This window comes from Bradyrhizobium sp. F1.13.3, assembly GCF_040548265.1.
GTDB lineage: Bacteria > Pseudomonadota > Alphaproteobacteria > Rhizobiales > Xanthobacteraceae > Bradyrhizobium.
Map to the genome: position 1 here is coordinate 1 of NZ_JBEPRI010000017.1, position 112,877 is coordinate 112,877.

Consider the following 112,877-nt stretch of genomic DNA (forward strand, 5'->3'; position numbering starts at 1 on the left):
TAAAATGCGTCAGGGCCAGCGCTTCAAAGCGCGGCTCAACGAAAGGCCCAGCGGCCAAATCCATTGCAGCCAACTTTTGCAACAAAATCGGCCAATAGGCGACATTTTTAGCCCATCCAATCCAATCGTTCGGCGTACCTTTTGAAATAGCAATCGGAACTAGGAAACACTGGGAAGTCCGCGCGTTTAGGGAGACGGGGCAACACACTGGAGGAAAGCATGCGAACAGCAACTCTCGCGATGATAGTCGTTGCCGGAAGCGCGATTGCCTTCCAAGCAGTGGCCCAACAGCAAAAGGCCGCACCTAGTGAGCAAACCAAGGAGGAGATGCACCGTGGTGTAGACAGTGGGCTCAAGACTAGCGAGCCCAACGAGCAGATGCAGCGTGATGCAGACAAGGGGCTCAAGACACGCAATTCCGGACAGTCCGGGTTCGTGGCAGATCAAGACAAGCCGGGCGCTTCTGCGCACCCTCCGGGCCGGCCGGAAAGCGAACAGACCACCGGTTCGGGTAACCAGACCGGCGCTCCAAAATAGAGCCGCTAGCGCTCACGTCGGCGGCGAGTCCAAATGTCCGTTTGGGGTCACGAGCCGCCGATCACACGCAAGGTGGGAGACTTCCGCTTTGGATTGGTAAGCCGACGTTTAGGGGTGCACGCCCTATCCTGCCGCTCGACGCGGCGTCAGATGAGCGGCGCTATCCGCCGGCGGCGCGATGTGCATCAGGATGGTCTGGGTGGCGGATGCGACCTCGATGCCGTTGTGCTGGAAACGCTGCTTCATGCGGCGGTTGAATTCGCGCTGCACCGGCCAGCGGCCGGCCTCGGTGCAGCGGATCTGGCCGACGATCGACACCATGGCGCCGTCGACCTTGTCGATGCCCCAGAGCTCGAGATCGCCGCGGATCAGGTTGCGGAATTCGACCTCGCGGCGCATCTCGTCGACGATATCCTTGAGGATCTGGCCGGCGCGGTCGGTATCTTCCTTGTAGGCGACGTTGACGCTGACGGATGCATTGCCGGCGCCGCGGCTGGCATTGGTGATGGTCGTGACCGCGCTGAACGGCACGATGTGCACGGCACCGTCGCCGGCCCTGAGCCTGATCGTGCGGATCGAGACGTTCTCGACTACGCCTGAGAGCCCCGACACGCTGACGCTGTCGCCGACCTGGACGGTGTTCTCCAGCAGCAGGAACAGGCCGGTGATGAGGTCCTGCACGAGCTTTTGCGAACCGAAACCGATGGCGATGCCGACGATGCCGGCGCCCGCCAGCAGCGGCGCGACATTGACGCCGATCTCGCTGAGCGCCGTGAGGCCGACGACGGTGGCGATCACGCACAGCAAGGCCGTGCGAAGCATCGGCTGAAAGGTCCGCAACCGCGCGGCGCGGGCATAGTGCCCATCGCGCGACAGCGTGTTGATCTGGCGGTCCAGCAGCGCGTTGCTGGCTTCCCAGATCGCCGCCGCGATGAATACGGCAAGTCCGATCGTCACCACCGCAGAGATCAGCCGGCTGCCTATCTGGCCGCCATAGAACCAGACGATGGCGTCGACGCCCCAGACTTCGAGCACGGCCACCAGACCGATGAAGGCGATGACGCCAGATACAATCTTGCGCAGCAGCGGCAGGTAGCGGTTGGCGCGGATTTCGAGGCCCGGAAAGCGCTGGAGGATTTCCGGCTTAATGCGGAAGCCGCGGTCGATCAGGCCGAGCGTCAGCATGATGGCGACGCGCGTGATCAGCGCCACCGCGATGGTGCCGACGAAATATTGCAGCAGCAACGAATAGCCGTTGCGAATGTTCAGCGCCCACACGGCCCACAGCGCCAGGTCGAGCGCGATGGCGAGATAATGCCAGCCGCCCGCAATGCGGTTGCGCAGTCCCGCCGCGATGCCCTGCCGGTCGGCCGGCGCGCGGATGGCTTCAGCGACCTGGCGGCGGCATTGCAGGATGATCACGACGATGAAGAGATGCACGACCAGCATCACCATGCGCAGGAGCGCGGCATAGCCGCCGCGATGCAGGCCGAGCAGCAGCGCCACATTCGCAAAGGCGATGCCGGAGACGCCGACACCGACGATACGGCGCGCCCAGATCTCGATATAAGCGGCGGTCTCGGCCTTGACCGGAAACAAGCCGAACGGTCCCGCCAGCACACGGACCACACAGATGAGCCCGCGCGAGAACGCATAGGCGTTGACGACGGCGAGGATCACCAAGCGGACGGTGGTGGGCTCGCCAATCTCGGTGCCGAGCAGCGCCGTGGCGACGCCGACAAAGACCAACACGGGTAGCAGCTCGAGCAGGAAGCGTCCCAGCACGAGGGGCAGCCGCAGCATGATTTGCCAAGCCCGCGCCAGGCTGTGGCGGCGCCTGTGCAGTTCGGGGGCGGGGGTGACATCGGCGACCGATGACGGCGGATCGGCAATGGGCAACACCTGCACCGGGAGACGGGCCGTTTGCGGCATGCGCCCTTCCAGGAACACGACGGGGCGCCGGATCAGACGGAACATCACCCATTCGGCGCAAAAGGCGCAGCCGAAGACCAGACCGAGCTTCCAGGCGATCTCGATCAGGAGATTGTAGGCCGCGGGATCGTTCGCGGTCCGCACGATCCAGTAATAGAACGCCGGGAAATGCGTGAGCGTCCTGGCCATATCGGCGACGTCTCGCGAAATTTCGCCGATCTCCTCAGACACGGTGAGCATGAGCTGCGCACCGAGGCCGTCGGCCGCGAGCGGGATCGGCGATTTTGGCTCGGGCACAGGCTGCTGTGGACCGGACGCATTGGCAATCGCACGCAGTGTGTCGATCATCTGCGTGCGCTTCTTGTCGTCCTGCAGCGTTTCCAGCGCGCGCTTGGCCTCATCGGGCGACAAGGCGGCAGCGCTGTTTGCCGCAGGCGCAGGCGGCGCGGCGCTGACGCCGGAGAGCGATGCGATCGCGATCAAGAGCGCGGCGAGAAGCGCGGAGGCAAGCTTATGCGACACGAGGGATTCCCTGGGAAAAATGAATGCGACGGCGACGTCGGGACCGTCACCGCCGAAGCACATGCATCATGTCGGATCGACGCTATTCGCCCGGGCGCTGTGTCGGAAGTTGGCCAATGAGGCGACATTCTCTTGGCATTTGCCGCGGTGCAGGAAGCGGGAACCGCGGACTCAGGCCGAGGGAAGAGTATGCGGCAGCATTTCAATGCAGATGGATGCAGTTGAGCCTCATCCTGAGGAGGCCGCGAAGCGGTCGTCTCGAAGGACGAGGGCGCTCGCTCAGGTGCCGCCGAGACGTCATATGCGATCGCCCTGATATGCGATCGCCCTGCGTCATTCCGGGAGTCGGCCCGGAATGACGCGATGAGGAGGAGGAGAGAAGCAGGATGTCAAAAGCGCGGCGGCCTTGTCACGGCCATCCGACATGATCGCTGTGATGCAATCGATCTGATGCAGAGTACAGCGCCGGGCAGGTAGGGGCTATGCCACACTGATGCAGCCCACTAGACCTTGGCCCGGCGTGCCGTTCGCGTTTCTGCCGCTATGCGATAGTCCGAACGAGCTCCATCGCACTTAACGCGGCTGGTTCTGCGGAGGTGGTGTCATAGACCTCCCCTTGCTCTTGATGTGGACGTTGCGCGTCGCTTGTTTGCGACCATTGGGATGGTCCTCCCGTGACGCAAGACTGTCAAGCAAGATCAACGGCGCGCAAATCACATTTGAGGGCGCGTTCCATTCCAGCGCGACGGATTCACCGCTGCCGAAACACGAGAAGTGGACGAGTTACGAGACTGCCCTTCCCGCAAATGTAGAGCGCGTCTGCTACGGGTTGGCGCGTGGGTACTAAGAGGTTGGGGATGATGACATCATACCCCTGTTTTGCCCGACGAGTCAAACCGCTTCGACAAATCCGCAATCGATCGAGCTGGCCTTCAAGTCATTGATTTCGCTATCCCCGGCTACTGTGCATGGGGTTGTTTTCGCGTTTTTGTTTTCTTGCCCGCCTTCTCCTCTTTCTCCAGCGCCTTGCGAACCTCGTCGAATTCGCCCAGCGAGGCCTTGTCGGCATGAGGGAATCGCAGATCGAGCTTTTCGAGCGCCGCGACGATGGCCGACCCGATCACGACGCGAGCGAACCATTTGTGGTCGGCCGGCACGACATACCACGGCGCATGCGGCGTTGCCGTGTGCCGGACGATGTCCTGATAGACCGCCTGGTAGCGCGGCCACAGCGCGCGTTCCTTGATGTCGTCCATGGAGAACTTCCACTGCTTGGACGGATCCTCCAGCCGGTCGAGGAAGCGCTCGCGCTGCTCGTCCTTGGACAGATTGAGGAAGAATTTCAGCACCACAGTGCCGTTGCGCGAGAGATAGCGCTCCCACGCAGAGATGTCCTCGAACCGCTCCTTCCAGATGTTCTTGGTGAGGACCTTCTGCGGCAGCTTCTCCTTGGCGAGGATCTCCGGGTGCACGCGCGTCACTAGGCATTCCTCGTAATGGGAGCGGTTGAAGATGCCGATATGGCCGCGCTCCGGCAGCGCGACCGCGTGGCGCCAGAGGAAGTCGTGGTCGAGCTCTTTGCTGCTCGGCGCCTTGAAGGCACTGACTGCGCAGCCTTGCGGATTGATGCCCTCGAAGATCGCCTTGATCGCCGAATCCTTACCGCCGGCGTCCATCGCCTGGAACACGATCAGCACCGACCAGCGGTCCTGGGCGTAGAGCTTCTCCTGAAACGCGATCAGCCGCTTCTTGTTGGCCTCGAGAATCTCCTGCGCCTTCTCCTTGTCGAGGTCGCCCTTCTCGTCGGTCTTGTGGTCCTTGAGATGAAACTTGCCCGAACCATCATAGCGGAATGGCGTGATGTAGCGGTCAAGCTCCTGGGCGAGCGATTTGGACGACTTCTTGCTCATGAGCGCGGGGCACCTTGCGTTGCGGCTTCAATCGATCGAGCAAGCTACCAAGGATGCCCTTCGGAAGGAATATGATGAAAAGCACGAGCAGCACGCCGTAGACGAGATTGTCCCAGCCGACCGCCTTGGTGCCAAAGCCGATGCGCAGGGTCTCAGCCAGCATAATCGTGATGATGGCGCCAAAGGTCGGGCCGAGCGAGACGAACAGGCCGCCGACGATGGCCGCGAACACCATCTGGAGCGACACCGCGATGCCGCTGACCGTGTCTGGCGTGATGAACATCTGGTACTGGCAGTAGATCGCACCCGCAAGCGCCGTCATCAGCGCGCTGAGCAGCGTGATCTTCAGCTTCTCCGCGGTCACGTCGACGCCGGCCGCGGCCGCGGCGTCCTCGTCCTCCGAGATCGCCTCCAGCGCATAGCGGGCCATGCTGCGATCGACCCAGTGCCAGACCACGATGCCGAAAAGCCAGACCCCGAGCGCGATCAAATACCAGGTGATCTTGTCGTCGAATTGCAGCGCCCAGAGCTTGTTGCCCGCGGCCCGGTTCGGCGTGTAGCCGAGCGAGCCGCCGGTATAGTCGCGCGTCGCCGTGATGACCTGGAGCACGATGCCGGAGAGCGCGAGCGTCACCAGCACGAAATAGTGCCCGGTGATGCGGAAGCGAAAGCAGGGATAGCCGACGATCAGCGCCAGCGCGCCGGCTGCGACCATGCCCATGGGGATGCCGATCCAGGGCGACCATCCCAGGTGATTCCAGAGTAGCGCGGTGACATAGGCGCCGATCCCCATGAACCCGCCATGGCCGAGCGAGACCAGGCCGAACCGCCCCATCATCGACCATGACGTATAGGCGAACGACCAGATCAGGATCAGCACCAGGATGTGCAGATGATAGGGATCGCGATAGACGAAAGGCAGCGCGACCAGCGCCGCCAACCCCATCGCCCAAGCTGCAAGCCGTCCCCGCCCCATCATCGGCGCCTCGCGAGCAGGCCCGCGGGCCGGATGAACATCATGACAATAAAGAAGGCGAAGGCGAGCACATAGCCCCATTCGAGATCGGAGAACAGGCCGCCGAGCGAGATGATCTCGGCGAACACGAAGGCGGCGATGAAGCCGCCGATGAAATTGCCCAAGCCCCCGAGCACGCAGATCAGAAAGGTGATCGGCCCGAACGACAGGCCGACAAAGGGATGCACGTCATATTGCAGCACAAGGAGGCAGGCGGCGAGCCCGGCCAGCCCCCCGCCGATGGCGGAGGTGATGAGATAGATCCGCTTCGTGTCGACGCCCATCAGCGCCATGATCTGCCGGTCCTGCGAGATCGCCCGGATCGCGGTGCCGGTGAAGGTTCGCGTCATGAACAGATAAACCGCGACCATGCCGACCAGCGCAGCCAGGAAGGACAGAAGCCGTGCGTAGCTGAAATTCATCTCGCCGAAGGCGAGCACCGGCAGGCGGATGCCGAGGTTGCGGAAGTCGATGCCAAAGGCGACGGTGGCAAAGCTCTGCAGCACGAACAGCACCCCGCCGGTCGCGAGCAACTGGTTGATCGGCGGCGCGGTGAGCAGCGGTGCGATCACGAGGTAATGCAGCGCCGCTCCGAGCACCGCGACCAGCAGGATGGTGAGCGGCGCGGCGAGGAAATAGCTGATGCCGTAATACTGCACCAGGAAATACATCGCGTACATGCCGATCATCACCAGCTCTGCGTAGCAGATCCAGGTCACGTCGATGACGCCGAAGATCAAATTGAGCCCGAGCGCGAGCAGCGCCAGCACGCCGCCGAGCAGGATGCCGTTGATCACGGCCTCCAGCAGGTAGATGTCAAAAATGTCTAAAAACGCTTGCATGCCCGCATGAACCTCACACCCCGAGATACGCTTCCTTGACCGTGTCGCTTGCCAGCATCTCGGCCGAGGTGCCTGAGGACCTGATCGTGCCCGCCTCGATCAGGTAGGCACGATCGACCACCCGCAGCACCTGCTGCACATTCTGCTCGACGATCAGCACGGTCAGCCCGCTGGCGCGGATCCGCTTCACCAGCTCGAACACCTGCTGCACCACGACTGGCGCGAGCCCTGCCGACGGCTCGTCGAGCAGCAGCAGCTTTGGATTCGACATCAGCGCGCGGCCGATGGCGCACATCTGCTGCTCGCCGCCGGACATGGTGCCGGCCATCTGGTGGCGGCGCTCCTTCAGGCGCGGAAACAGTTCGAACACCACGTCCAGCCGTTCGGCGTAGTGGTCGCGCGCCTCCTTCATGAACGCGCCCATCTTGAGATTGTCGTCGACCGAGAGCTGCGGAAACAGCCGCCGATTCTCCGGCACATGCGCGATCCCGAGGCTGACGATCTTGTGCGGCGGCGTGGCCACCACGTCCACGCCCTCCATTCTGATCGAGCCACGCGAGGGACGGATCAGGCCGGAGATGACGCGCATCAATGTGGTCTTGCCGGCCCCGTTCGGCCCGATGACGCCGACAGCCTCACCCGCCCTCACGTCGAGATCGAGATCGAACAATGCCTGGAACGTGCCATAGCCGGCATTGACACCGCGGAGCTCCAGCATCACTGCACCCCCGCGCGGCGGCGCGCTGCGGCGGCCGCGGCCTGCGTGGTCTCGGCATCGGTGCCGAGATAGACCTCGATGACACGGGGATCGCCGGCAACGGCACTCGGCAAGCCTTCCGAGATCTTCTCGCCGTGGTCGAGCACCATGACGCGATCGACGACTCGCATCAGCACGCCCATGATATGCTCGACCCAGATGATGGTGATGCCGAGCTCGTCGCGGATGTTGCGCAGCATGTCGGCCGCCTGCCCCATCTCGGCCTCGTCGAGGCCGCCGAGGCTCTCATCGGCCAGCAGAAGTTTTGGCGCGGTGGCGAGCGCTTTCGCCAGTTCGAGCTTCTTCAGGCCGGCTGCGCCCAGACCATCGACGCTGGCATGGCGATCGGTCGGCAAGCCGACCATCGCCAGTGATCGCTCGGCCGCCTCCTCGGCCCTGGCACGGCTGTGGCGGCCCTGGCCGTAGAATCCGGCGAGCGCGACGTTCTCGAAGATCGTCAGGCGACGAAACGGCCGCGGGATCTGGAAGGTGCGGCCGATGCCGCTGTTGATGATCCGGTGCGGCGGAAGGCCTGCGATCTCGGAGCCGCCGAACAGGATCGAACCGGACGTCGGCGCCAGCGTGCCCGAGAGCATATTGAAAATCGTGCTCTTGCCCGAGCCGTTGGGTCCGATCAGGCCGAGGATCTCGCCCTGATCGACTTTGAACGACACATTGTTGACGGCGGTGAAGCCACCAAACCGCTTCACCAGCCCGCTGACTTCCAGCACCGTCCCGCTCTCCTCTCTGCGCGCATTGGCGCTACTGGTTGCTGTAGGTGGTGCCCTTCGGCAGCGGCAGCACGGCCTCGCGCTGCGCCTGGCTCTTGGGCCACACCACGGAGGACTTGTCGTCGATGTACTGGATCACGACCGGGAACGAGCGCTCGTTCTGTCCGGCCATCGGCGTGCCCTCGCCGTAGAATTTGACGCCGAAGCCGAGCATGGTGCCCCCTTCGGGAATATCGGTGTCGAGTGCAGCCTTACGCAGCGCATCCGGATCGACCCCGCCATATTTCTTGATCGCGCGCGGCAGCACGTCATTCATGAACACATAGGTGTTGGACGCACCGATGCCGACATGCGCCGAGCGGATGGCGACGCCGGGCCGGATCTTGTCGAATTCCTCGCCGACCATCTTGATCACAGGCGGAAGCTTGGGATCCATGGTCTTCTGGTTGGCAAGCCAAATCGAGATCGGGTCAGTGTTGAAGATGTAGGTGGCATCCGCGCCCATGCCTTCCTTCAGTTTCTCATAGACGCCGTAACCCGCACCGTGCCCCATCAGCGCGCCGAACTTCAGCCCCTGTTCGCGCGCCTGACGCAGCAGCAGCGTGATATCAGGGTTGTAGCCGGTGTGGAAAATGACGTCGGGCTTGGCGCGCTTCAACTTGGTCACCAGCGCAGAGAGGTCAGGCGCAGTGGCCGAATAGCCCTCCTTCATCACGACGTTGAAGCCCGCCTTCTTCGCGCCGGCCTCGTTGCCCCTGGACACATCGACGCCATAGGCGCCGTCCTCGTGAATGATGGCGACGCGCAGATCCTTCGGCTCCTTGTCGAACTTCGCCTTGGCGTTCTGCGCGATGAAATCCATCGTCATCATGCCGAACTGGTCGCCGCTCGCCTGCGGGCGGAAGACGTATTTGTAACCCTTCTCGTTGAACACGGCCGACGAGATGCAGGTCGTCATCCACATGAACTTCTTGAGCTGCTCGACGCGCGCGGCGACCGGCACGCATTGCGCCGAGGAGAAGAAGCCGAGCACCATGTCGACCTTTTCCTGCTCGAGCAGGCGGACGGATTCGTTGATCGCGATGTCAGGCTTGCTCTGCGCATCGGCGTAGACCGCTTCGATCTTGTAACCCTCGACGCCGGTCTTGGCGAAATGGTCAAGGACGATCTTTGCGCCGATATAGCCGAGCTCAGAGCCGCCGCCGGCGAGAGGCCCGGTCAAATCGAAAACGACGCCGATCTTGATCTTCTTCTCTTTGACTTGATCTTGGGCCTGGGCGCACACTGCCAAGCCCGTCGCTGATATCGCGACCAACAGCCCACGTACCAAACGGGCAGCCCTGCGCACGCGCATCAAAACCTCCCTGGACGATTGTGCATTGCATTCTTTTTAGGTTTGCAATTTTGCCCATCACATGGGCTGAGCGCAGCGATGTCAAGCCTCGCGCATCAGCGCAACGCGAACTGCTGCTCGACGAAGGCCGTGACAAATCGCGGCATGGACGGCGTGAGATCACTCATGCCGCGCACGAGATGAATGGCCGAGAGCTCTGGCTCGGCCTCGCCCGCCAGATTGGCTTCGATCCGCGCACGCGCCACATCACCCGGCATGTCCAGGTTGATAATTTTCAGCATTGCAATCGCGGGACCAGTGACGACGCAGTGCCAGTCCGGCTCGACCCGATAGTCGGTCGCGGTCAGGCCGGTCTCTTCCTCGAGTTCGCGGATCACACTGCCGGGAATGTCGAGCGTGTCGCCCCTGACGTCGTCGAGATCGGGCGTCCCCGAGGGGAAATAGATCCGGCCTGCATTGGCGGTGTGCTGCGCCATCTCGCCCATCACGAATGCGCCGTCGGACGTGCGCAGCGCGCCCATGCCAAAGCCGTTGAACACGGCCTTGTCGGGAAAGCCCCAGTCGCGCCAGGCGAGGAAGCTCGCGAAATTGGTCTCGAAATAGGTCGCGGCGAGATGGCCGTCGGTGAACATTGCATCGCGCCCGAGCAGGACGCGACCGTTCCAGAGCTTTGGCCGCTCGCGCTGCTTCTCGGCGAAATGCGCGGCGATCTCGGCGCGCCGCTCCTCCGCGAACGCCCAGACGATCGGCCGCACGGCAAGTTCAAGCGTCGTGACCCGATGAATGATTGGTGACGTCATGACGCCTGATGACCACGCCTTCGCGTCGGTTATTTGGCGCTCCCCGTGGTCTTCTTGGCCTGCTCGACGTATTTGTTGGTGAAGGTCTTGCTGACGTCGATCTTGGCGTTCGCCACGTCGGGCGATCCGACGCTGAACACCGCGAGCACGGCGTCAGCGCCCTTCGGGTCCATCTTGCCGGTCTCGGAGTACATCGGGATCGTGTTCTTGAGTGCCGCGAGATAGAGGTCCTTGTTCTTGCCCACCGTCTCCTCCGGCATCTTCGCCATGATCTCCTCGGGCGAGTGCGAGTGGATCCAGGCGAGCGTGCCCAGGATCGCGTTGGTCAGCGCCTGCGTCTCCTTCTCGTGGCCGGCAACCCAGGCCGCGGTCGAGTACAGCGCGCCGCCCGGATATTCGCCCCCGAACGTCTCGAGCGTATCCTTTTGCGTGCGGGTATCGGAGAGGATGCGCAGATCTTTGTGGCTGCCCTGGAGCACGGTCACGGACGGATCGAGCATCACGGCCGCGTCGATCTGGCCCTGCTCCATGGCGGCGACCGCAGTGGCGCCGAGGCCGACGCCGATCACGGCGGTGCTGGCGGGATCCACGCCATTCTTCTTCAGCATATACTTCAGGAAGAAGTCAGTGGAGGAGCCGGGCGCGCTGACGCCGACCTTCTTGCCGGCGAGGTCCTTGATCGACTTGATCTCGTTGGTGTGCGAGGGCGAAACCACCAGCACGAGGCCGGGATAGCGGTCATAGACGACGAACGCCTGAAGCTCCTGCTTCTTGGCCGCAAGGTTGACGCAATGGTCGAAATAGCCGGAGACCACGTCGGCGCTGCCACCGAGCACGGCCTTGAGCGCGTCCGAGCCGCCCTTGAGGTCCACGAGCTCGACATTGAGACCCGCCTTGTCGTATTCGCCGAGCTGCTTGGCCAGCACCGTGGGCAGGTAGCACAGGCAGGAGCCGCCGCCGATCGCGATGGTAACCTTGCTTTGCGCCGCCGCGAGACCGGTGGTGAGCGTCAGCGCGAGCAGCGCGCCCGCGAGCCTGGCTATCGTGTTCTTCATTGGTTTCCTCCGTTCGGCTGGCGGCACCATAGAGCAGCCGGACTGGCTTGAGAAGCAGGACCGAAGGCGCTGGCCATCGGCCTTTCGGCGCAATAGCATGAGCCCACAAGAACAATTCTTGATGGGGAGGATCATCCATGAATCGCCTTGCAATCGGACTGTCGATCGCCACCGCTTTTGCCGCCGGATGCGGCGCAACCCACCTGCTGCGGCCGGCGCTGGCCGCGGAGAATATCACTCCGCAGATCATCCACACTGGCGAGATGGAGGGCGACGCGCTCGGGAACGCCAACGCCGTCGGCTTCCGTTCCAAGATGTTCGCGAGTGCCGACGGCGCCACCATCTCGATCCAGGTCGGCAATGTGCCCAAGCACATGCATCCCAACACCAACGAGATCCAGTATATTTTGGAGGGCACCGGCACGATCTGGTTCGGCGACAAGGAGGTCACGGTGAAGCCGGGCGATCTCGTCATCATCCCGAAGGGGACGCCGCATGGCGGCACCAAGCCGATCAGCGGACAGGTCAAGGCGATCGCGATCAAGACGCCGCCGCAGGCCCCCGACGACACCAAGTTGCTGGATTGATCGATCCGGGGCTCGCACGCCGTGCGGGCCCCTTGCGACTTAGCCGCGTCCGTCCACGGTGGGGCGCCAGACCAGCAGTCTCCGCTCCACCAGCGTCACACCAAAATCGATCAGAATGACAAAGGCCGACAGCACGAACATGCCGGCGAACACCCCGGCGACATCGAATACGCCCTCGGCCTGCTGAATGAGATAGCCGAGCCCCGCCGCCGATCCCAGATATTCGCCGACGACCGCACCGACCACGGCAAAGCCCACCGACGTGTGCAGGGATGAGAACATCCACGACAGCGCCGAGGGCCAATAGACGTGCTGCATCAGCTGCCGCTCGCTCATGCCAAGCATGCGGCCGTTGTCGAGCACGGTGCGGCTGACCTCCTTGACGCCCTGATAGACGTTGAAGAACACGATGAAGAACACCAGCGTCACGCCGAGCGCGACCTTGGACCAGATGCCCAGCCCAAGCCACAGCGCGAAGATCGGCGCCAGCACCACACGCGGCAGTGCGTTGACCATCTTGACGTAGGGATCGAACACCGCGGCGACCAGCGGCTGGCGCGCGAACCAGAAGCCGATCAGGACGCCACCGGCCGATCCGATCACGAAGGCCAGGATCGATTCCGTCAGCGTGATGCCGAGATGCTTCCAGATCACACCGGACGAGAACCATTTGACGATCTGGGCGAAGACGTCGACCGGGTTGGAGAAGAAGAACGGCGGCAGCAGGATCTTGCCGAACACGGGCACGGTCGACAGCAATTGCCACAGCGCGAGGCAGACCACCGCGACCAGCACTTGCAGAGAGAGCAGCGTCAGCCGCGACATCACACCGCCTCCGCCGCTTGCGTGGACTGCGCATAGCCCTTCATGACCTCGTCCTTGAGCACGCTCCAGATCTCGCGATGAAGCGCATGGAATTCCTTGTCCAGCCGCACTTCAAAAATGTCGCGCGGGCGCGGCAGGCTCACGCGCCAGTCGCCGATGATGCGGGAGGACGGCCCCGCCGACATGATCACGACGCGGTCGGCGAGCGCGATCGCCTCTTCCAGGTCATGGGTGACGAACAGCACGGCCTTGCGGTCGGCGTTCCAGAGGTCGAGCAGCAGGTTGCCCATCACCTGCCGGGTCTGCGCATCCAGCGGTCCGAACGGCTCGTCCATCAGCAGGATCTTTGGATCGCGGATCAGCACCTGCGCCAGAGCCACGCGCTTGCGCTGGCCACCCGAGAGCATGTGAGGATAGCGGTTGGCGAAGGCGCCCAAGCCAACCGAGGTCAGCCACTTTTGCGCCCGCGGCAGCGCCTCGCTGCGCGGCGTGCCGCTGACTTCGAGCCCGATCGCGACGTTGTCGAGCGCGGTCTTCCAGGGGAACAGCGCATCGGCCTGGAACAGATAGCCGGCATCCCGGTTCAGTCCGGCAAGCGGCTGGTCGAATATCCTGACGCTCCCGGCAGCCGGCTTCAGCAGCCCGGCCGCGACGTTGAGCAGCGTCGATTTCCCGCAGCCGGTTGGGCCGACGATGGCGACGAACTCGCCCTCTCCGACCGTCAGATTCGCCTTCTCCACCGCCGTATAGACCCGCTCGTCCCCCAGCCGGAACGCGACCTTGGCATCTTCCAGCGCCACCCCCGTAAGCGTCGTCATGTATTCCCTCCGAACTTGGCCCGATGCCTTAGCCGCTCGCGCAGCCAAGTTCAATCAAGCCGGCAAGCGTGCTACGCATGGGCCTCGTCATCCCCTGCCCCACGGGCGGGTTAGCGCAGTGAGCCCCGCCCGATGCGATCCAGGCCGATGATTGGCTATGCCCACGTCACCAAGAGCTTCGGCGCGCTCAAGGCTGTGGACGATGTGTCACTCGACATCGCCGAAGGCGAGTTTGTTGCCGTCGTCGGCGGCTCGGGTTCGGGCAAGACGACGCTGCTGCGGCTCGCCAACCGCCTGATCGAGGCGGATGGCGGCGCGATCACGGTCGAGGGCGACGACGTGCAGTCTGTAGATCCGGTCGCGCTGCGGCGCCGCATCGGCTACGTCTTCCAGAGCGGCGGGCTGTTCCCGCATCTGAGCGTCGCCGACAATATCGGGATCACGCCAAAACTGCTCGGCGTCCCTGCGGCGGATATCGCAACGCGGGTCGATGAGTTGCTCGAACTCGTGCAGCTCGACCGGTCCGCGCATCGCGAGCGGTTGCCGGATGCGCTCTCGGGCGGCCAGCGCCAGCGTGTCGGCGTGGCGCGGGCGCTTGCGGCAAGGCCCCGGATCGTGCTGATGGATGAACCATTCGGCGCGCTCGATCCCCTCACCCGCGATGCACTCGGCGACGATTTTCGCGAGCTGCACCGCAAGCTCGGCCTGACCACCGTGATGATCACCCACGACATGACGGAAGCGATCCTGCTCGCGGACCGCATCGCGGTGATGCGCGGCGGGAAGCTGCTGGCGCAGGGCACGCCAGTGGAGCTCTCGAACAGCAAAGACGCCTACGTGCTGGAGTTGCTGCGGACGCCGCGTCGCCAGGTCGAGCGATTGAACGCGCTGCTGCCACAGAGCGGGGCGGCATGAGCCTTTTCACCGATCCGCGCTGGGGCGAGGCGCTGGGGCATTTGCCCGACTATCTCGGCAACCACGTCCGGGTGAGTCTTGCCGCACTTGCGCTCGGCCTGATGGTCAGCCTGCCGCTGGCGATCCTGACCCGCAACCGCCCCACGCCGCGCGCCGTGCTGCTCGCGCTCGCCAGCATCGTGCAGACGGTGCCCGGACTGGCGCTGCTCGCGCTGTTCTATCCGCTCCTGCTGCTCGCGGCCTCCGTAACGCTGGCCTGGTTCGGCGTCTCCTTCTCCGCTTTCGGCTTCCTGCCGGCGATGCTGGCGCTGGCGCTCTATTCGATGCTGCCAGTGCTGCGCAATGGCATCACCGGCCTCAACGGCATCGATCCCGCGCTGATCGAGGCCGCGAAGGGCGTCGGAATGACCGCACCGCAGTCTCTGGTGATGGTCGAACTGCCGCTGGCTCTCCCGGTGATGATGGCTGGCATCCGTACCGCCGCAGTGTGGGTGATCGGCACCGCGACGCTGTCGACCCCGATCGGGCAGACCAGCCTCGGCAATTACATCTTTGCCGGGCTCCAGACCCAGAACTGGGTGTTCGTGCTGTTCGGCTGCTTTGCCTCGGCCCTGCTGGCGCTCGCCGTCGATCAACTGCTCGGGCTGATCGAGAGCGGCCTGCGCTGGCGCAACCGCGTGCGTACAGCGCTTGGCGCGGCCGGGATCGCCGCACTGGTCGTCGCAACACTGGTGCCGACGATGGGGCGCTCATCACAGAGCTATGTCGTCGGCGCCAAGACGTTTGCCGAGCAATATGTGCTGTCGGCGCTGATGCGGGACCGGCTTCAGGCCGCCGGTCTCTCCGCCGTCGCACGATCCGGTCTCGGCTCGAGCGTGATCTTCGAGGCCTTGAAAGCCGGCGACATCGATCTCTATGTCGATTACTCCGGCACGCTCTGGGCCAATCAGCTTCACCGCACGGACATCAAGCCGCGCGCGGAGCTGCTGGCGGAGCTGCAAACGGCGCTTGCGAAGGAGAACATCACCCTGCTCGGCGAGCTCGGATTCGAGAACGCCTATGCGCTGGTGATCCCGAAGAAGCGCGCCGAGGCACTTGGCATCCGCACCATCGCCGATCTGGCCGCGCATGCTTCGACCCTGTCGATCGCCGGCGACTATGAGTTCTTCTCGCGACCCGAATGGGCGGCACTGCAAAAGGCCTATGGCCTCTCGTTCCGCGCCCAGCGCCAGATGCAGCCGGACTTCATGTACGCGGCCGTTGCCAGCGGCGAGGTCGATGTCATTGCGGGCTACACCAGCGACGGGCTGATCGCAAAATACGATCTCGTTGCGCTCGACGATCCCAGGCACGCGATCCCGCCCTACGACGCCATCCTGCTGCTGGCCCCGAAACGGGCCGGCGACGAGCGGTTGCAGGCCGCACTGAAACCGCTGCTCGGCAAGATCGACATCGCGACCATGCGCGAAGCCAATTTACGCGCCGCTGGCAATGACGCGAATTCGTCGCCGGATGCGGTGGCGAAATGGCTATGGGAGAAGGTGGGTGGGCGGTAAGCCGCGCCATTCATTCGATGTCGTCCTGGCGAAGGCCAGGACCCATTACCCCACAAGGCAATTGTCGAAGTCCGATAGCCCACCACGCTTTCGTTGGAACCAACACGTTTTGCCAACGATAAATCACGCGGTATGGGTCCTTGGCCTTCGCCAGGACGACCTTGGAGAGACGCTACAACCCTCTGATCATCCCCGCATCGATCAGCAGCCGGTTCAGCCGGCGCGCTTCGGCCCCGTCCTTGCAACCGTAGAATATGCCCTTGCAGCGGAGCATGATCTCCTTCTGCTCAGCGAAGGACGGATCGAGCGGGATGCCGGCAGCTTCCTGGATGACCAGCGGCAGATACGGGCCATCGACCGTGTCCATCACGGCCTCGCTCTTCACCGGCTCGAAATTGACGGCGTCGATCGCGTAGTAGGTCGCGTAAAGACGTGGGTCGTAGGCGTCGAGCTTCTTGCCGAGAGCGCCCTCGTCGAGCCCGGGCTCGAGGATAGCAGGCGCGAATTCCGGCTGGTGATCGCCGTAGCGCACGATCAGGAAGGGCTCGCCGGGAAATTTCTTCTTCAGGCTCGCGAGAAAAGCCTTGTATTGCTCGGCGCTCATCGCCTGCCGGCGCAGATATTCGTCGATGGAGGGCACATTGCCCGGTGCGCGCCAGTTCGGCAGCAGATCCGGGCGGAAGCGCGTCTCCCAGGGGAAATGATTGGCGCCGAGATAGATGAAGGTGAACAGCGGCTTGTTCGGCGTTCGCTCACCCATCAGCCGGAGCGCCTTGTCGTAGAAGAAGCTATCCGGCTCGACATCCTTGGCGCCGAGATCCTTGGAATCGAGGAAGCGTTCGATGCCGGTCGTCACCTGAAAGCTGCGCGCGGCCATGAAGCCGCCATGGGCGGGGTAGAGCGACATCGTATCGTAGCCGCAGCGGCGCAGCGCCAGCGGCAGGCCGCGCTCGACGCGGCCCGTCGCGATGCGGGTCACGAAATAGGCGAAGCGGCCGAACGAGCGCGACGACAACCCCGCGAGCACATTGTATTCGGTGAACCAGCTCGGCCCGCCATTGCTCTCCGCCAGAAACGCGCGCTCCTTGCCGTCCCAGGATTTGAAATGGCTGCCGTAGCCCGGCGGCACCTTAATGCCCTGCGCAGCGCGGATGTCGAAGCTCGATTCATCATGGACCATGATGATGTTCGGCCGCCGGCCGGCGGGATGGCAGGCATCGACCAGCGGCATGTTGAGCCGTTCGTTGGTCGAAGCCGTCGACTCCATGAAGCCGTATTGCGCGAAGTCGGAGACCGCGCTGACGCCTGAGCGGAAGAACTTTGAGAGATAGCCGTCGTCGTAATAGCCGCGCCAGGCCTCGTCCGGATGATAGAGCGAATAGCCGACCAGCGCGGCGAGGCAGGCGAGCTTGCAGGCGAGCGCCGGCAGCCTACGGATGCGGAATGGGTCGAGCCACCACAGCGCATACATCAGCGGCAGCGTGACGAGGCCGGCCCCGATCACCGACCAGCGCAAATTCGGGAAGATCGTGAACAGGAACGCCACCGTGTCGCGGTCGATCATCATCAGGTCGATGAAGTTCACCGTCATCTGCACGACGTCGTGCTTCAGCCGTGACAGCAGCACCAGCACCACGACCAGGGTCAGCGACAGCGCACCCGAGAGCGCCGGCCGCCGCAGCAGTGTGATCCAGAAGAAGTTGAGGATGCCCCAGGCCAGCACGAAGGAGAGCCGTGCGCCGAAATCCGTCTCGGTCTCGTACATCAGGACGAGCGCAGCGAGATGCGGCGCCGCAACGGCGAGCAGCCGCCAGATGCCGAGCGCGGCGACGCTCGCCAGTACGGCGGTCGTGGCAGAAGGACCTGGATTGGGCGCGGACGCCATCGACGACACGCAACTGCTGGTCCGGCACGGTGATGCCGAGCCGGCTGACCGGGCCTGCGGCGTTCGGCGCAGCCGGAAGGCCTGCACCGTGTCATAAAACTGTAATTGAACGGTCACGGACAAGCAACGCGTGTCGCGATCCGACCTTCGCTTAATGTTAGCGGAAGCCGGTTGGTCTCCGCGCCCAACTCGTCCCCAGGGAAATCCCGCAGTGCAGAACCGACTTGCCGTCTAGTCGAGGCCCTCGACGCTGACCAGGCGGGCAGAACTGCAAGCGTCCCGGACCGCTTTGAGTCCCTGGTAGGTCGCGCCTGTGTAGAACGCCTCCCAGGCTGCGACGGATGGGAATTCCAGCAGAACGATCCTGCGGGGCTGCCAATCTCCCTCGTAAACCTTGTGGGCGCCCCCGCGCGCCAGATATCTGGCTCCAGCGGCCTCCAGGGCGGGCTTCACGCCCAACATAAAGCTTTGGTACTGCTGCAAATCCCTGATCTCGACGTCAAAAATCACATAAGCCGGCATCTCAAGACGCTCCCACGATCGGAAATCGATCACCAGTCTGGCGATGGTCTCACCTCAGAGGCTCAGTCCTGCAGCAGCAGCCCGAGCCGCTTGGCGATGATGCGGTCGACCACACGCTTGGGCAGCGTAGCCGTCATCAAATGTCGCATCCGGTCCGGCGTGATCTGGTAGCGAACCTTGGGCCTCTCAGCGGTGAGCGCCTCCAAAACGACCTCGGCGATCCGCTCGGCCGGCAGCCCGGTCTCGCCGAGCTTCATCATGAACGTCATGACCTTGTTCAACGCCGGCAGATAAGGCGAGTTCTGGTAGACCGAGAGATCGATCTGCTCGGCCTTGCTCCAGATCGGCGTCTTGACTGCGCCAGGGGCGACGATGATGACGTCGATGCCGAACAGCATCAATTCGCGGCGTAAGCTCTCCGACAATCCCTCAATCGCGTGCTTCGAGGTGCAGTAAGGCGCCAACAACGGATTGCCGTTCTTGCCCGCGACCGAGCTGATCATCACGATCCGTCCCTTCGGCCCCTTCAGCGACGGATCGGCGCCGAGCAGTGGCCCGAAAGCCTGCGTCGCGATGACAGGGCCGATGACGTTGATATCCATCTGGCGCCGGAAATCATCGGCCGACAGCTCGAGCACGGGACCGGCGACCGCGACGCCGGCGTTGTTGACGAGACCGGCCAGCGTCTCGCCGCCCAGAGCCTCGCGGACTTTTCGCGCAGCGGCGAGGACCGCCGCCTCGTCGGTGACGTCGAACAGCAGCGGCGTGAAGTTCGCACCGAACTCACCCGTAAGCCGATCCGCATCGGTCTGCTTGCGGACGCTTCCGAAAACGCGATAGCCGCGCCCGACCAGAAATTTAGCAATGGCCCAGCCGATGCCGGTGGACGCGCCGGTGACGACGACGGATCGCATGATCTTTCCCCCCAAGAGCTTCCGCGATCATGCAGGGGAAAGGTGCCGGGGCGCAATGCCGCCACCCGTCAAGGAGACGCCGCAGATGTCAGTTCTTAAGGTGAAGCGAGGCGCGAAGGTCGCGACGTGAGATTGATTGCATCATGAAGATATGGATTAAGAGCGGAATCCTTGACCCTGAAACCGTTGGGCTTTTGAGGATTGGGAGCTTCCGAAAAAACCTGAGAAGCAACACCAGACCAAGAATGTGGTTTAAGCGTCAGTTTTTCGTGCTCAGGGCGCACTTCGGCTCGCGAAGAATTTGAATGAAGCAGCAATGCTTCGCGCGAGACGGAAAGAGCGAGATTGCTGGTTGCGATCTCGCTCGAATATAGTCGCGAAGATTTAAGAATTGGTTTGGCGAGCGAAGCTTGTGTTTTCGCTCGCGTGTCGGGACGCGGCGCAACCGATACGCCGCATCCGAACGACCGCGCCTTAGTTCTTGCTCTTGTCGACCAGCGCGCCCTTCTTGATCCAGGGCATCATGTCGCGCAGCTTGGCGCCGACTTCCTCGATCGGGTGCTCGGCGAGCTTGGCGCGAGTCGCCTTGAACGAGGTCTGGTTGACCTTGTTCTCGAGCATCCAGTCGCGGGCGAACTTGCCGGACTGGATGTCGTTCAGAACCCGCTTCATCTCCTTCTTGGTCTCGTCGGTGACGATGCGCGGACCGGTGACGTACTCGCCGTACTCGGCGGTGTTGGAGATCGAGTAGTTCATGTTGGCGATGCCGCCTTCATAGATCAGGTCGACGATCAGCTTCACCTCGTGCAGGCACTCGAAATAGGCCATCTCCGGCGCGTAGCCGGCTTCGACCAGCGTCTCGTAGCCGCCCTTGATCAGTTCGACCAGGCCGCCGCAGAGCACAACCTGCTCGCCGAACAGGTCAGTCTCGCACTCTTCCTTGAAGGTGGTCTCGATGATGCCGGCGCGGCCGCCGCCGACGGCAGAGGCGTAGGACAGGCCGAGGTCGTGGGCGTTGCCCGAGACGTCCTTGGCGATCGCGATCAGGCAGGGCACGCCGCCGCCGCGCTGGTATTCCGAACGCACGGTGTGGCCGGGGCCCTTCGGCGCGATCATGAGAACGTCGAGATCGGCGCGCGGGTCGAGCAGGTTGAAATGGACGTTGAGACCGTGCGCGAAGACGAGGGCGGCGCCCTTCTTCATGTTGTCGTGCAGGTGCTCGCGGTAGATGTCGCCCTGGAGCTCGTCCGGGGTCAGCATCATGACCAGGTCGGCCCATTTGGCGGCCTCGGCGACTTCCATCACCTTGAAGCCGGCAGCTTCCGCCTTCTTGGCCGAGGCCGAACCCTTGCGGAGCGCAATCGCCACTTCCTTGACGCCGGAATCCTTCAGGTTCAGCGCATGGGCGTGGCCTTGGCTGCCATAGCCGACGATGACGACCTTCTTGCCCTTGATCAGGTTCAGGTCGGCGTCGCGATCGTAATAAACACGCATGGTCGTTTCCTCGTTCAGGGGCCGGAATCGGCCGTTGGTCAGGTCTTGTCAGTCAGGTCTCGGATGGTGAAATTTGCGGATTTCGGGGGCTGTCTAGAGCATTTTCGGCCCCCTGGGAAACCCGTTTCTGCATGGAAAACTGGGGCATCATGCATCCATGACCACGGGGTAGAGCGACGCCAGCAGCAGGATCGCCATCAGGACGTTGAAGGCGCGGACCATCCGGACGGAGGTCAGGACCGGCCGCAGGGCGGTGCCGAAGAAGGCCCAGACCACCGTCGAGACCGTGCCGACGAGCAGGCTGATCAAGGTCTGGATCGCGATGTTGAGCGGGAATTGGGCGATAGCCGCATAGGCGGTGATAGTGCCGATCACGATCACCCAGCCTTTTGCGTTGATCCATTGGAACATGGCGGCCCCCAGGAAGGTCATCGGGCCGCGGCCGTCTCCCTCGCCCGGCTTGGCCGGACCCGAGAAAGCGATCACGGCGGCCAGGTAGAGCAGGTAGGCGGCGCCGGCATATTTCAAGATGGTCTGCAGGATCGGATAGGCCAAGAACACCGTGCCAAGCCCGAGGCCGACCGCTGCAATCATGAAGGCGAAGCCGATAACGACGCCGGCGATGTGGGGAATGGTGCGCCGGAAGCCATAGGTCAGCCCCGAGGACAGCAACATGATGTTGTTCGGCCCAGGCGTGAAATACATCACGGCCATGAAGGCGAGGAAGCCATACAGCAGCGATTGGGACATGCTCACCTCACGCGGCCTTCGGCTGTGGTTTTGTGGAGTACCGCCTGGGGGCGCTTCGCCAGCACCATCACCGCGATACCGCCGATCACTGTGAGCATGCCGGCGAGGCGCAGCGGACCGAACCGCTCGCCGAACACGATGCTGGACGCGGCCGAGCCGACGAACGGCACCAGCAGCGCGAACGGCACCACCTGTGCGGGGGGATAGTCACGCAGCAGCCGGCCCCACAGCCAATAGGCGATGCTGGTGGAGATGCCGCCGATCAACAGCAGGCAAATGAGTCCGGTGAGCGACATGTGGATCAGCGACTGCCAGGTCGGCGTCGGTCCATTGACGACCAGCGTGAGCGCGAACAGCGGGACCGCGGTGGCGAGGCACAACCAGGCGAACAGATCGAACATCGGCACGCCGCGGGCGCCGCGCAACAGGATATTGCCGACCGCAAAGCTGACCGGCGCGATCATCAGCACGGCGAACGCACCGACGCTGAAATCATAGCCGACCGTGCCGCAGATCATCAAAAGACCGATTGCTGCGATGACGATGCCCAGCGTCTGCACCGGCGTCGGCCGCTCGCCGAATGCGATCGCGGCAAAGCCGATGGTGAACAGCGCCTGGCTCTGCACGACGACGCTGGTCAGCCCCACCGGCACGCCATGGGCGATGCCGTAGGCCTGGCTCAGAAACTGGCCGAGAAAGAGCGTGAAGCTGATCGCAATCAGCAGCGACCAGGTGACCTTCGGCTTACGAATGAACAGGCAGGGGACCGCCGCAATGGCGAAGCGCATCGCCGTCATCAGCTCCGGCGAAAATTCGTCGAGCGCGATCCGGCTCGCCACGAAGGCAAGCCCCCAGATGATCGCCACCAGGATGGCGATGAGGATGTCGGCCGGCTTCATTGTCGTTCCCGGTTCTGCCCTGTCGTGCAGCCCTGTTTGTTGTTCTGGTCAAGCCTTGCTCGCCGGCCTTTACGTGGAAGAATTGGGTTTCCGAAGCAGATAAGTGCCGTGCATCGGGGCGTGGTAATCGGCCGAGACCAGCGTGAAGCCGACGTCGGCCAGCATCCGCTCCATGATCCAGCCAAAAGTGGAATACTCGTCGCGCATGTGGGTGACGACGCTTTCACGCGGAACATCGTGGTTCTTGATCTCAAAGTCGGCCCATTGATCGACGTCGCGCTCGACGGCATCGGGCATCGAGGCGTAGACGATGTCGCGCAAATAGAACGTGGCACCGGGCTTGAGCGCGCGATAGATCCGCGACATCGCCACCGCCTTCCAGAAATCCGGCAGATGGTGCAGCGTAAACTCGCTGACGATCAGGTCATAGGACTCCGGCCGGTAGGCGAAGCTGAGCAGGCCGGCGGACTGCGTGCGCACGGGCGCCTTGCGGTCGCGCGCGTAGATCTCGGCGAGCGCCAGCATCGCGGGCGAGATGTCGATGGCGTCGACCTCGGCGCCCATCAGCGCAGCCTCGGTCGCGAGCACGCCGTTGCCGCAACCGATATCGGCAATGCGCCAGCCGCGCTGGACGCCAAGCATCTTCAGCGCGGCGCGCGCCCGTAGATCGGCATCGTCATGACTGTCGTAGATCGACGCCACCGCAGGCCCGATCCCCATCCGATTCCGCTCGTTGTAGTACCAGTCGCGCGCCAGCATGACTCACATTCCTTCAGGCCCGCGGCCAATCGCGGCAACACCGGTGCGCGACACTTCGACGAGGCCAAGCGGACGCATCAGGTCGATAAACTGATTGATCTTGTCGGTATTGCCTGTGATCTCGAACACAAAGCTCTCGGTGGTGGCGTCGATCACGCGGGCGCGGAACGCGTCCGCCAGCCGCAGCGCCTCGACGCGATGCTCGCCCTGCCCGCGCACCTTGACCATCGCAAGCTCGCGCTCGATCGAGCGTTTCGTCAGCGTCATGTCGACGACGCGATACACAGGTATCATGCGGTCAAGCTGATGCTTGATCTGCTCGATCACCATCGGCGTGCCGGTGGTGACGATGGTGATGCGGGAGAGATGCTTCTGGCTTTCGGTCTCCGAGACCGTGAGGCTCTCGATGTTGTAGCCGCGCCCCGAGAACAGGCCGATGACGCGCGCGAGCACGCCGGGCTCGTTCTGCACGAGCACCGAAAGCGTGTGCGTCTCGTTCGGGTCGTGGCGCTCCTCGATGAAATAGGCGGATGCGGGCTGGTTCATTGTCGTCCCCTTCATTCTCGTCGTTACGCCGTCGCCCGATGAGCGACCGGCGCATCCGTTCCGACCCAACCGCGGAACAGATCGAAATCGATATTGCCGCCGGACAGCACGAGACCGACGCGCTTGCCCGACAATCTTTTCTTTTCCTGAAGCGCCGCAGCGAGCGCGGCGGCGCCGGCGCCTTCGGCGAGATTGTGCGTGTCGGTCCAGAGCGCACGGATCGCGAGCGCGATCTCATCGTCCGTCACCTGGACGATACGCGAGGCGCCCTTGAGGATGACCGCGAGCGCTTCCGGATCGGGAATCCGCGTCGCCATGCCGTCCGCGAGCGTGTTGCTGGTCTCGGTCGTCACGACGTGGCCCGCCGCAAACGACAGCGCGTAGGACGGCGCCTCGGTCGACTGCACGCCGACGATCTCGGTCTTCAGGCCGAGCAGATCGCGCGCCATGATGCAGCCGCAGATCCCCGAGCCTTGCCCGATCGGCACATAGAGGATGTCGAGATCCGGCGCGGCCCGGAACAATTCGAGCGCATAGGTCGCCACGCCCAGCACCAGGTCCGTATGGAACGACGGCACCATGTGCAGCCCGGCAAACTGCGCGTGGCGTCCGGCTTCCTCGCGTGCGGCCTGAAAGTCCTCGCCATGCTCAACGAGCTCGGCGCCAAACGCCTTCATCGCCCGGTTCTTCTCAACCGAATTGCCGCGCGGCACATAAATCACGGCAGGCACGCCATGGCGGCTCGCCGCAAAGGCGAGGCTCTGGCCATGATTGCCGCGCGTCGCCGAAATGATGCCCGGAATGTTCGGCCGTTCGCGCTTCAGCCGATCGAGATAGACGAGCCCGCCGCGCACCTTGAAGGCGCCCGTCGGCGTGTGGTTCTCGTGCTTGACCAGAACTTGCGTGCCGAGCCGCTCGGCGAGCAGCGGCCAGGCGTGCGCCGGCGTTGCCGGCACCGCCTGCCCCACGATCGCATGTGCGCGTTCGAGCTCCTTCAGGTCGAACATTTTACCTTCCCATCAACCATCTCTCGCGACTGTCATCCCCGCGAAGGCGGGGATCCAGTATTCCAGAGGCCCCCGAGGGCGATCGAGAGGCCGCGGCGTACTGGATCGCCCGGTCAGGTTGGGCGATGACAGCTGAATTTGTGACGATCACGCTCACACCAGCGCCTTGCCGCCGGCGAACGCCTTTGCGGTGGCTTCGTCGTTCGCCTGCTCCGGCAACAGCATCTCGTTGTGCGCCTTGCCGGAGGGAATCATCGGGAAACAGTTTTCGAGCGACGCGACACGGCAGTCGAACAGCACGGGGCGCTTGACCGAGATCATCTCCTGGATGGCGCCGTCGAGATCGCCGGGCTTGTGCACCTGGATGCCGACCCCGCCATAGGCTTCCGCGAGCTTGACGAAGTCCGGCATCGCCTCCGAGTAGGAATGCGACAGGCGGTTGCCGTGGAGCAGCTGCTGCCACTGCCGCACCATGCCCATATACTGGTTGTTCAGGATGAAGATCTTGATCGGCAGCTCGTACTGCACCGCCGTCGACATCTCCTGCATCGTCATCTGCACCGAGGCATCGCCCGCGATGTCGATGACGAGGCTGTCGGGATGGGCAACCTGCACGCCGACCGCGGCCGGCAAGCCGTAACCCATGGTGCCGAGACCGCCCGAGGTCATCCAGCGATGCGGCTCCTCGAAGCCGTAGAACTGCGCGGCCCACATCTGATGCTGGCCGACCTCGGTGGTGATGTAGGTGTCCTTGCCGCGCGTCGCCTCGAACAGGCTCTGGATCGCATGCTGCGGCAGGATGACGTCGTTGCTCTTCCTGTAATAGAGCGAGTTGCGGGCGCGCCACTGGGCGATCTGCTGCCACCACGCCTTGATGTCGGGCTTCTTCGCCTCCGCCTTGAACACCTGGAGTATGTCGCCGAGGATGTTGCCGCAGTCGCCGATGATCGGCACGTCGACGCGGATGTTCTTGTTGATCGAGGACGGGTCGATGTCGATGTGGATCTTCTTCGAGCCCGGCGAGAACGCGTCGACGCGGCCGGTGATGCGATCGTCGAAGCGCGCGCCGACGCACAGCATGACGTCGCAATCATGCATGGTCATGTTGGCTTCGTAGGTGCCGTGCATGCCGAGCATGCCGAGCCAGCTCTTGCCCGACGCGGGATAGGCGCCGAGGCCCATCAGGGTCGAGGTGATCGGGAAACCGGTGACCTCGACCAATTCGCGCAGCAGCCTGGTTGCCTCGGGGCCGGAATTGATCACGCCGCCGCCGCTGTAGATCACGGGGCGCTTGGCGCCTGCGAGCAGCGCCACGGCCTTGCGGATCTGCGTCGCATCGCCCTTCACCCGCGGCGCGTAGGAGCGATGCACGTCGGATTTGCGCGGCGGATGATAGGTGCCGGTTGCGAACTGGACGTCCTTGGGCACGTCGACGAGCACCGGGCCGGGTCGACCCGTGGTCGCAACGTAAAACGCCTCGTGCAGCACCTTGGCGAGATCGTTGACGTCGCGCACGAGCCAGTTGTGTTTGGTGCAGGGGCGCGTGATACCGACGGTGTCGCATTCCTGGAACGCGTCGTTGCCGATCAGATGCGTCGGCACCTGGCCGGAGATGCAGACCAGCGGGATCGAGTCCATCAGCGCGTCGGTGAGCGGCGTCACCATGTTGGTGGCGCCGGGGCCGGAGGTCACCAGTGCAACGCCCGGCCTGCCGGTCGAACGCGCATAGCCCTCGGCGGCGTGGCCCGCGCCCTGCTCGTGGCGGACCAGGATGTGCTGGACTTCGCTCTGCTGAAAGATCTCGTCGTAGATCGGGAGCACCGCGCCGCCGGGATAGCCGAAAATGTCGGTCACGCCATGATCGATGAGCGCGCGGACGATCATCGCGGCGCCGGTCATCTGGTTCGGATCGTGGCTCTTGTCGCTCATTGGCTTGCTCCGGATGCGCTGTTGTCAGCGGCTTCATTCGTGTCGGGTTCGGGAAATAAAAAAGGCCCCGAAGAGGGCCCCATGCACACCGCCTGTCATGTGGATGGCAGCTAGCCACCCCCGGCGGTGTGCCTGGGTACGACGGCGATAAGAAGTTTGGTAATAATGTTACGCATGGCAGGTGCCCGGCTTCCCAAAGGTTGCGCGAAACATAGCGACCGACGCCCCGATGTCAAGGCTATGCGGCCGTTCCCGCGCGATTTTGCCAGTGTAACGGTGTTCCCGGGGTTGGGCGAGAGGTAAATTCGGGAGCCGAGGCACAAAAGCGTGTCAGCCGGGGTCCCGTGCCACGTTCACGGCCGCCGCCAGCCAGCCCGTCGTTTCCTCCGGCTTCACCCACTCGAATTCGGGCAATTGGTGCCGAAACCAGGTGAACTGCCGCTTGGCGTAGTGGCGGGTGTCGGCGCGGCCGATGGTGGCCGCCTGCTCCAGGCTGAGCTCTCCGCGCAGATGCCGGATCAGCGCCGGCACGCCATGAGCCTTCATCGCCGGCAGCAGCGGATCGAGATTTCGGGCGGCGAGACGCTCGACCTCCTTCAGCGCGCCAGCGCCCAGCATGGCGGCGAAGCGGGCGTCGATGCGGGCATAGAGCTCATCGCGCTCGGGGGCGATGAACACGGCGCGAAAACTGTCCTTCGGCAGCAGCGGCGGCTGGCCCTCATGGTGCCAGTCCAGCAGCGAACGGCCGGTGGCTTCGACCACTTCGAGCGCCCGCGCAATGCGCGTGCGATCGCGCAGGTTCAATCGTTCGGCGGCTCGAGGATCGGCGGCTGCGAGTTCCGCGTGCAGCGCCTCGACGCCGTTCCGCTCCAGCCGCGCCCGAACGTCCTCGCGCACCTCGGCGGGAATTGGCGGTACCACGGAAAGGCCCGCCGTCAGCGCCTTGAAGTACAGCCCGGTGCCGCCGATGAAGATCGGCAGGCGGCCTTCGGCTTGCGCCTGTTCAAGCGCCTTCGCCGCGTCGCTCACCCAGGCACCAGCCGAAAAATTCACGGCCGCATCGACATGGCCGTACAGGCGATGAGGCACCTGCGCCTCGTCGCCATCTGTGGGACGCGCGGTGATGATGCGGAGGTCGCGGTAGACCTGCATGGAATCGGCATTGATCACGACCCCGCCCGCAGCGAGCGCAAGCTCCAGCGCCAGCGCCGACTTGCCGCTGGCGGTCGGGCCTGCGATAAGCACCGCCTTGCCAACATGCCTTCTGCCGACTTGCCCCTCGCTCACGAAAACCTCAAATGTCCCTCGTCGCCACGCTGATCTGCAACCCGAATAATCCCGCGCTCGACTCGACCATCGTCGACGGCGCCCGCGCCGTGCTGCCTCAGGCAGCTCCCGCGCACTGGCTGTTCGACGGGGTGGCTGTCGATATCCCCTTCGGCGCCGACAGTAACCTCGAAGGCGACCGTCACGCCATCGAACAGCGGCTCCGTGAGCTTCGCGGCGACCTGCCCATCGACATCGTGGTGCAGCCAGTCGGCTTCCGGCGCAAGAAGCTTTTTCTCGCCGACATGGATTCCACCATGATCGGCCAGGAATGCATCGACGAGCTCGCCGATTTCGTCGGGGTGAAGGCCCATGTGGCGGCCATCACCGAACGCGCGATGCGCGGCGAGGTCGAGTTCGAGCCGGCGCTACGTGAGCGCGTTGCGCTGCTCAAGGACCTCCCCGCCAGTGCCGTCGACGAGGTGCTGGCCAAGCGCATTACGCTGACGCCGGGTGGCCGCGAACTGGTCGCGACCATGCGCGCCCATGGCGCCTATGCCTGTCTCGTCTCCGGCGGTTTCACGCTGTTCACCAGCGCGGTCGCCGCCAGAATCGGTTTCCAGGAGAACCGCGCCAACGAGCTCGTGGTCCGCGACGGCAAGTTCACCGGCGAGGTGAAGGAGCCCATTTTGGGGCGCGCGGCAAAGCTCGCGACGCTGGTGGATCTGATGGAGTCGTTCGATCTCGACGACATCGACTCGCTGGCGGTCGGCGACGGCGCCAATGATCTCGCGATGATCCAGGCGGCGGGACTGGGCGTGGCGTATCATGCGAAGCCCGCGGTGGCCGCGGCGGCGGCGGCGCGGATCGACCATGGCGATCTCACCGCGCTGCTGTATGCGCAGGGGTATCGACGCGACGAATTCGTGGAGGCTTAGTCTCCTCCTCTCCGCCGTCATGCCCGGGCTTGTCCCGGGCATCCACGTTACGCTCGTCCGCGTGGCAAGGCGTGGATGGCCGGGTCAAGCCCGGCCACGACGAGAGGTGAAAGCGAGCGCGCCTACTGCACGCTCAACGCCACGAAGCGCAGCTCGCCGTCGGCGTTCGACACCAGCAGCAGCACCGATTTCTTGCCGTCCTTCTTGAGCTGGTCGACCCGTTTCTGGATGTCGGCGCCGCTGGAAACGCCCTCCTGCGCGACTTCAACGATGACGTCGCCGGCAGAGAGGCGCTTCTCGGCGGCATCCGAATTGGCATCGACATTGGTGACGACAACGCCCTTGACGGTGTCCTTGATCTTGTAGCGTGCACGCAGATCCTTGCTCAGCGCCGCGAGATCGAGGCCGAGCGCCTTCTGTGTCACAGTCTTTTCAGGCGCGGGCTCGTCGGTCTTCACTGCGGCCTGCACCTTCTCGGGATCCTGCAACCGGCCGAGCGTGACCTTCTTGGTCTCCTCCTGACCCTTGCGGATGATGACGACGTCGACTTCCTTGCCGACCGCCGTGTCGGCGACCACGCGAGAGAGATCCTTGGGGTCCTTGACGTCCTTGCCGTCGAACTTGACGACGACGTCGCCGGGCTCGATGCCGGCCGGCTTGGCCGGGCCCTTGTCGTCGATGCCGGCAACCAGCGCACCGCGCGGCGGCTTGATGTTCAGGCTCTCGGCGATCTCGTCGGTGACGCTCTGGATGCGCACGCCCAGCCAGCCGCGGCGCAATTCGCCGAACTGGCGGAGCTGGTCGACGACACCCGCGACTGTCTTCGACGGTACGGCGAAGCCGATGCCGATCGAGCCGCCGGAGGGCGAGATGATCAGCGTGTTGACGCCGATGACGTCGCCATCGAGGTTGAACAGCGGACCGCCGGAATTGCCGCGATTGATGGAGGCGTCGGTCTGAATGTAGCTGTCATAGGGACCTGAGGAGATGTCACGGTTCTTCGCCGAGACGATACCGGCCGTCACGGTGCCGCCGAGGCTGAAAGGATTGCCGATCGCGACCACCCAGTCGCCGAGGCGCAGCTTGTCGGAATCGCCGAACTTCACAGACACCAGCGGCTTCGATGGCTTGAACTTGAGCACGGCAAGGTCGGTCTTCTTGTCGACGCCGACCAACTCGGCCTTGATCTTGGTCCCGTCGTTGAGAATGACGTTGATCTCGTCGGCATCCGCGATGACGTGGTTGTTGGTAACGACGACGCCTGATGTGTCGATGATGAAGCCACTTCCGAGCGAGTTGGTCTTGCGCGGCGCGGGGCCGTTCTCGCCGCCCTTGCTGCCGCCGCCGGGACCCTTGCGATTCTTGAAGAAGTCGTCGAAGAACTCCTCGAAGGGCGAGCCGGGCGGCAATTGCGGCATGGCATTGCCGCCGCCCCCGCCCTTGGCTTCGACGGTCTGCGAGGTCGAGATGTTGACGACCGCGTCGATCACCTTTTCGGCGACGTCGGCGATGCCATCCGGTCCGCGCGCATAGGCCGGTGTGCCGAGTGCGCTGAAAACGCCCACGGCGAGCGCGGCCAGCCCTAAGCGCAAACGGGTCGGGGCAATGGTGGCAGCGGTCATTGTGATCTCCAGGAAACAAGGACTCGACGTCAAGACTGCGCTCGAACGGGGGGACGGCGCAAGCGCGGACCTTAACGGGCCTCAAGACCCGGATAATAAGGCGAAAACCGGTCGCTCGCCTTCACTTTGGCGTTGGTGCGACGGTTAAATTGGACGTCGCATAACCCAGATCAGGATCAGACCGGCCACGGCCGAACCAATGCCGACCGCCCGCAGGATATTGTCCGGCGTGGCCATCGCGCTTTTCATGGCCTTGCGCATCCAGGCCGGGCTCGCCGCGAACATCAAGCCTTCCAGCACGAACAGGATGCCCAAACCGATGAGGAAGTCGGTGAACGCAATGGACCTCATCGGATTGGAACCTCCCGTTGTGCTGTTCTTGTCTGGACGAAGGGCGGCCAGACCTGCCGCCCTTGTCTCGCTTACGGCTTCGCTGGCGTCGTAGTCGCCGTCTTGCCGGACGGGTTACCAAAGAACCGGAAGAAATCCGAGTCCGGCCGCAGCAGGAAGCGGGTGTCGTTCGCGCGCAGCCCGGTCTCATAGGCCGCCATCGAGCGGTAGAAGGCGAAGAAATCCGCATCCTTGCCGTAGGCTTCGGCGAACAGACGGTTGCGCTCGGCATCGCCGACGCCGCGCGTCTGCTCGGCCAGCGACCTCGCATCCGCCTCGATCACGGTCGCCTCGCGGTCGGCCTTGGAGCGGATCTCCTGTGCCTTCTGGCCGCCCTGCGCGCGGAACTCGGCGGCTTCGCGCTCGCGTTCCGTCTTCATGCGCAGATAGACCGCCTGGCTGTTCTGCTCCGGCAAATCAGCACGGCGGATCCGGACGTCGACGACCTGGATGCCGTAGCCGTCGGCCTCGTGGTCGAGCTGATCGCGGATGCGCTGCATCAGCTTCTCGCGATCGTCGCGGACCACGTTGATGAAGGTCACCTCGCCGAGCACGCGGCGCAGCGCCGCGTTCAAGAGCGTGGTGAGCTGGATGTTGGCGGCCTGGATCGATCCGATGCTCTGATAGAAGCGCAACGCGTCCTTGATGCGGTAACGCGCGAAGGCGTCGACCACGAGCCGCTTCTGGTCGGACGCGATCGCTTCCTGCGACGGGTTCTCCAGATCGAGGATGCGCTTATCGATGTTGATCACCGAATTCCACGGCGCCTTGAAGTGCAGGCCGGGAGCGGTGACCACGTCGACGGGCTTGCCGAACTGCAGCACGATGGTCTGCTCGGTCTGCGCCACCGTGAACAGGGACATGTAGCCCACGATCACGACGAGCAGGAGGCCGAGCAGCGTGGCGATGCCTGTAACCGGAGATCTCATCGGTTGCCTCCGGTCGTCTGCTGGCCGGCTGCAGGTGGCCGCTTGGTCGTCAATTCGCTGAGCGGCAGATAAGGCACGACGCCCTGGCCCGACTGGCCGCCGTCATAGATCAGCTTTTCCGAGCCGCCGAGCACGCGCTCCATCGTCTCCAGATAAATCCGTTCACGCGTCACGTCGGGCGCCTTCTTGTATTCCTCGTAAACCTTCAGAAAGCGCGAGCTCTGGCCCTTGGCCTCGGCGACCGTCTGCTCCCTGTAGCCTTCGGCCGCCTGCATGATCTGCGCCGCACGTCCGCGTGCCTGCGGCACGACCTGGTTGGCATAGGTCTGCGCCTCGTTCTGCAACTGCTCGAGGTTGGCGCGCGCCGCCTGGACGTCGCGGAAGGCGTCGATCACCTGAGCCGGCGGGTCGACCTTCTGCATCTGCACCTGACTGATCTGAATGCCGGCGCCGTAGCTGTCCAGGGTCTTCTGGATCAGTTCCTGCACGCCTTGTTCGGTGACGTTGCGCGCGCCGGTCAGGATCGGCTGGATCTGCGAGCGGCCGATCACCTCGCGCATCGCGCTCTCGGCGACTGCCTTCACGGTGCCTTCGGGATTCTGGATGTTGAAGAGGAAATCGCCGACGCCGTTGGGCTTGATGCGCCAGAGCACGGTGAAGTCGACGTCGACGATGTTCTCGTCGCCGGTCAGCATCAGGCTCTCTTCCGGCACGTCACGAATGGAGCGGCCGCGCCGTGCCGGATCGTCGATCAGTGTCATGCCGATGGAGATGGTGGAAACGCGCAATGCCTTTGGCAGCAGCACTGTCTCGATCGGATAGGGCAGATGATAGTTCAGGCCGGGCTCCACGGTGCGGACATGCTTGCCGAAGCGCAGCACGACGCCGAGCTCTTCGGACTGCACCCGGAAGAAGCCCGACAGCAGCCAGAACGCGACGATGAGCAGCACGATCAGCGTGATGCCGATGCCGGAGAAATAGCCACCCGGCATGATCTGCTGGAGGCGATCCTGGCCGCGCCGCAGAAGGTCTTCCAGATCCGGCGGCCTGGGCCCGACCGGTTTCGGGCCGTTGCCCCATGGTCCCTTCGGACCCGAGCCCCATGGGCCACCGCCCTGATTCTTCCACGGCATTCGACGCTCTCCTCGGCAGGGTGAAATTGCCCCCGCCCGCTTTGTCCGGTCCGGCTTTATAGGGGACAGGCAGGTCCCTTACAACGCAGCCCTCGCCGCCCTCCGAGCTAAGCTCGGGGGCAGAAAAGTCAATGTTAACATTGGCAAATGCGGTTAATGGCCCACCCGCCGACGATATGTCACATAGGAGTAGTCGGCGCTGTCGTGGGGGCCGGCAGGATGACGGATGCGCTCAACCTCATCCCACTCCGCCCTGTTGATGTCGAAATGCGTGTCGCCTTCGGGGCGGGCATGCACTTCGGTGATTTCGAGGCGATCGGCGCGATCGAGCCATTGCCGGTAGATTTCGGCACCGCCAATCACGGCGATCTCGGCGGCCGAACGCCGCAGGGCATCGCCGCGCGCGATGGCGTCTGCCTCGGCGGTCGATGTGGTGACGATGGCGCCAGCGGCGCGGTAATCCGCATCGCGCGTGACAACGATATTGGTGCGGCCCGGAAGCGGCCGGGGCAGGGATTCGAAGGTCCTGCGGCCCATGATCACGGGCTTGCCGATCGTGAGCGCCTTGAAGCGCGCCATGTCGGATTTCATTCGCCACGGCATCGCGTTGCCGGCGCCTATGACGCCGTTCTCCGCGATCGCGACGACGAAGACGATCTCCATCAGGACGCGCTCCCGGCAAGCCGCGTCAGCGCCGGACCGGTGACGCGGCACAGCGTCCAGTCATCAAGCATGACGGCACCGAGCGATTTGTAGAACGCGATCGACGGCGCGTTCCAGTCGAGCACCGCCCATTGCAGCCGCGACCAGCCGTTCTCGACGCATTCCCTGGCGAGGTGCACGAGCAGCGCCCTGCCGAGGCCCCTGCCCCGATGCGACGGCCGCACATACAAATCTTCGAGATAGATGCCGTGGCGGCCGCTGAACGTCGAAAAATTCGCAAACCACACCGCGAAGCCGACCGCCTCACCATTCCACTCGGCGAGAGCGCAATGGAGTTGCGGCCGCTCGCCGAACAGTGCGTCGGCGATCATCGCCTCGGTCACCTCGACCTCGTGCGAGAGCTTTTCGTACTCGGCGAGTTCGCGGATGAAAGCGAGAACAAGCCCGGCCTCGCCGGGACGCACACGTCGGATGTTGAGCGACATCGGCGTCAGACCGCGACCGCGGCCTTGATGTGCGGATGCGGATCGTAGCCGACGAGCTCAAAGTCCTCGTAACGGAAGGAGAAGATATCCTTCACATCGGGATTGATCCGCATCACCGGCAGCGCCCGCGGCGCGCGCGTGAGCTGGAGCTTCGCCTGCTCCAGATGGTTGGAATAGAGATGGGTGTCACCGAACGAGTGCACGAAGTCGCCGGGCTTCAAGCCCGTGACCTGCGCCACCATCATGGTGAGCAGCGCGTAGGAGGCGATGTTGAAGGGCACGCCGAGGAACACGTCGGCCGAGCGCTGATAGAGCTGGCACGACAGCTTGCCGTTGGCGACGTAGAACTGGAACAGGCAGTGGCACGGCGGCAGCGCCATCTTGTCGACTTCAGCCGGATTCCAGGCCGAGACGATCAGGCGGCGCGAGTCCGGATTGCGCTTGATCATGTCGATCACGTTCGCGATCTGATCGATGCTGCGTCCGTCCGGCGCGGGCCAGGAGCGCCACTGATGGCCGTAGACGGGCCCGAGATCGCCATTGGCGTCGGCCCACTCGTCCCAGATGGTGACGCCGTTGTCGCGCAGATATTTGATGTTGGTATCGCCCTTCAGGAACCACAACAGCTCGTGCACGATCGCCTTCAGCGGCAGGCGCTTGGTGGTCAGCATCGGAAAACCGGCGGACAGGTTGAAGCGCATCTGATGGCCGAACACCGAGAGCGTGCCGGTGCCGGTCCGGTCGGTCTTTTCGGCGCCGTCTGAAAGAATCCGCTCGAGCAGGTCCTGATACTGGTGCATGTGCGTGAGCCTTTGGGGAGGCGGCGAATTTAGCGGCCGCCCCCGCGCTGCGACAGCGGCGATTCGCCATCCATACGCATTATACCCGGAAAAGTGAGCGTTCCCGGTGCAAACGACAAGGGGCGGAACTCAGCGTCCCGCCCCTCGTCTATCAGATTGATCCTGCTGGCTAACTTGCCAACTTGGGTTCGAGCCACGGCGCGCCCGACGCTGGGCGGGTCGCCCCCCTAGTTCTCGGATTCCGTGAACACCTCGTCGCGCTTGGCACGCAACGCGGGCAGCACCGTGAGCACCAGGAGGAAAGCCGCAATCGCGAGCAGCACGGCCGACAGCGGACGCGTCAGGAACACGCTCCAGTCGCCGCGCGAGATCAGCAGCGCACGGCGCAGGTTCTCTTCCATCAGCGGCCCCAGCACCATGCCGAGCAGCAGCGGCGCCGGCTCGAAATCGTGCTTGATCAGCCAGTAGCCGACCAGACCGAACACGCCTGCGAGGATGACGTCGACCGGCGCGTTGTTCACCGAGTAGATGCCGATCGCGCAGAAGATCACGATCGAGGGAAACATCAGCCGGTAAGGGACGCGCAACAGCCGCACCCAGATTCCGACCAGCGGCAGGTTGATAATGATCAGCATCAGATTGCCGATCCACATCGAGGCGATCATGCCCCAGACCAGCTCCGGCTGCTTCTGCATCACTTGCGGACCCGGCACGATGCCGTGAATGGTCATCGCGCCCACCATCAGCGCCATCACGGCGTTGGGCGGGATGCCGAGCGTCAGCAGCGGGATGAAGGAGGTCTGCGCCGCGGCGTTGTTGGCGCTTTCCGGCGCCGCCACGCCCTCGATCGCACCACGGCCGAACCGCGACGGGTTCTTGGCGATCTTCTTCTCGAGCGTGTAGGACGCAAAGGACGCGATGACCGCGCCGCCGCCCGGCAGGATGCCGAGAATCGAGCCGAGCACGGTGCCGCGCAGGATCGCAGGCGTCGAGTCGATCAGGTCCTTCCTGGTCGGCATCAGGCCGGTGATCTTCTGCTGCACGAGATCGCGGTTCATCTCGGCGCCGGCGTCGAGGTTGCGGATGATCTCGGCGAAGCCAAACACGCCCATCGCCACCGTCGCAAAGCCGAGACCGTCGGCAAGCTCCGGAATGTTGAACGCCATGCGCGAGGCGCCGGTCTCGATGTCGGAGCCGACCATCGACAGCATCAGGCCGAACACGATCATCGCGATCGCTTTCAGCACCGAGCCCTTGGCCAGCACCACCGCGAAGATCAGGCCGAGCACCATCAGCGAGAAATATTCGGCCGGACCGAACGCCAGTGCCAGCTTGGTCAGAGGCGCGCCGAGCACGGCGATAAGCACGGTCGCGACGCAGCCGGCGAAGAACGAACCGATCGCCGCGATCGCCAGCGCCGGGCCGGCACGGCCTTGCTTTGCCATCTGGTGGCCGTCGATTGCGGTGACGACCGAGGTCGCCTCACCGGGAATATTGACCAGGATCGAGGTGGTGGAGCCGCCGTACTGGGCGCCATAATAGATGCCGGCGAGCATGATCAGCGCGCCGACCGGCGGCAATCCGAACGTGATCGGCAGGAGCATCGCCACGGTTGCGACGGTGCCGATACCGGGCAGCACGCCGACCAGCGTGCCGACCAACGCACCAATCAGGCACATGAGAATATTGATCGAGATCGGGAGCGACAGACCGTAGAGCCACCAGGGTGACCACCACGAGATCTGAAACACCACACCGAAACCGAGGCCCAGATTGTGGAAGAGATCGAACATCACACCCTCACTGAACCAGGAAGCGCGGGAACATCGGCATCGGCAGGCCTAGCACGTAGGGGAAGAGCACCGCGCAGCCCAGCGTTAGGCAGGCGCCGACGATGAGCGCTTCGACCCAGCGCGTCTCATGCGTGCCCATCGCCGCGATCATGAAGCTTGCGAACGCCGTAACCACCACCCCAAGCGGACGAATCGCCAGTGCGAAGAAGACGATCGAGACCATCACGAAGAGCGGCCCACGCCAGGCATAGTGCGCCATGCCCGGCCCGTCGGTCAGCAGTCCCGTCAACGCGATGCCGGCGCCAAGTGCGACGAGCAGCCCGCCAAACATCCGCGGCGCCGTGCCGGCGCCAAAGGAGAAGCCGCGCATCCCCTGCAAATCGCTGGAGGCCCACAGTGCGAACAAAGCGAGCGCCATCAGCACGATCCCGCCGACATAGTCCTGCGCCGACCTGATCGTCATGAAGATCGTGAGAATCGCCACCGCAAAGATCGGATAGGAATAGATCAGCGCCAGCAGCACATCGGATGACGCCTTCTTGGTGTCACCGCCGACCGCTCCAAGCAACGCGCCGGGCGCGCCCGCGAGCAGCGCCGTAGCGTGGCTGATCACGACGGTGGCCGGGCCGCGTCCGGCGCCCCAGCCAACGATCGTCCCGAACGACCAGATGAATTCGAAAATCTGCGGCGCTATGGCCAGCAGACAAAAGCTGATCACCACCGAGGTGTTTCGGTTGGCTGTCGCCGAGTGGCCCAGCGTATCGGCCATGCATGTCTCCTCCGCGACCCGTAAGCCACGAGCACTGTTGTTCTAATCGGCTGGAAATCGATCCCCCCGCCCGGATCACTGCCTAGCCATTTTCATTACACAATGCCAGCAAAACCCAACAAGCCCCCGACCAGCAAAATCCATAGTGGATTGATGCGCGAGATGGATGCGACCACTGCAACCGTCGCGGTCAGAAGCAGCGCAGCAAGCGTGCGATCGGTCGACTGGGCCAGGATCAGGGCGCTCGCCGCCATCAAGCCGATCGAGAGCGGAACCAGTGCAGCCTGGATCAGCCCCGGCCAGCGCGATTGGCTCGGCCGATTGAGGAGCCGGCTGACATAATAGGCAAGCAGCGCGGTGGGCAGGCACATGGCCAAGGTCGCCGCCAGCGCGCCGGGGATGCCGGCGACGGCATAGCCGATTAACGTGACGATAAGCACGTTCGGACCTGGTGACAGCTGCGCGATCGCATAGGCGTCGGCGAACTGCTTATCGGTCATCCAGTGATGCACATCGACCGCGATGCGGTGCATCTCGGGTACCGCCGCCGCGGCGCCGCCGACCGCGAACAGCGACATCAGGCCGAAGGTCGAGATCAGCGCCCAGATCGGGTTCTCCGCGTTCATGCTGCTACCTTCCGCCCCATCAGAAAGGCAGTGCCGATACTGACGGGAATCGCGACCAAAAGCACGATCTGGAGCGGCAGGCGAAGGACGCCGATGGCGAGGAATACGCCCAGCATCAGGATGAGCGCGACGGCGTCCAGCCGCTTGAGCAACGGCGTCGCCATCCGGAAGACCACCGCGATCAAGAGGCCGACGGCCGCACAGGAAATGCCCGCGAGGATGCGGCGCAGCACCTCCACATCGCCGAACCGGGCGTAGACGATCGCGAGCACCGTCATGATCAGCGTGGGCGGCAGCAACAGCCCTGCGAAGGCGGCAATGCCGCCGGCGATTCCGCGCAGCCGCGCGCCGAACACCATCGAGAGATTGACGATGTTGGGCCCGGGCAGGAAATGGCAGAGCGCAAAAGTCTCGTTGAATTCGTCCGCCGTCATCCAGCGGTGCTGCTCGACGATGGCCTGCCTGGCGAACACCAAAACCCCGCCGAAGCCCGCTAGCGACATCCGGGCGAAGGCCAGGAACAGCGCGAGCAGGCCCGGCGGAACGGCGCTGATGGCTGGTCGGTCCGGCTCGTGATCTCGTTGTGGGGCAGCCGGTGCGGAATCCTCGGACATGTCAGGAGCTTAGAACGCCGGCCGGCGCGCGGCCAAGCCTGCCGGGAACCTATCCAAAGGGAACCTCGGAATGGTCGCTCGAAACACCTGTTATTTGAAACCTTTGCCCCCTATATTGGGAGTGCCGGTTCGCCGGCTATGGAAATAAACGGTCGTCGCAATAAACCATTCGGACCCGGGGGCGGTACCCGGCGCCTCCACCAAAGCCCACCAGCGGGCTGGCCCTGAGGGGGGCTTTGGCGGGGGCGAAATAGGATCGACGAGGGCGTAAAGGGCGTTCTTTTTCTCGGTATTGTTCCGCCGTTATCGGGCTATGCAATAGTTGCCAACGACAACTTTGCTCCGGTTGCTCAGGCTGCGTAACGCAGTTTGAAAGACCATTCTGAAGTCCTAACGGGTTAAGCTCCGTTAGGCGGGGTTCGGAGGCACCTGGCAACAGAAGCCTCCACTTACCTCTTATTTCCTACCCCGCGGGGACTCCTGCTGACCCGTCAGGCGCGGTACTATTGCGGCTTGGCGAGTCGGGCCGGCAGGGCCCAGCTCCTGGAATGCAACAGGACCACCATGGCGACCGATCATATCCGATACGATGTGCTGGCCCGCGACGCACTGCGCGGCGTGTTGCGCAAGGTGCTGACCGACGCCGCGTCCCAAGGACTGCCCGGCGAGCATCATTTCTTCATCACCTTCGTGTCGAAGGCCGACGGCGTGAAATTGTCCTCACGGCTGCTGGCCCAATACCCGGAAGAGATGACGATCATCCTGCAGCACCAGTTCTGGGATTTGACCGTGCTCGAGGACCGCTTCGAGGTCGGCCTGTCCTTCGGCGGCATTCCGGAGCGGCTGATCGTGCCGTTCAGCGCCATCAAGAGCTTCCTCGATCCGTCCGTGAAATTCGGCCTCCAGTTCGACACCTCCGATGTCGCCGACCTCTCGGCCGAGACATTGCCGGCCGCTCCCGCCCCGTCAGCGGTCGCGGTGCCCCCTGCCACTGAACCTGCGGAAGGCACTGAGGAGCCGGCGGCTCCGAACCAGGGCGGCGCCGAAGTCGTGCGATTGGATCGTTTCCGCAAGAAATGATCTAGATCGGACGGGCGCCCGTCGCAGGCGGCCAAACTCCCTATATAGAGGCACATGAAGAGGCCGCGTGGCATTTCGCGCGGCGGAATGGATGTGCTCATGGCCAAAACTTCTCTCTCGAAGACTTCCCGCTCGAAGGCTTCCCGCTCGAAGACCGACCGTTCCTCGCGCCCGGCGACCCGCACCGAGACCGACAGCTTCGGCCCGATCGAGGTCCTCGCCGATCGCTATTGGGGGGCGCAGACCGAACGCTCGCGCCAGAATTTCCGCATCGGCACCGATCGCATGCCGATCTCGCTCGTACACGCGCTCGGCGTCGTCAAGCTCGCCGCGGCGCAGTCTAACCAGGAGCTCGGCCTGCTCGACCAGCGCCGAGCCAACGCCATCATCCGCGCCGCGCGCGAGGTGATCGAGGGCAAGCTGGACGATCATTTTCCGCTGGTGGTGTGGCAGACCGGCTCGGGCACCCAGAGCAACATGAACCTCAACGAGGTCATCGCCAACCGCGCCAATGAGCTCCTGGGCGGCGAGCTCGGCGCCAAGAAGCCGGTGCATCCGAACGATCACGTCAACATGAGCCAGTCGTCGAACGACTCGTTCCCGACCGCAATGCATATCGCGGCGGCAAGCCGCATCACCGCCGATCTCGTCCCTGCCCTCGGCGCATTGCTGCGCGCGCTGCGCAAGAAGGAGAAGGAGTTCGCAAAGATCGTCAAGATCGGCCGCACCCACACTCAGGACGCAACGCCGCTGACGCTCGGCCAGGAATTTTCCGGCTATGCTGCGCAGGTCGAAAGCGGCATCGCCCGGCTCAAGGTCGCGGTGAAGGAGCTCTATCCGCTGGCGCAGGGCGGCACCGCCGTCGGCACCGGCCTCAATTCGAAGCCGCGCTTTGCAAAACTGTTCGCAAAGCACGTTGCCGGGATTACCAAGCTGCCCTTCACCAGCGCCGCCAATAAATTCGAGGCGCTGGCCTCGAACGACGCCTATGTGCTGGCGCACGGCGCCATCAACTCGGTCGCGACAGGCCTTTTCAAGATCGCCAACGACATCCGCCTGCTCGGATCGGGTCCGCGTTCGGGCCTCGGCGAACTGATGCTGCCCGAGAACGAGCCGGGCTCCTCGATCATGCCGGGCAAGGTCAATCCGACGCAGTGCGAGGCGATGACGATGGTGTGCTGCCAGGTGTTCGGCAATCACACCACGATCACGGTCGCCGGCAGCCAGGGCCATTTCGAGCTCAACGTCTACAAGCCCGTGCTGGCATACAACATGCTGCACTCGATCCGGCTGATGGCGGACGCCGCGCGCTCTTTCACCGAGCATTGCGTCAGCGGCATCCGCGCCGACGAGAAGCGCATCAGGGAACTGATGCAGCGTTCGCTGATGCTGGTGACGGCGCTCGCCCCCAAGATCGGCTACGACAACGCGGCCAAGGTGGCCAAGACGGCGCATGCCAACGGCACCACGCTGAAGGAAGAGGCGCTGCGGCTCGGCTTCGTCTCAGCGGAGGAGTTCGACCGCCTGGTGCGCCCCGAGAAGATGACCAGCCCGGGATAATTCCGAATTCCGATAGCCATCCGTAATGATACGGAGCCCCTGGCTCCATTAAATGTAGGGCTTAAAGGACGGGATTTGATTACCGTCAATGTCGCGGCGGGATTGCGTGTTACGCAGCCCCTCCGCCCCCACGGGGCGGAATTCATCGTTTGATGGCCCAAGGGTCGATTGACGAGGACAAGCGAATGGCGATCAAGTCTCATTGGGCGCAGTGCGGCGCACAGTTTCTGAATGTTTCATCCTGCCCACGGAGGATCGGATGATGGAGACGCGACATGGCGAACGTCATCAACCTGAATCGTTTCCGGAAGCGCGCCGAGCGGCAAGCCACGGCGAAGCAGGCGGACGCCAACCGAACGAAGTTCGGCCGCACGAAGGCGGAGCGGTCGGCGGAGGAGACGCGCGCGGACCAGGCGAAGGCGCACCTGGACCAGCACCAGATCGATCGCGAGGAGCAGCCATGAAGTCGCCCGTCGTGAAACGGTCGATCGTCGTCGCCGGTCACAAGACCAGCGTCAGCCTGGAAGAGGCGTTCTGGAACGGCATGAAGGAGATCTCGGGCCTGCGCAACATGACGCTGTCCGAGCTGGTCGGCGAGATCGACGGCAACCGCCAGCAGGGCAATCTGTCCTCGGCGATCCGCCTGTTCGTGCTCGACTACTTCAAGAGCCGCGCCATGGCCGCCATCCAGGCGGAAAAGGTCCCGGCCCAGTAGCCGACTTTGCGCCGATCCTTGGCGCTCATCTTGGCGCCGATCCCGGCGCCAATCGCCTCCGTCACGAAGCTGGTACTTTAAAATCACTCTAAGGTGCAGTTTCAGCGACCGAGCGCGCTTGACCTCGATGCCCTGCGTTGAAAATACAGGGCATGACCGACATCCATGATACGCGTCCGCAGATGCCGCTGGGCTTGGCCCAGCGCGGCTATACCGGCGTCATCCAGCACCTTTCCCCCAAGGACGCGGGCTCGGCGCTCTCGGACATCGAGCTCGAGAGCCGGCTGATCGAGCTCGGCTTCGTCGAGGGCGCCCGGGTCGAGGTCCTGCACGAGGGGCTGGTCGGGCGCGATCCGATCGCGGTACGGGTCGACAGCATCACCATCGCGGTCCGCCGTCGCGAAGCCATGGCCATTATCGTCGCCTGAAGCGACCGGACCCCAATTCCATGGAATTGCCCCTACTTCATCTCGCCCTGGTGGGCACGCCAAACAGCGGTAAGACCTCGCTGTTCAATGCGCTGACCGGCAGCCGGCAGAAGGTCGCGAACTATCCCGGCGTCACCGTCGAGCGCAAGGAAGGCTTCTTCGTCACGCCGTTGGGCCGCCAGGTCTCCGTGGTCGACCTGCCCGGCACCTATTCGCTGCGCGGCCGCAGCCCGGACGAGGAGATCACCCGCGACTTCGTGCTCGGCAAGGCCACCGGCGAGACCCTGCCCGACCTTGTGCTGTGCGTGGCGGATTCGACCAATCTGCGCCTGACCATCCGCCTGCTGCTGGAGCTCAAGCGCACCGGCCGGCCGATGATCCTCGTGCTCAACATGTTCGACATCGCGACCCGCCGCGGCATCACTGTCGACGTCGCGCGGCTCGCCAAGGAGCTCGGCGTGCCCGTGGTCACCTCGATCGCGGTGCGCAAGGGCGGCACGGCCGACCTGCTGTCGCTGACCGACGAGATTTCGGCAAAGCTCGCCGCCGAGCCGGGAGAGAATAATTGGCGGGCGCTCAGCGTGGCCGATCTGCGCGCCACCCAGCGCGAAGCCGACCGCATCATCGCCGACTGCGTCAGCCTGCCTGCTCGCCCCGACACCTGGACCGCGCGGATCGACGCGATCGTGCTGCATCCCGTCGGCGGGCTGATCGTGCTCGCGGCCATCCTGTTCGTGATGTTCCAGGCGGTGTTCGCCTGGGCGCAGCCGCTGATGGAGCTGCTCAATTCGGGTTTCGACTCCCTCGGTGAGTTCGTGCACGCCACCCTGCCCGCCGGCCTGCTGCAGAGCTTCCTTCAGAACGGCGTGATATCAGGCGTCGGCAGCGTCATCGTGTTCCTGCCGCAGATCATCATCATCTTCCTGTTCATCCTGCTGCTGGAAGATTTCGGCTACATGGCGCGTGCCGCGTTCCTGATGGACCGCATCATGGGCGGCGCCGGCCTGCACGGCCGCGCCTTCATTCCGCTGCTGTCGAGCTTTGCCTGCGCCATCCCCGGCATCATGGCGACGCGCGTGATCGACAACAAGCGCGACCGGTTGACCACGATCCTGATCGCGCCGCTGATGACCTGCTCGGCGCGCATTCCCGTCTACACGCTGATCATCTCCGCCTTCATTCCGGCCAGGGACGTCTGGGGCTTCATCAACCTCCAGGGCCTGGTGATGTTCGGCCTCTATGCCATCGGCATCGCCAGCGCACTTGCCGTCTCGTTCCTGATCAAGTTCTTCATGCTGCGCGACTATGCGCCGGCGCCGTTCATGCTGGAGCTGCCGGACTACAAGATGCCGCGGCTGAAATCGATCGCGATCGGCGTCTATACGCGGGCCAAGATGTTCCTGCACCGCGCCGGCACCACGATATTCTCGATGATGGTGCTGATCTGGTTCCTGGCCTCGTTCCCGCAGCCGCCCGCGGGCGCAACCGAGCCGGCGATCGACTTCAGCCTGGCCGCGATCATCGGCAAGGCGCTCGAGCCGCTGCTGGCGCCGGTCGGCTTCAACTGGCAGATCGCGGTCGCGCTGATCCCCGGCATGGCGGCGCGCGAGGTGGCGGTCGCGGCGCTCGGCACCGTCTATGCGATCGAAGGCGGCAAGGAAGCGGCCGAGCAGATCGGCCAGGTGCTGGCGACGAAATGGTCGCTCGCGACCGCGCTGTCGATGCTGGCCTGGTACATCTTCGCCCCGCAATGCGCATCCACGCTCGCCGTGATCCGGCGCGAGACCGGAAGCTGGACCTGGATGGCTGTCACCTTCTTCTACATGCTGGTGCTGGCCTACGCCGCGAGCCTTCTGACCTACAATGTCGCGCTCGCGTTCGGGGCGGGGTAGCCCCTCTCGAAACTCAAAAACGCGAAAACAACCCCATGCACAGTAGACCGACGCTGTGAGATCAATGGGTTACGCGTGTGCTAAATCAGCTGACCGTAGCTGGCCCGACCCAACGCCGGCACACAAGGCCAGTTGCGCCGTCGGGCAAAACAGGCGCATGATGGCATTGTTCGAGAATTGGCCAGACGCTCGGTGACGGCTAGGTACCGGAGCGTGGCACGCCTTCTCAGCCACTGGCCTGTCTCGCCGGGAACGACGCGGTGAAAACCGTTTCATCCCGCATCGACAACGCGGCGATCAATCCACCATGGGCGCGCGCGATCTCCTGGGCGATGTACAATCCGAGCCCAAGCCCTTTCTGGTTCGGCAGAACGTCGCCACGATCGAACGCAGTGAAAAGGCGCGGGATCGCATCAGCCGGAATTGGCGCGCCTTTGTTGATAACGCTGATGTCGAAGCCGGCTTCGGTCGTCTGCGCCAGCACCCTGATCGGCTCGTCGGCGGCTCCATAAGAAATCGCGTTGCCGAGAAGATTGGACAGCATCTGACCTATGCGGCCGGCATCGATCCTCACACTCACCGGAACGTTGACCACCGTTTCAATAACGCGATCCGGATGCACGTATTCGAACTCCGCGACAATCTGCTTGATGACAGGCTCGAGCGGCTGTTCTTTCAGCTTGAGCTGCATCCCGGAGCCGAGCCGCGCGCGGGCGAAGTCCATGACATTGTCGATCAGGCCCGCCATCCGGGCCACGCTTCCCTGCAGCAGGTTGATCCAGCTCTTCCCCTCGTCATCGACCTTCTTGTTCAGAAGCCGCAGCCCGCCCTGGATCGAGGCAAGAGGGTTTCTGAGGTCGTGACCGAGCACGGCGATGAACTGCTCGCGCAGTTCGGCATTGCGTTGTTCCAGCGCGAGCCTGTTCTCGATCAGCTCGACGCGCTCGGCCGCGTCGAGGTGAGACGCGATCAGCTCCGCAAAAAGCTTGAACATGCCGATGATCTCGGGGGTCCGAAGCTTGCGCGGCTTCGGATCGATGGCGCAAAGAGTTCCGAAGAATGAACCGTCGGGAAGAATGATCGGCACGGAGATGTAGCTTTGGAAGCCATATTGCGCAGGTGTGTGATGCGTGCAGTACGCGGCGTCTTCGCTGACATTCTCGATGACGACGGCGTCACGGCTCTGCCGGATCTCATGGCAGATCGTGGTCTCGACCTTGAGCTCGTCACCGGGTTTCAGCCCGAACGCAAGCTCGTCACGCGAGGCACAGGTGATCCACCTGTCCTCGGTGACGCGGGCAACGGCGGTAAACCCCATGCCGGTGGTCCGGCTGACCACGTCCAGGATGGTCGAAACCGCAGCGATTCCGCTGACCCTGGCTATGTCGCGCTCGAAATCCATTGCCACTCCGCTTCAGAACATTCGCTGGAACCGTACCCCCCAACGAAGCGCGTCCTCGCAATGGTAAAAAGCACTGACAGCCAAGTTATTCCGCGTCAATGTTGCTCGACGCCTCGCCTTGGAAGCGGCTATCTGTTCCCAATGGAACACTTCAGCACGGCTAGGCTAACCGCCGAGAGGCTTCGTGAAGATCACCTGGCCGACCTCGTCGCGTTGCATCTCGATGCCGAGGTGTCCCGATATTTCGGCGGCGTGCGTCCGGCGGAGAGGACGAAGCCCCCCCCCCGGGATTCGAAGCGAGCATCCGGCTCAGCGTACTCGCTCGGTGCGTTCGCTCGGTGTGGTGGAGCCTGAGCTGACGCCTTCTTGGTCCGACTCGCTCTCCGGCTCCCGGATCAGCACCGCCGGTTCGTCATAACCCTTGCGGCTGCTGTAGAACACCAGCGCCATCAAGCCGATGCCGACCACCAGCGAAAACACGACACCGAGCACCAGTGCGACATAGCCCGACGCTGGCACCTCCGTTGTCGTGCTGAACCAGCCGAGATAGCCGAGCGCGCCGGCACCGACGAGGAGGGCGCATAACACCGCTATGACCGCCCATCTGGCGATCTTGCCGTCCCCGGGAGCGGGTGATTCCGGTTGCCCGTCTGTGCTGTTCATGGATCTCTCCTCATGGCGCACGCGTCGCGCGGTCGTCCCATTGCGCTAGGGGGCGGTGACCTTGGTCGCGATCGCGTGCAGGGCCGCCGTCATAGCGACAATTGCAGCCTTGGCCGGCTCGCCGATGCCATGACGCCCGGCGATATACGCCGGATCATTGTAGGACAGCCAGGTCGCGCCTTGTTCGTCCTGCCAGACCAGCGCCTTCAGCGGCAGATCGATGCCGCTGGTCTGCGACTGCTGCATCAATGGCGTACCACCCCTTGCGTTCCCGAAGATGATGAGATTGGTCGGGCGCAACGGCAGGCCGGCAGCAGCGGCGCCCGCGGCATGATCGACATGGGCGAATATAGTGAGGCCCTTGGCCGTCACCTCGGCTTCCAGCCGCTTCATCGTCTCTTCAGGGCCGAAACTGCTCCTGATCGTGATCAGTCCGTCGACGGCCATTGCTTGGGTCTCCCATAAACATGTCGCAGCAACCAGGACGAGGATCTTGAGCAGCGCCGAAACCCTCATGATCACACGCTCATTTCTTGCGGAATAGTTTTGCCGGATCGAATTCCGGGTCCGGAATGAAGCCGTCGCGGTTGGGCATCTTGATCTTCGGCAAGCTGTCCTTATCAACCTTGCCGTCGGGGGGAACGATGCCATTCAGACTCAGGATGTAGGCGGTGACGGCATAGGTGTCGTCGGTGCTGAGCGAACCCGGTGTGGGATATGGCATCGCGCGGTGGATGTAGTCGTACAAGGTCGTCGCATAGGGCCAGAAGCTGCCGACGGTCTTGACCGGCGCGCTGGAGGCGAGTGTGCCCTGCCCACCGGCCAGACGATCCTTGATCCCGCCCTGGCCGTTGTCGCCATGACAGGCCGTGCAATTGTCGGCGAAGACCTGCTTACCCTGCGCAACCGTGCCGCTGCCGACAGGCAGCCCCTTGCCATCGGGTGTTACGTCGATGTCCCATAGCTTGATCTCCTCCGGAGTCGCGGGACGGCCGAAATCGAATGCAGATGCGGGCGCCGCGAGCAGGCCGAGCGCGAGAGCCGCAGCAACAAGCCGATTATTATGCGAGGACATTGCGGACCCTCCCGGCCTCGTCGATGCTCCAGGTCTGCTGGGCGTTGTAGTGGAACAGCGCATTGGTCCCCATCGCAGCGATGAAGGACTGCCGGTCCGGCTGAACATTGCCTTGCTCGTCGGTCGCGCGGCTCACGATCCTTGTCGGCTTACCGTCCCAGACCCAATCCATCTGAAATCGAACCTGGGCCTTCGACAGCACCGGCTGATTCAGCTGCGCCTGTTTCCAGATTTTCGCGCCGTCAGTCGATATCTCGACCCTGGCGATCTTGCCATGGCCGCTCCAGGCGAGACCGGAGATAATGTTGTAGCCGGGCTGGATCTGCATCGTGCCCGAGGGCTGTGTGATGACGGAGTTGGTTTCCATCCTCAGCTGGAACTGGCGGGCCTTGCCGTTGGCGAGCAGCTGCGTGTAGCGCGCTGTCTCCCAGCGGGTCATCCAGGGCTCAGTGCCAAACTTGAGGCGGCGCAGCCATTTGATGTTGAGGTTGCCCTCGAAACCCGGCATCACCAGTCGCATTGGAAACCCGTGCGCGGGGCGCAGTGGTTCGCCGTTCTGACCGTAGGCGACAAAGGCCTCGTTCACGATTTCGTCGGTCAACGGAATGCTGCGGTCGACGCCCGCGCCGTCGCCTCCCTCCGCGAGCATCCAATTCGAGTTCTTCTCCTTGCCCGCGAGACCAATGAGGAACTTCAGCGGAACGCCAGTCCACTCATTGGTGCTGACGAGGCCATGCGTGTTCTGCACCGTCAGGTCAGGGTCTGCCTTCTTCCAGTTTTCCCAGCCGTTTCCGGTGCATTCGATAAAGACCACGCGCGTGACGGACGGCATCCGCTTGAGATCGTCGACGCTGAACACCAGCGGCTTCTGAACCAGGCCATGGATGAGCAGACGGTGCTGCGCCGGATCGATGTCCGGCACCCCGGAATGGCTGCGCTCGTAATGCAGATCGGTTGGCGTGATGTTGCCCACCAGCTTCTGATGCGGCGTCTTGGAGTTGATGGCATCACTGGGGTCGACGTTGCGCTTGCCTGGTGTTGCCTCGGGAATGCGATCGATCTTGACGAAGCGCGATCGTTCGCTGTGAGCACCGAGATCGGCGCCGGGCCCGCGATCAGGGATTTCGGCCAGGGTTTGCGCCGCCGCCGCTTCGGTCGCAACCGCCCCCAGAACGCCCGCCGACAGGCCTCCCACGAAACCGCGGCGCGAGACGCTCGCGGGCCGTTGCAGTGATTCGATTTGCGTTTTGGACGTCATGCAATCTCCGTCGAGCTTCGTGCTTGTTTGGGAATTCCACCGCTTTTCCATGGAGACATTGACCGGATGCCGCCGAAATTGCCCGTTAGGATGTGTTAGAAATCATGAGGGGCGGCGAAGGCGCGCATCTTGCCCTGCTCCGAAAACGGCTATCCGGGTCCATGGATCATTTCAGCACAGAGAACCTGACTGCCGAGAGGCTTCGTGAGGATCACCTCGCGCACCTCGTCGCATTGCATCTCGATGCGGACGTGTCGCGCTATCTCGGCGGCGTCCGTTCGGCGGAGAGGACCAAGACCTATATCGATGCGAATATCGCGCATTGGGACCAGCATGGCTTCGGGCTGTGGGTGCTGCGAACGAAAGACGGGGCATTCGCCGGGCGAGCGGGCATCCGGCACATCCTGGTGGACGAAATCGACGAGATCGAGATTGCCTATGCGTTCAAGCGCGAATTCTGGGGCCGCGGACTTGCAAGCGAGATCGCCACGGCGCTGACGGATATCGGACTGTTACACTACGAGCTACCGTCCCTCATCGGCCTGGTCTATGTCGGCAATGGCGCATCGCGCCGCGTCCTGGAGAAGTCCAACTATCTCCTCGAGCAAACCACGTTCCGTCACGGCGAAGACGTCGTGATCTACCGGATTCGGCGGTGAGAGACGGCCTGGCGATCACCCGGTGCGCAGGCGGACAACCGATTGCGGCAGGGAGGCCAGAAACAACACCGCGCAAACGCACAGCAGGACGATGTCCTTGAACAGAAATTCGCCGGTCAGATTCCACGCCATCGGATCGGATGAAAGGCTCCATTTGACGACGCCCGGGGTCGTGAAGAAGAACGACCAGGTGATCGCGAAGGTCACCATGCCCATCAATGAACCGAGGGCGGACGAAACCGGGCTGAAGCTGCCGGCCGCGAGCAGCGCCGCGATCACGAATTCAGCAACACCGAGGACATAGGCCTCTCCCCTCAGGCCGAACACCGACAGCCAGGAGATGAACGGGCTGTTGCTGATGAACTGCGCGATGCCCTGCGCGGATTGCGGCGTGAATTTCTGCATGCCGAACGATACGAATATGATCACCATGACCCAGCGGAGAAGTGCGAGAGGGCGATAGGAACCGCCCCCGACCTCAGCGATGTTGAACTCTTTCATCCGACCATGTCTCCCCGGTTTCACATCCATCAGCTCTGCGAGACTACGCTCGCTGAAGGCTGTACGAAGGAGAGCTTCCGGCGTTACCCGCGTCGGCAAGTTCCGGAGATCACAGCTGCGTGCGATGCGTGTGTCCGCGTGGTGGCCGCGCAGGCTGGGACTGCGCTGCTGTCGGCGAGGTAATGTGCCATCGAAGGAGCGACGGCGGTGCCCTGCTCTCCGTCATTGCGAGCACAGCGAAGCAATCCAGACTGCCGCCGCGGAAAGAGTCTGGATTGCTTCGCTGCGCTCGCAATGACGGTGTGGAAGCGGCGCTATCGCCCGGTTGGAGCGGACGCCTACGAGTCTTACCTGAAATACCCCAACACGAGATCGACATCCGCGCTGCCGGCCGCCGTGCCGTTCAGCTCGGCGTCGAGGACGCGACGGCAAGCCTCGATCGCGGCATGATCACCGAGATCGTTGGCGGCTTCCAGCACGAGCCAGGCGGCATCGACCGAGGCCTGGTCCGCTGCTCCGCCGCCGATCTCGCCGGCTGCGGCCTTGTTGAGGTTCTTCTTGCGAACGGCGGTGCCGAATTGAGGCAACATTGCAGATACTCCCTCTCGCTCAGTGTACCTGGAGCTCGGGCTGACGGCCCGCGTCGGCACCCGCGGTCTTGCGCGACTGGTAGAATTTCAAGACGCTGCGCGAGGTCTCGATCTTGAGCTTGCCGAAATCGCGCTCGTTGTCGTGGAGCTCGCGCGCCGTGATCAGATGATCCTTGGCGCCGAGGAACAGCAGCGACATCGTGGTGTCCCAGGAGAAATCGAGGGCCTTGCACAGCACCAGGATCATCTCGCGATTGCGGTCCATCATCGCCCGCTCGATCACGTCGACCGGCAGCGACGACAACAGCGACAGGCCGATCTGCACCTCGTCGAAGCGATGCTGGCGCGCATAGTTCGAGATCGAGTCCTGGTTGAGGTTGCCCTGCCGGTACTGCGTCGTCACCACGCGCTTGGCGACGAAATAGCTGCGCGAGGACGGCCCGAACTTGGATTGCAGGTCGCCGGTGACGTCGCTTACCGAGCTCTGGATCTGCGCCATCATTTCGGGGCGCTCGTGCTCGAGCCGGCGGCGGACGTCCTCCGACGCCTTCGAGATCAGCTGCTGGAAGATGTGGCGCGGCACGTCCTTGCGCAAGCCAAGCTGCTCGGCAAGAATCGAGTCACCCTCGGCGCGGCGGACCATGTGGAGCAGACCCGAACCGGAGAAGCGCGCGCCCTCGTTCCTGGCAACCGACGTCACGACCTCCTGGTCGCCGCGCTTGACGAGCACGTCGGTGACGGCCTCCCCGATCGACTTGCGCTGCGCGATCGCGAGCAGATGCAACTGGCTCTTGGTCATGGCGCTCTCGACCAGCAGCTTCTCGTCGAGACGATTGGAGTCGCGCAGTACGGGACCGGCGACCTCGATCTCGTCGGCGGTCGCGAGTTGCGCAATGACATTGAGCGGAGCGTGATCGCAGGCTGCCATGACCTCGGAGAGTTGCACGCGCGCAGCAACCTCGATCTCGTCGGCGAGCCGACCGATGACTTCGCCGAACGTGCTGATCTCGTCGTCGCTGTAGCGGCCGGTGATCAGAATGTCGGTCGCGTGCCACAGCGCCTTGGTCCGGCTTTCGTCGGTGCCGCGTGCGATCGCGTCGTCCAGATCCTGCAGAAGTGTTGTCGCGCCGTTCATCCCGATGACCCCAGTTCTTGGCTAGCCATCCTGCTTGTGCCGGCAGGACGCCGAGTTCCTCTGGGACCAGAGACTAGGGAACAAACGCGAGAATCCGGTAAAGTCGTCAGATCAGTTTTGCCGAGCAAAATTCGTTAAAAAGCCAGGGAAACAGTCAAGGATTCGACGGCGTCAGGACCAGCGGCGGCTTTGGCTTGGGCTTTGCGGGCGGCGGGCCGGGGGCCGGCCTGACGTCGATCGGCGGGGGCAACGGCGCGATCTGCGTGCTTGCGAGCGGCGGGCTTGTCAGTGGAGGGCTTGTGAGTGGAGGGCTTGGCGCTGCGGGAGCAGCCTGCGGCGCCTTCGGCGTCGGCGCAACCCTGATATCGGCCTTGGGTTTCGGCGGCGGCGCACGGCGCGGATCGCGGCCGGGCATCGGCACGTCCAGCAGCGACGGCTCCGGCGCCGGATCGGGCGAGACCAGCGTCGGCAGTGCGGCGGTGGCCGGCGGCGGCTCGCCGCGCTCGATGGCGTCCAGGCGGCGCGTCTCGCGGTCGATCGTGCGCACCGCGAGCCACGACGACAGCGGCCCGAGATCGACGGTGCGATTGAGCCTGTCGGGGGGACCGGCCGCGAACAGCTGGATTTCCGGCGGTGCGCCGGAGAGCCCGGTCATGATCGGCGTCAGGCTGGCGCGGATGTCGGCCTGGTCGGCGGGGATGTCGTAGCCGCCGGAGACGATGGCACGCGCGTTCTTCGCCTCCAGCGACGTTGCGCCGACGCGCAGGCGCCCGTCGCGGATCGTGAACGGGATCTGCGCCGAGGCCACTGCAATCGGACCCGCCGACAGTGCGGGCTCGACCAACTGCCGCAGCCGGTTGTCGTCGGCAACCTGGCCGCCGTCGCTGGCACGGATGGCGATCTCGAAGGCGCGCGGATTGAGGCCGGAGATTTCAGCGGATTCGAGCGTCACCGTGCCGTTTCCGGCGAGCGCGCCGGTGAGCGCCGCGACGCTGCGGCCCTGACTGGTCAGCGCCATCTGCGCCGAGGCGCGTCCCTTCGGCAGCGCGAGGTCGCGATAGCGTAGCGCCGCCGCGTCGACTTTGCCGAGCTCGATGCGCGCGTTCAACGTCAGACCATTGGCGCCATTGCGCGCATCGAGGCTCGCCGACATCTCGCCGCCGCCGACGCCGCCCTTCATTGCGTCGAGAGCGAGCGACTGACCGTCGCTCCGGATCGTGCCGCCGAAGGGGCGCAGCTCGATGCCGCCGGGCAACGTGCCGTGCAACGCCTGGAAGGCGACGCGGCCGCGCCAGCCGCCGAGAAGCCCGGCACTCAACGGCGCATTGGCATCGTGTCCGGCCGCGCCGATGGCCACCGCGAGCGCCGGCACGAGGTCGAGCGTATCGAGGCCGACTTCGCCGTCGACGGTCTTCTCCGGATCGAGCGTCACCGCCAGATGCCCCCGTAAATGCGATCCGGCCACGGTGCTGTCGAGATCGTTGAAGGTCAGGCGGTTGCCGGAGAGGCCGACGCGCGAGGATAGATTGACGCTCTGCACGGATTTATCGGCCGGGCTGGTCCCGAACAGCGGCGCCAGATTGGCATTGCGCACCCGCAAATTCACGCTGCCTTTCGGCTCCGACAATTCGACGTTGCCTTGTGCGTCCGCGTCCAGCCCGCCGCCGCTGAGCTTTGCATTCAATTGCAGCTGATGGCGCCACGCACCGCTCAAGCGGCCTTCGAACTGCGAAGCGCCCTCGCCTGCGGCCACCACGCGATCGAGCCCAAGCAACGCCAGCAGCGAACTGGCCTGCGGTGTCGAGACTTTCGAATCCAGCGTGAAGTCGCTGTTGCGCAAGCGGTCGATGTCGATGCCGTTGACGGCGGCCACCGGTGTCTGCGCGGCCAGCGTCGCGGTGGCCTTGAGCTGCGGCGCGTCGAGCTCGATCACCGCGCGCGCATCGTTGCGATCGGCGTGCTCGGCGTTCTTGTCGAGGCTGAGGTCGAGCTTGAGGCGGGTCGCACCTGGCAGCGTCGGGATGGCGTCGAAGCGCGCGCGCACCGAAGGCGCAAACGGCTCCATAAGTGCGGTGAGATCGCGCAGCGAATTGGCGGAGGATTTCAGCGCGAGCTTGCCCGTCGCCTTGGCGCGGTCGAAACTGCCGCTCGCTTCCGTGGTCACGCCACTGGCCTGGCCGAACCGCAATTGCTCCAGCGAGAGCGATGCGGGCCCGTAGCCGAGTTTCGCGGTGAACGGACGCAACTCCTGCCCGGCCGAGATCGCGCGGCCGATATCGAGCGAAAGCTTCGCTTCCTCCGGCCATTCGCCTTGCGGCCCCGAAAGCGCGCGCACAAAACTTGCGGCGGCATCGAGGTCGAGGCGGTCGGCCTTGAGCTCCGCGTCGATCCGCGAGCCCTTGCTCGCGCCGGTCTGGACGAAAGCGATGCGGCCTTCGACCGCGCCGCCCTCGATCTCGGCTTTCAGCCTGTCGATGGCGAAATGGTTGGCGGCGATGGTCACGTCGCCGGCAAGGCGCAGCGGCCGCGTGCTGCGGCGGTTGACCTCGTTGCGACCCTGGAGCCAGGCCACCAGCGTATCGGGATCGGAGGAATCGACGCTGAGGCGGCCGCTGAAACTGTCGGCGCCGGGTGTCGCACCGTTGAGCGAGAGCTGCGTCTGGCCCGGCGCGCGCAGCTCGAGCCGCTGGAAGGTCCAGGATCGTCCGTCGGTCGCAAGCTCGGCCGTGATGTTCTGGAGCGGACGGCCGCCGAGCATGATCTGGTCGGAGTTGAACTCGATCTGCGCCGGGATCGGCGCCTGCGGGATTGCGGCGAGCCCTGCGCGGAGCGCCGGGAGGATGCGCTGCGGCTCGCTAGCGTCTTTAGCCGTGAGCTTGTCGGCATCGACCTGGCGCGCAGACAGCACCGCACGCAGCAGCGGCGAAGCGCCGAACCTGATATCGCCTACGCCGCCGAGCTTCAGCGCGGTGTCTTCAGTGCCGAAGCTGGCGTCAACCTGCTCGAACTTGGCGCCGGCCGGATCGGCCTTGAGTTTTGTGGTGAGCTTCCAGGGCATCGGCCCCGCCTCGCCCGGCTTCTTCGGCGCCGGCACCGCGAGCGTCAGCGCGCCCTCGAATTTTGGCAGGCGGTTGTCGAAGGCAAGCACGCCTTCGAGATCGGCCAGGATGGCGCGCTCGCCGGGATCGATGTTGAGATGGAGGCGGGTGGCGTTGCCGTCGGCGCTCGGGCCGGAGGAGACGCGGAACGGATAACGGACGCCAGTGGCGGTGAAACTGCCGTCGCCCCGGACCGAGCCGGCCAGCGAGCGCACGTCGCCGGAGAAGGCGATGTCGTTGAGCTCCAGCGTCGAACGGCTGGCGGCATCATGCAGGGCGATGCGGCCGGTGAGGTTCAGCCGCTCGATCGCCAGCGAAGCCAGATTGAAGCTGCCGCTCGCGGTGGAGGGCAAATCGACCCGCCCGCGCGCGTCGAGGCCGAGATCGGCCGCCATGCCGTTGACCGAAAGCTCGGTGGCGCGCCATTCGCCGCGCATCAGGGAGCTCAGGCTGAACTCGACGTCGAGCTTGTCGGCGCGCAGGCGACCGAGATCGTTGTTGCCGCCGAAGGTGACCCCGCGCAGCCGCAGCGTCGGCGCCGGCAACAGCCGCGCGTCGAGCTCGCCCGCCACCCGCACCGGCACGCCGATGATCCTGCCGGCCTCCGCTTCGAACTGGGGCCTGAACTGGTTCCAGTCGACGAAGTAAGGCCCGATCAGAGCGGCCAGCAGCGCTAAGATAAAGGCAATCGCCAATCCGAGCAGCGTCGTCTGCACGGGTCTCCCCTCGGCCAAACCGGATGCGGGCCTTGCCTGAGCCGCAGGGCCTCAGACGTACCGGAACAGCCCCTTATATAGGGGGAAGTGTGGCGAAGTCACAGCGACTGTTGCGCGCGGAGGTTAACGCCGGCGGCTATCACCAGCTCGCAGGCAGCCGCTTCAGGCCGCGCAGCACGAAGGTCGGCCGCCATTCCGGGCTTTCGACGTCGTCGATGCGCAGATCCGGCAGCCGACGCAACAGCGTGGCGATGGCGATCTCGGCCTCGAGGCGGGCCAATTGGGCCCCCAGGCAGAAATGGATACCGCCGCCGAACGACAGCGGCCTCACATTCTGGCGGGTGACGTCGAGCCGGTCGGGGCGGTCAGGATAGACCGCCGGGTCCCGGTTGGCCGAGCCCAGCAGGCACAGCACGGTCTCGCCCTTCGGGATCTTGGCGCCGCCGACATCGTCGATATCCTCCAGCGCGACCCGCCCGGTCATTTGCACCGAGGAATCGTAGCGCAGAAATTCCTCGATCGCGCCCACCATTAGCTCCGGTCGCGCCTTCAATAGCGCGAGCTGGTCCGGATTGCGATGCAGCGCCAGCAGGCCGTTGCCGATCAGATTGACCGTGGTCTCGTGGCCGGCGCCGAACAACAGGATGATGTTGGCGGTCAGTTCCTCGTTGGTGAGCTTGTTGCCGTCTTCCTCGGCCTGCACCAGCTGGGTGATGAGATCGTCGCCGGGGTTGCGGCGGCGCAGCTCGAACAGCTGCTGGAAATACATCTGCGCCATCATGTTGCCGGCGTTGCCCTTGGCGATCTCCTCCGGCGAGAGCGGCACGGGGTCGAGCAGCCGTCCGCCGTCGCGCGAGCTGTTATAGAAAGTCTCGCGATGGTCCTCGGGGATGCCGAGCATGTCGCAGATGATGGTGACGGGCAGGCGGAAGGCGAAATCCTCGATCAGGTCCATGTGGCCGCGGTCGATCACGGCATCGATGGTCTGGTCGACGATCTCCTGGATGCGCGGCCGCATGTCCTCGACGCGACGGGCGGTGAAGGCCTTCACGACGAGACCGCGCAGGCGGGTGTGGTCGGGCGGATCGGCCTGCAGCATCCAGTGGCTCATGCTGCGGAAGACCGGCTCCTCCATGATCTTCTCGCTATAGCGTCGCTTGGAACGCTCGACGAAATCCTTGCCGAAGCGCTTGTCGCGCATCACGAGGCTGACATCGGCATGGCGGCTCGTGACGAACTGGCCGAACGGCGTCACGTGGATCGGATAGATCGCGCGGAGCCGGCCATAATGCGGATAGGGATCGCGGATGAAGTCCGGCGACAGCGGATTGAACAACGGACCGCCGGTGCCTTGCACGTGCTCGTTCATGGTGACCTCATATCGGTTGCCGCATGAATCGCATACGCCGGGCAGCCCCTCTTGCGCAGCGTAACCATCCCTGAATTATCAACTCGATACATTGTTGTATCGAGTTGCATTCTGCCCTAAACTGCTCCGATGTCAAGGGTGAGAACCAGGCCGACCAGGGACGACACGCGCGACAAGCTGTTCGAGGCGGCCGCGCGCGTGTTCGAGCAAGACGGCATCGGAGGCGCCAGCATCGAGGCGATCGCGGCGGCGGCCGGCTTCAGCCGCGGCGCGTTCTATTCCAACTTCAAGAGCAAGGACGAGCTGATCATCGCCATGCTCGAAGACCATGTCGCGCAGTCGATACGGCGCAACATGGACATCCTCGCGCAGCACGACAATCTCGACGACTTCATCGCCGCGCTGAAGGCGATGGATCGCGCGAGGCAGGATCCGCTCGGCCGCTCGCCTCTCCTCCACATGGAGATGATCCTGTTTGTCGCGCGCGCCGAGAAGCGTCGACCGGAGCTTGCAAAGCGCCTGCGCGCGCGGCGCAAGCTGGTCGCGGACATCGTCGAGGCTACGCTGAAGACCAACGCGAGGGGCGGCACGCTCAACCCGCCATGGATGGCCTCCGTCGTGCTGGCGCTGGAAGACGGCTTTCGTCTGCACCGCTTGATCGATCCGGAGACGACGCCGGCCGACAGCTTTCTGCGCGCGATCACGGATCTGCGGCGCAGGACGGGATTGTCGTCGGACTAGCGCGCCCTTTTTCGTAACTTCGCTGTTCCCGCTCGTCATCAGTCCGCTGCGCTTCGCAGCTGGAACCTGACCACGATCATACGCGCGCATTTTCCACATCGTCATACCGATCCAAGGAACGTTTCGGTGGCCTGCCACTTTATCCCGAGCCTGTTTTGGCAATTTGATCATTGGAGGAGACAGCGATGAGGATTCTGAAATTGTCTGCGGCCGCAGCTGCGCTGCTGGCCGGTACGGCGCTCGCCGTGGCGCAGTCGAGCTCGACCGTCGGCACTGGCGGCTCGTCAGCCGGCGGTGGCACCAGCAACTCGACCGTCGGCACGGGCGGTTCATCGGCGGGTTCGGGCAGCGGATCGGGCTCGGCCTCGACGCTTGGCACCGGCGGCTCGTCGGCCGGCGGCGGCACCAGCAGTTCGTCCGTCGGCACCGGCGGCTCTGCCGCGGGCTCCGGCAGCGGCTCAGGCTCCGCCTCGACGCTCGGCACGGGCGGCTCGTCGGCGGGCGGCGGCAAGAGCTCGTCCAGCGTCGGCACGGGCGGCTCTGCGGCAGGCTCCGGCTCCAACTCGGCATCGACAGTCGGCACCGGCGGCTCGTCCGCGGGCGGCGGCAAGAGCGGCTCGACTGTGGGAGCGGCCGGCTCCTCCGCGGGACATGCCAGCGACATGGGCATGGAAAAGGGCAAAGGTCACCACAAGGACGAGATGAAGAAGGACAAGGACTGACATCCCGGCCGGCGGAGCGGCAGCAATGCCGCTCCTTCGTCCTTCCTGAGGAGGACTGGCATGAACAGATCAATCGTTGCGATCGCAGTTTTGACTTTGATAAGCAGCGCCGCTGTGGGGGAAACCATGCAGAAAACCGGCAAGACCGCATCCGGCGAAACCTGCCGGGTCACGGTGGAAAAACATCCTGACGGCAGCATCACCGCGCTGGGATCATCGGGTTCGGGCACAACCGGCTCGACCTCATCGAGCGGCTCGCTGTCGAGCTCGAGCTCGGCCGGCGGATCGTCGGTGCACGTCCAGGCCGGTGGCGGCAACGTGTCGAGTTCGTCCTCGACCGCCGGCGGCCCCGGCTCGACCAGCGCGAGCACCGTCACGGTCAACGGCTGCACCATCTCGACATCGTCGCCATAGCAAAAGGATTTCACAGATGAGAATGTTGATCGCGACCTCGTCGGTCGCACTCCTGCTCGCCGCCGCCTCTCCGTTGTCGGCGCAAACCAGCATGACCGGCGGCACCGGGGGTTCGGCTGCGGCCGGCGGCACCTCGGCCAGCACGCTCGGCACCGGCGGCACGTCGACGTCGGGCTCTGGACAGACCGGCTCCTCGATTGCAGCCGGCGGCAGCGCCGCGTCCGCCAACGGCAAGGCGCAGTCCGGCACCAGCATGAACAAGGGCAATGGTCCGGTGCTCAATTCCAATGCGCGCGCGCAGGCGCATGAGGGTGGCACGTTCAGCCGCTCCCACACCCGCACGAAAGTGAAGGCGGGCGAGGAGGTCGGGTCCACCACCAAGACCATGTCGCACGTGCCAGGCTCCAAGCCGACCATGTCGACGACATCGACAAACGTGCGCTGAAACATCCTCACGACACTGCTGCCCGCAACCTGCGGGCAGTTTTTTCTTTGTGAGCAGGTTTTTCTTTGTGAACGGATCAACCGCCGCTCAGCGTGCGGCTGACGCGGGTCACGACAGCATCCCATTGCCGCTTCTCGGCGGCCGGGTAGTTGATCAGCACGCAATGCACGTAGCGGCGGCCAAAGTTGCAGCGGTCGTACCAGATCTTGCCGCCGCGGGTGCTGGAGACCACGAAGAAGCGCGGCGTGATCCGCTTGTAGGTAATGCCGGACGGCGGATTCTTTCGCGCCAGGAAAGCCGCCGGTGAGCTGCCTTCGTTCGGAACGGCCTGCACCGTCAAATCCGCACGGCCGTCGCTGGTCCGGTACTGCATGCCATAGCCGTCGGGGCGACCGGCTTGCTCTGTGAAGATGGACGAAGGGATGTCGACGCTGGTCCCGGTCTCGGGAATGCGATAGCCGCTCCAACTCTCCGCACCGGCAGCGGCCGGCAAGCTACCGAGCATCCCAAGGATGGTGGCGATCTTTTTCATCGTATGAACCGGTTTGCGCTCGACGGCCGACAACGTGGAGAAGCGCCGGACGTTCCTTTCCGCGACGTGAACGCGCGGTTGCTCCCGGTCGGCTCACCGGACGTTGCAAGCCGGATGACGCCGGACCCTCGTCAAGCCGCGAGCGTCTCGTCCACGCGTCCAAGAGCCCGGCGAATAGCCGCAAAGCAGTCCGCGTCGATCTGGGTGCCGACCATCTCCGACATGATCGCAAGAGCTTTCGTCACTGGCATCGCAGCCCGATACGGCCGTTCCGCGGTCAGCGCATCGAAGATATCCGCGGTCGTGATGATTCGGGTGTCCAGGCAGATCTGGTCTCCCGCGAGCCCACGCGGATAGCCTTTGCCGTCCAGCCGCTCGTGATGCGCCCCGGCGATCGGAGCGAGATCGCCAAACGCGCCGATGCGCGACAGGATCGCTTCCGAATGCGCGGAATGCTTGCGCATGATCTCCCATTCGAAGTCGTCAAGCTTACCCGGCTTGTCAAGGATTGCGTTGCTGACGCCGAGCTTGCCAATGTCATGCAGCAGCGCGGCACGCTTGAGCCAGCGTCGGCGCTCGGCAGTGAACTCCAGCTGCTCCGCGATCATGTCGGTAAAGAGCGTGACGCGTTCGCTGTGGCCGCTGGTGTAGGGACTTTTGGAATCGACCACCTGGGCAAAGGCCGCCGCGATGTCGTCCAGATAGTCCTCATCCACCGGCACGCTCGCCTGCTGCGGCAGCAGAGGAACAGTCTCGGGCCCGTCTTCAGTGCCAAGCATGTCCCAGAATCCAGGCTGCGCCGCGATGCGTTCAAAAGCGGCAACCAGGTCTGGATCGAACCAGCTGCCCGCTCGATTCCGGGCCTCACGAAGGGCGGCTTTGGGACCGTTCGCGATGTAGAACACATCGACCACCTGAGCCAACAAGGCGAGGCGGGAGTAAATCGGGATGGCCGCGCCGCGAATGCCGAGCGGCTTGCCGCCGCCATCCCAATGCTCATCGAGATTCTTGATGCCCTCCGCGACCGGTTCGGAGAAGCGCATCTTGCGGGCGATGTCGGCGCCGCGATGGCAGCGCGTCTCGATCAGTTCGCGAGCGATCTCGCCGCCGTTCTGGAAGATATTGACGATGGCGCGAAACCGTTCGGCCAGGCCGGCCTTCAGCCCGGTATGGCCCAGCACGAAGCGCAGCGCTTGCGGCAGGCTGCCGTCAATGAGCTTGAAGTCCTGTTTGAAGGAGAGATCATCGGTCAGATACAGCTCGCAGATGCGCGCAGCGTTGCTGCTGCAGCCGAGATCCTTCAGCAACAGGGCATAATAGAGTTCGACAAGTTCGTCTTCGCCGAGACCGATCTCCCTGCCGATCATGACGCCGATGCGGCTGCATCGCACGCAATGTCCGGCCGGCTGCCCCTCCGAGAGATCGAGCGCGTGGCTCAGCGCACCCAGCAATTCGGAAAGCGTGATCCGATGGAGCGGCTTGGGGGCGTGCGGGATCTGGTCCATTGACGGGGGTTCCGGGGCTGGTGCGGCCTGTTAACGACGCGGATCACATCACCAGCCGATCAACTGATCACCAGAGGATTAACAGGAGGTGGTTTGCGAGCGATCCGTCGATAGGAAGTCTCCGAGATCGCCCCCGCCTGCTCGGCAAAGTTCCGGGGCCATCGCGAGAGCGCCCACTAGCGAGCGCGTTTGCTCTTGTCCGTGGGCAAGGGGCAATTCGTACATACGCTGTCGTCGCACATGCGACAGATCGTGAAGCGATCCATCTCGGACGTATCCTGCCGAGCCAACAACTCATGGAGCAGCGCTTCGAGCCGTTTCGTTTCAGCCGGCGACAGCACATCCAGAAGCGACGCGACGGCCGAAATTCGCGACGTCATCAAGTCGTTGCGGGTTGCGGCGCCCTTCGCCGTCAGGTGCAGAGCAACCTCCCGGCCATCCTGTCCGGGCCGACGTTCGACCAGCTGATCCGATACCAGACGGTCCACCAGCCGGACCGTTCCCGAATGCGACAGGCCAAGGATCCGCCGCAGCTTGTCGTTTGTCATGCCCTGGCCATAGCCGATGACGACCAGTGCGGCAGGCGTCTCGCCGCCGCGGCCGATGACCTCGCGCGCGCCCTGCTCGATCCGATCCATGACGGCGAGCGAAAGCGCCCCCAGCAAATTTGCGATTCCAGTTTCCATGCGCCGACAATATGTGCGGAGCGCACAAAAAACAACTTGACCGATATGTGCGCTACGCACATATTCTGGATCGCGGGGCACGATGAGATGGAGAATGACGATGAATACTGGGAGCGCGGCACGACAAGCGAATGCCCAAGCGAATACCGGAGGCACTGAACCCGCCTTGAAATACGTGCGGGCGAACGGCGTGCGCTTCGCCTATCTCGAACAGGGCGACGGCCCTCTTGTCATGTTCCTGCACGGCTTTCCCGACAATGCCTGGTCGTATCGAAAGCAGCTGCAGGTCTTCGCGGATGCAGGTTATCGTGCGGTCGCGCCGTTCCTGCGCGGCTATGCACCGACCGAGATTCCAGCGGACGGCATTTTCGATCCCATCGCACTGGGCAAGGATCTTGAAGGCCTCATCGCTGCGCTGAGCGACGACGGACAGACACGCGTCGTTGGCATGGATTGGGGCGGCACGTCGACCTTTCAGGCGCTAGCCACGGCGCCATCGGCAATCAAGGCCGCCGTGGTCATGAACACCGCACATCCAATTACAATTTCGAGCATCAGACGGGATCCGGAGCTCGTTCGAGCCGTCTTCCATGTCTATTTTTTCCAGCTGCCCGGCGCGGTATCGGCGGTCAACACCGAGGGACTTCCCTTCGTCGACTATCTCTGGAAGCTGTGGTCGCCGACGTTCAACAATGCCGAGCATATTCGTTCGATCAAGGAGACGCTCAGCTCACCCGGCACGATGGCCGCAGCGCTTAAATATTACGGAGGCCTGACCGATGCGGGGCTCGCGGGCCGGCTGCCCATCAATGACATGCACACGCCGACGCTGACGATCTACGGCAGCAACGATCCGACAGCGAGGTACTCGGTCAAGGAGGAGCGTCTGTTCAAGGGGCCGCACAAGCGGATTGTCCTGCCCGATGTCGGCCACTTCCCGCACCTCGAGCGTGAGGACGAAGTCACCGGCCTGATCATGGACTGGTTCAAGACGCACGCGCCTGACTGAACGCAACGGGCAGTAGCCCACAACATCCTTTGAGTTCTCATCTGGAGTGCGCGCAATGGACGCCAAGACACAGCAGCAATATGCCGAGACCTTTCATGCCCTTCACACGAAGGGCGATCCGCTCGTCCTGTTCAACGCCTGGGACGCCGCCAGCGCCAAAGCCATCGCGAAGACCTCTCCGGCCATCGCGACCAGCAGCGGAGCGGTCGCCTCCGCACTTGGATACGCCGACGGAGAAAATGTCCCGCTCGACATGGTGACCGGCCTGGTGTCGCGGATGACCGCGGCCGTGTCGGTGCCAGTTTCAATCGATCTGGAGGCAGGATATGGCGACACGCCAGAGGCCGCCGCCGGATCGGCGACTGAGATTTTGAAGGCCGGCGCCGTCGGCATCAATATCGAGGACGGGCTATCGGAGGGAAAGCGGCAACTCGTCAACCCCGAACTCCATGCCGCCAAGATCAAGGCCGTGCGGGACGCTGCGAAAGATCTGGGAGTTCGACTGTTCATCAATGCGAGAACGGATCCATTCCTGCTGAAATTCGGATCGCCGGACGATTGCATGAATGAAGCGGCAAGGCGGGCGAAGGTCTATGCCGAGGCCGGCGCCGACGGAATTTTCGTACCCGGCCTCACCGACCTCGCTCTCATTGAAAAGTTTGTTCAGCTCACGCCTCTGCCGGTCAACATCATGGTGACACAAGGCGTTCCCGCAATTCCGGATCTGGCTCGCGTCGGCGTTCGGCGGGTGAGTCTTGGGCCGTGGCCGATGATGGCAGCGATGCGGATGATCGGACAGGCCGCGGCTGCGGTCGCCGCGACCAAGCAATACGGCACGTTCCTGCAACCGGATGCCTGAGCCTGGTCATCACCGGCCAAAGTCGCTTCTACGCCGACCGCTTCACCGCGGTCGCGCCGGCCGGTGCAATGTCGAGACGAGCCAGCATCGCCCGCGCCTGCTCGGCGCAGTGCTCGATCAGCCAGCGCTCGAAGGCTACGGGCGCGAGCGCGGGCGCGTAGAGGAAGCCTTGCACGACGTCGCAGCCGAGTTCGGCCAGCACCTTGCGCTGCGCCTCAGTCTCGACGCCTTCGCCGACGACGGTCATGCCGAGGCCCTGCCCGACGCGCACCACGGCGGTGGCGATCGCGAGCGCGCCAGCGTCACGCTCGATGTCGCGCATGAAGCTGCGGTCGATCTTGAGCTCGCGGATCGGCAGATGGGCGAGCCGGCTCAGGCTGGAATAGCCGGTGCCAAAATCGTCCACGGAAAGCCCGACGCCGAGCTCCCGGATCGCGTTCATCGTCTCGAGCGCGGCAACGCTGTCCTGCATGAACGCGCCCTCGGTGATCTCGAGCATCAGCGCATCCGCCGGCAGATCGTATTCGGTGAGGATGTCCTTGAGCCGCGCGGCCAGCGTGACGTTGCGGAAATTGATCGGCGACAGGTTCACCGACACAGATGGAATGTCGAGCCCGGCGCGACGCCAACTCGCCATCTGCCGGCAGGCCTCGCGCACCGACCACAGGCCAATCTGCTCGATCAGGCCGCACTCTTCGGCGAGCGGGATGAATTTTGCCGGCGAGACGTCGCCGAGCTCGGCATCATGCCAGCGCGCCAGCGCCTCGACGCCATGGATCGCGCCGTCGCAGCTGCGGATCTGCGGCTGGTAGCTGAGGGTCAGCGTGCCCTCGGCGACGGCGCGGCGCAGCGCCGCGATCAAGGCCAACCGCTGCTCGGTGAGCCCGTTCATCTCGGCGCTGAACAGGCGATGGGTCGAACGTCCCGCCTGCTTGGCCATGTACATGGCCGCGTCCGCCTGCTGCATCAAGGTGTCGATGTCGGTCGCATGATCGGGATAGAGGCTGACGCCGATGCTCGCCGACATCTGCAGCTGCCTGGAGCCGAGCCGCAGCGGCGCGGCCAGCGCTTCGGTGATTCCGGCCGCGACGCGCTCGGCACTCTCGGCGTTGCGCCGCGGCAGCAGGATCACGAACTCGTCGCCGCCGAGCCGCCCCAGCATGTCCTCGGGTCCGATCTGCTCGCGCAGGCGCTGCGCGAGCTGGATCAGGAGCTCGTCGCCAGCGGCATGGCCGAGCGTGTCGTTGACGTCCTTGAAATGATCGACGTCGAGGAAGGCCAGCGCGACGTGGCTGCCGGTCGGGCAGGCATCGATGGCGGTGGTGATCAGGCGCCGCAATTGTGCGCGGTTCGGCAGACCGGTGAGGATATCGTGATAGGCGAGCCGCGCGATCTCGGCGCGCGCTTCCTTGCGCTCGATCGCGAAGGCGCCGAGATTGACGCAGGCCTCGACGATGCGGCGGTGCCAATTGCTCGGCGCGCGCGGCTCCCGGTAGTAGAAGGCGAAGGTGGCGATGACCCGTCCGTCCTTGGCCTTGACCGGCGTCGACCAGCATGCGCGCAGGCCGATCGCGAGCGGCATCGCCTTGTAGGGCTGCCAGCGCGGGTCGGTCTGCAGATCGGTCGCCAGCACCGGCTCGCCGTAGAAGGCCGCGGTTCCGCAGGAGCCGACATTAGGGCCGATCGCAATGCCCTCCAATGCGCGGGAATAGTCCTCGGGCAGGCTTGGGCCGCCGAGCGGATGGATCAGGCCCGCGGCGTCGATGTGAAGCAGCGAACAGACCACGTCAGGCGCGATCTGCTCGACACGGCGGCACAGCCGGTCTGCGATCTCGCCGATCGGAACCTCGTCGGCGAGCGCGCCCATGATGAGCTGCTGCAGCGAGCGCAACTGCTTGGTCTCGGTGATGTCCTCGAGCAGCGCGAAGATGTGCTTGACCTGGCCCTTCCTGTCGCGGAAGGCATCGATGCGGGCGCAGACCCAGATCTCCTCGCCGTCCTTGTCATAGGCGAGCATCTCGAGCTCGCCGCGGTGGCCGCCATCCATCAGGCGCTTGATGAGCTTCGCAACGGCCTTGCGATCGGTGTGGCGGCCGGCGATCAGCCCCCTCGCACGGCGGCCCTCGGCTTCCTCGCTGGTGTAGCCGAACAGCGTCGTGAAGGCGGCATTGACGTAGACGATGTTCTGATCGGTGTCGGTGATGAGCACCGCGCGGTTGGTCTGGTCGGAGACGGCGTGGAGAAGCCCGATCCTGACGCGGCGCTCGGCGTCCGCGGTGACGTCGCGCGCGAACACCACCTGATGGGTCACGCCGCCACTTGCAATGGATGAAAGCGAGATGGCCGCGCGGATCCGGCTGCCGTCGTATCGCACGAGGCTGATCTCGTCACGGAAGTCCGCACACGGTTCGGCCCGAAGACATTTGAGGGTGAGAATTTCGGAATCGCGGCCGAGCACATCAGCGCGTGCGAGTTTCCAGATCCGCTCCGCACCGGCATTGAAATGCGTGATGCGATGCGCGCTGTCGACAATGACAATGCCCTCTTCGGCGCGTTCGAGCGCGGCCAACAGCACTTCCGGAGTTTCTGTCATGGCACAATCGGAGGTGGACATCGCTAGACCCGGAGGCATCGGGAAGATACGGCAACCGACGCTAGCGCCGCGATGGTGTCCAAGACGTTTTTGCAGTCCGCTCGCACCGCGCCAAGACGCGACATGCTTAACATTCCGCCAAACACGCGAAGGTAATTGGGTGCGTACGGAACCTATTCGGCGCCGGCATCCGCCTGAAGCTTGCCGGCGACGGCGCGCACCTTGCGCGGCGCGGCTTGCCAGATCGAGAGCGCCGATAATCCGCTCACGAGGATGGCAACGCCAAAGGCGAGCGTGTAGTCGCCGACCCGATCGTAAAGCAAGCCGGTGACCCAGGGACCGGCCGCACCGCCGGCCAATGCCGCCAGCATGATCGTGCCGAAAATGCTGCCCTGGTGCCTGCCCTGAAAAATCTCGAACACCACTGCGCCCATGATCGAGGTCAGGCCGTAGCCGAGCGCGCCTTGCGTGAACACCATGAGATAGACCAGCCACAATGACGGCTGGAATTTCAGTGCCATCAGCGCCGCGAAAGAGATCGCAAAACCCGCGCAGCTGATCGCCCACACCCATTCCCGCCCGATCCGGTCGGAGACATGGCCGAGCAGGATCTGGCCGGGAATGCCGAGCAGGCTGACGATGCCGAGCGCCCACACCGCGACACCCGGGCTGAAGCCGATATCGAGCAGGAACTTGGTCTGGTGCACCTGCACCGCGTACCAAATGTACAGGCCGCAGAAATAGCCGAGCGCAATCCACCAGAAGCGCGCCGTAGCGACTGCTTTCCGAAGTGTCCATTCGGTCCCGGCCCAGACGGGATCGACGATGTTGGAGGCCGGTTTTGCGGCGCCCGCGGCCGGCGCGGCATCGCCGTCCGGCCGCAGACCGATATCTTCGGGGCGCCTATGCAGGAACAGATTGATCGGCGCCAGCACGATCAGGACCATCAAGCCCATCGCCGTGCAGGCGGTGCGCCAGCCGGTCCCTTCGATCATGTGCTGCACCCACGGCAGCAGCGTCACCGAGCCGATGCCTACCCCGGCGAAGGCGATGCCGATGGCGAGGCCGCGCGTGCGGATGAACCAGTTCGGCAGGAACAGCGACTGGCCGGAATAGCCGAGACACACCGAGCCGGCGCCGACCATGACGCCGATGGTGACGTAGAGATGCCATGGCTGGCTCGTGAGCGGCGCGAGCAGGAGCCCGCCACCCATCAGAGCCACGCCGAGCTCCATCACCGCGCGCGGGCCGGCGCGGTCCATCAGCCGGCCGATCAGCGGGCTGACCATGCCCGATACCACGAACCCGAAGGAAAAGGCGCCCGCGGTGACGCCGCGCTCCCAGCCGAATTCGGAGATGATGGGAGGAAAGAACAGCGAGAAGGCGGTGCGCGCGTTGACGCCGATAGCCATGGTGACGAAGGTCACCGCGACCACGACCCAACCGTAGAAGAACGGAAGCCGCATTGTGTGTTTCATCCCTGGACGGTCCTTCCGACCATCCGGGACTGCCCGGGTCAAGCGCTTTTCGCGCATGCCCGTTGAGCGGCCGCGCTCAGGCGGCGTCGCGTTGGGATGGTTTGACGGGCGCGTCGAAAAGGATCCGTTCGATTGGGTGCGGCCGGCCGAACAGATAGCCCTGCGCGAAATTGACGCCGAGCGCCTTCAGCCGCTCGTACTCCTCGCGGGTCTCGACGCCTTCGGCGGTGACCGACATGTCCAGCCCGCGCGCCAGCGTCACGATCGAGGAGATGATGGCGGAGCTGCGCGGTTGATGCGTGAGGTTGCGGATAAACGATTTGTCGATCTTGATTTTGTCGAACGGGAACGCGGTCAGATAGCTGAGCGACGAATAGCCGGTGCCGAAATCGTCGAGCGCAAGCGCGATGCCGATGCTCTTCAGCCGCTCCATGAAGGCGTGGTTCTCGACGCCGCGTTCCAGCAGCACGGATTCCGTGATCTCGATCTCCAGCCGCTGGGGCGGCAAGCCGGAATCGGCGAGCGCGGCGCTGATCATCTCGAACAGCTCGGCCTCCTTGAACTGGATCGGCGACAGATTGACCGCGACCGCAAGGTCGGACGGCCAGCCGGCCGCGTCCGCGCAGGCGCGCCGCAACACGAATTCGCCGAGCGGCACGATCAGCCCGGTCTCCTCCGCAAGCGGGATGAACTGGTCCGGCGGAATCAAGCCGCGCGTCGGATGCCGCCAGCGCACCAACGCCTCGAAGCCGCGCCGCGCGCCGCTGAGGGCGTCGACGAACGGCTGGTAGTGCACCTCGAGCTGGCACCGCGCGATGGCGTCGCGCAGATCGCCTTCCAGCGTGCTGCGCGCCTCGAGCTCGGCCGACATCGCCTTGTCGTAGATGGTGAAGCAGTTGCGGCCCGACGATTTCGAGCGGTAGAGCGCGAGGTCGGCCTTCTTCAGCAGCTGCTCCTGATCGCTGCCGTGATCGGGCGCGATCGCAATGCCGATGCTGGTGCCAATCTCGACGCGGTGTCCGGGAAGAAGGAACGGCTCGGCCACGAGCTTGGCGATCCGCCCCGCCAGTTCGGTCGAGCAGACGCGCTGATCCTCGCAAGCTTCCTGGATGACGGCGAATTCGTCGCCGCCGAGCCGGGCCAGCACGTCGCCGGCGCGCAGTGCGGATTTCAGCCGCTGTGCGACCTGACGCAGCAGCACATCGCCGGCACCGTGACCGAGCGAGTCGTTGACGTTCTTGAAGCGGTCGAGATCGAGCATCAGGATCGAGAAGGTCGGACCGCCGTCCTTCAAACGGCCATTGAGCTCGTCGAGCCGGGCGAGGAAGAAGGCGCGGTTCGGCAATCCGGTCAGGATGTCGGTCTGGGCGAGTTCGAGCACCCGGCGGTTCGCCAGCGAGAGCCGCCGCGAATTGCGGCTTGCGAGCATGAGATAGGTCGAAAGCGACAGCGTCAGCAGCATGCCGACGATCAGCACCGCGCCCGCGCGATCGTAGGTCGTCTCCAGCGGACCGCCGGCAGCCGGAACCGCCCGCACCTGCCAATCGGAGTCGCCGATCTTGAGATTGCCCGACCAGTGCAGGGTCCGCGCGACGTCTCGCATCGACTGCGGCGCCGTGGCGGCCGACGAATAATCCGGCAGCATGTCCTCCTGGCCGACGATCTGCCCCGGGACCGGCGGATAGACGTTGACGCTGACCGCGGGGCTTGCCCCGGTGGTCACGCGAATGGACTGGATCAGCAGCGGCAGGTCGAAGACGCCGACGACGAAGCCGGCGAGATTGCGGCGCCGGTCCACGACCGTGTCGCGCGACGTTCCCTTGGCGTAGACGGGAATGGCGACGAGCACGTCGGGCAACCGGCCGCCCGCCTTCGGCTCGAAGAGGCGGGTGCGAATGGCGGCGATCCGGTCGGTGTCGCGCGCGCGCTCGAGGACCGCGCGGCGTTCCGGAACGGTCGCGTAGTCCATGCCGTAGACCGGAGACGTCTTCGGCTGGGTCGAGTAGAGCACCGGAAAATATTCGTCGCTCTGCGGCGCGGTCGCAAACGCATCGCCCTGGAGCGACTTGATGCGATAGCCGGAGACGCCGTCCGTGATCGCCGCGGCCTCGTATTCGGCGCGCTCCTTGCGGTTCACGCGCGGCACCCAGGAAATGCGCAGCATGCCGGGATGGCGCTCGAACAAGCGGGTGCTGAAGGTCTCGAATTCGCTGCGGGTGATCTCCTGGTTGGTCGATTCGAACAGCGTGCGTAGCGCGACGAGCCTGGAGATGTACTCGCTCATGCCGTTCTGCATGACGATCACTTCGGTCTCGGCCGCGTTCTCGAACTCGATCTTGTTGACGCGGCCCTCCCATCGCGCCACGGCGGCCGCACCCGCGACGGAAAACAGAAGACCGATTCCGACCGCGACGAGCGCAGGGCGATAGAGCCTGAGCAGCAGCGCGGCACGCCACCATCCGGTCATACGCCCCCGATCCTGATCGTTCTGATCCCGACCGCCCATTCCAGAAACCGCCGTCCCCTCTCCCGGCCAACCGAACCTCTGGTTGAGCCGCCGGAGCCACTATCGGAACAGGACCGCGGTTAAGAACTGCACAATTTCGGAACCCGGTTTTTCCGCATTATCCAGCTTAGTTAATGAAGTGCAGGATGATGCGGACTTTGTCGCAATAAGTTGCCGGTTTTCCCCGGAGTAGTACGGAGCCGTCGATACATCGGCGATTCATCCTGCGGCGATAGCTTTCACAAAGCTACTCACCGCACCCGGCAAGACTTTTCCTGATGTATCGATCTCGATCTGCGATATGCATCGTCATGACCGTCGCCGTCCTGGCAGTAATCATGCTGCCGGCGAAAGCCGACGAGATCGGCGTCAGCAAGGATGCAATCCTGTTCGGCCAGGCCGCAGCGCTCGAAGGTCCCTCCTCCGCACTCGGACAGCGGATGCGCCAGGGCATCGTCGCAGCCTTCACCGAGATCAACGCCAAGGGCGGCGTCCATGGCCGCAAGCTCCAGCTCATCAGCCGCGACGACGGTTACGATCCCGACCGCTCGACGGTGCAGACGCTGCGGCTGATCGAGGACGACAAGGTGTTCGCTCTGATCGGCGCGGTGGGCACGCCGACCGCGATGGCGACGATACCGATCACCAGCGCCAGGAACGTGCCGTTCATCGGTCCTTTCAGCGGCGCCGAATTTTTGCGCGACCTCCAGCTTGCGAACGTGGTCAACATCCGTGCGAGCTATGGCGCCGAGGCCGAGGCGTGGGTCAAGCACCTTACGGAGGATCTCCATTTCACCCGCATCGCCATCTTCTACCAGGACGATTCCTTCGGGCGCGACGGTCTTTCCGGCGTGAAGCGCGCGCTTGCCAAGCGCGGTCTTGAGCTCGCCGCCGAGGGCACCTTCGAGCGCAACACCCGCGCCGTCGCGTCGGCCTGGCGCACGATCAAGCGCGTCGAACCCGAGGCGATCGTCATGGTCGGGACCTACGGTCCCTGCGCGGAGTTCATCAAGCTCGCGCACCGCAGCGGCGCGCGTCCGACCTTCGTCAACATCTCCTTCGTCGGCGCCGTTGCGCTCGCCCGGGAGCTCGGCCCCGAGGGCGAAGGCGTCGTCGTCACGCAGGTCGTGCCGTTTCCCTGGGACCGCTCGCTCAAGCTGGTCGCCGACTACCAGGCGGCGCAGACGGCGTTCGACCCCGCGCTGACACCGAGTTTCGTGTCGCTCGAAGGCTATATCGCCGGCCGTCTCGCGGCCGCGGCGCTGGAACAGGCCGGACCGCAACCGACGCGCGCGAGCCTGCTGCGGGCCATCAACGATGTCGGCCGCTTCGACATCAGCGGCAGCACCTTCACCGTCGGCATGCGCATGCTCGACGCGCCGCCGAAGGTGTTTTTGACGGTGATCCAGAAGGACGGGACGTTCAAAGCCGTGGACCGGCTTTAGAGCCGCTCACGGCCGCCGCGTCCAGCGGTCGGCGTTGACGGCGCCTTGGGGGGCCTCGCCTTTAACGATCGCTTCGACCTGCCGCACAGTTTCCAGCGACTGATATTCGATCGCCTGCGGCGTCAGTCCGCCGACATGCGGCGTCGCAATGACGTTGGGAAGCTTCGCAAGCTCCGGACTTGGCATCTGGTCGGGCGCGCGGCCGACATCCATCGCGGCACCTGCGATACGATTCTCAACCAGCGCCTTCGCCAGCGCCGCTTCGTCGACGAGGTTACCGCGCGAGAGATTGATGAAGACGGCGTGCTTCTGCATGCGCGCCAACGCCGCCTCGCCGATCAGATTTTCGGTCTGCTCGTTGGCGATGGCAAGGCAGACGACATAGTCGGACGCGGCGAGGAGCTCGTCGAGGCTGACCTGCCGGATGGCGCTGTCGCTCACGGTCGCAAAGGGATCTGCGACCAGCACCTCCATGCGCATCACCTTGGCGATGTCGGCGAGATAGCGCCCTATGCTGCCATAGCCGATGATGCCGATCTTGCTGCCGGCGAGCTGACGTCCCATCCGCGCCTCCGGCTTGCGGCCGGCGTGGTAATCGGCCGTCGCCCGCGATACGGCGCGGGAGAGATCGACCATGAAGCCAACCGCGAGCTCGGCAACGGCTTGCACGAAGCCAGGCCCGGCGCGGGTCACGAGCACGCCGGCGTTCGAGGCGGCCTCGACATCGACGTTGCGGATGTCGACAGCGCAGCGTACGAAGGCGCGCAGGCGCGGCAGTTGCCCAAAGATCTCGCCGCGTCCTTCGGTCATGCGGTCGGCCACGATGATGTCGACATCTTGCGCAGCGCGCACGAGGCTGGCTGAGACCAGCGTCTCATCGCTTTCGTGCAGGATCACCTCGGCGGCCGCGCGCAAACCGTTCAGGCTGCGATCGCCATAGTAATTGCGGCGCATCTCCGGCGTGTGGGCCAGCAGGACTTTCACGGCAACACTCCCTCAATAGCCGAACGCACGCGGCAATGCCGTGCTGAGCCATGGCACGAACGCGATCACGAGCAGGCAAAGGAACAGCAGGCCGAGATAGCCCATGATCGGCTTCACTGTCTGCTCAATCGGCACGTTGCCGATCAGGCAGGCGCCGTAGAGCCCGAGCCCGAGCGGCGGCGCGAACAGGCCGATGCCCATCGCGATCACAAGCACCACGCCGAAATGCAGGGGATCGATGCCGAGCTGCACGGCCACCGGCAGCAGCAACGGCCCGAAGATGATCAGCGCGGCCGCGCCCTCCAGCACCGAGCCCATCACGATCAGCACGCCGATCGCGAGCAGGATAAACAGCCAGGTGCCGCTGGTCTTGGACAATCCGAGCATGAAATCGCCGACCGCATGCGGCACTTGCTGCAAGGTCAGCGTGAACGCCAGCGATTGCGCTGCGGCAACGATGAACAGCACGAGCCCCGCGCGCGTCGCCCCCTGCACAAAACTGTGCGCGGCCGATGTGAAGCTGAGCTCCCGGAACACCACGCTGCCGACAACGAGTGCATAGGCCACGGCGAAGGCCGAGATTTCCGTGGCCGTGGCAAAGCCGCTCTTGAAGCCGAAGAAGATCATGAAGATCAGGCCGAACGAGGCGATCGCGCCGCTCCACAGGCCCGACACCGGCATCTGCGGCGCGATGTCCTCCTCATCAGCCGGAGTCTCAGTTGGGGTCTTGCCGAAGATGATGGAGACGGCGATCAAGGCCAGCGCCATCAGCGCCGCCGGCAACAGCCCTGCGACGAACAGGCCGCCGATTGACAGGTTCGCGACGAAACCCAGGATGATCAAATTGATGCAGGGCGGGATGGTCTCCGCCATCACCGCGGAGGCCGCGAGCAGCGCCACGGCGCCGCCCGGATTTTGCTTGGAGCGGCGCGCCGCCGGAATCAGTACGGAGCCGACCGCCGCGACGTCGGCCATCTTCGAACCGGAGATGCCGGAAAACAGCACCATCGAGGCCACCATCACGACGTTGAGGCCGCCGCGCATGCGTCCGACCCCGCGTTGCAACAGCTCGATCAGGCGCACCGACATGCCGTTGGCTTCCATGAGGTAGCCGACGAGAATGAAGAAGGGAATCGCGAGCAGCACGAAATTGTCGATGCCGCGCGCCATCTGCTGCGCGAAGATAACGCCGGGCAGCGCGCCCTCAACCCAGATGAAGATCAGCGCGGCCAGCGCCAGCGCAAAGCCGATCGGCAACCCGCCGACCAACGTCGCGAAGAAACCGATCAGCATCAGCGTGCCCGCCGACGGCACCGTAGCGGGCGACAGATAATCCCAGGCGAGATAGAGGCCGGTCACGACGGCAATCGCGACGAGGCCCCTGACGATGTCGGGGAGTGGCCTGGCGCAGAGTTGGTCGATCGCAAACACCGTCATGAACAGCGCGCCGGCGCCCATCGGGTAGAAGGTCAGCTCCAGCGGCAAGCCGGATCCGGTGGTCTGACCCGCCGTCAGCGAGCCGAGCTTGATGGCGTTGTAGGCGACGTAGCCCGAGATCAGCACCACCAGCAGCGCGCTGGCGGCGTCGACCAGCGCGCGCAGCCGTGCCGGCGCCATGTCGCGGAAGAAAGAGACGCCGACATTCTCGCCGCGCGCGAGCGCGCTCGCCGCGCCGAAGAAGGCCGAGCCGACCATCAGGCCGCGCGCGACGTCGTCGGACCACTCCACCGGCGCGTTGAAGCAGAAGCGCAGCAGCACGGAACCGCAGACGACGACGAGATCCGCGGCCAGCAAAATGGCCGCGATCGCGTCGCTGACGCGAAGCAGCAGGGCGATGCTCCCGTGGCGCCCGCCCGAGAGAGATACGGCAGCCGTCATTGCCACGTCAGGCCTGCGTGGCGCGGATGATGTCGATGACGGCCTTGGAGTCCGGCCGCGCCTTGATGAAGTTCTCGATCTGCGGCGCGACGCGCTTCTTGAACGCCTCGCGGTCGCATTCGGCCACCGTCACGCCCTTTTCGGTCAAGGCCGACAGCGCCTCCTTCTCGACCGCGAGCCCGTGGGTACGCGTGTCGGCCGCAGCCTTCTTCGCGGCATCGAGAAACCCGTCGCGCAGCTTCGGATCCATGCGATTGTAGGTCGTGTCGCTGAAATAGATCGCGAGCGGCGAGAAATTGTGCTGTGTCAGTGCATAGAATTTTGCGGTTTCGAAGAACTTGCTGGCCAGGATGGTCGGCGGATCGTGCTCCAGCCCGTCCAGCACGCCGGCCTGCAATGCCGTATAGATTTCGCCGAACGCCAGCGGCGTCGCGGCGGCGCCCATCAGGCGCAGGCATTCCGTGATGACAGGATTTGGCAGGGTGCGGATCTTGAGACCGGCGAGATCTTCGGGCGTCTTCACCGGCTTCCGCGCCAACACGCTGCGCGAGCCGAAATTATAGGCCCAGGCGATGATTCGGATGTTGCTGCCCTTGAGCAGCGCGTCCTCGATCGGCTTGGCCGCGCCAGAATCGAACGCCTTGGTCTGCTGCGGGAAACTCGAGAACAGAAAGCCGAGATCGAAGGTGCCGACCAGCGGCACCAGATTGGCCGAGATCGACGATCCCGACACCATGAGGTCGATGACGCCGAGCTTCACCGAGTTGATGACGTCGATTTCCTGACCCAATTGGTTGTCGGGAAAGAACGCGACCTCGACCTGCTCCCCGAGGCCGTTCGCCTTCAGGTTCTTCACGAGATTGTCGTAACAGACGCGGCCGTTGGCGAATTTGGGATCGTTCGGCAGCGAGGAGGAGCATTTCAGCTTCAGCGTCGCGGCTTCGGCGCGGCCGATGAGTGCGGGGGAGAACACGAGGCCGGCGGCAAGTCCCGTCGACGACTTGATGAACGCGCGACGGTTCACGGGCACGATGGACATGGTGCGGTCTCTCCCCGATTATTGTTTTTCGCGCCGCGGAGTTGCCGCAGCCCGTTGCACGGACTGTATGGCCAAAGCGACGGCGCAGGCAAGACTTGAGGCCGGCCATTGCAAAGCGGCGTGTCGCGAAGGTCGACGGCATCAGCGCGCGGCGAAACAACCGCGTTTTTTGCGGGATTTTCGCTCAGACCGGCATCGGGCCAGATGTGCGCGAGGATGCTTTCGCGCGGCATCGGCGATCAATCCAATTGGCGCATGGATCAATGCGCAATTCACATGGATGGTGCCAGAACGATGCCGCACTGGCTCCGGCAGACCTCCTGCCCCATTTTGCCGCAGCTCAACGTGATCCAGTGCACAGACAGACGCATGGCGGCCACCTACAAAGGGTGACATCATCGCGCGCATTGCCGATGGAGGTGACACCATGCGCCGTCCAATTCTTCGCAATTTGTTTCTTGCATCCGGTCTTCTCGCGCTCTCGCAATTGACGATTCCGACGGAGGCCGCGGCCGAAGCGCGGCTCGCACTCGTGATCGGTCAATCGGCCTATCGCACCGTGCCGGAACTGCCCAACGCAGCCAACGACGCCAAGGGCATGACGGAGCTGCTCGGCAATGCCGGCTTCACCGTCACCACGGCGTCCAATCTGGCGCAGAACGATATGCGTCAGGCGATCTCGGATTTCGCCGGGAAGGTCAGCGCCAGCGGCGCCGACACCGTCGCGCTGGTGTTCTATGCCGGCCACGGCCTGCAGATCGACGGCGAGAACTATCTGGTGCCGGTCGATCTCGACCCCAAGCGCGAGGCCGATATCCCCCTTCAGGGCGTGCGGCTCAACGATTTGCTCAACACGCTCGGCGCGCTGCCGACACGAGCACGCATCTTCATGCTCGATGCCTGCCGCAACAATCCGTTCCCTGCCCTCAGCGGCGCCGGACACGGGCTTGCGATCGTCGACACCAAGGCCGGCGCGCCGGGCTCCTTCATTTCCTATTCGACCTCGCCGGGCTCGGAAGCCGAGGATGGCTCTGGCATTGACAGCCCCTACACCACCGCAGCGCTGACCGTCGCCAAGCAGCCCAATCTGCCGATCGAGGAAGTGTTCAAGCGCATTCGCGTCGCTGTGGCGCAATCGACCGACGGACGCCAGATCCCCTGGGAAAGCTCGTCGCTGACGACCGACTTCAAGTTCTTCGGCGGCGACAGCAGCGGCGGTCAGACTGCGCTTCCTGGCGCATCCTCCATGGCACTTGCGAGCGGCACGCGCAGCCTCGAGGATTGGCGCAAGGATTTGCAGGGCAAGCCGGCCATGGTCGCCTATGAGATGGTGATCACCGACGACACCGTGCCGGCGTATCAGGCCTATATCGAGTTGTATGCTCAGGATACCCGTACGCCGCGCCTGCGCACGATCATGGAGCGCCGGCGCCAGATGCTGGCGTGGGAACGCGCCACCGCGATCAACACCCGCGCCTCGTTCGAGGCGTATCTGGCGAACTGGGACAACAGCGATCTGGCTGCGACCGCACGCAGGCTGCTGCTTCGCGTGCAGAACCGCAACTACGTCTTGCCTGCTGTGGTCGCGGCCGCTCCTGCCCCGGTCGCCGTCGCGATGGCGCCGACCTGCCCGTGCTCGACGCCTTCGACACCGGCAACGCCGGTCAATCCGACGGTCGCGCCCGTGATCAAGAAGCGCGTCGACGACACGCCGCCGAAGCGCAAGGTGGTCGACACACCGCCCAGGCCGCGCCGGCCGCCGCCCGATGAAGTGATCTACGAGCGCGCGCCGCCCGCCGGCCCGCCGCCAGAAGCCATAGGTGTCGGAATAGGCATCGGAATTGGCATGGGCATGGGCGGCCGAGGCGGCAACTACGGCGGCCCGGGACGCGGCGATGGCTATCGCAGCCGTTACTGAGACCGCTCGCGCGGCAGCCGGACGCGGACACGCGTGCCGCCACCGGGACGATCCTCGATGGCGACCGTGCCGCCGTTGCTTTCGACAACTTGCCTCACGATTGTGAGTCCCAATCCTGCGCCGCCGCTCTCGCGGCTGCGCGAGGTCTCCAGCCGGTAGAATGGATCGAATACGCGGGTGCGTTCGTCGACCGGGATTCCCGGCCCGCGGTCCTCGACCAGGAGTTCGACCACACCGGTCTCGGCATGCAAGGAGATGTCTGCGACGCCACCATAGAGGATCGCGTTGTTGACCAGATTGGCAATGACCCGAGCCATGCCCGCAGCCGAGCCGCGGATGAGGAGAGACGGATCTTCGCAGGTGAGCGTCACCGCTGCGCAGGCGCCCTTGCGCGCTTCATACTCGGTCCGCGCGACGCGAACAAGATCGACGGTCTCCGCTGACGGGCCTGCGAACGAGGCGCGGACAAAGGCGAGCGCATCATCCATCAGCGATTGCATGTCGTCGAGATCGACGGTTGCCTTGTCCCGCTGCACGCTTTCGGGCAGCAGCTCGAGACGTAGCCGCAGCCGCGTGACATAGGTGCGCAGATCATGGCTGATCGCGCCGAGCACGAGGGTGCGGCTGCGCAGCAGTTCGGCGATGTTCGCCTGCATGGCGTTGACGGCGCGGATTAGCGCCCGGACGTCGGGAGCACCCCGCTCGCTGACCGGTCTGGTCTCCATGGCAGCGCCGAAGCGCTCGATGGCGACGGTCAACTCGGACAGCGGCCTGGTCTCGTGGCGGACCGCGAGCAAGGCCGCCAAAGCGACCACGAAGCCGAGAATTCCGGCCAGCAGGCCGACAGGAATGCCAAGCAGGCGAAGACCGATCTCGCCTGCGGTCTCGATCACCAGATAGCCGCCGCCAGCAAGTTCAATGACGGCTTGTAGGCGCGAGGTGACGAGATCACGCAAGCGGGCCACCCGCTGGCCGTCCCTGACGTTGACGAAGGACAATGCGACCAGCCGCTCCGCCGGCACACCGCTCAGCGCGCGCAGCCGTTGCTCCGCACTGCCCAGGAAACGGCCATGCAACGGGTTGGGCGGCACGTCCTGACGCACGACCGGCTTGAATCGCGCCGTCGTGGCCGCGCGCAGCACCAGGTCACGATCGTCGCGCGGGACCCTGTCGATCGCCTCCGCCAAGGCGGCGACCTGCGCGAACAAAGCGGCAAATCCGGACGGCTCGCCGCGGCCGCGCTGCTCCACGAAATAGATAGCGACCGACAGCAACTGCACGAGAATGATGGCGCCGACGACGATAAGGCCGAGGCGGGCGGCGATGTGAAGCCTGCTCATCCCGCGCAGGCTCCGTGCTCAGAGCGGGCGGACGTCAGCGCTGAAGAGATAGCCGCCATTTCGCACGGTCCTGATCGAGAATACAGCTTTGGGATCCGCGGCGACGAGCTTGCGGCGCAGCCGGCTGACCGACACGTCGATGACGCGGTCGAACGGATCCGCGGTCCGGCCGCGCGTCCAGTCGAGCAACTGGTCGCGCGATAGCACCCGCTTGGGCCGTTCGAGGAAGCATGCCAGCAGATCAAACTCCGCTGCCGTCAACTCGACCATGCAGTCCTGGTCGTTGGACAGGCTGCGCCCGTCGAGATCGGCCACCAGCCTGCCGAAAGCAATGCGCCGCGGCGGCGGCATCTGCAGCGGGCCGTCCACGCGCCGCAAAACGGCCTTGATGCGCGCCAGCAATTCCCGGGGATTGAAGGGCTTCGGCAGATAATCGTCGGCGCCGAGCTCCAGGCCGATGATGCGGTCGACATCGTCGGCCTTGGCCGTCAGCATCAGGATCGGCGTGCGGCCCTTGTTGCGCAGGCGCCGGCAGATCGACAGTCCGTCCTCGCCGGGCAGCATGATGTCAAGCACGATGAGATCCGGGCATGCCTGCATCAGCGCCCGGTCCATCGCCACGCCGTTCTCGACGCAAACCGGCGCATAGCCCTCCCGCGTCAGCAGGTCCGCCAGGAGCGCGCGGATCTCGCGGTCGTCCTCCACGATCATGATCGTCCGAGTGTCCATCGCGGCCTCTATCGAGCAACCCGCCGGCGGGAATGTGGCGAGCCCATCGCTCGTTACAAAACGTTACATATCCGGCCTCGCCGGCAACATCACGGCAAAACATCGAGGCGAGATTGGCCCCCATGCGGCGACCGGTCTCGTTCCGGCGCGTCCTCGCAAACAGGAGTATCCGATGAAACCTATCCTGGCTTCGATATCACTCGCAACGGTGCTGGCCCTCACGAGCGCCTCCGATGCAAACGCCTGGGTTCGCAGCGGCAGCGTCACGACCTGGCGCGGCACCTACTACGGCAGCGCCAGCGGCGGATGCGCCGGCGGTACCTGCTCGCGTTCGGCTTCAGTGACGGGGCCCTATGGCGGCACGATCGCACGCAGCGGCAGCATCACGCGCGTGGGTCCGCATGCATTCGACTACACGCGCACCACGACGGGTCCGAACGGCAATAGCGTGACGCGCAGCGGCACGGTCGTGACCCATCCCTATTACGGATACCGGTACTGACCGTCGCGCCGCACGACCGTGAAATTCCGGCCAGGGTCAGAACAGTGGCCGCGGACTGCCTTCCCTCCAACCTGCAAGCATGGATATCTCGAATGCGACGATTGACGATCTTGGCGTCGGCCGCGGCAGCCGCACTGGCCGCAGGTTCGACCGCGCTAGCCTTCACTCCCAGCCCTCACCCCGCCATGTCCGACGGCCTCACCGAAGTCAGCGGCGGCTGCGGGCCCGGCTGGCACCTGACGGCTAACGGCCTGTGCCGGCGGAACATCGTGCCTTATGCCCACCCACCCTATGCCTATGCGGCGCCTCCCTATCCGGGAGCTTGTTGGTGGACCAGCACGCCATTCGGCGCGCGGAGGGTCTGCGCATGGTGAGACCTGTACAGCTACGGGAGCTGCGACGCGCGATCGCGGCCATCATCGCCGCGTTGGTCGCGGTATCGTCCGCGGGCGCCGCGTCCGCCCAGCAACCGCGACAGGAGGTACGCCAAGCGTGCACCGCGGACATGCGCGCGCTGTGCTCCGGCATCATGCCGGGAGGCGGCCGCGTCAAGCAGTGCATGATCGAGCATTTCAACCAGCTATCGGATGGCTGCAAGAGCGCGCTGAAGCAGGCGCAGGCGTCGAAGCCCTAGGGCGTAGTCTCGCGAGAGTGCGCGTGGGGCTCGCAGGCGCAATAAGTGCCTGCGGGCCCTGCGGTGTCGCACGATATAGCGGCGAGGCCGGCAACCGCATGTTTGCCGACGACCGGCAGCTGTGGTCTGGTCGGCCAACGGGACGCTTCGGGGATTCGCTGCTGATGGCGCAGGACGCTCACACCGCAACATCATGGCCGCTATTCCGCTCGCTGGCGTCCTATTCGCTGCCTGGCGACCTCATGGCCGGCCTGACGCTTGCGGCGATCGCGATTCCCGAGCAGATGGCGACGCACGGCTCGGCGGCTTCGCCCCGCAGATCGGCTTCTTCGCTTTCATGGCGGGGTCGCTCGGCTTTGCGATGCTCGGCGGCAACCGTTTCCTGTCCTGCGGCGCCGATTCCACGATCACGCCGATCTTCGCCGGCGGGCTGGCGGCGCTGGCCGCCGCCGGCTCGCCTGAGTATCAGGGATTCGCGATCGCGCTGGCACTGATGGTCGGTGCGATGATGCTGGCCGGCGGCGCCTTCCGCCTCGGCGGCATCGCCAATCTCTTGTCCGTGCCGGTCATGGTCGGCTTCCTCGCCGGCATCTCCGTCCACATCATCGTGTCGCAATTACCGGGCGTGCTGGGTCTGGACTCGCCCGGCGGGCCGACGCTCGATCGCATCGGTGTGCTCGCGAGCGAACTCGGCCGCACCAATCCCTTCACGCTGTGCATCGGCTTCGGTGTGCTGGCCGTGGTCTTCGTCGCCGAGAAGATCAGCGCAAAAATCCCGGGCGCGCTGATCGGGCTTGTCGCAGCGACCCTGGCCACGATCGCGCTCGGCCTCGAGAGCAAGGGCGTCAATGTCGTGGGCCTCGTGCCGGGGACGCTGCCGCGGCCGACCTTCCCCGAGCTTGCACCGGAGCAATGGGTCCGCCTCGTGCCGCTCGCCTTTGTCATCACGGTCGTGGTGATGGTGCAGACGGCGGCGACGACGCGCTCGTTCCCGTCCGATCCCGACAAGCCGGCCGATGTCGATCGCGATTTTCTCGGCGCAGGCGCCGGCAGCGTACTGTCGGGCCTGTTCGGCGCGTTTCCGGTCAATGCCAGCCCGCCGCGGACGGGCATTGTCGCCGAGACCGGGGGACAATCGCAGCTCGCGGGCCTCGCCGCGGGGACAATCGTGCTGGCGCTGCTCGCGTTTGGAACGGGATTGCTGCAGCACGTTCCGGACGCAGCCCTCGGCGGCATCCTGCTGTTCGTCGCGCTGCGCATCATCCGCGTGAAGCAGATCGTCACGATCTATCGCCAATCCCCGAGCGAATTCCTGCTGATCGTCGCCACCGCCGCGCTGATCATCGTGCTGCCGATCCAGCAGGGCGCATTCCTCGGCATCGTGCTGTCGCTGCTCCACGGCATCTGGAGCACGACGCGCGCGCGGCTGGTCGAGTTCGAGCGCGTGCCGGGCACCACGATCTGGTGGCCGGCGCATCCGCACATCGCCGGCGAGCGGATCGCCGGCGTCGCCGTGATCGGGCTGCAGGCGCCGCTGTCGTTCCTCAACGCGCCCGGCTTTCGCAGCGACGTGACCAAGGTGCTCGGCGCGACGCCGCCGCAGCTGCTGGTGCTGGAGGCGAGCGGCATGGTCGAGATCGACTTCACCGCCGCGCAGATCCTGCTTGACGTGTTCAGGGCGTGCAGCGAACAGGGCGTCACGGTCGCGTTGGCCCGGCTGGAATCGGTGCGTGCGCAGGACGCGTTCGAGCGGTTCAGGCTGTTCGAGGCGTTGCCCCGGGAGAACGTCTTCCACAGCGTCGACGAGGCCGTGCGCAAGCTGGCGAAATAACTGCGCTCACTGCACCAATGTCGGGTGATCGCGCTGCACGGTTTCACGGACCCAGCTGGCATGGATCGCGCGGAACAGGATCTGCGCCGTCTTGAGGTCGTTCGCCTTCATGCAGAGATCGATGATGCGACGGACTGCGTCGTCGCGCATCAGTCCATCCGATATCTTCATCGCGATTTCCATCGCGACTTTCGCCGCGCGTTCGTAGCGCTCGCTGTCGCGCTTGTCGTTGCGCGCGGACCCTGCCGCGCTCGCCGCAGCGGCGTCACAGATCGCACGGATGCGCTCGGCGGCCTCGATATCGCCGAGCGGCCGTTCGATCGCTTCGTCCCAGATGTCCTGACGCGTCTTGCGCGCGAACCACTGCATTGCCTGCTCCGTGGTGAGGGAGCGAGCATAAACGGCGGCCACGCCGCGCGCTACGCCTCCGGTACGATCTTGCCGGGATTGAAGATGTTCTGCGGATCGAGCGCCTTTTTCAGCGCCCGCATCGCCTCGATCGCCTCGGGGCCGAGTTCTGCCGCAAGATATTTCTGCTTGCCCTGGCCTATGCCGTGCTCGCCGGTGCAGGTGCCGTCCATCGCCTGCGCGCGCTCGACCAGCCGATGCATGAACTCCTCGCCACGCGCCATCTCGTCGGCATCGTTGGTGTCGCAGACCAGCGAACAGTGGAAATTGCCGTCGCCGACATGGCCGACGATCGGCGACAACAGGTTGAGACGCTTGAGATCTTCCTCGGTCTCGCCGACGCATTCGGCAAGCCGCGAGATCGGCACGCAGACGTCGGTCGCGACCACGCCGATGCTGTCGCCGGGCCGCAGCGCCTTGACCGACCAGTAGGCGTCGTGCCGCGCCTGCCACAGTTTTGTGCGATCCTCCGGCTTGGTGGTCCAGGAGAAATCGCCGCCGCCGTACTCCCCGGCGATCTCGGCGAAGGCCTTGGACTGCTCGGCGACCTCGATCTCGCTGCCGTGGAATTCCATCAGCAGCAGCGGCGTTTCCGGCAGGGTCAACTTCGAATAGGCGTTGCAAGCCCGCACCTGCGCGGCGTTGAGCAACTCGATGCGCGCCACGGGAATGCCTGTCTGGATCGCCAGGATCACGGCCTGACACGCCCCATGCACGGTCTCGAACGACACCGCACCGGCCGCGATCGTATCGGGGATGCCGCGCAGGCGGATGGTCAATTCGGAGATGATGCCGAGCGTGCCCTCGGCGCCGACGAACAGATGCGTCAGGTCGTAGCCGGCGGATGATTTCTTCGCACGCGTGCCGGTCGTGATGATCTCGCCGTCGCCGCGGACCACTTTCAGCGCCAGCACACTGTCGCGCATGGTGCCGTAGCGCACCGCGTTGGTGCCGGAGGCGCGGGTCGAGGCCATGCCGCCGAGCGAGGCGTCGGCGCCGGGGTCGATCGGGAAGAACAGGCCCTGATCGCGGAGATGCTCGTTGAGCGCCTTGCGGGTGACCCCAGGCTGAATCACGCAGTCGAGGTCCTCGGCATGCACCGCCAGCACCTTGTTCATGTCGCGCAGATCGATGCAGATTCCGCCGGCGGGTGCGTTGACCTGGCCCTCGAGCGAGGTGCCGGTGCCGAAGGCGATGACGGGCACGCCGTTTTTCGCGCAGATCCGCACCACGTCCTGGATGTCGGCGGTCTCCTGCGCCATCACCACGCCGTCCGGCGGCTGGTTCACGATCCATGTGGTGGTATGGCCGTGCTGCTCACGGACGGCTTGCGAGGTGATGAGGCGGTTGCCAAACCGTGCGGCAAGCTGCTCCAGCGCGCTCGCGAGGGCTTTCGGCGCCGGCCGCGGCGGATTATTGGTGATGGTCGTACCCACGGACGTTCCTCCCGACGAGACGAACCGTGGCAAAGGACATCTCACCGGTCAAGTCAAGCGACCGGCCGCATAGCTGGGGAAGGAAATATGCCGGAGACTGCCGCCACAGCGACCAACGCCGTGCCGTTCCGCGCCTCGATCATGCAGATCGAGCCGCAATGGATCGACTACAACGGCCACCTCAACATGGCCTATTACAACGTGATGTTCGACCGCGCGATCGACCAGATGTGGCTGACGCTCGGGATCGGTCCGGGCTACATGAAGGAGCGCAGCGGCTCGACCTTCACCGCCGAATGCCACGTGCGGTATTTGCGCGAAATCCACCTCGGCGATCCTGTGCAGGTCTCGGTCTGGCTGCTGGAAGCCGACGACAAGCGGCTGCACACATTCCAGGAGCTGCGACACGCGACCGAGGGTTGGCTGTCCGCCACGTCGGAAAACATGTCGCTTCACATCGACATGGGCTCACGAAAGGTGGCGGCTTTTCCACCAGACATCCGTGAGCGCATTGCAGCGGTGGTCAAGGCCCACAGCGCCGTGCAGCGGCCCGAGGGCATCGGCCGCAACGTGGCGATGCCCTCGAAGCGGTAAGCGCGCTAGACCCTGTTACGGCCGCGGGCCAATCCAACAACGGCCGAGACCAGGAACAGCACGACCGCGATGAAGAAGATGATCTTGGCGATTTCGATCGACGCGCCGGCGAGGCCGCCAAAGCCCAGGATACCGGCGATCAGGGCGATAACCAGAAACGTCACGACCCAGCTAAGCATGATCCGAACCTCTGTTTCGATGTCTGTCTGCGATCGGCGCCTGACGCGCCTCACTTGCAGAACCAATCGCCAACTGGGAACAATGGTTCCGGCCCGCTGGAGCCGGAAATTCGCCTGACCCGCAGGAACAAATTGGCTTTCCGCGCACGTGGAAAACCCCCGACCGCGGCCCCATATAGGGACCAATCCCTGATAAGAAGGCTCCCCTTTCACCACCCCGCGGTGCCAACGTGGGGCAAATGATTCGCATGACCGAGCCGAGCAAGATCACGTCCCAGAGCGTCCCCGACCACCAGCCCGCAGCCGGCGGCATCGCCGCGCGTGCGCGGGCCTCGGTGGGCCCGCAATACCTGTCCGGGCTCAATCCGGAGCAGCGCGAGGCTGTGGAAACGCTGGACGGCCCGGTTCTGGTGCTGGCCGGCGCCGGCACCGGCAAGACCCGCGTGCTGACCACGCGCATCGCCCATATCCTGAGCCAGGGCCGCGCCCGCCCCTCCGAGATCCTGTCGGTGACCTTCACCAACAAGGCCGCGCGCGAGATGAAGCACCGGCTCGGCCAGATGCTCGGCCATGCGGTCGAAGGCATGCCGTGGCTCGGCACCTTCCACTCCATCGGCGGGCGCATCCTGCGCACCCACGCCGAACTGGCGCAGCTCAAGTCGAACTTCACCGTGCTCGACGTCGACGATCAGGTGCGGCTCCTGAAGCAGCTCCTGCAAGCCGACAACATCGACGACAAGCGCTGGCCCGCGCGCATGCTGGCCGGGCTGATCGACGGCTGGAAGAACCGCGGCCTGACGCCGTCGCAGGTGCCCTCGGGCGAAGCCGCCGTCTTCGCCAACGGCAAGGGCGGCAAACTCTATGCGAGCTACCAGGAGCGGCTGAAGATTTTGAACGCCGCCGATTTCGGCGATCTGCTGCTCGAGGACATCCGCATCTTCCGCGAGCACCCGGATATCCTGCGGCAGTATCAGCAGCGCTTCAAATTCATTCTGGTCGATGAGTACCAAGACACCAACGTCGCGCAGTATCTGTGGCTGCGGCTGCTGTCGCAGGCGCCGTCGAAGCCAACCTCGCCCATTGTCATTCCGGGGCGGCTCGAAGAGCCGAACCCGGAATCCGGAGATGAGTCCTCGGCTCCAGATTCCGGGTCGGCGCCTTCGGCGCATCCCGGAATGACGGCTGTCCCTGTAGGCCCCACCAAAAACATCTGCTGCGTCGGCGATGACGACCAGTCGATCTATGGCTGGCGCGGGGCGGAGGTCGACAACATCCTGCGCTTCGACCATGATTTCCCCGGCGCCAAGGTCATCCGCCTCGAGCGCAACTACCGTTCGACGGGCCACATCCTCGCCGCCGCCTCGCACCTGATCGCCCACAACGAGGGCCGGCTCGGCAAGACGCTGCGCACCGAGGACCATGACGGCGAGAAGGTCACGGTGACAGGCTCGTGGGATTCGGAAGAGGAAGCCCGCGGCATCGGCGAGGAGATCGAGCAGATCCAGCGCCAGGGCGACAAGCTCAACGAGATCGCGATCCTGGTGCGCGCGTCCTACCAGATGCGCGAGTTCGAAGACCGCTTCGTCACGCTCGGCCTGCCCTATCGCGTCATCGGCGGCCCGCGCTTCTACGAGCGCGCCGAAATCCGCGACGCGCTGGCTTATCTGCGCGTCATCAATTCACCGGCCGACGATCTCGCCTTCGAGCGCATCGTCAACACGCCCAAGCGCGGCTTGGGCGACGCCACCGTGCAGATGCTGCACGACCACGCCCGCAAGCGCCGCATTCCGCTGTTCGAGGCGGCGCGCGCGGTGGTCGAGACCGATGAGCTGAAGCCGAAGGCGCGCGGGTCCTTGCGCGACGTCGTCGCCCAGTTCGACCGCTGGCGCGCCCAGCGCGAGGTCACGTCGCACACGGATCTCGCCCAGATCGTGCTCGACGAGAGCGGCTACACCGAGATGTGGCAGAAGGACCGTTCGGCGGACGCCGCGGGCCGGCTCGAAAACCTCAAGGAGCTGGTGCGCTCGATGGAGGAGTTCGAGAATCTGCAAGGGTTTTTGGAGCACATCTCGCTGGTGATGGACCGCGACAGCGGCGCCGATGAGGACGCGGTGTCGCTGATGACGCTGCATTCGGCCAAGGGCCTGGAATTCGACAACGTGTTCCTGCCCGGCTGGGAGGAAGGCCTGTTTCCGAGCCAGCGCACGCTGGACGAACAGGGCCGCGCCGGACTCGAGGAAGAGCGCCGGCTCGGCCATGTCGGCCTGACCCGCGCCCGCCGCCGCGCGAAAATCTATTTTGCCACCAACCGCCGGATCCATGGCACCTGGTCGACCACGATCCCGTCGCGCTTCCTCGACGAACTGCCGGCGGCCAATGTCGAGATCACGGAATCCAAGGGCGGCTCGGCCTGGGGCGGCACCGGCGGCTACGGCGCCTCCCGCTTCGACGACATGGAAGCGTTCGGCTCCACCTATTCGACCCCGGGCTGGCAGCGCGCCCAGGCCAATCGCAATCGCGGCGGCGGTGGGGGCGGCAATGGCGGCCGCGGCAGCTTCGAGGAACAGGCCTCGTCGTTTTCGTCCCAGTCATCCTCGCCCGATTTCGGCAGCTTCTCCTCGCGCCGCCGCGGGCCGCTGACGATCGAGGGCGAGCTGGTGGCCAAATCCACCGGCACGACCTCGGAATTCTCCCTCTCAGACCGGGTCTTCCACCAGAAATTCGGCTATGGCCGCGTCACCAAGATCGACGGCAACAAGCTCACCATCGCCTTCGACAAGGCGGGGGAAAAGAAGGTCGTGGATAGTTTTGTGCAGCGGGCGTGAGGCCCCTGCCCTGTGTGGCGGTGGCGTTACGCTGCCGTTTCTTCCTTCTACGCCCCTTGACCACCGCGAACTTCCCCGTATCAGATGCGGCCATGGTTCGGGGCTCCATCACACTGATCGTACTGGCATTGGTTATGCCGTCGCTTGCAGCGGCGGAGACCATGAGCTTTGGCGATTCTATCGGGATGCTGGCGAAAAGTTGCGGTGCGGAAATCGTCGCCAATTGCCGCGGCGTTAACCCGGATTCGACCCGCCTGAAGGAGTGCCTGTCGCGCAACCGCGACGTGCTCTCCCAGCAGTGCCAGAGCGACTATCTCGGCGCCTTCGATGCCATCCAGAAGCGCGTCGCCGCCCGCGTCACGGTGGCGAACGCCTGCCAGCGCGAGATCGTCAAGGTCTGCGGCGGCTCGACCAAGGAGACCAGCAAGGCGGTCCCCTGCCTGGTCTCGACCCCCAAGGGCATCAGCAACAACTGCCTGAAGGCCGTCGACGACGCGGGGTATCGGTGATGCCAGCGAACAGGCTTTTCACCGCCGGAATATCCATCGTGCTCGGCCTCGCTTTGCTCGGGAGCGCAGCCCAAGCGCAGACGGCGCCGCCGACCCGCGATGACATCGTCGGCAAGCTCAACCATTTCGAACAGCCCGCCGAGATCGATCTCCCCGCGCTGAAGCTGCAGGTGATGGAGCGGGCCAAGGCCAGGATCAAGAATGATCCGGGTCCGGTGAACCGGCCGCTGATCGCGCCTGATCTGGTCAATTTGCCGACCTTCACCGCCCAGATCCAGTTCGACGCCGACACGCCGATCATCCAGCCGGCTTCCTACCAGACCGTCGGCCGCCTCGCCGACGCGCTGGTCCATGCTTCGCTGCTGCCCTACACGTTCCTGATCGTCGGCCATGTCGAATCCAACGCGAAGACGCGCGAGGCCAACGCGATCCTGAGCCAGCGCCGGGCGGACGCGATTCGCGACGTGCTGGTGAACACGTTCAAGATCTCGACCAAGCGGTTGCATCCGATCGGCCTCGGCGAGGAGCAGTTTCTCGACCGGGCCAAGCCAAGCTCGGCCGTCAACGGCCAGTTGCAAATCGCGACCTACGCCAAGGTACCGGAGGAAGCGCCTGCGCATCCGGCTGCGACACCTGCGCCTGCGGCGAAAAAGCCCGCCAAGAAGCGCTGAGCGGACGCGCCGCGGCGCCCGACGGAACCCTTTGAAGTCCCGATCGTTTTGTGACTTGTCTCACAGCGCAACAGCGCGGTTTCGCGCGACAATCGCGCCGGTTTGTGCACCGCCCTATCAGGTGCTATAGGCTTTTTTCGCCCTTCCCGACCCCATGCTGCACGAGACCGAGATGGCCAGTTATTTTCAACGCCAGCTGGCCGACTACGTCGAATATCATCGCGATCCCTGGAACTGCGCGATGCACGTGGTCGGCATTCTCCTGCTCTTCACCGGCGCCGTGCTGCCGCTGACGCTGGTGCATTTCCCGCTGTTCGGGATCGAGGTGAGCCTGGCCGTGATTCTTGCCCTGCCGGTGCTGGTCTACTGGCTGATGCTGGACGCCGGGATCGGGCTCGGCATCCTCGCCTCGATGATCGTGCTGCTTTCGGTCGCAACCGCGATCGGCAATCAGGTCTCGATCGTCATGATGTGGTCGATTTTTGCGGTGCTGATCGGACTTGGCGTCGCTTCGCAGATCGTCGGCCACAAGGTTTTCGAGGAGCGGCAGCCGTCGATGGTCGACCACCCCACGCATTTTCTGCTTGGACCGATGTTTGTCATGGCAAAATTATTCATTGCATTGGGCTTCCGTCGCGACCTTGCCGCGATTCTGGCGCCTGTTCCGACCAATTCCCTTTCAACCCGATAGCTCTAGACGCGAAACAGCAAACCTTCTGCATGGCTCTCGTACTGGTTACCGGTGGCAGCGGCTTCATCGGACATCATCTCGTAGAAGCGCTCCGCGCCCGTGGGCAGCGGGTGCGTGTGCTCGATGTCCGTGCGCCGGCCACGCCGTATGCCGACGTTGAATATGCCCATGGCTCGGTGCTGGACGGCGCCGCGGTCGATGCCGCGATCGCGGGTGTCGATCAGGTCTATCACCTCGCCGGTCTGCCCGGCATGTGGGTCGCCGACAAGCAAGCCTTTCACGACGTCAATTGCCGCGGCACCGAGATCGTGCTCGCGGCCGCGATGAAGCGCGGCATCTCGCGCTTCCTGCACTGCTCGACAGAATCGATCCTGTTCCCCTATTCCGACCTCAACGGTGTTCCCGCCGAAGAGGCGCTCCAGCCGGCCGATGCGATGCCGGGCGCTTACACGCGGTCGAAATCGCTGGCCGAGCATTGCGCCGCGAAGGCCGCGGCTGAAGGTTTTCCGCTGGTGATCGGCACACCGACGATGCCGATCGGTGCGGCCGATCATAATCTGACGCCGCCGACCGCGATGCTGTGGTACTTCCTGCAGAAGAAGGTGCAGCCGCATCTCGACTTCCCGGTCAATCTCGTCGACGTCCGCGACGTTGCCATGGGCCTCGTGCTGACCATGGAACGCGGGCGTAACGGCCAGCGCTACATCCTCGGCGGCGACTGCGTCAGGCTCGGCCAGATTCTGCGGATGATGTCCGCGATGAGCGGCCGCCGGCAATTCCCGGTCGTCGTTCCCGGCAAGATGGCCGAGTTGTCGGGCATCATGCTCGAATATCTATCCGATCACGTCACGCGCAGGCCGCCCAACGGCACCGCCGAGGGCGTGCGCATCGCGCTCGCCGCGAGCGACCTCTCGATCGGCAAGGCGCGCACCGAACTCGGCTACGCGCCGCGCCCGATCGAGCCGGTCCTGCGCGAAACCATCACCCATCTTCTCGCCCGCGGCGGCGCGCTTGCCTCCGGCGCCATCGAGCATCACGCGCTCTCCTCGCGCGCCAGCTGAGCTGCCGCCCAACCCAAAGAACCTTTCCGCATGTCCTTCGATTTCAGCAAGCTTCTCTCTGTCGCCTGGGGTGGTTGGACCACGACCTGGCCGACGCAACTGCTCGCCCTGATCTGGCTCGCCTGGCTCGCAAGCTGGGTCGGCGCCTCGTTCTGGCAGGGCCGCACCCAGAAGCAGGTGATGACGCTGGAGTCCGGCCGCTATCGCATCCCGATCCTGGTCGGCGGCATCCTGTTCACGCCCTGGACCGCCGAGGTGCTCGGCGAGAAGCCGCTCTGGGTGTTCAGCAATACAGCCGTCTATGTCGTGGCGCTGATCGTGCTGGCCGGCATCTCCTTCACCTGGTGGGGTCGGCTGCATCTCGGACAGTTCTGGTCCAACACCATCACTCACAAGCAAGACCACCGCGTCATCGACACGGGTCCGTACGGCATCGTGCGTCATCCGATCTACACCGGCCTGATCCTCGGCATGCTGGTGACCGGCATCGCGGTCGGCACCGTGACTGCGATGCTCGGCGCGATCCTGATCTCGCTCGGGATGTGGCAGAAGGGCCGGATGGAAGAAGTGTTCCTGTCCAAGGAGCTCGGCGAAGACGCCTACGGCGCCTATTGCCGCCGCGTGCCGATGATCATTCCGTTCCTGTCGCCGCGCTGAGGGCGCGGGGAACGCGCCCCACATTCGATGTCGTCCCGGCGGAGGCCGGGACCCATAACCACAGGCTGCGGTTTGGCGAAGACTCGTCGCTTCGGTACTTCTGCCATCTGCAAACGATGGATTCCGCGGTATGGGTCCCGGCCCCCGTGCGCAGTTGCGCACTAGGCCGGGACGACAGCCAGAGGAACTGCCCTCCCTCCAGCCCGTTAGCCCTCGATACCTGCCACACACCGCAGAGCATCGAGCCATGTCCGACGCCTACGATTATTTCCGCGAGCACGCGATCGCCGCCGTCCGCAAGGCGCGGGCGCTGCCGCCCGGGCGGCCGAAGCAGAAGCAGCGCACGGTCGCGCGAGTCTATCATCTCCTCTCCAGAGAGGCGGCGCTGGCGCCGAACATCCACCAGCTGGATGACTTTCGCGCAGCGCGCCGGGCGGAGCGGCAGATCGGCCGCTGATCTCCGGGCCTAGCCTGTCGGCATTCGTCCCATGCAAATTCGAACGGCTGCCATTCCACGGGAATAGAGCCCCGCGGCCCGTCGCACAGGTTGACGTCGGCCCCGTCAGCCCGTTGGATGCGCGCGCAAACAGGGGCCTCTCATGACTTTTTCCAGCATCTTTGCGCAGTTCGTTGCGCTTCTCGGCGGCATCGCGCTGCAATGGCGAAAGCTGTCGGGCACCGTGCCTGCGCCGGCCTGGGGCCAATCGCCCGCGATTCCCGAAGCAAAGCCGCAGGGCGCCATCCCGACACTGAAGATGCCGACGGCGCGGGGCTGGAGCGAAGGACAGAAGCCGACGGTCGCACCCGGGCTCAAGGTCAATGCGTTCGCGACCGGCCTCGACCATCCGCGCTGGATCGAGGTACTGCCCAATGGCGACGTGCTGATCGCGGAGGCAACGCAGATCGCGGGGGCCCCGAGGTCGGTGTTTCATTACGCGATGCAGGCGACGATGCGGCGCGCAGCCGCGCTCGGCGTCAGCGCCAACCGCGTCACGCTTCTGCGCGACAAGGATGGCGATGGCGTCGCGGAGTATCGCGGCGCGTTCATGGAAAATCTCAGCCAGCCGTTCGGCATGGCGCTGGTCGGCGACACCTTCTATGTCGGCAACACCGACGGTGTGATGGCCTTCCCGTACGTGGCGAATGCCGATTGCATCACCGCGCCGGGCAAGCGCCTCACCAATTTCAAGCCGAGCGGCCACTGGACCCGCAGCCTGCTCGCAAGCCCCGACGGCAAAAAGCTCTATGCCGGCGTCGGCTCGCTCAGCAACATCGCCGAGATGGGCATGGAGGTCGAGGAAGGCCGCGCCGCGGTCTACGAGCTCGACCTCGTCGCCGGCACGCACCGCATCTTCGGCGCCGGCCTGCGCAACCCGGTCGGTCTCGCCTGGGAGCCGAACACCAACGTGCTCTGGACGGTCGTCAACGAGCGCGACGGCCTCGGCGACGAAACGCCGCCGGACTATCTGACCTCGGTGCGCGATGGCGGCTTCTACGGCTGGCCCTATTGCTACTGGGGCAAGACCGTGGACGACCGCGTGCCGCAGGATCCGGCGATGGTCGCCAAGGCGCTCACGCCGGACTATGCGCTCGGCGGCCATACCGCCTCGCTCGGTCTGTGCTGGATGCCCGCGGGCACGCTGCCGGGCTTCCCGGACGGCATGGCGATCGGCCAGCACGGCTCGTGGAATCGCAGCAAGCTGTCCGGCTACAAACTGGTGTTCATCCCGTTCGAGAACGGCAAGCCCTCGGGTCCGGGTCGCGACATCCTGTCGGGTTTCCTGGCGCCGGACGAAAAGGAATCCTACGGCCGTCCGGTCGGCGTCGCGATCGGTCCCGACAAGAAGTCGCTGTTGATGGCCGACGACGTCGGCAACGTGATCTGGCGCGTGACGGGCGCGTAACGGTCACGTTCCAATACTGAGCGTGGCGCGCTGCTTGCGGAGCAGAGCGATCACGGAGAGCGCCGTGATCAATCCGGTCTTGGGATTTTCGGACGGGATATTCTCGATCGACATCGAGAAGCGCGCGGAATCCGCCTCGACCTCGATGCGATGAACATTGCGCGTCACGGTCGGGTCGGCCCAGATCTGCACCTGGGTGCGATCCGGCCCGACGCCCGCGAGCGACAGCGCGACCGCGACGTTGAGATTGGCCGGAAAGCCTTTCGCAGCCTCCCGCGCGGTGCCTTCGAACAGCTTGAGCGGCTCGCGCAGATTGTCGATATCGATGTTGTTCTGGACGATGAACGGCGCGCCCTTCAAGCCGTCGATCGGCTTGCGCGTGACCATCTTCACCGAGTGAATTGTGCCGATCGCGGCGGCGTTGACGGCGTCGAGCCCGATCAGCGCGCCGGTCGGCACGAGGATGCGGCCGCCATTGGCGCGGGCGAGATCGACAAGATCGAAATTGTCGAGCAGCCCGCCGACGCTGACGACGACCGCGGCCTTGCCGCGTTTCACCGCGGGCTCGACGATCGCGCGCAGTTGGCTGCTCGGCGCGCATTCGACCACGATGTCGGCGGCGTCGCCGAGCTGGTCGAGCGGCAGCACGGATGGCGGACGACGCAGGCTGGCGAGCAATTTCTGATGCTTTGCGGGATCGCGCACCGCCACGGCAGAGAGCGGCAATCCCTCGATGCCCTGATCGAGCGCCGTGGCGATTTTGGTGCCGATCGAGCCGAGCCCCGCGATGGCAACCCGCAATTGGTTCGAAGCTCTCGGTTCAATCATCGCATCACTCCTCTCGCCCAGCCGATGTCATAGCGCCTCAGGCGTCGCGCGCATAGCTGCGCAGACGCGTCTCGAGCACGGACAGCATTGCGTCACGGGCCGGATCACGCGAGCCGCGCAGCCATGCGGCAGCGAGCGGCAGCCGGCCGACGGGCCCGATCTGCTTGGGCCGCAGCGGCACGAAGCGCACGCCTGATACCGCCATCCGCGTGGACCAGCGCGGCACGATCGCGACCCCGAGCCTGGTTGCGACGAGATTGATGATGGTCTGCTTCTCGTCGGCGACCTGCACGATACGCGGCGTGAGGCCCGCCTGCTCGAAAAGTCTCATCGTGAGGTCGTGGCTGTGCGGCCGCGAGCGGCGGTCCGGCACCAGCATCGCCTCCTCGGCGATCTCCGCCAGCGTGATCGACTTGCGTTTGGCCAGCGCGTGGCGCTGCGGGAAGGCCACGATGGCTGTCTCCTGCAGCAGATCGCGGAAGTCGAGCCGCTTGTCCCGCTGAGCCGGTGGACGCACGAAGGCAAGATCAAGCGCGCCGGTCAGGATCTTTGGCAGCAGCCGGACGGTCTTCTCTTCCAGAAGCTGCACCGCGATATCAGGATGTTTTGCGCGAAAATCGCGCAGCAACGCCGGCAACAGTCCGGCCGCAGCACTGTCGATGGCGCCGACCCGGAGTTTTCGAGCAGCTCCCAGGCGCGAGCGATTGCGCAGATTGCTCTCGACCGCCTCGACGCGGGCGAGGATGGCACGGGCATCGCGCAGCAGCGTCGCGCCATCTTCCGTCAGCGACACCGCACGCGTCGTCCGCGCGAACAGCCGCGTGTCCAGATCCTGCTCCAGCAGCTTGATCTGGCGGCCGAGTGCGGAGGGCAGCATCTGGAGATGCTGCGCCGCGCGGCCGAAATGCAACTGCTCGGCCGCCGCCACGAAGCATCGCAACTGATGCAGTTCCATTCGCGGTCCTCTGATCTGTAACGGGATTATATCATTTTTTTGTATAAACCAGCGCCAATTGAGTCCCTGCCACTCCCCGCCTAGGCTCGCTAGCGTCACGCAATCCCACTGACATCTGGACGGAGCACTTCATGCGCACCCACTCGATTGCAGCGATCCCCGCCGACGGCATCGGCCCCGAGGTCATCTCGGCCGGCGTCCGCGTGCTGGAGGCGCTGGCCAAACGCAGCGGCGACCTCGCGTTCAACATCAAGACCTTCGACTGGGGCTCGGACTATTACAAGAAGCACGGCGTCATGATGCCGGCCGACGGCCTTGCGGAGCTCAAGAAGTTCGACGCGATCTATTTCGGCGCGGTCGGTGCGCCCGACGTGCCCGACCACATCACCCTGTGGGGCCTGCGGCTGCCGATCTGCCAGGGCTTTGACCAATACGCCAATGTGCGGCCGACCAAGATCTTGCCGGGCGTCGCCTCGCCGCTGCGCAATGTCGGCGTCGGCGACCTCGACTGGGTGATCGTGCGCGAGAATTCCGAGGGCGAATATGCCGGCATGGGTGGTCGCGCCCACAGAGGTCTTCCCGAAGAGGTCAGCACCGAGGTCGCGGTGTTCACCCGCGTCGGCGTCACGCGGATCATGCGCTATGCGTTCGAGCTGGCGCAATCGCGCCCGCGCAAATTCCTGACCGTGGTGACCAAGTCGAACGCGCAGCGCCATGGCATGGTGATGTGGGACGAGATCGCCGCCGAGGTCGCGGCCGAATTCCCTGACGTGACCTGGGACAAGATGCTGGTCGACGCCATGACGGTGCGCATGACGCTGCATCCGAAGAGCCTCGACACCATTGTCGCGACCAATTTGCACGCCGACATCCTCTCCGACCTCGCGGGCGCGCTGGCGGGAAGCCTCGGCGTCGCGCCGACCGCCAATATCGATCCGCAGCGCCGCTTCCCCTCGATGTTCGAGCCGATCCACGGCTCGGCCTTCGACATCACCGGCAAGGGCATTGCCAACCCCGTCGCGACGTTCTGGACCGGCGCACAGATGCTGGAGCATCTCGGCGAGAAAGACGCGGCGGCGCGGTTGATGGCGGCGGTGGAGCGCGTCTGCGCAGCCGGCGTGCTGACGCCCGACGTCGGCGGCACGGCGACGACGAAGGACGTGACGGATGCCGTGATCGAGGCGATCCACGGATCGAACGTCTAGTCGAGGTGCGTCTCCTCCCTCCCCCGTTCTGCGGGAGAGGGTTGGCGCGGGAAGCGCCAGGGATTCCAAAAAATTTCAGACCCCCTCTTGAAACCAAAACGGGCTTTTTTTATTTTTCCGCTGCCGCCGAGAGGTGGCGTTCCCGACGCCTGGTGGGTCGGGAAGCTGAGACGGGCACCGGTCGTGTCCGGTGTCGTTCGTATCCATTTTGCTCCTTGGAGGATCTGGCTATGCGCACTTACGACTTCTCCCCCTTGTGGCGTTCGACCGTTGGCTTCGACCGCCTTTTCGACCTCGTTGAAACGGCACAGCGTGCCGGCGAGGACAACTATCCCCCCTACAACATCGAGCGCGTCGGCGAGGATCGCTACCAGATTTCGCTGGCGATTGCGGGCTTTGCACCCAACGAGGTCACGGTGACTGCCGAGCAGAACGCGGTGACCGTCGAGGGAAACAAGCCGGACCGAACCGAACGCGAATATCTCTACCGGGGCATTTCCGCGCGGCCGTTCAAGCGGCAGTTTAACCTGGCCGATTATGTTCAGGTGCACAGCGCCTCGTTCGAGAACGGTCTGCTCAAGATCGAACTGGTCCGGGAAATCCCTGAAGCGATGAAGCCGCGGCGAATTGCCATCAATGCCGCGCCGTCCGGCAACGTGCATCAACTCGAAGGCAAAGCCGCCTGAATTCGGTCTGTCGGAGACCTGCGTGATCCCGTCCGAACGTCGGGCGGGATCGACCATGGCCTTCGACCGCGTACCCGAATGCAAGTCAGAGGTTTAGAGAAAGGAGGAGGACCTCTCATGCTCGATCATGTCGACAACATCATCGATCTGAACGCGATACTGCACCCTGGCTCTGTCTATGATCATCCCCGCGACGTCCTAGCCGACCCAACTCTGTCGATCGGCGAGAAGCGCGCGATCCTCGCGTCCTGGGCTTCGGACGCAGCCAGTGTCGCCTCGAGTCCGACATTGCGGGAGCTGCCCGGCTCGGGCAAGGCCGTCACGATCGACGAAATTCTGGAAGCGCTCGCGAGCCTCGACCACCATCCGAAGGGACCTCCGGGCGGCAAGCCGGCCCGCACGCGATCCGTCGAACGAACCGGCCTCGCAGCCTAGGCAAACACAGCTCAACGGGGATTGCGATGATGGTCGATGAAGAGCTGGCCTTGTTGCGCGGCCACCGCAGCAACATCAGCCGCTATCAGCGGTTGCTCAAGACCGAGCTGACCGAGTTCGAACGGCGGTTCATCGAGAGACGTGTGTCTGAGGAGCGCTCGGCGATCGAGAAGCTCGCCGTCTCCGCCTTTCCGCTCACCTTTCAGGCTCCGAACCGAGGGATGGGGAACGCAACCACGCGCCTGACGGCAAGCAGCCACGGGTAATCGACATGCCCGAACAGCTCCCGACGTTCGAAGTGTTCCTGAAGAAATGCGGTCGACGGAGATGGCGGTGGCGTGTCTGCACGACGGAAGGACGCCTGGTCATGCACGGCTTCGAAAATGGCCGCCCCGCCGCCAAATATGCGGCTGAAAGGGCGTTGTTTCTGATGCTTCTTGCCGCGCCCTATCGCCCGGCGGGTCGGGCTTGCGCCACGGCTCGCTCCTCCTTGGCGACACCCGCATCAGGATGGGTGCCGCGGCACAAGATGCGTGAATGACAGGGGCCGCGAGGGATGGTGCCTGGCAGCAGACAAGCTCCATCCCGGCCATCTCGTTGCCGGCCGCTTACCGCCGTGCGGGCGGTGGGGTTGCCATGGCGGCTGTCGGCTCCGGCGGTATCAGGTGGCGCGGGACGATGATGGACTGGCCGGGGGTAAGCGTCGCGTTCTCCGGCAGCGAATTGCTCTGCGCCAGCGACCACAGCGGCACGCGATTGGCTGCCGCGATGCTCTCCATGGTATCGCCGCGGCGCACCTGTAGCCGCACGCCACTGTCCCACAATTCGACGAGCGTATTCGCCGGCACGAGATAGCGCAGCGGCACGGCATCGACCTGCGTCTGGGGCGGGATGCGCGGCAGCTGCGTGACCATGTCGACGATCTGACGGTGGATGTCGTCGGACTTCTCGATGTTGATGTGGCTGACCCGCGCGTTCTCCTTCAGGTCGTAGCTCGCATAGTGACCGCGATAGCCTGGCACCGCGACCACGTTGCCGCCGCCGAGCACGCTGTCGGAGAGGTAGATGTTGATGAAGCGCTCGACATTGAGCGGCACGTCGCCGGTCGCATGCGCGGGATCGATGGTGATGACGAGGCTGATCGGGATGTTCTCCTTGGCCGCCATCTCGGAGATGACGATCGAGCACAGCCCGCCCATCGAATGCCCGATCAGCACGATCGGCGCCGGCGTTTCCTTGTAGCTGGAGATGGCACGATCGCCGATCCATCGGCAGATAGTGAATTCATAGACGTTGGCCGAAAAGCCGGCCTGCGTCAGCTTCTCTTCGAGCCGGTCCATGCCGGTGGAGAAGAACGGCCCCATGGCGCCACGGAACAGGTAGATTTTCGGCGGCGGCAATGGCTCGAACGGTGGGGGCGGTGGCGCCGCGGGTGCGGCCGCCGTGGGCTTCGTCTTGGCAGGTGAGGCAACGGCCGTCCCGGTGCTCAAGGCGAGCAGCGCAACGGCTGCCAGCGCGAGGAGTCGCCTCAAATCGATCATCAATCCAGCAGTCCCACTCCGGGAGGCTGCAGCCTCCCCCAAAGGCGCTTAGTGACGGCCGATTGGGTGGAATTTGGGGCACGGAACCAGGGCTCGATCCGCGCTGATTCACGCATCTCGACGCCCAGTCACTGCATGGTCTTGAGCCTGCTGCGGTGCGCGGCCTGTTTCGCGCGGTTGCCGCAGACCGCCATGATGCACCATCGTCGCGCGCGCCTGCGCGTGTGGTCGGCGAACAGCATGGTGCAGTTGTGACCCTCGCATGCCTTGACGTTCGAAAAGTCCTCCTCGCATACGAACTTCGCCATGGCTTCGCCAACCGGCAGCAATAGCGCTTCCGGCGATCGCCAGCGCCGCTTCATTCGCAGTGCGAGAGCGCCGCCATCGTCATGCCCGGGCTCGATCCGGCTGAACGCTTCGTCGCGCTCCAGCAGGCTGTTCAATGGACCGAGCTCGCGCAATGCATCTGCCGTGAGCGGCCGGCCTGCATGCTTGCGCACGAACCCCCTGAACCATTCCCGCAAGGCGCGCGCCTGATCCGCGACCTTGTCCAGCTCATCGGGCGTGGCGCGCGCCGTCAGCGCGTGCAGATCATCCGCCGGCACCAGCTTCGCCTGCGCCAGCCAGTCGATCAGGCCATCGCCATCGTCGATCCAGTCCATTGGCGTATCGACCGGCGTCGCCACCGAATTGAGGAAGTCTAGGCCGAGCGAGTCGGCGATGAACATGGCGGGCGGGCGGTCCATGAGCGGTCCTTGGCCGGTCGGGAGAACATGGACGTAGATAACCAGTTAGGGTGCCATTGACAAGTTACGACGGCGAATAGTAACCTCTTAAAAAGCTTCTATATGGTTACTTCCAATGGAGAATGTCATGGCCTCAATCACGTACCGCAGCGCGGATGTCGACGGATTCAAGGTGGCCTATCGCGAGGCCGGTACTGTCGGCGCGCCAAAACTCCTGCTGCTGCACGGCTTCCCCAGCGCAGGTCACATGTTTCGTGACCTCATTCCGTTGCTTGCGGACAGGTTCCATATCGTAGCGCCCGACCTTCCGGGCTTCGGCCAATCCGACATGCCTTCGCGCGAAAGCTTCCGTTACACGTTCGACAATTTCGCACGCGTGATCGAACGCTTCACCGAAGTGATCGGCTTCGACCGGTTCGCCGTCTACGTCTTCGACTACGGCGCGCCGACTGGTTTCCGGCTTGCGCTCAGTCACCCCGAGCGGATCACGGCGATCATCTCGCAGAACGGCAACGCCTATGAGGATGGCCTCAGCGACGGCTGGACACCGATCAGGGCCTATTAATCCGTCGCCCGCCAATCGCGATGCGCTGCGCGCCTTCCTCACGCCGGAAGCGACGCGCTGGCAGTACACGCATGGGGTCCCCGATCCGACGACCGTGTCACCGGACGGGCAGAATCTCGACAATTTCTACCTTGCGCGCCCGGGCGCGGACGACGTGCAGCTCGATCTTATGGGCGACTACAAGAGCAACGTCGCGCTCTATCCCGCCTTCCAGGAGTATTTCCGCACGCACAAGCCGCCGTTCCTCGCGGTCTGGGGCAAGAACGATCCATTCTTCATTCCGCCCGGCGCCGAGGCATTCAAGCGCGACAATCCGAACGCCCAGGTGCAGTTCTTTGACACCGGTCATTTCGCGCTGGAGACGCATGCGAACGAGATCGCGGATTCCATTCGCGCCTTCCTGACGTAGCGGGGGGCTGTCCGCCGCGACGTTTACGCCGCCAGGCTCTGCTGATCGCGGAATGCGCTGATGGCCATGTGGACGAGATGCAGCTTGCCTTTGACCGCCGGCGATATGTCGAACGGGTATGCGTCGCTCATCCCGAGCGAGCGGTTGAGTTCGTTGATGCTGCGAGCAAGCGGCATCCACAGGGCCAGGAGCGCCTCGAAGTCGCTCTCAAGATAGGGATCTGTCAGGGTCTGGCGGGCGCGCTCGTCCAGCGACAACGGCAAACCTGCCAGCGAGTCGAGCGTCGACACGATATGCAGGAAATGCGCGAACGTTTCCGCCCAATCTTCCCAGGGATGGGACGTGGCGTATTCGCTGATGAAACCGCTTCGGTCGTATGAACGATCGGCGCGGCTGTAATAGGTGTTGATCGCGGCCTGGTAGTCCTGCGCCTGGTCACCGAAGATCAGCTTGAACGGGGCTTGGAACGTCGTGCCGTCAACGAGCAGGTCCCAATAGAAGTGACCGATCTCGTGCCGGAAATGCCCGAGCAACGTGCGGTACGGCTCCCGGAATGCGACACGGCGAGATTCTCGCTCGACATCGTCGGCCTCCGCAAGGTTGAGCGTGATCAGGCCCGACAGATGCCCGGTCAGGATCGGACTGACCTCGTCCGAGAGAATGTCGAACGCCAATTGTTCGCCGGTGCGCGATGCGAGAGGAAGCCTGAGGCGAGCGAGATCATAGAGAAGGCGGCGCTTGGCTTCCTCCATGCGGCGCCAGAGCATGATGTTTCTGGTGCTGCCGAGGTTTGGAATCGTGCGCGTGAGGCGGCACGAGCCGCAATACCAGTCCGCGCCCTCGACACACCAGTTGCAGCCGATGATCTCGCGATTCCGGCAAGCTTGATGGGATGCAAGTTTCGTCATCTCGATGCGCGAGGAATCGAACGCCAGCTCGGTGCTGCAATTCGCGCACGCGACGTGCTCGAACGAGACAGGATGGCGGCATGACGGGCACTGAAAAAACTTCACGTGGACTGGCCCCAGACAGACGGCACACCGGAAAACCGGCCTGTCAATTCGAGGAACTCTTAACTCTTGCGACCGTCGCTGTTGCCGGCGAGCAGCGCACGCTGCGTTCGGAGCGCGTGCTGCCTCAACAGGCCGGCTCGCGTCGCGCTCAACTGGCTCGATTGCGGCTGCGGCTTTTTCTCAAGGACATTTTCGGAAACAGGTCGACCGGCCCACGCCCGCTCGGGCTGAACCGCCATGGGGCCGACGTTTCGTTTTCTTGTCATGGTGTGACAACACCAGATCGGGTGCCGAGTTCCCTTCCTCCGACCGGCAGGTGCTCAAGCGTTGTCTTGTGCAGAAGTCTGGCTGGCGCAGATACGACAATGCCGCCGTCGGCATGACGGCGGCATTGTCAATTCAGCGCCTTGCGGCGAAGGGCTTAATTCCGGGGAGCCGTTGCCGCCGCCGAACGCGCCGGCCTGGGCGCGCCGGGTTCGGCAACCGGAACCGGTGCGCGCGAGCGCATGATTGCGGCGTCGATCTCGGCAATCACGCGGCGCTGGATCGCCTCGTTCTTGTCGATCGAGATGTGGCCGACGCCGGAGCCGCGGACGTCGACATTGTCGAGCTTGCCGCGAAACCCGTCCGCGCGCTTCACCGGCTCGCCGGGGCCGTCGCCGATATAGATGTTGATGTAGCGTTCGGCGCCGGTCGACAGCTTGGTCTTGAACACGGAGTCGAGCCCGACCGCGAGTTTCACGGGAACGCCAAGACGGTTGAGCTTGGCGATCATGTCCGGCAGCGCGGTCGCGCCAGAGGAGTGCCCGACCAGCACGATGGTCTTGAGCCGGCCGGCCTTGTAGGCGGCAGCCGCCTCGTCCGCGAGCGAGGACCAGGACACGAAATTCGCGACGGTCACCGGGATGCCCTGCGCCTGGAGGCGGGCGCCGATCGTGTCGAGCCCGAGCGAGAAGATGTTGAGCACGCCGCGGAGCAGGTAGACATGCGTGGTCGCGACCGCAGCCTGGCTCGGCGCCGCCTTGGCGGCGGTCGGGCTGATGGCAACAGCTGACAGCAGAAGCAGGCCCATCGCCCACGCACGGAGGGCGGACAACTGGCTGGCGCCGGCGGTATGACGGCCGTTCGGTCTCATCGATCTTTTCCCTGGGAGTATGCTTCGATCGGAATCGTAGCCATGGCCTGCTCGCAGACGCAACAAAGAGCCGCGTGAACGACGATCTTAGCGGCGAGCCGTGACCATCGCGCAACACTTGCCCGAAACCTGCCACCGAAGGGTCCGTTTTGCGGCCATTTTTCTCCCGCTGATTGCAGCCGCGCAAGGGCCTTCCTATCTCAGGGCTCCGCTGACCCGCCCCTCCCGGCTGGTTCCAGCCTCCCTCCCCAGCCTTTGCCCCTCAGACTTGCGGCCATCATGTCCTCCATCATTTCCGTCGCCAATTTGTCGAAGACCTATGGGTCCGGCTTCAAGGCGCTCAAGAACGTCAATCTCGACATCAAGCGCGGCGAAATCTTCGCGTTGCTCGGCCCCAACGGCGCCGGCAAGACCACGCTGATCTCGATCATCTGCGGCATCGCCAATCCGAGCGAAGGCAAGGTCCTCGTCGGCGGCGAGAACATCCAGACCTCCTATCGCAAGGCGCGCTCGCTGATCGGGCTGGTGCCGCAGGAATTGCACACCGATGCCTTCGAGAGCGTGTGGGCGACCGTGAGCTTCTCCCGCGGGCTGTTCGGCAAGCCGAAGAACCCCGATCATATCGAGAAGGTGCTGAAGGACCTCTCGCTGTGGGACAAGAAGGACAGCAAGATCATCACGCTCTCCGGCGGCATGAAGCGCCGCGTGATGATCGCCAAAGCGCTGTCGCACGAGCCGCAAATCCTATTCCTGGACGAGCCGACCGCCGGCGTCGACGTCGAACTGCGCAAGGGCATGTGGGAGGTGGTGCGCACGCTTCAGCAATCCGGTGTCACCATCATCCTGACCACGCATTACATCGAGGAAGCCGAGGAGATGGCCGACCGCATCGGCGTCATCAACAAGGGCGAGATCGTGCTGGTCGAGGACAAGGCCACCTTGATGCAGAAGCTGGGCAAGAAGCGGCTGACGCTGCACCTGCAAGGCAAGCTCGATGCGCTGCCGGAGAGTCTTGGCCATTACGAGCTCGACCTCTGTGACGGCGGCGCGACGCTGGTCTACGACTACAACACCAAGGGCGAGCGCACCGGCATCACCAGCCTGCTCGGCGACCTTCGCACCGCCGGCATCCGTTTCAACGATCTCGACACGACGCAATCGTCGCTCGAGGACATCTTCGTCGATCTCGTGAGGGCGTCATGAACTACCGGGCTGTCCGCGCCATCTACCTGTTCGAAATGGCGCGCACTTGGCGCACGCTGCTGCAAAGCATCGTCTCGCCGGTGGTCTCGACCTCGCTGTATTTCGTGGTGTTCGGCGCCGCGATCGGCTCGCGCATCAGCCAGGTCGAGGGCGTCAGCTACGGCACCTTCATCGTGCCGGGCCTGATCATGCTCTCGGTGCTGACGCAGAGCATCGCCAACGCCTCGTTCGGCATCTACTTCCCGAAATTCACCGGCACGATCTACGAGATCCTGTCGGCGCCGATCTCCTATTTCGAGATCGTGCTCGGCTATGTCGGCGCGGCCGCGACCAAATCGATCATCCTCGGCCTGATCATCCTCGCCACGGCCGGCCTGTTCGTGCCGCTGCACATCCATCATCCGGTCTGGATGCTGGCCTTCCTGGTGCTGACGGCGGTGACGTTCAGCCTGTTCGGCTTCATCATCGGCATCTGGGCCGACGGGTTCGAAAAGCTGCAGATGATCCCGATGCTGGTGGTGACGCCGCTGACCTTCCTCGGCGGCAGCTTCTATTCCATCGACATGCTGCCGCCCGCTTGGCGCACGGTGGCGCTGCTCAATCCGGTCGTCTATCTGATCTCCGGCTTCCGCTGGAGCTTCTACGAGATCGCGGACGTCAGCATGGCCGTCAGCATCGGCATGACCACGGCGTTCCTGGTGATCTGTCTGGTCGCGATCTGGTGGATTTTCCGCACGGGGTATCGGTTAAAGAATTGATGGAGAGGCGCAGCCCGGATGGAGCGTAAGCGTAATCCGGGACAGGCGCGGCTTTCAGGCGACAGCGGTCCCGGATTGCGCTTCGCTCGATCCGGGCTACGGCGACATCACCGATAACAGTGGAAGCGGTTGTACCCGTCGTAATAGCCGCGGCAGCGACGGTGGCCGCGATGGGGAATGCCGAACACCCCCTCGACAGCGCCGACACCGGCGCCGACCGCGCCACCCACCACGCCGCCCACGGGGCCGGCGATCCGGTTGCCTTCATATGAACCTTCCTGGGCGCCCCGAACGATGCCTTGGGCATGGCCAGGCTGTGGGATGCAGGACAGCGCGGCCAGAACGGCGGCGCCAGCGAAGAGCAAGCGGAAAGGGAGACCAGCCGGCCGTGAAGCGGCGGCGACACAAACTCTGTTCATCTTCATTCCCAAAGGTAAAACCAGCGGCGAAGGTCGCCAGCCAAGGCAGGTCAATCGCAACGCCGATGCAGCCAAATGGTTGCGGCATCGTGACGAATTGTCGGCGTTGTGAACGCATCTCCCGATCGCGAAAATGTCAGCACCGCCGCGGCCTTTGCGGCACAAAGCGGCCTTGCTTACGCCGGGCGTCCCGTTAACGATGGGTGGGCAGGCCGCTGGAACGAAAGCCGGATTGCAGGCATAGTGCACGCCGGGGGACGGAGAGCCGCGGCGCCTAGTGTGAACAGGCCGGAGGCCAGAAGTCAGATGCGTTCGTTTTTTATTGCTTTCACCTCCCTGATGCTTTTGAGCGCGGGCACCGCGCAGGCCAAGGTCGAGATCACCGTCGACAAGGACAATCAGCAGATGACCGTCGCCGTCGACGGCGTCGCGCGCTACCACTGGCCGGTGTCGACAGGCATCCCCTCGCGAGAGACGCCGAACGGCGCGTTCCGCACCTTCCGCATGGAAGAGGATCACTACTCCAAGGAATTCGACGACGCGCCGATGCCGCACGCGATCTTCTTTACGAAGGTCGGGCACGCCATCCATGGCACCGACTCGGTCGGCCGGCTCGGCACCCCCGCCTCGCATGGCTGCGTGCGACTGTCGCGCCAGAATGCCACGACGCTCTACGCGCTGGTGCAGCAGCAGGGCGTGCTCAACACCACGGTAACGCTGACCGGCTCGGCGCAGGTGGCGCTGGCGCGCAATCCGCGTGGCCGCAACCCCACCGCAGTGGCCCGCGCGCCGCAGCCCGCCGAAGAGCAATACGCCACATCAGGCGATCCCGTGAACCTGGCGCCTCAGGCCGCGCCTGCCCGCCGCTACATGCCGCAGGACGACAACTACATCTATCCAGCCGACGGCAGCGACACCGGCGCGCGCTACCCCGCCCCGCGCGGGAGCCGCCCGATCTATGACGCGCAGGTCTATCAGCAGCAGCCGCAGCAATATTACAATCAGGGCAACGGCACCTACTATCAGCCGCAGCCCCGGCAGGTTTACCAGCCGCGTGGCTATTACTACCAGAACTGACCCTATCTGGGACGCGCCGTTGCCGCGCCAGCGAATCAGAAAGCCGCTGCGGCGACGGGCGCTTGCCGCAGTGGAGCGCAGGAAATAGCGCCAGCCGGTACACGGATTGGGCACCGGCCGACGCAAGGAAGCAACAGTCCACAACCTTCAACGCAGCGGCGTTCCGACCAAATTGACAACCAGGGGGGCGCCCGTATTGTCGTTCCCATTGTTTCTGGGGCATGACATGACACGCGAGCAGATTTCGGATTTCTGCGTTACCGCCCTGGCAAATATCCTGCGCATTTCGAAGGACCGCGTCGACATCGGCACGAAGTTCAGCCGCCTCGGGCTCGATTCGGCGATGCTGGTCTACCTGATGATGGAGCTCGAGGAGAAGCTCGACCTCGAACTATCGACCGACGACTTCTACGACCATCCGACCGTTGAGGCGCTGTCGCGATTTCTCGCCGACAAGCGCGCAATCCGCCCCGCCGCCTGAGGGCGGCTGAAGCCGGCGCAACCCATGGAAACCTTCCGCTCGCTCGTGGCACTGCTGGCCCGGCGTGCAGAGGAGCAGGCCGACGACCGCGCCTATGTCTTCGTCTCTGATCGCGGGGCGGAGGAAGCTGTCCTCACCTTCCGCCAACTGCATCACTCCGCATCCGCGCTCGCGTCGCGACTGACTGCGGCTGCGCGTCCGGGCGACCGCGCCATCCTGGTGTTTCCGCCCGGCATCGAATTCATGGTGGCGTTCTTCGGCTGTCTGATGGCCGGCATCATCGCCGTGCCGATGATGATGCCGCGGCGAAACAGCGCGCGCGACGCCAGCGCCACGATACTCGCCAATTGCACGCCGACGCTGGCACTCACCAATTCGGCCATCGCGCTTCGTGGGGATCTGCGGGCACGCTTCACGCAGGAGAACATTCGATGGATCGAGGTCGATCTCGCCGCGGCCGACGGCGAGACGATCGAACTACCCGAGCCGGCGCGGGACGACATCGCCTTCCTGCAATACACCTCCGGCTCGACGTCCGCGCCCAAGGGCGTGATGGTGAGCCACGCCAATCTGCTTGCCAATCTCGAGATGATCCGGCTCGGGCTCGGCAACACCCGGCAATCGACTTACGTCAATTGGGTGCCGCTCTATCACGACATGGGGCTGATCCTGAACGCGCTGCAGGCGCTCTATGTCGGGGCGACCTGCGTGTTGATGGCGCCGAACGCGTTCATGCAGCGGCCGCTCGGCTGGCTGCGCGCGATCTCGCATTATCGCGCGGAAGTGGCGTGCAGCCCGAATTTCGGCTTCGACCTCTGCGTCAGCCGCTATCGCGCCGACGAAGGCATCGATCTGTCCTCGCTCAGGATCGCGCTGAACGGCGCAGAGCCGGTGCATGCGGAAACCATCGAACGGTTCGCCCAGACATTTGCGCCGCACGGCTTCGACCCGCGCGCGATCTATCCCGCCTACGGAATGGCGGAAGCGACGCTCCTGATTTCCGGCGGACGCCGCGGCGGCGGTCATGTCACACGCAGCCTGAGCCGCACGGCGCTTCAGGCGCACGCGGCGGAAGCGCCTTCCAGCGCCGAAGACACGCAGATCGTCGTCGGCTGCGGGCGCGCGCTCACCGGCGAACAGATCGCGATCGTGGACAATCGGACGCGCCTGCCCGCGGGCCGCGTCGGCGAGATATGGGTGAACGGGGCCAATGTCGCACGCGCCTATTGGCGCAACGACGAGGCGACGCGCGAGGGGCTCAATGCGCAGCTTGCCGGCGAAGACGGGGCGTGGCTGCGCACCGGCGACCTCGGCTTCATCGACGTCACAGGCGAATTGTTCGTCACGGGACGGATCAAGGACCTCATCGTCGTCCGCGGCATCAACCATTATCCCCAGGACGTCGAGCGCACGGTGCAGTCCCTCGACCAAGCTTTGCGCGAAAACTGCGGCGCGGCGTTCTCGGTGCCGGACGAGACCGGCGACGAGGCGCTCGTCATCGTCCAGGAAATCGAGCGCACCGCGCGCCACTCGATCGACACCGAAGCGATCAAGGGCCGGATTCGCGAGGCCGTCACCGACAACCACGAACTCTCCGCGCGCGACATCGTGCTGATCCGGCCCGGCACCCTGCCGAAGACCACCAGCGGCAAGATCCAGCGCAAGCTGGCGCGCAAGCTCTGGCTCGATGGCGGTTTCGACCAGCTCGGCTGAGACGATTCAGAAATCAATCTTCGCGTTTTCCCCATCGCGCAGGCTCGCAGCGATCCCCTGCTCGATCTTGCGCGCGAGGATGGGGCGATAGTGGATGAAGTCGGCAAAATTGGCGCGGTCACGCGTGAGATCGTTGTCAACGCGGTAGCTGACGAAATTGCTGCGCGGCCGGCCCGCGACCACTTTCTTCAGCGCGGCGTCGCAGGCGCTGCGCTCCAACGCTGCTTCCGTACCGGGCTTCGGCACCGTGGTTGCGAAGGTCGGGGGCACGATGATGACGACGGGCACATCGGGCGGCAATGTCCTGACGCTATCTGCCAGCGCAGCGATCTCGGGAAATGTCGCCCGCATCTCGGCGGACGAGGACGGCGCCGGATCCCTGGGCCAGCCGACTTCCTTGAATTGGCCCGGCGGCCAGATGTCCTCGTAGCTGACAAAGCCGTCGGGATTCATCCGTGGTCGCCAGCCGAGCCCGATACTGATCCGTTGAAAAGCCTGCTCGATTGCCTGCCATGAGATCAGACGTGCCGCGTAGCTGACGACGCTTCTGTCATAGAGCCAGTCGGGAAATGGGACGCCGCCCTCCTCCTTGGGCCGTGCATGCGCGCACCAGCCGGGATCAGTCACGATCACCAGTGCGCCGACCTCCCGGTGATTGCGGAGGAAGAAGTCCAGCACCGCGAGTTCCTGGCGGGGAAACGCACCGGTCATGTAGAGCTGCACGAAGCGCAGGCCGGTTGCGCGCGACAATTCCATCGGCTCGATCATCTGCGCCGTCGAATTACCCAGGATCGCGGCATTAAAATCCGGATTCCTGGCGCGGCTCGCGGCCGTGATCTGGGTCAGACGATTGTCGACGCCGTCGATACCGAACAGACCGAGCTTGCCGCTGTCATAGGGATCGACCGCCACCATGAGTGCGAGCACCAGCAGCGCAGCCCCGATCAGCGTGCCCAGGCACGCGAGCAAGCTCCGGCCCCAGCCGGGATCGGTCTCAGAACTTGAAGTAGACGAAGTCATGGAGATCCCGACCACCCATGTGAAGCAGCAGTGCGAACAGCCCAAGACCGAGCAGGCCCGCGAGCCACGGATCGGGACGGCGCGTGAGTACCGCCACGATGTCCTGGCTCGCCGGCAACAGGAAGGCGAACAGCGGCGCGACAAGCAGCGGCCACAAATGCTTTCCGCGCTCGAGCGGCAGCGGCGAAACCAACCCGCAGAAGACATGCCATGCCGCCTCCACGGAGCCCGCGCGGAAGATGACGCCGGTCGCGAGCACGAACAACACGGTGAGCGCCCAGCCGAGCCATGACGGGAACGTCGGGCCATAGCGACGCCACAGTGTGCAGGCGACCAGCGCAAGCCCGTGCAGCACGCCCCACAGCACGAAGGTCCAGCTCGCGCCGTGCCACAGGCCGCACAGCGCCATCGTGACCATCATCGCGCCGAAGAACTGGATCGGGAGCCAGTGCCGCGGCAGCAGGCGGAGATTGATCAGCGGATAGAACACGTAGTCGCGCAGGAACAGCATCAATGTGACGTGCCAGCGCTGCCAGAAATCCTGGATATTGGTCGAGCGGAGCGGCGCGTAGAAATTGTACGGCAGCTGCACGCCGAACAGGAGACCGAGCCCGATTGCGATGTCGGAATAGCCGGAGAAATCGAACAGTATCTGGAAGGAGAAGCAGAAGGCGAGCCACGCATCGCCGCTGGGCAACGGCCCATTCGCTGCCTGCGCGTAGATGGGATCGAGCAGATGGGCGAGGCCGTCGGCGATCACGATTTTCTCGAACAGGCCGATCGCGATGAAGCAGGTCGCGACGCAGAACTGGCGCTGCCAGCCCGGAACGTAGACCTGCCTGCCGAACTGATGCATCACCTCCGACCAGCGCGCCAGGGGGCCGGCGATCGCCTGCGGGAAGAAGGCGATGTAGAGCGCGTAGCGATCGAGCGCATAGAGCGGCGCCCTGCCGCGCTTGAGGTCGACCAGATACATGATGTGGTGGAAGGTGAAGAAGGAGATGCCGAGCGGCAGCCCGACGTCGAGCACCGGCAACGTCGTACCGAGCACGAGACCGACATTGGCGAAAAGGAAGTTGGCGTATTTGAACAGCGCCAGCACCGCGAGATCGAGCATGATCACCAGCGTCAGCACCGCCGGCCACTTCACACGCCCATAGGCAACCGAGGCGAGCCAGTTGATCGCGATCGAGCCGATCAGGAGCAGGACGAATGACGGGCTGCCCCAGGCATAGAAGGCGATCGACAGCGCGACCTGCACGCCGATTCGCCACTGCGGATGAGGATCGGCCAGGCGATAGATCAGCAGCGCCGCGGGCAGGAAGACCAGGAGAAAGGGATAGTCGTTGAACAGCATCGGTTCAAAGCCGCGCCATCGCCGGCGTGAGCCGGCGGATGATGCTCAGCCCGTTTCGAGGTCGGGCGCAGCGTCGCCCGGCTGCCGCAGCATGCGTCGCGCAATCTTCTCCTCGCTCGGCACCTTGACGTCCCAGGCCAGTCCCAGCGCTTCCAGCGCCCGGATGAAAATAAAGCCGGGATCGAACTCGAACCAGCGCAGGCCGAACGCCGCGGAATAGGGAAAAGCGTGGTGGTTGTTGTGCCAGCCCTCGCCCCACGCAAGCCAGGCCATCACGCCGAGATTGCGGCTGTTGTCGTCGCGGGTGACGAAGGGCTGCGCGCCAAAGCTATGCATCACGGAGTTGATGGCCGACATGGTCTGCTCGACCACGAACATGCGCACCACGCCGCCCCAGAGCAAGCCGGTGAGTGCGCCCCACAGGCTCATGGTGGCGAGGCCGCCGATCGCGGCCGGCAGCACCAGGCCGAGACCGACCCAAGTGTAATAGTAGCTGTTGACCACAACCAGCCTGCGATCCGCCATCAGGTCCGGGACATAGTGCGCAACGTTGGGATAATCGTGCTCGATCATCCAGGTCAAATGCGCGTGCAGGAAGCCGCGCAGGCGGCCGAATGCGCCCTCGCCGTGCAGTCGCGGCGAATGCAGATCGCCGTCGTGATCGGACAATTCGTGGTGCCGGCGGTGCATTGCCGCCCAGGACAGCATGGGACCGCGGCCGGCCATCGATCCCATCACGACCAGGATCGCACTCATCGCCGTGGAGGTCGCGAAGGCGCGGTGGGTGAAGAGCCGGTGATAACCGACGGTAAGGCCGAGGCCGGTGACCAGCCAGAAGCCAACGAACAGGCCAAGCTCCATCGCGCCTATTGGGCGGTAGAGCAGAACGGCCAATGCCAGCAGCGTGCCGAGAAAGGGCAAAACGTCGAAGATGATGAAATGCCGCCGCTGCATCCGGCGAAAATGCCGGCTGCGGATAATTCGATGATCGCGTTGCTGCTGCACGGGCGGATTTCCAGGGCGCCGACTATGAGTACATACCCCCGCGGCGGCCGCAACCCAAGCCACCGCCCAAGGTTTCAACAGCCACGGAAGCCTATACTATGGGCCGGACACGCCCAAATGCGTTGAAATATCACCCTTTCCGCTTGCCCCTCGAGCCGCCATGCCGTCACGTGCTGCGACGATCTTGACCGTACTGTCACTTCTCATTGCGGGACCGGCCATGGGATTCGATTCGGGATCTGATTCGGCCTTTGACATCGAGGCCCATCGCGGCGGGCGGGCACTGCTGCCGGAAAACACGCTTCCGGCCTTCGCCAACGCGCTGTCGATGGGTGTGGACACGCTGGAGCTCGACGTCGGCATCACCGCCGACGGCGAAGTCGTCGTCTCGCATGAGCGCGGGCTCAATCCTGATCTCGCGCGAGATGCGGGCGGCGCCTATATCGCGCCTCCCGGCACGCCGTTCGTGAAACTGCGGCTCGCCGACGTCAGGACCTATGACGTCGGCGAGATCCGGCCAGACAGCCCTTACGCGAAGCAATTCCCCGACCAGCGAGCCGTGCCCGGGACC

General features: G+C 64.5%; 109 protein-coding genes, 1 other RNA gene and 3 pseudogenes (1 of these 113 running past the window's edge). 45 read left to right on the forward strand and 68 right to left on the reverse strand.

Features of this window, described 5'->3' with window-relative positions; translation table 11 throughout:
- Positions 1-219 precede the first annotated feature (219 nt).
- Positions 220-537: a hypothetical protein gene (locus ABIB66_RS33880; protein WP_354205504.1), complete on the forward strand. Its 318-nt coding sequence runs from the start codon at positions 220-222 to the stop codon at positions 535-537.
- A gap of 123 nt (positions 538-660) precedes the next feature.
- Here ABIB66_RS33880 and ABIB66_RS33885 read toward each other — a convergent pair whose 3' ends face one another.
- From ABIB66_RS33885 to ABIB66_RS33925, 9 genes are all read right to left on the reverse strand, one after another.
- Complete coding sequence (locus tag ABIB66_RS33885) at positions 661-2,991, reverse strand: mechanosensitive ion channel domain-containing protein (protein ID WP_354205501.1); 2,331 nt, start codon at positions 2,989-2,991, stop codon at positions 661-663.
- Between the two features lie 959 nt (positions 2,992-3,950).
- Positions 3,951-4,901, reverse strand: coding sequence for a polyphosphate kinase 2 family protein (locus ABIB66_RS33890; protein ID WP_354205499.1), 951 nt, complete (start codon positions 4,899-4,901; stop codon positions 3,951-3,953).
- Entirely contained in the window at positions 4,861-5,880 is a 1,020-nt protein-coding gene (locus tag ABIB66_RS33895) for a branched-chain amino acid ABC transporter permease (protein WP_354205497.1), read from the reverse strand. Before ABIB66_RS33895 ends, ABIB66_RS33890 begins: the two co-directional genes overlap by 41 nt.
- A complete protein-coding gene (locus ABIB66_RS33900; RefSeq protein WP_354205495.1) occupies positions 5,877-6,758 on the reverse strand; it encodes a branched-chain amino acid ABC transporter permease in 882 nt (293 codons plus the stop codon). Before ABIB66_RS33900 ends, ABIB66_RS33895 begins: the two co-directional genes overlap by 4 nt.
- A gap of 13 nt (positions 6,759-6,771) precedes the next feature.
- The gene (locus ABIB66_RS33905; protein ID WP_275173514.1) at positions 6,772-7,476 is read right to left on the reverse strand and encodes an ABC transporter ATP-binding protein; all 705 of its coding nucleotides are present in this window, start codon (positions 7,474-7,476) and stop codon (positions 6,772-6,774) included.
- Positions 7,476-8,246, reverse strand: a complete 771-nt coding sequence (locus ABIB66_RS33910) for an ABC transporter ATP-binding protein (RefSeq protein ID WP_275173513.1) — start codon at positions 8,244-8,246, stop codon at positions 7,476-7,478. Before ABIB66_RS33910 ends, ABIB66_RS33905 begins: the two co-directional genes overlap by 1 nt.
- A 31-nt stretch (positions 8,247-8,277) precedes the next feature.
- Positions 8,278-9,600 carry an ABC transporter substrate-binding protein gene (locus ABIB66_RS33915; RefSeq protein WP_275173512.1) on the reverse strand — a complete coding sequence of 441 codons (1,323 nt, stop codon included), beginning with the start codon at positions 9,598-9,600 and terminating at the stop codon, positions 8,278-8,280.
- Positions 9,601-9,695: 95 nt separating this feature from the next.
- Positions 9,696-10,400, reverse strand: a complete 705-nt coding sequence (locus ABIB66_RS33920) for an NUDIX hydrolase (protein ID WP_354205492.1) — start codon at positions 10,398-10,400, stop codon at positions 9,696-9,698.
- A gap of 29 nt (positions 10,401-10,429) precedes the next feature.
- Complete coding sequence (locus ABIB66_RS33925; protein ID WP_275173510.1) at positions 10,430-11,455, reverse strand: ABC transporter substrate-binding protein; 1,026 nt, start codon at positions 11,453-11,455, stop codon at positions 10,430-10,432.
- A 137-nt stretch (positions 11,456-11,592) separates the two neighbouring features.
- Here ABIB66_RS33925 and ABIB66_RS33930 point away from each other — a divergent pair, with 137 nt between their 5' ends.
- A complete protein-coding gene (locus tag ABIB66_RS33930) occupies positions 11,593-12,042 on the forward strand; it encodes a cupin domain-containing protein (protein WP_247288096.1) in 450 nt (149 codons plus the stop codon).
- 39 nt (positions 12,043-12,081) lie between these two features.
- On the opposite strand, the gene ABIB66_RS33935 is transcribed toward ABIB66_RS33930, so the two are convergent.
- Together ABIB66_RS33935 and ABIB66_RS33940 are read right to left on the reverse strand one after the other, a co-directional pair.
- A complete protein-coding gene (locus ABIB66_RS33935; protein ID WP_354060696.1) occupies positions 12,082-12,867 on the reverse strand; it encodes an ABC transporter permease in 786 nt (261 codons plus the stop codon).
- Positions 12,867-13,685: an ABC transporter ATP-binding protein gene (locus ABIB66_RS33940; RefSeq protein WP_354257651.1), complete on the reverse strand. Its 819-nt coding sequence runs from the start codon at positions 13,683-13,685 to the stop codon at positions 12,867-12,869. The genes ABIB66_RS33935 and ABIB66_RS33940 overlap by 1 nt, the downstream gene beginning before the upstream one ends.
- A gap of 132 nt (positions 13,686-13,817) precedes the next feature.
- Here ABIB66_RS33940 and ABIB66_RS33945 point away from each other — a divergent pair, with 132 nt between their 5' ends.
- Positions 13,818-14,600 (forward strand): ATP-binding cassette domain-containing protein, encoded by a 783-nt coding sequence (locus ABIB66_RS33945; protein ID WP_354205487.1) that lies wholly within the window; start codon positions 13,818-13,820, stop codon positions 14,598-14,600.
- Entirely contained in the window at positions 14,597-16,156 is a 1,560-nt protein-coding gene (locus ABIB66_RS33950; protein ID WP_354257654.1) for a glycine betaine ABC transporter substrate-binding protein, read from the forward strand. The genes ABIB66_RS33945 and ABIB66_RS33950 overlap by 4 nt, the downstream gene beginning before the upstream one ends.
- A gap of 172 nt (positions 16,157-16,328) precedes the next feature.
- Here ABIB66_RS33950 and ABIB66_RS33955 read toward each other — a convergent pair whose 3' ends face one another.
- The 11 genes from ABIB66_RS33955 to miaA form a co-directional block, all read right to left on the reverse strand.
- Positions 16,329-18,041, reverse strand: coding sequence for a sulfatase-like hydrolase/transferase (locus ABIB66_RS33955; protein ID WP_275173505.1), 1,713 nt, complete (start codon positions 18,039-18,041; stop codon positions 16,329-16,331).
- A gap of 231 nt (positions 18,042-18,272) precedes the next feature.
- Positions 18,273-18,563 carry a DUF1330 domain-containing protein gene (locus ABIB66_RS33960; protein ID WP_018454346.1) on the reverse strand — a complete coding sequence of 97 codons (291 nt, stop codon included), beginning with the start codon at positions 18,561-18,563 and terminating at the stop codon, positions 18,273-18,275.
- Between the two features lie 62 nt (positions 18,564-18,625).
- Positions 18,626-19,477, reverse strand: coding sequence for an SDR family oxidoreductase (locus tag ABIB66_RS33965; protein WP_354205482.1), 852 nt, complete (start codon positions 19,475-19,477; stop codon positions 18,626-18,628).
- A gap of 474 nt (positions 19,478-19,951) precedes the next feature.
- Positions 19,952-20,971: a ketol-acid reductoisomerase gene (ilvC, locus tag ABIB66_RS33970; protein ID WP_148740630.1), complete on the reverse strand. Its 1,020-nt coding sequence runs from the start codon at positions 20,969-20,971 to the stop codon at positions 19,952-19,954.
- Between the two features lie 147 nt (positions 20,972-21,118).
- Positions 21,119-21,721, reverse strand: a complete 603-nt coding sequence (locus tag ABIB66_RS33975) for a LysE family translocator (protein WP_354060683.1) — start codon at positions 21,719-21,721, stop codon at positions 21,119-21,121.
- A gap of 2 nt (positions 21,722-21,723) precedes the next feature.
- On the reverse strand, positions 21,724-22,620 hold the full coding sequence (locus ABIB66_RS33980) for an EamA family transporter (RefSeq protein ID WP_354205479.1): 897 nt from the start codon (positions 22,618-22,620) through the stop codon (positions 21,724-21,726).
- 69 nt (positions 22,621-22,689) lie between these two features.
- A complete protein-coding gene (locus ABIB66_RS33985; RefSeq protein WP_502917380.1) occupies positions 22,690-23,379 on the reverse strand; it encodes a class I SAM-dependent methyltransferase in 690 nt (229 codons plus the stop codon).
- Between the two features lie 3 nt (positions 23,380-23,382).
- The gene (gene ilvN / locus ABIB66_RS33990; protein WP_007613340.1) at positions 23,383-23,925 is read right to left on the reverse strand and encodes an acetolactate synthase small subunit; all 543 of its coding nucleotides are present in this window, start codon (positions 23,923-23,925) and stop codon (positions 23,383-23,385) included.
- A gap of 23 nt (positions 23,926-23,948) precedes the next feature.
- Positions 23,949-24,932, reverse strand: coding sequence for a threonine dehydratase (locus ABIB66_RS33995; protein WP_354060679.1), 984 nt, complete (start codon positions 24,930-24,932; stop codon positions 23,949-23,951).
- Positions 24,933-25,085: 153 nt separating this feature from the next.
- Positions 25,086-26,861 (reverse strand): acetolactate synthase 3 large subunit, encoded by a 1,776-nt coding sequence (locus ABIB66_RS34000; protein WP_027570800.1) that lies wholly within the window; start codon positions 26,859-26,861, stop codon positions 25,086-25,088.
- Between the two features lie 330 nt (positions 26,862-27,191).
- The gene (gene miaA, locus ABIB66_RS34005) at positions 27,192-28,148 is read right to left on the reverse strand and encodes a tRNA (adenosine(37)-N6)-dimethylallyltransferase MiaA (RefSeq protein WP_354205476.1); all 957 of its coding nucleotides are present in this window, start codon (positions 28,146-28,148) and stop codon (positions 27,192-27,194) included.
- Positions 28,149-28,159: 11 nt separating this feature from the next.
- Between miaA and serB the strand changes: the two genes are divergently transcribed.
- Positions 28,160-29,065 (forward strand): phosphoserine phosphatase SerB, encoded by a 906-nt coding sequence (serB, locus tag ABIB66_RS34010; protein WP_354205474.1) that lies wholly within the window; start codon positions 28,160-28,162, stop codon positions 29,063-29,065.
- A gap of 122 nt (positions 29,066-29,187) precedes the next feature.
- On the opposite strand, the gene ABIB66_RS34015 is transcribed toward serB, so the two are convergent.
- The 11 genes from ABIB66_RS34015 to ABIB66_RS34065 form a co-directional block, all read right to left on the reverse strand.
- Positions 29,188-30,687, reverse strand: coding sequence for a Do family serine endopeptidase (locus ABIB66_RS34015; protein ID WP_354205471.1), 1,500 nt, complete (start codon positions 30,685-30,687; stop codon positions 29,188-29,190).
- A 144-nt stretch (positions 30,688-30,831) separates the two neighbouring features.
- Positions 30,832-31,038 (reverse strand): DUF2065 domain-containing protein, encoded by a 207-nt coding sequence (locus tag ABIB66_RS34020; protein ID WP_275173497.1) that lies wholly within the window; start codon positions 31,036-31,038, stop codon positions 30,832-30,834.
- Positions 31,039-31,109: 71 nt separating this feature from the next.
- Entirely contained in the window at positions 31,110-32,006 is an 897-nt protein-coding gene (gene hflC, locus ABIB66_RS34025; RefSeq protein ID WP_275173496.1) for a protease modulator HflC, read from the reverse strand.
- Entirely contained in the window at positions 32,003-33,139 is a 1,137-nt protein-coding gene (hflK, locus tag ABIB66_RS34030; RefSeq protein ID WP_354205468.1) for an FtsH protease activity modulator HflK, read from the reverse strand. The genes hflC and hflK overlap by 4 nt, the downstream gene beginning before the upstream one ends.
- Before the next feature lie 153 nt (positions 33,140-33,292).
- Positions 33,293-33,802: a dihydrofolate reductase gene (locus tag ABIB66_RS34035; RefSeq protein ID WP_354205466.1), complete on the reverse strand. Its 510-nt coding sequence runs from the start codon at positions 33,800-33,802 to the stop codon at positions 33,293-33,295.
- Positions 33,802-34,287 (reverse strand): GNAT family N-acetyltransferase, encoded by a 486-nt coding sequence (locus ABIB66_RS34040; RefSeq protein ID WP_354205464.1) that lies wholly within the window; start codon positions 34,285-34,287, stop codon positions 33,802-33,804. The genes ABIB66_RS34035 and ABIB66_RS34040 overlap by 1 nt, the downstream gene beginning before the upstream one ends.
- A gap of 5 nt (positions 34,288-34,292) precedes the next feature.
- On the reverse strand, positions 34,293-35,087 hold the full coding sequence (locus tag ABIB66_RS34045; protein WP_007613362.1) for a thymidylate synthase: 795 nt from the start codon (positions 35,085-35,087) through the stop codon (positions 34,293-34,295).
- Between the two features lie 227 nt (positions 35,088-35,314).
- On the reverse strand, positions 35,315-36,880 hold the full coding sequence (locus ABIB66_RS34050) for a tripartite tricarboxylate transporter permease (protein WP_275173492.1): 1,566 nt from the start codon (positions 36,878-36,880) through the stop codon (positions 35,315-35,317).
- A gap of 7 nt (positions 36,881-36,887) precedes the next feature.
- Positions 36,888-37,649: a tripartite tricarboxylate transporter TctB family protein gene (locus ABIB66_RS34055; RefSeq protein ID WP_354205461.1), complete on the reverse strand. Its 762-nt coding sequence runs from the start codon at positions 37,647-37,649 to the stop codon at positions 36,888-36,890.
- 95 nt (positions 37,650-37,744) lie between these two features.
- On the reverse strand, positions 37,745-38,275 hold the full coding sequence (locus tag ABIB66_RS34060; RefSeq protein WP_354205459.1) for a chromate transporter: 531 nt from the start codon (positions 38,273-38,275) through the stop codon (positions 37,745-37,747).
- Positions 38,272-38,889, reverse strand: a complete 618-nt coding sequence (locus ABIB66_RS34065; protein ID WP_354205457.1) for a chromate transporter — start codon at positions 38,887-38,889, stop codon at positions 38,272-38,274. Before ABIB66_RS34065 ends, ABIB66_RS34060 begins: the two co-directional genes overlap by 4 nt.
- 84 nt (positions 38,890-38,973) lie before the next feature.
- Between ABIB66_RS34065 and ssrA the strand changes: the two genes are divergently transcribed.
- The 7 genes from ssrA (at position 38,974) to feoB (ending at position 44,564) form a co-directional block, all read left to right on the forward strand.
- Positions 38,974-39,339: a transfer-messenger RNA gene (gene ssrA / locus ABIB66_RS34070) on the forward strand.
- A gap of 114 nt (positions 39,340-39,453) precedes the next feature.
- Positions 39,454-39,969, forward strand: a complete 516-nt coding sequence (locus ABIB66_RS34075) for an SspB family protein (protein ID WP_354205455.1) — start codon at positions 39,454-39,456, stop codon at positions 39,967-39,969.
- Positions 39,970-40,056: 87 nt separating this feature from the next.
- Positions 40,057-41,529 carry a class II fumarate hydratase gene (fumC, locus tag ABIB66_RS34080; RefSeq protein WP_354205525.1) on the forward strand — a complete coding sequence of 491 codons (1,473 nt, stop codon included), beginning with the start codon at positions 40,057-40,059 and terminating at the stop codon, positions 41,527-41,529.
- A 275-nt stretch (positions 41,530-41,804) separates the two neighbouring features.
- Complete coding sequence (locus ABIB66_RS34085; protein ID WP_354205453.1) at positions 41,805-41,993, forward strand: DUF4169 family protein; 189 nt, start codon at positions 41,805-41,807, stop codon at positions 41,991-41,993.
- The gene (locus ABIB66_RS34090) at positions 41,990-42,244 is read left to right on the forward strand and encodes a ribbon-helix-helix domain-containing protein (protein WP_007600962.1); all 255 of its coding nucleotides are present in this window, start codon (positions 41,990-41,992) and stop codon (positions 42,242-42,244) included. Before ABIB66_RS34085 ends, ABIB66_RS34090 begins: the two co-directional genes overlap by 4 nt.
- A gap of 152 nt (positions 42,245-42,396) precedes the next feature.
- The gene (locus ABIB66_RS34095; RefSeq protein ID WP_007600961.1) at positions 42,397-42,672 is read left to right on the forward strand and encodes a FeoA family protein; all 276 of its coding nucleotides are present in this window, start codon (positions 42,397-42,399) and stop codon (positions 42,670-42,672) included.
- A 20-nt stretch (positions 42,673-42,692) separates the two neighbouring features.
- Positions 42,693-44,564: a ferrous iron transporter B gene (gene feoB, locus ABIB66_RS34100; RefSeq protein ID WP_275173484.1), complete on the forward strand. Its 1,872-nt coding sequence runs from the start codon at positions 42,693-42,695 to the stop codon at positions 44,562-44,564.
- A gap of 226 nt (positions 44,565-44,790) precedes the next feature.
- Here the strand turns inward: feoB and ABIB66_RS34105 are convergent, their stop codons facing one another.
- Positions 44,791-45,966 (reverse strand): GAF domain-containing sensor histidine kinase, encoded by a 1,176-nt coding sequence (locus tag ABIB66_RS34105; RefSeq protein WP_354205450.1) that lies wholly within the window; start codon positions 45,964-45,966, stop codon positions 44,791-44,793.
- 141 nt (positions 45,967-46,107) lie between these two features.
- On the opposite strand from ABIB66_RS34105, the pseudogene ABIB66_RS34110 reads away from it, so the two are divergent.
- Positions 46,108-46,242, forward strand: a pseudogene (locus tag ABIB66_RS34110) (GNAT family N-acetyltransferase); the annotation flags it as partial.
- A 33-nt stretch (positions 46,243-46,275) separates the two neighbouring features.
- Here the strand turns inward: ABIB66_RS34110 and ABIB66_RS34115 are convergent.
- From ABIB66_RS34115 to soxC, 4 genes are read right to left on the reverse strand one after another with little or no spacing between them, the layout of a single operon-like run.
- A complete protein-coding gene (locus tag ABIB66_RS34115; protein WP_354205448.1) occupies positions 46,276-46,629 on the reverse strand; it encodes a hypothetical protein in 354 nt (117 codons plus the stop codon).
- Positions 46,630-46,674: 45 nt separating this feature from the next.
- Positions 46,675-47,145: a DUF302 domain-containing protein gene (locus ABIB66_RS34120; RefSeq protein ID WP_007600956.1), complete on the reverse strand. Its 471-nt coding sequence runs from the start codon at positions 47,143-47,145 to the stop codon at positions 46,675-46,677.
- Between the two features lie 10 nt (positions 47,146-47,155).
- Entirely contained in the window at positions 47,156-47,704 is a 549-nt protein-coding gene (locus tag ABIB66_RS34125; RefSeq protein ID WP_275173477.1) for a c-type cytochrome, read from the reverse strand.
- On the reverse strand, positions 47,691-48,962 hold the full coding sequence (gene soxC / locus ABIB66_RS34130; protein ID WP_354257659.1) for a sulfite dehydrogenase: 1,272 nt from the start codon (positions 48,960-48,962) through the stop codon (positions 47,691-47,693). Before soxC ends, ABIB66_RS34125 begins: the two co-directional genes overlap by 14 nt.
- Before the next feature lie 161 nt (positions 48,963-49,123).
- Here soxC and ABIB66_RS34135 point away from each other — a divergent pair, with 161 nt between their 5' ends.
- Positions 49,124-49,621, forward strand: a complete 498-nt coding sequence (locus ABIB66_RS34135; RefSeq protein WP_354205443.1) for a GNAT family N-acetyltransferase — start codon at positions 49,124-49,126, stop codon at positions 49,619-49,621.
- Positions 49,622-49,636: 15 nt separating this feature from the next.
- Here the strand turns inward: ABIB66_RS34135 and ABIB66_RS34140 are convergent, their stop codons facing one another.
- The 5 genes from ABIB66_RS34140 to ABIB66_RS34160 all read right to left on the reverse strand — a co-directional run bounded on the left by ABIB66_RS34140 (position 49,637) and on the right by ABIB66_RS34160 (position 57,030).
- Complete coding sequence (locus tag ABIB66_RS34140; RefSeq protein ID WP_354205441.1) at positions 49,637-50,122, reverse strand: YkgB family protein; 486 nt, start codon at positions 50,120-50,122, stop codon at positions 49,637-49,639.
- Between the two features lie 347 nt (positions 50,123-50,469).
- Positions 50,470-50,712, reverse strand: coding sequence for a hypothetical protein (locus ABIB66_RS34145; protein WP_275173462.1), 243 nt, complete (start codon positions 50,710-50,712; stop codon positions 50,470-50,472).
- Positions 50,713-50,731: 19 nt separating this feature from the next.
- A complete protein-coding gene (locus tag ABIB66_RS34150; protein WP_354205438.1) occupies positions 50,732-51,847 on the reverse strand; it encodes a DUF2336 domain-containing protein in 1,116 nt (371 codons plus the stop codon).
- Between the two features lie 154 nt (positions 51,848-52,001).
- A complete protein-coding gene (locus tag ABIB66_RS34155; RefSeq protein ID WP_354205436.1) occupies positions 52,002-55,661 on the reverse strand; it encodes an AsmA family protein in 3,660 nt (1,219 codons plus the stop codon).
- Positions 55,662-55,800: 139 nt separating this feature from the next.
- Entirely contained in the window at positions 55,801-57,030 is a 1,230-nt protein-coding gene (locus tag ABIB66_RS34160; RefSeq protein WP_354205434.1) for a cytochrome P450, read from the reverse strand.
- Between the two features lie 129 nt (positions 57,031-57,159).
- Here ABIB66_RS34160 and ABIB66_RS34165 point away from each other — a divergent pair, with 129 nt between their 5' ends.
- Positions 57,160-57,771, forward strand: a complete 612-nt coding sequence (locus tag ABIB66_RS34165) for a TetR/AcrR family transcriptional regulator (protein WP_354205432.1) — start codon at positions 57,160-57,162, stop codon at positions 57,769-57,771.
- A gap of 185 nt (positions 57,772-57,956) precedes the next feature.
- Positions 57,957-58,493, forward strand: coding sequence for a hypothetical protein (locus ABIB66_RS34170; RefSeq protein WP_354205430.1), 537 nt, complete (start codon positions 57,957-57,959; stop codon positions 58,491-58,493).
- Here ABIB66_RS34170 and ABIB66_RS34175 read toward each other — a convergent pair.
- Positions 58,457-58,876 (reverse strand): hypothetical protein, encoded by a 420-nt coding sequence (locus tag ABIB66_RS34175; RefSeq protein ID WP_354257662.1) that lies wholly within the window; start codon positions 58,874-58,876, stop codon positions 58,457-58,459. The two genes, ABIB66_RS34170 and ABIB66_RS34175, sit on opposite strands and share 37 nt — an antisense overlap.
- A 53-nt stretch (positions 58,877-58,929) precedes the next feature.
- On the opposite strand from ABIB66_RS34175, the gene ABIB66_RS34180 reads away from it, so the two are divergent.
- Positions 58,930-59,352: a hypothetical protein gene (locus ABIB66_RS34180; protein WP_018454312.1), complete on the forward strand. Its 423-nt coding sequence runs from the start codon at positions 58,930-58,932 to the stop codon at positions 59,350-59,352.
- Positions 59,353-59,428: 76 nt separating this feature from the next.
- Here ABIB66_RS34180 and ABIB66_RS34185 read toward each other — a convergent pair whose 3' ends face one another.
- The 3 genes from ABIB66_RS34185 to ABIB66_RS34195 all read right to left on the reverse strand — a co-directional run bounded on the left by ABIB66_RS34185 (position 59,429) and on the right by ABIB66_RS34195 (position 62,054).
- Positions 59,429-59,884: a hypothetical protein gene (locus ABIB66_RS34185; RefSeq protein WP_354205426.1), complete on the reverse strand. Its 456-nt coding sequence runs from the start codon at positions 59,882-59,884 to the stop codon at positions 59,429-59,431.
- A gap of 131 nt (positions 59,885-60,015) precedes the next feature.
- Entirely contained in the window at positions 60,016-61,389 is a 1,374-nt protein-coding gene (locus ABIB66_RS34190) for an HD-GYP domain-containing protein (protein ID WP_354205424.1), read from the reverse strand.
- A gap of 176 nt (positions 61,390-61,565) precedes the next feature.
- On the reverse strand, positions 61,566-62,054 hold the full coding sequence (locus ABIB66_RS34195) for a MarR family winged helix-turn-helix transcriptional regulator (RefSeq protein WP_354205422.1): 489 nt from the start codon (positions 62,052-62,054) through the stop codon (positions 61,566-61,568).
- Between the two features lie 115 nt (positions 62,055-62,169).
- On the opposite strand from ABIB66_RS34195, the gene ABIB66_RS34200 reads away from it, so the two are divergent.
- Complete coding sequence (locus tag ABIB66_RS34200; RefSeq protein ID WP_354205419.1) at positions 62,170-63,084, forward strand: alpha/beta fold hydrolase; 915 nt, start codon at positions 62,170-62,172, stop codon at positions 63,082-63,084.
- A 55-nt stretch (positions 63,085-63,139) separates the two neighbouring features.
- The gene (locus ABIB66_RS34205; protein WP_354257666.1) at positions 63,140-63,943 is read left to right on the forward strand and encodes an isocitrate lyase/PEP mutase family protein; all 804 of its coding nucleotides are present in this window, start codon (positions 63,140-63,142) and stop codon (positions 63,941-63,943) included.
- A gap of 28 nt (positions 63,944-63,971) precedes the next feature.
- Here ABIB66_RS34205 and ABIB66_RS34210 read toward each other — a convergent pair whose 3' ends face one another.
- The 3 genes from ABIB66_RS34210 to ABIB66_RS34220 all read right to left on the reverse strand — a co-directional run bounded on the left by ABIB66_RS34210 (position 63,972) and on the right by ABIB66_RS34220 (position 70,481).
- Positions 63,972-66,557 carry an EAL domain-containing protein gene (locus ABIB66_RS34210; RefSeq protein WP_354257669.1) on the reverse strand — a complete coding sequence of 862 codons (2,586 nt, stop codon included), beginning with the start codon at positions 66,555-66,557 and terminating at the stop codon, positions 63,972-63,974.
- A 152-nt stretch (positions 66,558-66,709) separates the two neighbouring features.
- Positions 66,710-68,002, reverse strand: coding sequence for an MFS transporter (locus tag ABIB66_RS34215; protein ID WP_354060897.1), 1,293 nt, complete (start codon positions 68,000-68,002; stop codon positions 66,710-66,712).
- A gap of 88 nt (positions 68,003-68,090) precedes the next feature.
- Positions 68,091-70,481 (reverse strand): bifunctional diguanylate cyclase/phosphodiesterase, encoded by a 2,391-nt coding sequence (locus ABIB66_RS34220; protein WP_354257672.1) that lies wholly within the window; start codon positions 70,479-70,481, stop codon positions 68,091-68,093.
- Positions 70,482-70,831: 350 nt separating this feature from the next.
- Between ABIB66_RS34220 and ABIB66_RS34225 the strand changes: the two genes are divergently transcribed.
- Complete coding sequence (locus ABIB66_RS34225; protein WP_354205411.1) at positions 70,832-71,965, forward strand: ABC transporter substrate-binding protein; 1,134 nt, start codon at positions 70,832-70,834, stop codon at positions 71,963-71,965.
- Between the two features lie 6 nt (positions 71,966-71,971).
- On the opposite strand, the gene ABIB66_RS34230 is transcribed toward ABIB66_RS34225, so the two are convergent.
- Genes ABIB66_RS34230 through ABIB66_RS34240 form a run of 3 tightly spaced genes read right to left on the reverse strand, consistent with a single transcriptional unit; the run spans position 71,972 to position 75,866 of the window.
- The gene (locus ABIB66_RS34230; protein ID WP_354205409.1) at positions 71,972-72,949 is read right to left on the reverse strand and encodes a hydroxyacid dehydrogenase; all 978 of its coding nucleotides are present in this window, start codon (positions 72,947-72,949) and stop codon (positions 71,972-71,974) included.
- A 12-nt stretch (positions 72,950-72,961) separates the two neighbouring features.
- Positions 72,962-74,827: a TRAP transporter large permease gene (locus ABIB66_RS34235; protein WP_354205407.1), complete on the reverse strand. Its 1,866-nt coding sequence runs from the start codon at positions 74,825-74,827 to the stop codon at positions 72,962-72,964.
- A 7-nt stretch (positions 74,828-74,834) separates the two neighbouring features.
- Positions 74,835-75,866 carry a TRAP transporter substrate-binding protein gene (locus tag ABIB66_RS34240; RefSeq protein WP_354257676.1) on the reverse strand — a complete coding sequence of 344 codons (1,032 nt, stop codon included), beginning with the start codon at positions 75,864-75,866 and terminating at the stop codon, positions 74,835-74,837.
- 427 nt (positions 75,867-76,293) lie between these two features.
- On the opposite strand from ABIB66_RS34240, the gene ABIB66_RS34245 reads away from it, so the two are divergent.
- Positions 76,294-77,784 carry a caspase family protein gene (locus ABIB66_RS34245; protein WP_354205404.1) on the forward strand — a complete coding sequence of 497 codons (1,491 nt, stop codon included), beginning with the start codon at positions 76,294-76,296 and terminating at the stop codon, positions 77,782-77,784.
- Here ABIB66_RS34245 and ABIB66_RS34250 read toward each other — a convergent pair.
- On the reverse strand, positions 77,778-79,124 hold the full coding sequence (locus ABIB66_RS34250) for a sensor histidine kinase (protein ID WP_354205402.1): 1,347 nt from the start codon (positions 79,122-79,124) through the stop codon (positions 77,778-77,780). The genes ABIB66_RS34245 and ABIB66_RS34250 overlap by 7 nt on opposite strands.
- Positions 79,125-79,142: 18 nt before the next feature.
- Positions 79,143-79,853 (reverse strand): response regulator, encoded by a 711-nt coding sequence (locus tag ABIB66_RS34255; RefSeq protein ID WP_354205400.1) that lies wholly within the window; start codon positions 79,851-79,853, stop codon positions 79,143-79,145.
- Between the two features lie 172 nt (positions 79,854-80,025).
- Between ABIB66_RS34255 and ABIB66_RS34260 the strand changes: the two genes are divergently transcribed.
- From ABIB66_RS34260 to ABIB66_RS34275, 4 genes and pseudogenes are all read left to right on the forward strand, one after another.
- On the forward strand, positions 80,026-80,355 hold the full coding sequence (locus ABIB66_RS34260) for a hypothetical protein (protein WP_354205398.1): 330 nt from the start codon (positions 80,026-80,028) through the stop codon (positions 80,353-80,355).
- A gap of 92 nt (positions 80,356-80,447) precedes the next feature.
- Positions 80,448-80,729 (forward strand): GCG_CRPN prefix-to-repeats domain-containing protein, encoded by a 282-nt coding sequence (locus ABIB66_RS34265; protein WP_354060603.1) that lies wholly within the window; start codon positions 80,448-80,450, stop codon positions 80,727-80,729.
- Positions 80,723-80,989 (forward strand): hypothetical protein, encoded by a 267-nt coding sequence (locus ABIB66_RS34270; protein ID WP_354205396.1) that lies wholly within the window; start codon positions 80,723-80,725, stop codon positions 80,987-80,989. The genes ABIB66_RS34265 and ABIB66_RS34270 overlap by 7 nt, the downstream gene beginning before the upstream one ends.
- Positions 80,990-81,153: 164 nt before the next feature.
- Positions 81,154-82,820, forward strand: a pseudogene (locus tag ABIB66_RS34275) (SulP family inorganic anion transporter).
- 6 nt (positions 82,821-82,826) lie between these two features.
- On the opposite strand, the gene ABIB66_RS34280 reads toward ABIB66_RS34275, so the two are convergent.
- Together ABIB66_RS34280 and ABIB66_RS34285 are read right to left on the reverse strand one after the other, a co-directional pair.
- Positions 82,827-83,189, reverse strand: coding sequence for a hypothetical protein (locus ABIB66_RS34280; RefSeq protein ID WP_354205392.1), 363 nt, complete (start codon positions 83,187-83,189; stop codon positions 82,827-82,829).
- A gap of 50 nt (positions 83,190-83,239) precedes the next feature.
- Positions 83,240-84,664: an FAD-binding oxidoreductase gene (locus tag ABIB66_RS34285; RefSeq protein WP_354205390.1), complete on the reverse strand. Its 1,425-nt coding sequence runs from the start codon at positions 84,662-84,664 to the stop codon at positions 83,240-83,242.
- 87 nt (positions 84,665-84,751) lie between these two features.
- Between ABIB66_RS34285 and ABIB66_RS34290 the strand changes: the two genes are divergently transcribed.
- A complete protein-coding gene (locus ABIB66_RS34290) occupies positions 84,752-85,258 on the forward strand; it encodes a thioesterase family protein (protein ID WP_354205388.1) in 507 nt (168 codons plus the stop codon).
- Between the two features lie 5 nt (positions 85,259-85,263).
- Here the strand turns inward: ABIB66_RS34290 and ABIB66_RS34295 are convergent, their stop codons facing one another.
- On the reverse strand, positions 85,264-85,437 hold the full coding sequence (locus ABIB66_RS34295; RefSeq protein WP_007600914.1) for a DUF1328 domain-containing protein: 174 nt from the start codon (positions 85,435-85,437) through the stop codon (positions 85,264-85,266).
- A 239-nt stretch (positions 85,438-85,676) separates the two neighbouring features.
- Between ABIB66_RS34295 and ABIB66_RS34300 the strand changes: the two genes are divergently transcribed.
- The 8 genes from ABIB66_RS34300 to ABIB66_RS34335 all read left to right on the forward strand — a co-directional run bounded on the left by ABIB66_RS34300 (position 85,677) and on the right by ABIB66_RS34335 (position 93,755).
- The gene (locus ABIB66_RS34300) at positions 85,677-88,262 is read left to right on the forward strand and encodes an ATP-dependent helicase (RefSeq protein WP_354205386.1); all 2,586 of its coding nucleotides are present in this window, start codon (positions 85,677-85,679) and stop codon (positions 88,260-88,262) included.
- Positions 88,263-88,354: 92 nt separating this feature from the next.
- On the forward strand, positions 88,355-88,771 hold the full coding sequence (locus tag ABIB66_RS34305) for a hypothetical protein (RefSeq protein WP_275173415.1): 417 nt from the start codon (positions 88,355-88,357) through the stop codon (positions 88,769-88,771).
- Positions 88,771-89,442, forward strand: coding sequence for an OmpA family protein (locus ABIB66_RS34310; RefSeq protein WP_354257681.1), 672 nt, complete (start codon positions 88,771-88,773; stop codon positions 89,440-89,442). The genes ABIB66_RS34305 and ABIB66_RS34310 overlap by 1 nt, the downstream gene beginning before the upstream one ends.
- A gap of 154 nt (positions 89,443-89,596) precedes the next feature.
- On the forward strand, positions 89,597-90,133 hold the full coding sequence (locus ABIB66_RS34315) for an Mpo1 family 2-hydroxy fatty acid dioxygenase (protein WP_354060588.1): 537 nt from the start codon (positions 89,597-89,599) through the stop codon (positions 90,131-90,133).
- 29 nt (positions 90,134-90,162) lie between these two features.
- Positions 90,163-91,194 carry an NAD-dependent epimerase/dehydratase family protein gene (locus tag ABIB66_RS34320; RefSeq protein WP_354257684.1) on the forward strand — a complete coding sequence of 344 codons (1,032 nt, stop codon included), beginning with the start codon at positions 90,163-90,165 and terminating at the stop codon, positions 91,192-91,194.
- 30 nt (positions 91,195-91,224) lie between these two features.
- Positions 91,225-91,851, forward strand: coding sequence for a methyltransferase family protein (locus ABIB66_RS34325; RefSeq protein WP_007600907.1), 627 nt, complete (start codon positions 91,225-91,227; stop codon positions 91,849-91,851).
- 247 nt (positions 91,852-92,098) lie between these two features.
- Complete coding sequence (locus ABIB66_RS34330) at positions 92,099-92,308, forward strand: hypothetical protein (RefSeq protein WP_275173407.1); 210 nt, start codon at positions 92,099-92,101, stop codon at positions 92,306-92,308.
- Between the two features lie 142 nt (positions 92,309-92,450).
- Entirely contained in the window at positions 92,451-93,755 is a 1,305-nt protein-coding gene (locus ABIB66_RS34335) for a PQQ-dependent sugar dehydrogenase (protein WP_354205378.1), read from the forward strand.
- Between the two features lie 3 nt (positions 93,756-93,758).
- Here ABIB66_RS34335 and ABIB66_RS34340 read toward each other — a convergent pair whose 3' ends face one another.
- Both ABIB66_RS34340 and ABIB66_RS34345 read right to left on the reverse strand, forming a co-directional pair.
- Positions 93,759-94,583: an aspartate dehydrogenase gene (locus tag ABIB66_RS34340; RefSeq protein WP_354257687.1), complete on the reverse strand. Its 825-nt coding sequence runs from the start codon at positions 94,581-94,583 to the stop codon at positions 93,759-93,761.
- Positions 94,584-94,620: 37 nt separating this feature from the next.
- A complete protein-coding gene (locus ABIB66_RS34345; protein ID WP_354205374.1) occupies positions 94,621-95,538 on the reverse strand; it encodes a LysR substrate-binding domain-containing protein in 918 nt (305 codons plus the stop codon).
- Positions 95,539-95,669: 131 nt separating this feature from the next.
- Between ABIB66_RS34345 and ABIB66_RS34350 the strand changes: the two genes are divergently transcribed.
- From ABIB66_RS34350 to ABIB66_RS34365, 4 genes are all read left to right on the forward strand, one after another.
- Positions 95,670-96,743, forward strand: coding sequence for a tartrate dehydrogenase (locus ABIB66_RS34350; protein ID WP_354257691.1), 1,074 nt, complete (start codon positions 95,670-95,672; stop codon positions 96,741-96,743).
- A 230-nt stretch (positions 96,744-96,973) separates the two neighbouring features.
- The gene (gene hspD / locus ABIB66_RS34355; RefSeq protein ID WP_007613480.1) at positions 96,974-97,429 is read left to right on the forward strand and encodes a small heat shock protein HspD; all 456 of its coding nucleotides are present in this window, start codon (positions 96,974-96,976) and stop codon (positions 97,427-97,429) included.
- A 117-nt stretch (positions 97,430-97,546) separates the two neighbouring features.
- Entirely contained in the window at positions 97,547-97,864 is a 318-nt protein-coding gene (locus tag ABIB66_RS34360; RefSeq protein ID WP_354205370.1) for a hypothetical protein, read from the forward strand.
- A 26-nt stretch (positions 97,865-97,890) separates the two neighbouring features.
- Positions 97,891-98,130, forward strand: a complete 240-nt coding sequence (locus tag ABIB66_RS34365; RefSeq protein WP_354205368.1) for a hypothetical protein — start codon at positions 97,891-97,893, stop codon at positions 98,128-98,130.
- Between the two features lie 342 nt (positions 98,131-98,472).
- Here the strand turns inward: ABIB66_RS34365 and ABIB66_RS34370 are convergent, their stop codons facing one another.
- Together ABIB66_RS34370 and ABIB66_RS34375 are read right to left on the reverse strand one after the other, a co-directional pair.
- Positions 98,473-99,405: a LysM peptidoglycan-binding domain-containing protein gene (locus tag ABIB66_RS34370; protein ID WP_354205366.1), complete on the reverse strand. Its 933-nt coding sequence runs from the start codon at positions 99,403-99,405 to the stop codon at positions 98,473-98,475.
- Positions 99,406-99,533: 128 nt separating this feature from the next.
- Positions 99,534-100,151 carry a CGNR zinc finger domain-containing protein gene (locus ABIB66_RS34375; RefSeq protein ID WP_354205364.1) on the reverse strand — a complete coding sequence of 206 codons (618 nt, stop codon included), beginning with the start codon at positions 100,149-100,151 and terminating at the stop codon, positions 99,534-99,536.
- A gap of 127 nt (positions 100,152-100,278) precedes the next feature.
- Here ABIB66_RS34375 and ABIB66_RS34380 point away from each other — a divergent pair.
- A pseudogene (locus ABIB66_RS34380) lies at positions 100,279-101,125 on the forward strand (alpha/beta fold hydrolase).
- A 23-nt stretch (positions 101,126-101,148) separates the two neighbouring features.
- Here ABIB66_RS34380 and ABIB66_RS34385 read toward each other — a convergent pair.
- A complete protein-coding gene (locus ABIB66_RS34385) occupies positions 101,149-102,138 on the reverse strand; it encodes a zinc-binding metallopeptidase family protein (protein ID WP_354205362.1) in 990 nt (329 codons plus the stop codon).
- Positions 102,139-102,559: 421 nt separating this feature from the next.
- Entirely contained in the window at positions 102,560-103,273 is a 714-nt protein-coding gene (locus tag ABIB66_RS34390) for a hypothetical protein (protein WP_354205360.1), read from the reverse strand.
- A gap of 279 nt (positions 103,274-103,552) precedes the next feature.
- Here ABIB66_RS34390 and ABIB66_RS34395 point away from each other — a divergent pair, with 279 nt between their 5' ends.
- Both ABIB66_RS34395 and ABIB66_RS34400 read left to right on the forward strand, forming a co-directional pair.
- The gene (locus ABIB66_RS34395; protein ID WP_354205358.1) at positions 103,553-104,476 is read left to right on the forward strand and encodes an ABC transporter ATP-binding protein; all 924 of its coding nucleotides are present in this window, start codon (positions 103,553-103,555) and stop codon (positions 104,474-104,476) included.
- Positions 104,473-105,234 (forward strand): ABC transporter permease, encoded by a 762-nt coding sequence (locus ABIB66_RS34400; protein WP_354060558.1) that lies wholly within the window; start codon positions 104,473-104,475, stop codon positions 105,232-105,234. Before ABIB66_RS34395 ends, ABIB66_RS34400 begins: the two co-directional genes overlap by 4 nt.
- Positions 105,235-105,341: 107 nt before the next feature.
- On the opposite strand, the gene ABIB66_RS34405 is transcribed toward ABIB66_RS34400, so the two are convergent.
- Entirely contained in the window at positions 105,342-105,653 is a 312-nt protein-coding gene (locus ABIB66_RS34405) for a hypothetical protein (RefSeq protein ID WP_354257694.1), read from the reverse strand.
- 306 nt (positions 105,654-105,959) lie between these two features.
- Between ABIB66_RS34405 and ABIB66_RS34410 the strand changes: the two genes are divergently transcribed.
- From ABIB66_RS34410 to ABIB66_RS34420, 3 genes are all read left to right on the forward strand, one after another.
- A complete protein-coding gene (locus tag ABIB66_RS34410) occupies positions 105,960-106,730 on the forward strand; it encodes a L,D-transpeptidase (protein WP_354205354.1) in 771 nt (256 codons plus the stop codon).
- A gap of 226 nt (positions 106,731-106,956) precedes the next feature.
- A complete protein-coding gene (locus ABIB66_RS34415) occupies positions 106,957-107,211 on the forward strand; it encodes an acyl carrier protein (protein WP_354060554.1) in 255 nt (84 codons plus the stop codon).
- A gap of 24 nt (positions 107,212-107,235) precedes the next feature.
- Positions 107,236-108,924, forward strand: a complete 1,689-nt coding sequence (locus ABIB66_RS34420) for a fatty acyl-AMP ligase (RefSeq protein ID WP_354205351.1) — start codon at positions 107,236-107,238, stop codon at positions 108,922-108,924.
- A gap of 6 nt (positions 108,925-108,930) precedes the next feature.
- Here ABIB66_RS34420 and ABIB66_RS34425 read toward each other — a convergent pair whose 3' ends face one another.
- From ABIB66_RS34425 to ABIB66_RS34435, 3 genes are read right to left on the reverse strand one after another with little or no spacing between them, the layout of a single operon-like run.
- Positions 108,931-109,893 (reverse strand): hypothetical protein, encoded by a 963-nt coding sequence (locus ABIB66_RS34425; protein ID WP_354205349.1) that lies wholly within the window; start codon positions 109,891-109,893, stop codon positions 108,931-108,933.
- Between the two features lie 25 nt (positions 109,894-109,918).
- Entirely contained in the window at positions 109,919-111,301 is a 1,383-nt protein-coding gene (locus tag ABIB66_RS34430) for an MBOAT family O-acyltransferase (RefSeq protein WP_354257697.1), read from the reverse strand.
- A gap of 45 nt (positions 111,302-111,346) precedes the next feature.
- Positions 111,347-112,306 (reverse strand): acyl-CoA desaturase, encoded by a 960-nt coding sequence (locus tag ABIB66_RS34435; protein ID WP_354205345.1) that lies wholly within the window; start codon positions 112,304-112,306, stop codon positions 111,347-111,349.
- Between the two features lie 160 nt (positions 112,307-112,466).
- Between ABIB66_RS34435 and ABIB66_RS34440 the strand changes: the two genes are divergently transcribed.
- Positions 112,467-112,877, forward strand: the 5' end (the start) of a protein-coding gene (locus ABIB66_RS34440; RefSeq protein WP_502917381.1) for a glycerophosphodiester phosphodiesterase. Its footprint extends 597 nt past the window's final position; only the first 411 of its 1,008 coding nucleotides appear in the window; it begins with the start codon at positions 112,467-112,469; its stop codon lies off the right edge, out of view.

Coding starts and splice junctions, on each gene's coding strand:
- ABIB66_RS33880 (WP_354205504.1), top strand. CDS start 220: ATGCGAACAGCAACTCTCGCGATGATAGTCGTTGCCGGAAGCGCGATT.
- ABIB66_RS33890 (WP_354205499.1), bottom strand. CDS start 4,901: ATGAGCAAGAAGTCGTCCAAATCGCTCGCCCAGGAGCTTGACCGCTAC.
- ABIB66_RS33895 (WP_354205497.1), bottom strand. CDS start 5,880: ATGATGGGGCGGGGACGGCTTGCAGCTTGGGCGATGGGGTTGGCGGCG.
- ABIB66_RS33900 (WP_354205495.1), bottom strand. CDS start 6,758: ATGCAAGCGTTTTTAGACATTTTTGACATCTACCTGCTGGAGGCCGTG.
- ABIB66_RS33905 (WP_275173514.1), bottom strand. CDS start 7,476: ATGCTGGAGCTCCGCGGTGTCAATGCCGGCTATGGCACGTTCCAGGCA.
- ABIB66_RS33915 (WP_275173512.1), bottom strand. CDS start 9,600: ATGCGCGTGCGCAGGGCTGCCCGTTTGGTACGTGGGCTGTTGGTCGCG.
- ABIB66_RS33920 (WP_354205492.1), bottom strand. CDS start 10,400: ATGACGTCACCAATCATTCATCGGGTCACGACGCTTGAACTTGCCGTG.
- ABIB66_RS33925 (WP_275173510.1), bottom strand. CDS start 11,455: ATGAAGAACACGATAGCCAGGCTCGCGGGCGCGCTGCTCGCGCTGACG.
- ABIB66_RS33930 (WP_247288096.1), top strand. CDS start 11,593: ATGAATCGCCTTGCAATCGGACTGTCGATCGCCACCGCTTTTGCCGCC.
- ABIB66_RS33935 (WP_354060696.1), bottom strand. CDS start 12,867: ATGTCGCGGCTGACGCTGCTCTCTCTGCAAGTGCTGGTCGCGGTGGTC.
- ABIB66_RS33940 (WP_354257651.1), bottom strand. CDS start 13,685: ATGACGACGCTTACGGGGGTGGCGCTGGAAGATGCCAAGGTCGCGTTC.
- ABIB66_RS33945 (WP_354205487.1), top strand. CDS start 13,818: ATGCGATCCAGGCCGATGATTGGCTATGCCCACGTCACCAAGAGCTTC.
- ABIB66_RS33950 (WP_354257654.1), top strand. CDS start 14,597: ATGAGCCTTTTCACCGATCCGCGCTGGGGCGAGGCGCTGGGGCATTTG.
- ABIB66_RS33955 (WP_275173505.1), bottom strand. CDS start 18,041: ATGGCGTCCGCGCCCAATCCAGGTCCTTCTGCCACGACCGCCGTACTG.
- ABIB66_RS33960 (WP_018454346.1), bottom strand. CDS start 18,563: ATGCCGGCTTATGTGATTTTTGACGTCGAGATCAGGGATTTGCAGCAG.
- ABIB66_RS33965 (WP_354205482.1), bottom strand. CDS start 19,477: ATGCGATCCGTCGTCGTCACCGGCGCGTCCACCGGCATCGGCTGGGCC.
- ilvC (WP_148740630.1), bottom strand. CDS start 20,971: ATGCGTGTTTATTACGATCGCGACGCCGACCTGAACCTGATCAAGGGC.
- ABIB66_RS33975 (WP_354060683.1), bottom strand. CDS start 21,721: ATGTCCCAATCGCTGCTGTATGGCTTCCTCGCCTTCATGGCCGTGATG.
- ABIB66_RS33980 (WP_354205479.1), bottom strand. CDS start 22,620: ATGAAGCCGGCCGACATCCTCATCGCCATCCTGGTGGCGATCATCTGG.
- ABIB66_RS33985 (WP_502917380.1), bottom strand. CDS start 23,379: ATGCTGGCGCGCGACTGGTACTACAACGAGCGGAATCGGATGGGGATC.
- ilvN (WP_007613340.1), bottom strand. CDS start 23,925: ATGAACCAGCCCGCATCCGCCTATTTCATCGAGGAGCGCCACGACCCG.
- ABIB66_RS33995 (WP_354060679.1), bottom strand. CDS start 24,932: ATGTTCGACCTGAAGGAGCTCGAACGCGCACATGCGATCGTGGGGCAG.
- ABIB66_RS34000 (WP_027570800.1), bottom strand. CDS start 26,861: ATGAGCGACAAGAGCCACGATCCGAACCAGATGACCGGCGCCGCGATG.
- serB (WP_354205474.1), top strand. CDS start 28,160: ATGTCCCTCGTCGCCACGCTGATCTGCAACCCGAATAATCCCGCGCTC.
- ABIB66_RS34015 (WP_354205471.1), bottom strand. CDS start 30,687: ATGACCGCTGCCACCATTGCCCCGACCCGTTTGCGCTTAGGGCTGGCC.
- ABIB66_RS34020 (WP_275173497.1), bottom strand. CDS start 31,038: ATGAGGTCCATTGCGTTCACCGACTTCCTCATCGGTTTGGGCATCCTG.
- hflC (WP_275173496.1), bottom strand. CDS start 32,006: ATGAGATCTCCGGTTACAGGCATCGCCACGCTGCTCGGCCTCCTGCTC.
- hflK (WP_354205468.1), bottom strand. CDS start 33,139: ATGCCGTGGAAGAATCAGGGCGGTGGCCCATGGGGCTCGGGTCCGAAG.
- ABIB66_RS34035 (WP_354205466.1), bottom strand. CDS start 33,802: ATGGAGATCGTCTTCGTCGTCGCGATCGCGGAGAACGGCGTCATAGGC.
- ABIB66_RS34040 (WP_354205464.1), bottom strand. CDS start 34,287: ATGTCGCTCAACATCCGACGTGTGCGTCCCGGCGAGGCCGGGCTTGTT.
- ABIB66_RS34045 (WP_007613362.1), bottom strand. CDS start 35,087: ATGCACCAGTATCAGGACCTGCTCGAGCGGATTCTTTCAGACGGCGCC.
- ABIB66_RS34050 (WP_275173492.1), bottom strand. CDS start 36,880: ATGTTCGATCTCTTCCACAATCTGGGCCTCGGTTTCGGTGTGGTGTTT.
- ABIB66_RS34055 (WP_354205461.1), bottom strand. CDS start 37,649: ATGGCCGATACGCTGGGCCACTCGGCGACAGCCAACCGAAACACCTCG.
- ABIB66_RS34060 (WP_354205459.1), bottom strand. CDS start 38,275: ATGAACGCGGAGAACCCGATCTGGGCGCTGATCTCGACCTTCGGCCTG.
- ABIB66_RS34065 (WP_354205457.1), bottom strand. CDS start 38,889: ATGTCCGAGGATTCCGCACCGGCTGCCCCACAACGAGATCACGAGCCG.
- ABIB66_RS34075 (WP_354205455.1), top strand. CDS start 39,454: ATGGCGACCGATCATATCCGATACGATGTGCTGGCCCGCGACGCACTG.
- fumC (WP_354205525.1), top strand. CDS start 40,057: ATGGATGTGCTCATGGCCAAAACTTCTCTCTCGAAGACTTCCCGCTCG.
- ABIB66_RS34085 (WP_354205453.1), top strand. CDS start 41,805: ATGGCGAACGTCATCAACCTGAATCGTTTCCGGAAGCGCGCCGAGCGG.
- ABIB66_RS34090 (WP_007600962.1), top strand. CDS start 41,990: ATGAAGTCGCCCGTCGTGAAACGGTCGATCGTCGTCGCCGGTCACAAG.
- ABIB66_RS34095 (WP_007600961.1), top strand. CDS start 42,397: ATGACCGACATCCATGATACGCGTCCGCAGATGCCGCTGGGCTTGGCC.
- feoB (WP_275173484.1), top strand. CDS start 42,693: ATGGAATTGCCCCTACTTCATCTCGCCCTGGTGGGCACGCCAAACAGC.
- ABIB66_RS34105 (WP_354205450.1), bottom strand. CDS start 45,966: ATGGATTTCGAGCGCGACATAGCCAGGGTCAGCGGAATCGCTGCGGTT.
- ABIB66_RS34115 (WP_354205448.1), bottom strand. CDS start 46,629: ATGAACAGCACAGACGGGCAACCGGAATCACCCGCTCCCGGGGACGGC.
- ABIB66_RS34120 (WP_007600956.1), bottom strand. CDS start 47,145: ATGAGGGTTTCGGCGCTGCTCAAGATCCTCGTCCTGGTTGCTGCGACA.
- ABIB66_RS34125 (WP_275173477.1), bottom strand. CDS start 47,704: ATGTCCTCGCATAATAATCGGCTTGTTGCTGCGGCTCTCGCGCTCGGC.
- soxC (WP_354257659.1), bottom strand. CDS start 48,962: ATGACGTCCAAAACGCAAATCGAATCACTGCAACGGCCCGCGAGCGTC.
- ABIB66_RS34135 (WP_354205443.1), top strand. CDS start 49,124: ATGGATCATTTCAGCACAGAGAACCTGACTGCCGAGAGGCTTCGTGAG.
- ABIB66_RS34140 (WP_354205441.1), bottom strand. CDS start 50,122: ATGAAAGAGTTCAACATCGCTGAGGTCGGGGGCGGTTCCTATCGCCCT.
- ABIB66_RS34145 (WP_275173462.1), bottom strand. CDS start 50,712: ATGTTGCCTCAATTCGGCACCGCCGTTCGCAAGAAGAACCTCAACAAG.
- ABIB66_RS34150 (WP_354205438.1), bottom strand. CDS start 51,847: ATGAACGGCGCGACAACACTTCTGCAGGATCTGGACGACGCGATCGCA.
- ABIB66_RS34160 (WP_354205434.1), bottom strand. CDS start 57,030: ATGAACGAGCACGTGCAAGGCACCGGCGGTCCGTTGTTCAATCCGCTG.
- ABIB66_RS34165 (WP_354205432.1), top strand. CDS start 57,160: ATGTCAAGGGTGAGAACCAGGCCGACCAGGGACGACACGCGCGACAAG.
- ABIB66_RS34170 (WP_354205430.1), top strand. CDS start 57,957: ATGAGGATTCTGAAATTGTCTGCGGCCGCAGCTGCGCTGCTGGCCGGT.
- ABIB66_RS34180 (WP_018454312.1), top strand. CDS start 58,930: ATGTTGATCGCGACCTCGTCGGTCGCACTCCTGCTCGCCGCCGCCTCT.
- ABIB66_RS34185 (WP_354205426.1), bottom strand. CDS start 59,884: ATGAAAAAGATCGCCACCATCCTTGGGATGCTCGGTAGCTTGCCGGCC.
- ABIB66_RS34190 (WP_354205424.1), bottom strand. CDS start 61,389: ATGGACCAGATCCCGCACGCCCCCAAGCCGCTCCATCGGATCACGCTT.
- ABIB66_RS34200 (WP_354205419.1), top strand. CDS start 62,170: ATGACGATGAATACTGGGAGCGCGGCACGACAAGCGAATGCCCAAGCG.
- ABIB66_RS34205 (WP_354257666.1), top strand. CDS start 63,140: ATGGACGCCAAGACACAGCAGCAATATGCCGAGACCTTTCATGCCCTT.
- ABIB66_RS34210 (WP_354257669.1), bottom strand. CDS start 66,557: ATGTCCACCTCCGATTGTGCCATGACAGAAACTCCGGAAGTGCTGTTG.
- ABIB66_RS34215 (WP_354060897.1), bottom strand. CDS start 68,002: ATGCGGCTTCCGTTCTTCTACGGTTGGGTCGTGGTCGCGGTGACCTTC.
- ABIB66_RS34220 (WP_354257672.1), bottom strand. CDS start 70,481: ATGACCGGATGGTGGCGTGCCGCGCTGCTGCTCAGGCTCTATCGCCCT.
- ABIB66_RS34225 (WP_354205411.1), top strand. CDS start 70,832: ATGACCGTCGCCGTCCTGGCAGTAATCATGCTGCCGGCGAAAGCCGAC.
- ABIB66_RS34235 (WP_354205407.1), bottom strand. CDS start 74,827: ATGACGGCTGCCGTATCTCTCTCGGGCGGGCGCCACGGGAGCATCGCC.
- ABIB66_RS34240 (WP_354257676.1), bottom strand. CDS start 75,866: ATGTCCATCGTGCCCGTGAACCGTCGCGCGTTCATCAAGTCGTCGACG.
- ABIB66_RS34245 (WP_354205404.1), top strand. CDS start 76,294: ATGCGCCGTCCAATTCTTCGCAATTTGTTTCTTGCATCCGGTCTTCTC.
- ABIB66_RS34250 (WP_354205402.1), bottom strand. CDS start 79,124: ATGAGCAGGCTTCACATCGCCGCCCGCCTCGGCCTTATCGTCGTCGGC.
- ABIB66_RS34255 (WP_354205400.1), bottom strand. CDS start 79,853: ATGGACACTCGGACGATCATGATCGTGGAGGACGACCGCGAGATCCGC.
- ABIB66_RS34260 (WP_354205398.1), top strand. CDS start 80,026: ATGAAACCTATCCTGGCTTCGATATCACTCGCAACGGTGCTGGCCCTC.
- ABIB66_RS34265 (WP_354060603.1), top strand. CDS start 80,448: ATGCGACGATTGACGATCTTGGCGTCGGCCGCGGCAGCCGCACTGGCC.
- ABIB66_RS34270 (WP_354205396.1), top strand. CDS start 80,723: ATGGTGAGACCTGTACAGCTACGGGAGCTGCGACGCGCGATCGCGGCC.
- ABIB66_RS34280 (WP_354205392.1), bottom strand. CDS start 83,189: ATGCAGTGGTTCGCGCGCAAGACGCGTCAGGACATCTGGGACGAAGCG.
- ABIB66_RS34290 (WP_354205388.1), top strand. CDS start 84,752: ATGCCGGAGACTGCCGCCACAGCGACCAACGCCGTGCCGTTCCGCGCC.
- ABIB66_RS34295 (WP_007600914.1), bottom strand. CDS start 85,437: ATGCTTAGCTGGGTCGTGACGTTTCTGGTTATCGCCCTGATCGCCGGT.
- ABIB66_RS34300 (WP_354205386.1), top strand. CDS start 85,677: ATGATTCGCATGACCGAGCCGAGCAAGATCACGTCCCAGAGCGTCCCC.
- ABIB66_RS34305 (WP_275173415.1), top strand. CDS start 88,355: ATGGTTCGGGGCTCCATCACACTGATCGTACTGGCATTGGTTATGCCG.
- ABIB66_RS34310 (WP_354257681.1), top strand. CDS start 88,771: ATGCCAGCGAACAGGCTTTTCACCGCCGGAATATCCATCGTGCTCGGC.
- ABIB66_RS34315 (WP_354060588.1), top strand. CDS start 89,597: ATGCTGCACGAGACCGAGATGGCCAGTTATTTTCAACGCCAGCTGGCC.
- ABIB66_RS34320 (WP_354257684.1), top strand. CDS start 90,163: ATGGCTCTCGTACTGGTTACCGGTGGCAGCGGCTTCATCGGACATCAT.
- ABIB66_RS34325 (WP_007600907.1), top strand. CDS start 91,225: ATGTCCTTCGATTTCAGCAAGCTTCTCTCTGTCGCCTGGGGTGGTTGG.
- ABIB66_RS34330 (WP_275173407.1), top strand. CDS start 92,099: ATGTCCGACGCCTACGATTATTTCCGCGAGCACGCGATCGCCGCCGTC.
- ABIB66_RS34335 (WP_354205378.1), top strand. CDS start 92,451: ATGACTTTTTCCAGCATCTTTGCGCAGTTCGTTGCGCTTCTCGGCGGC.
- ABIB66_RS34340 (WP_354257687.1), bottom strand. CDS start 94,583: ATGATTGAACCGAGAGCTTCGAACCAATTGCGGGTTGCCATCGCGGGG.
- ABIB66_RS34345 (WP_354205374.1), bottom strand. CDS start 95,538: ATGGAACTGCATCAGTTGCGATGCTTCGTGGCGGCGGCCGAGCAGTTG.
- ABIB66_RS34350 (WP_354257691.1), top strand. CDS start 95,670: ATGCGCACCCACTCGATTGCAGCGATCCCCGCCGACGGCATCGGCCCC.
- hspD (WP_007613480.1), top strand. CDS start 96,974: ATGCGCACTTACGACTTCTCCCCCTTGTGGCGTTCGACCGTTGGCTTC.
- ABIB66_RS34360 (WP_354205370.1), top strand. CDS start 97,547: ATGCTCGATCATGTCGACAACATCATCGATCTGAACGCGATACTGCAC.
- ABIB66_RS34365 (WP_354205368.1), top strand. CDS start 97,891: ATGATGGTCGATGAAGAGCTGGCCTTGTTGCGCGGCCACCGCAGCAAC.
- ABIB66_RS34370 (WP_354205366.1), bottom strand. CDS start 99,405: ATGATCGATTTGAGGCGACTCCTCGCGCTGGCAGCCGTTGCGCTGCTC.
- ABIB66_RS34375 (WP_354205364.1), bottom strand. CDS start 100,151: ATGGACCGCCCGCCCGCCATGTTCATCGCCGACTCGCTCGGCCTAGAC.
- ABIB66_RS34390 (WP_354205360.1), bottom strand. CDS start 103,273: ATGAGACCGAACGGCCGTCATACCGCCGGCGCCAGCCAGTTGTCCGCC.
- ABIB66_RS34395 (WP_354205358.1), top strand. CDS start 103,553: ATGTCCTCCATCATTTCCGTCGCCAATTTGTCGAAGACCTATGGGTCC.
- ABIB66_RS34400 (WP_354060558.1), top strand. CDS start 104,473: ATGAACTACCGGGCTGTCCGCGCCATCTACCTGTTCGAAATGGCGCGC.
- ABIB66_RS34405 (WP_354257694.1), bottom strand. CDS start 105,653: ATGAACAGAGTTTGTGTCGCCGCCGCTTCACGGCCGGCTGGTCTCCCT.
- ABIB66_RS34410 (WP_354205354.1), top strand. CDS start 105,960: ATGCGTTCGTTTTTTATTGCTTTCACCTCCCTGATGCTTTTGAGCGCG.
- ABIB66_RS34415 (WP_354060554.1), top strand. CDS start 106,957: ATGACACGCGAGCAGATTTCGGATTTCTGCGTTACCGCCCTGGCAAAT.
- ABIB66_RS34420 (WP_354205351.1), top strand. CDS start 107,236: ATGGAAACCTTCCGCTCGCTCGTGGCACTGCTGGCCCGGCGTGCAGAG.
- ABIB66_RS34430 (WP_354257697.1), bottom strand. CDS start 111,301: ATGCTGTTCAACGACTATCCCTTTCTCCTGGTCTTCCTGCCCGCGGCG.